Origin of the sequence: Siccirubricoccus deserti (assembly GCF_014283215.1) — a bacterium.
Lineage (GTDB): Bacteria > Pseudomonadota > Alphaproteobacteria > Acetobacterales > Acetobacteraceae > Siccirubricoccus > Siccirubricoccus deserti.
Map to the genome: position 1 here is coordinate 56,148 of NZ_JACOMF010000004.1, position 112,772 is coordinate 168,919.

Below are 112,772 nucleotides of genomic sequence, written 5' to 3' on the forward strand. Positions count from 1 at the left end.
TGGCGCCGGTCATGCCGGCCTTCACCGCGTGATCCAGGAAGACGCTGTTCAGCACGTGCCGCGCCGCGGGGTTCAGGCCGAAGCTGATGTTTGACAGGCCGAGGATGATCTGGATGTCAGGGAATTCCTCCCGGATCATCCGGATGCCCTCCAGCGTCCATTGCCCCAGCTTGCGGTCATCCTCATTGCCGGTGGCGATGGTGAAGGTCAGTGGGTCGATCAGCAGGTCGCTCTGCGGCAACCCGTGCTTGTTGCAGGCGAAATCCACCAGCCGGCGGGCGATGCGGAGCTTGTCCTCCGCGGTCTTCGCCATGCCCACTTCGTCGATGGTCAGGGCGATGACCGCCGCGCCGAATTTCTTCGCCAGGATCAGCCGATCCTCGGCCGCCTTCTCGCCATCCTCGAAATTGATCGAGTTGATGATCGGCTTGCCGCCATGCAGCTTGAGCGCAGCCTCAATCACCGGCGTCTCGGTGCTGTCGATCACCAGCGGCGCGTTGACGCTGCCGGTGAAGCGGCGGATCACCTCGTTCATCTCGGCCATCTCGTCGCGGCCGACGAAGGCGGTGCAGATGTCGAGGCTGTTCGACCCCTCTCCCACCTGCTCGCGGCCCATGGCGACGCAGCCGTCCCAGTCATGCGCCGCCTGGCGCTCGCGCCACGCCTTGCTGCCATTGGCGTTGCAGCGCTCGCCGATGGAGAAATAGGCATTCTCCTGGCGCAGAGAGGTCGCGCCATAGAGGCTGGCGACCGCGGGCACCCAGTGGAATTTCCGCGCGACGGGCGCCGGCCGCCAGGAATCGTGCTTGCGCAGCATCGCATCCAGCGCGGCGATGTGCGGCGTCGAGGTACCGCAGCAGCCGCCGATCAGGTTAACGCCATCCTCACGGATGAAGCGCTCCATCCAGCCCGCCATCTCGGTGGCGCCCAGCGGGTAGTGGGTCTTGCCATCGACCAGTTCCGGCAGGCCGGCATTGGGCTGCACGCTGATGAGGCCGGGCCAGTTCTGGCTGAGCCAGCGGACATGCTCGGCCATCTCCTGCGGGCCGGTGGCGCAATTCAGCCCGATCAGCGGCACGTCCAGCGCCTGCACCACGGTTGCCGCGGCGGCGATGTCGGGGCCGACCAGCAGCGTGCCGGTGGTCTCGACCGTCACCTGCACGAAGATCGGCAGCGCCTTGCCGGTCTGCCGCAGTACCGCCTTGGCCGCGTTCACCGCCGCCTTGATGAACAGCGTGTCCTGGTTGGTCTCGGTCAGGATGGCATCGACGCCGCCGGCGATCAGCCCGCGGCACTGCTCCTCCAGCGCCGCCTGCAGGCTGTCGTAGTCGATGTGGCCGAGGCTCGGCAGCTTGGTGCCGGGCCCGATGTCGCCGATCACCCAGCGGTCGCGGCCATCGGCGAAGCTCTCCGCCGCCTCGCGCGCCAGCTCGCCGGCCAGCTTGTTGATCTCGAAGGCGCGCTCGGTCAGCTCGAATTCGCCGAGCGTCACCGGCGAGCCGCCGAAGCTGTTGGTCAGCACCATGTCGGCGCCGGCCTCGTAGTAGCCACGGTGGATGTCGCGCACGAGGTCAGGGCGCGAGAGGTTCAGCACCTCGGTGCAATTCTCCTTGCCCCAATAGTCGCGGTCGATATTGAGGGTCAGCGCCTGCACCCGGCTGCCCATGCCGCCGTCGCAAAGCAGCACGCGGTCACGCAGGGCATCGAGCAGCGGGGGACGGGCCATGGGAATGCTTCCGGATCAGAATGTAAGCGCCGCCGCAGGGGCGACGAAGCCGGGCAGCCGCCGCGCCGGCCAGAGGCGCACGGCGAGCGGTCCCGGCACGGTGACAGGCGGCAGCGGGGCGCAGCCGGCGGCGCCGAGCCAGCCGGCCAGCGCCGCATCATCGAAACCAGGCCAGCGATGGACGTGGCGTTCGAGCAGCTCCGCCCGTTCATGCGACACCAGGTCAGCCACCACCAGCAGCCCCTCCGGCCGCAGCACGCGGGCAGCCTCGGCCAGCGCCGCGGCGGGGTCCTCGGCGTAGTGCAGCACCATCTGCAAGGCGACCACGTCGAAGCCGGCATCCGGCAGCGGCAGCCGGTACATATCGGCCTGGCGCACCGTGCAGCGGCCAGCCAGGCCGCGCTCCGCCAGCCGCGCCCGGGCCAGCGCCAGCATGTCGCGGCTGGCGTCGATGCCGAGCGCCCGGCCGGTCCGGTCGGCCGCCAGTTCCAGCAGGCGGCCGGTGCCGGTGCCGATGTCGAGGAAATGCGGGATCTCCGGCGGCAGCAGACCAAGGATCGCCTGCTCGATCGCGTCGGCCGGCAGGCCCAAGGCGCGGACCTCGTCCCAATCGGCGCCGTCGCGACGAAACGCCTCGGACGCCTCGCGCGCCCGCTCGGCGGCCAGCCGCACCGCGGCACGGCGGTCGGCGGCGAGCAGCGGATCGTCCTCGGGCAGCCGGGCGAGGACCAGCCGTGCCACCTCCGCATCGGCGGGAAGCTGGAAATAGGCGTTGGCACCCTCCGGCACCCGGTCCAGCAACCCGGCCTCGACCAGCAGCTTCAGATGGCGCGACAGGCGGGGTTGGGATTGGCCGAGCACGGCACAGAGGTCGGAGACACAGAAGGCCCCGCGAGCGCAGAGCGCCAGCAGGCGGAGCCGGGTCGGTTCGGCGGCGGCGCGCAACTGGGCCAGCAACTCATCCATCGGGCTGGATATCACATAAAGACATCCTTATGTCTAGTATCAAGCTTGGAATTTGCAGATGGCCTGGACCCTGGATGCCCGCATTCCGTTGATTCTGGTCGAAGACCCAGCAGCGCTGGCCGCGGCGCTGGCGGCTGGGCCGCCGGCTGCGGTACTCGGCGTGCTCCCTTCAGGGCAGGCCAGGGCAGTGGTGGCGGAGGGTTTCGACCCGTCCACACCGCATGCGCCGGCCTGCGCCTGCTGCCAAGGCCGCCCATCCGCGGCGGTGGCGCTGGACCGGCTGTTCCAGGCCCGGGTGCGCGGCCAATGCCCCTGGTTCGAGCGGGTGGTGGCCCTGGCCGACACCGCTGCCAGCCGCGCCGCTGTGGCGACGGCGCTCGACCAGGATGCGGTGACGGCAGCCCGCTTCAGGTGGGCAGCAGGTGAGGCTCGGTAGCGCCCGGCTTAGCCGGCGCCATGCAGCGCCGCCGCTGCCGCCCGCCGCGGCCGCCACCACAGGCCGAGGCCGAGCAGCCCTGCCGCGCTCAAGCCGGTGATGGCCCAGCCCGCCCATTCCCAGGGCGTCACCCCGGCCTCGATGCGGATGCCGCGCGCCGGGTGGTCCACCACCACCTCCAGGAACCCATCCGCCCGGGCGCGCACCGGCAATATCTGGCCGGCGGCGTCGCGGGCCTGCCAGCCAGGAAAGTGGAACTGCGGCAGAGCGAATGTCACCGTCGCCTCGGGCACCAGAAAGCCGGCCGGCAGCGGCGTTGTGCCGGGGGGCGGAACCGGGCGGGGATGTGGCTCCGGTCCGGTCGAGGTCTCGGTGCCGTCGAACAGAGAACGCCAGCCGGCGGCGACCGCCGTTGCCGGCAGATGCTCGGGCGAGGCGCCGCGCGGCGATGAGAGCGCCCGCGCCAACCGCTCCTCCGCCGGCAGGAAGCGCGGCCAGCCGGGGTTGCCGAACTGGGTCACCGCCAGCAGGTACAGCGGCGCCAGCGCCGCGCCCAGCAGCCCCAGGGCCAGAACGCCCCGCCGCGCCCAGGCGCCGCCCGCGGCCAGCGCCAGCGCCGCCAGCCCAGCCAGGGCCGGGGTCAGCAGCCCGGCGGCGCGCCAGGGAAACTCGATGGAGCGCAGCTGCGGCAGCAGCAGCCAGAGCGGCAAGCTCACCACCGTCATCAACGCCGCCGCAGCCAGCAGCAGCAGCATCGACCCACGCCGCAACGGCGAGACAGCGGGCGCCTGCCAGCGGAAGAACACCGCCGCGGTCACGGTCAGCGCGGATGCGATCCAGACGGTGAGGATGAACTGCACCCAGGTGATGGTGCCGCGCAGCGCACTCCAGCCCAGCAGGCTGCGTTCCCAGGTGCCGTCGTCCAGCCCCTCGAAATTCGCCTGACGCAACAGCCCGGCGGCCGGCAGCAAGTAGCAGGCGGCCAAGCCCGCGCCGGCGGCACCACCCGCGACGGTGCGCAGCGCAGCGCGCGGGCCCGCATAGGCCCAGGCATAGAGCGGCGCGACATGGGCCACCAGGGCGGTGGTCGGCAGGTGGGTCAGCGCCAGCGCGGCGAAGCCGAGGGCGAGGCCGGGCAGGCCACGGCCGTCGCGGTGCTCGGCGGCGCGCTCGATGGCGATCAGCAGGAAGGGCAGCATTGCCGATCCGGCAAGCTCGGCATGGGCGAAGCGCATCCAGGGGTTGATCACCGCCGCATAGGGCAGCAGCGCCGCCAGCGCCGCCGCCGCCAGCGCCACCGCCGGCGCGACATGCCGCCGCAGCCAAAGGTAGCAGCCGAGCAGGAAACCAAGGCGCCAGAGCATGACCGCCAGCGCCAGCGTATCGGCCACGCTGAGCCCGCTGAGGCGCTTCAGCAACGCCGCCGCCCAATAGGCCAGCGGCGGATAGGTGTAGAAGGTGTAGCCGCCGAGGCCCCAATGCGTCTCCGGCACCCAGCGCGGCCACCACCGCCCCGCGGCGATGCCGCTGTCCATCCAGTGCAGCGCGGTCAGCGCGAAATTCGCGTCATGCCCGAAGTTGCGGCCGTACACCGGCACACCGAGCAGCGGCGTCAGCGCCGCCGTCGCCACCACCAGCGCCGCCAGCAGCCAGGCCAGCCCGGCGTTGGTCAGGCGCAAGCCGCTCATGTCCGCGTGCCGAGCCGCATCAGGCCGCGCGTGAGCCAGAGTAGCAATGCCAGGTCCAGTATGTGCAATGCGACGGTGTAGCGAACATGCCCGGCCTCGAAGGCCGAGGTGGCCAGCAGACTGGCATGCACCACCAGCGCCATGCCCAGCATCAGCACCTCCACCGGGCTGGCCCGCCGGCGCAGCGCCCGCCAGCCCAGCACCGGGATCAGCACCGCCGCCGCCAGCGTGCCGAGCACCGAAACCCCGATGAGCGGGATCAGCCCGAAGACGGGCAGGTCGAAGCGTTCCAGCCCCCAGCAGGTGTCGAGCTCACGGCAGAAGCGAAACACGCTCCAATCCGCCGGCACGGTTGTCGCCCAGGCTGGCCAGTAGGCCGGATGGATCACGAGCGAGAGCCAGTCATTCGCCCACATCCGCGCATAGCCCCAGGGATGCGCCATCACCAGCTCGCGGGCCAGATACATGGCCAGCTTGCCCTTCTCGCGGAGGTCGGCGGCGCGCCATTCCGGCCAGAAGGCGTCGGCAGCCATCCAGAACACCGGGAAGCGGACGTCGCCGGAAACCTGAACCTGCGCCCGCAGCCGGGCGGCGAGGTCGGGCTGGGCAGCGATCAGCCGGCGGCTGTCGGCCGCGGCCTCCTCGGTGAAGCCGACCGGCAGCGGCAGGCGCCGTGCATCCTCCGGCTCGATCAGCACCAGGGCCTTGCCAAGCAGCGACACCCCGGCCCAGGAGCCGATCTCGAAATGCCCGTGCCGCAACGCCGTCCAGCCCATGCCGACGAGCAGCACGCCGACCGCCACTATCCCAGCGAGTGCACCGCGCTGCAGCGCAAGCCACAACCGCAGCCGTGGATCGAGGGCCGCGACGATCGCTGGCAGCGGTAGGAAGGCCATGCCGGTGCTGCGGGTCAGGGTAGCCAAACCGAAGCAGCCGGCCGCGATCAGCAGTGCCGCAACCTGCCCACGCCGGACGAAGCGGCACAGCATGGCGAGGCCGAGTAGCACGGTGACAAGGAACACTGCCTCGGTCAGCAGGTACTTCGGCGAGTCATGCACCGCCGTGTGCACCAGCACGAGGAACACCGTCGCCAGCCCGATGAGCGGGCTGCGCAGCAGCCGGCCAAACTCGACGGCGAAGACCGCCAGGGCCGCGCCGAGCAGCACTAGCTGCGCCAGCGGCAGGTATTCGAGCCCGCCGGTGATGAACCGGTAGCTCTCCAGCAGCCAGCCGTAGAACGGTGGGCGGAAGGCCGCCTGCTGGAGGTAGGCGGCGCTGTCGCCGGTGGCGCCTGGCAGCAGCGGCAGCTTGCGCGCCATGCGCCCGGCCAGCAGCACTGTCAGCAGCACCGGCGGCCAGACGAACCACGCATCCGCATGGCGCGTACGGAGCAGAAATTGCATGAGGGTAAGCGGAAGATGGCGCGCCGGCCGCTGGCCCAGCCCTGTCAGCACATCCATTGCAGCGCCAGCACCTTCATTGCAGCAGCGTCCACGCTTCCCGATCCCGATTCCAACCGGATCACGGAACGATCAGCGCGGCCAGTGAACGCGAGCCGCTGCGGCGCCGCAACCTGTGGTCACGGGTGTCACGCAGATGTTTTGTTTGTGCCCTGGGATGGTTGCGGCATTTGCGCACATCGCTGCATTGCGACTTCGGCCGCAAGCCGCTCGCAACTAGCATCGCGCCGCGCGAGGACGGAACCCACGCATGGATGATGGTGGCCGCATGGTCGGCGAAATGACGGCTCTTGGCCGGCGGCAATTGCCTCGCGACGAGCCGCCACGGTGCCCCGCGCCGCAGCTTTCGGTGGTGGTCCCGGTGTATGACGAGGAGGCGGTGATCAACCGCTTCCACACCAGGCTTGCGGCGGTGATGGATGGCCTGGGCCTGACATGGGAAGCGGTCTATGTCGACGACGGCTCACGCGACCGCAGCCTCCTGGTGCTCGAGGCATTGCGGATGATCCAGCCGGAAGTGGCAGTGGTCAGCCTCAGCCGGAATTTCGGCAAGGAGGCGGCATTGACAGCCGGACTCGATCACGCACAAGCCAGCGGTGCGCTGATCGTCATTGATGTCGATCTGCAGGATCCGCCGGAGGTGATCCCGGAGTTGGTCGCCGGCTGGCGGGAAGGCTTCGACATGGTCTATGCCCAGCGCCGCAGCCGGGCCGGCGAGACCTGGATGAAGAAGACGACGGCGCATGCTTTCTACCGGCTGATGGGTCGCGTTGGCGGCCCGGTGCGCTTGCCGCCTGATGTCGGCGACTTCCGGTTGATGAGCCGTCGCGCCGTGGATGCGCTGCTGCAGTTGCGCGAGCGGCACCGTTTTATGAAGGGACTGTTTGCCTGGGTCGGATTTCCAGCCAAGGCGGTACTCTACGACCGCGCGCCCCGCGCCGCCGGAAGGACGAAGTGGAATTACGGCAGGCTCTTCAACCTTTCCGTGGAAGGCATCACCAGCTTCACCACTCTGCCGCTGCGGCTGGCGACCTGGCTCGGCCTCGCCACCGCTGCGGTGGCGCTGATCTATGGCGGTGAGGTTGCGGTGAAGGCATTGGTCTATGGCAATCCGGTGCCGGGCTATCCAAGCCTGATGACAGTCGTGCTCTTCCTCGGCGGCGTGCAGCTGATAACACTCGGCGTCATCGGCGAGTATCTCGGCCGGATCTTCAACGAAACCAAGGGCAGGCCACTCTACATCGTCGGCCGGCACCTGCCGAGCGCGGCGCCGGGACCGGTCGCCGCCGAGCCGTTGTCCAGCCGCGCCGGGTCCTGAACGCTCCCCGCAACGGCCCTACCAGCGCACCAGCACCACCATGGGATGGCTTTGGTCGATCTCGTCCGGCGGCCGCGGCGCGCCGAGCGCGTAGCCAGCATGGTCCCGCCAGTCGGTCGAACGCAGCAGCAGCCAGACGCGGCGCCCCTGCCGGGCCTGCTCGATAAGCGCTTCGGTCGAGGCCGCGACCGGGGTCTGCACATGGTCCGGCTGATAGAGGTCGGGTGGACGCCGCTTTGGCTCCCAGCGGAACAGCTCGCGGCCATTGTTGTGGAAGCTGCCCTCGGCGTAATGCAACATCGGCAGCAGGCTGGTGTCCGGGCCGATCACCACCATGTCCTGCGCGCCAAGCTGCGGCAGCAGCTCCGCCATCAGCCCGCGCCAGTCCTCCTTTTCCGCCAGCACCCGCACATAGGTGCCGTTCAGCCCGATGGCGATGCAGGCAGCGAGCATCAGGGCAAAGCCGCCCCGCAGCCATATCGGTGCCGCGGACGCCAAGGCCATGCCGGCGAGCAGGCTGAGCGGCACACCGATCCAGATGGTCATGCGCGGAATGAGAAAGGGGCTGATGAAGCTCAGCCCGATGCAGGCGGCGAGGAACAGCGCCGGGATGCCCATCAGCAGCAAGGCTCGGGTCCGGCCGAGGCGGAGCCAGGGCAGATGTGCCAGCAACAACCCGCAGGCCGGAAGCGCCAGCAGGACGGACAGCCGGAGCAGCCGCTGCGGCGTCACCGGATCGACGAAATGCTGCGAGAACAGATTCAGTAGGCTGGTCAGGTTGGGCGGCTGGATCCAGTTCAGGTCATGCCGCCCGGTCTGCACGTAGATTGCCCAGAGCTGCAGCCCCGACAGCACCGCCACCGCTGCGGTGGCCAGCGCAAATCGCAGCAGCGCAGGACGCAGCCTGGCATCGCGCAGCAACAGCACCCCGCCCGCCAGGGTGAGCGCAGCCACGGTGAATACGGACGTGGCGTGCAGGTAGATCAGCACGACCTCACCAGTCGCAAACAGCACCAGGGACGGCCAGCGGTCGGTACGGTCGCCAGCGCGAGCCGCCCGCAGGAAGCGCAGCAGGCCAAGCAGCGCGAGCGCGAAAGCGAGCGGCAGCAGGGCATAGACCCGGGCCTCCTGCGCATAGGCGATCTGCATCGGCAAGATCGCGAAGATCGCGGCCGCCGCCAGCGCTGCGGCCGGCGTCGCCACCTCCAGCCCCAGCAGGAAGACCAGCGGAATTGTCGCGGTGGAGGCAACCACGGAGAACAGCCGCAGGGCCCAGTCCCCGGTGCCGCCGATCATCGCCCAGAATTTCAGCAGCATGTAGTAGAGTGGCGGCGTGGTCTCGATGAACAGCCCGGCGGTCCACAAATAGTAAAGGCTGCGGTGGGGCCAGTAGGCCGAGAACGCCTCATCCGCCCAGAGCGAGGTGGCGTCCAGCCGTAGCAGCCGAAGCGCCAAGCCAAAGCCGGTGATCGCCAGTACCGCAGCCGTCACCGTCACCGCATGACGCGTCTGTCCCAGCGGTTGACCAAACACTCCTGCCACAGCACCGGGGCGAAACGGTTCGTACATGCGACATTCCGAAACGGTTGTGCGCCGCGATAACGGCACACGTACCCGGAACGCGACTCCTGTTGCCGGTCACAAAGTTCGTGAGTAACTCACGCTTCCTTGAGCGCCGGAGGCAACCGCAACCCGAGCGCAATTGCCACCGTCACCGTATAGACAACCGCGCCGCAGCCCGCGGTTGCCAACAGGGTGAAGACGGTGCCGAGTGGCGCCGCCTCCGCCGCCACCCAGCCGGCAACCGCCGTCATGCCAAGGGTTCCCAGCAACGGTGCCAGCAGCCGACCGGCCAGCCAGCGCGCCGGACGGTGCAGCGCCCGCAGCGCCAGCAACATCTGCACCGGTGACCCCGCCAGGCTGCCGCCGATCCAGCACAGCGCCGCGCCAGTGGGGTCTTGCGGCTGCAGCACCACCAGCACCAGCAGCGGCACGGTGAAGGCGAGCAATTGCAGCAGCAGGTTGATCCGGGTCCGGCCGAGCGCCAGCCACAGCGCCGGTGCCGGGCCGACCAGGAAGGCCGGGATGGCTGCCAGCGCCACCAGCCGCGCCGGCTCCGCCGCCGCCATCCACGCCTCGCCCATCAGCAGCGCGACGAGCTGCGGCGCGGTGATCGCCAGCCCGACGGCGACGGGCAGGCCGATCAGCGCCTGCAGCTGCGCCAGATCGCCATAGGCTTCGGCCAGCGCCGCGCGGTCGTGCTGCAACGCCGCCAGACGCGGCATCGCCAAGCGGGAGATGGCGCCGGAGACCACGGCCATCGCCACATCCAGCAGCCGGAAGGCGATGTGCGTCACCGCCACCACCGCTTCCGCCACCACCATGCCAAGGCCGATGATGAAGATCCGGTACCGTCCGTTTAGCACCAGCAGCGCCAGGATCTGCGGCCCGGCTATCGGCCATAGCTCGGCCAACGCCGCACGCCGCAGGATGAAGGCAGGGCGCCAGTCGGCAGTGACCGCCAGCAGCAGGAATACCGACAGCGTCGCCACCGCCTGTTGCACCACCATCGCCCAGGCCCCCCAGCCGGCCAGCGCCGCCAGCACCCCGGCGCCGACCGCCAGCGGCTGGCACAGCAGCACCCGCATCGCCAGCACCCGGTAGCGGCGGGCCCGCAGCGCCAGCGCCGCCAGCAGGCCTGCGGCGGCGGAACACGGCAGCAGCGGCGCCAGCGCCTGCACCATCGGGGTCAGTGCGGCAATGCCAGTGGCCTCGGCGATCCAGGGCGCGAGTGCCGCCAGCCCGACCATTGCCAGCAGCGCCACCAGCACCGTTGTCCAAAGCGCGGAGGCCCGATGGTCTTCCTCAAGCGCCCGGCGCTGCAGCAGCGCATCGCCGAACAGTGCGGCGATCGGGAAGTCGACGGTGAGGAACACGCTGGCGGCAATGGCGCCGGTGCCCGCTTCATGCGGTCCAATCAGCCGGGCGATGAACAGCAGTCCGAACATCGCCACCACTGCGGCACCGAGCGTCTCCACCGCCACCCAGGCCGGGGAGGCGGAGGAGGGAATTCGCAGCCATGCCATGTCAGGTGACCGCATACGCTCGGCGCCGGCGACGGCCGGCCGAGACTTGGGACGCGAGCCATATCGCCGGCACCTCGGCCAGCCGCCAGGCGGTGGCGGCGACCAGCAGCGATGCAACCGCCACGGAGCCGCCGAGGATGAAGAACAGCATCACCCAGCTCTGGCCGGAGATGAACAGGTTGGGCGGCGTGCCGTCCAGCAACTGCCGCTGCCAGCCCGTCAGCTCCGGCCGCAGGCAAAACTTCCGGCAGAGGAAGGTCAGCCGCCCTTCCGTCAGCGACGGCGGGAGCATTATCGCGCCTCCGGCAACATCTCGAGGATGGCGCCGCGCGGCAGTCTCGGCGCCAGTTCGGCCAGCGCGGTGCGGATCGGCGCCTCCTCCTCCGGTGCGGTGGCGTAGAAGGTGACGACCGGACCTACCACGGTGACGACCCGCGCCCGCAGCCGCAGTTTGGCCACCGGCTGCCAGGACGGCGGCGGCAACGGCAGGGCATTGTCGTACAGCATGGCGACACCGACCCCCTGGCGGGCCGCCAGCGTCTCCATCCAGCCGGTGCTGCCGGGGTTCGCCGCGCCACGCCGTGCTTCCTCCGAGCCGAGGCCGGACAGTTCCAGCATGTAATAGGGGTTGTCGAAATTCACCCAGCCCGGGTGGTTGGCGGCGTAGGGTCGCCGCCAATGGTCGACGACGAAGCGGTGCAGCTGCAGCTGCTGGTCATGGACGTTGCCGGCAGCGGAGATCGCATCCACCGTACGGAACACGTAGCCGGAGAAGAGCACCAGCAGCGCGACGCAGACGCCGAGGCAGCGGCGCCAATCCATGCGCCGCAGGAAGCCGTTGACCTCCGGCTGCCAGGCGACCAGCGCGGAGCAGGCACCGAGCAGCAGCACATAGACCTCGTAACGCGAGAAGGAGGACAGGCTGCCGCCGAACATCTGGGCCAGGGCAATGACCGCAAAGAAGCCGACCGCTACCGGCTTGGTCCAGGCGCGCTCACCGAAGCGCGACGGGATGGCGCCGCGCGCCATGCCCCAGACCGTGACCACCACCAGCAGCAGGATATGCGTGCCGCCATAGGCCATGATGTTGCTGCGGAACGCACTATAGATGGCGCGCACAAGCTCCACCGGACCGACCTGCGCCAGGCCGATGCCGCTGCTGGCGACCTCGGAGCGCGACAGCACCGAGCTCGGCAGGAAGGGCAGCCCAAGGGTGTTCAGGAAGAGCCCGAAGCACAGGATGCCGAACGCACCGATGGCACCGGCCATCAGCGCATGGCGCCATTTGCCGAACAGCGCCAGCACCAGCATGTCGGCCGCCAGCGCCGCCGCCGCCTCGAAGCGGATGAGCGGCAGCAGGGCGATCGTCGCCAGCCACCACCAATCCGCCTGCCGCGTCCGGACGAAGCGCATCAGGCCAAGCAGGGAGGCGATGGTCAGCGCCGCATGCAGCGAATGTTCCAGCCCGGTAAAGGCAAGACCGACCAGGTTGAAGGCGAGCGTCGCCGCGACGGTCAGCAGCACGAGCTGCGGGGTCGAGATGCGCTCGACCTCGATGCCGGCCTCCTCGGCCACCGCATAGGCGAGGACAGCGGCGGCCAGGGTCGATGCCAGCGCCACCAGAAGCGCCGGGTACTGCCCCAGATGCAGCAGCGACAGCGCCGCCAGCAGGAAGGGGTAGAGGATCGAGGAGGATGGCGAGGCCGGCTCACCGGGATTGAGGCCGTAGCTGCCTTGCAGGATGTTCTGCGCGAGCGCCAGATGGGTGTAGGGCGCATCCAGCGTGTAGGCGAACTGCCCGCCGTTGCGCCACAGGATGCCAAGCAGCAGCACCAGCGCAACCCCCAGCACGCTGCCGAGAATTACCAAGCGCGGGTTGAACGCCGCCCTGTCGTATTGCGCGAGCGAGCCCGCATCGGGCTGCGGCAGCGAATCCATCCTACGCCTCCAGCAGCGCCACCGGTCCACTCCGGCGGCGGATTCAGATGTCGAGACGGTTGAAGATCCGCGTCGGCAGCAGGCGGATGATTCCCATCACGGGCCACCAGACGCGCGGCAGATAGACACTGCCAGCCCCCCGCTCCGCCCGCTGCCAAAGCGACCGGGCGAATGCCTGCGGCGTCGCCATGAAGGGCAGGCGCGGCAGTGGCCAAGTCATGGCAGTATCGATCGGCCCTGCCTTGACGCACAGCACCCGCGCGCCGGAGCGCGACAACCGCGCCGCATAGCCCTGCAGATAGGTCGCCAGCGCCGCCTTGGTGGCGCCATAGAGGTAGTTGCGCGGCCGGCCACGATCACCGGCGACCGAGCCGAGTGCCACGACCGTGCCGCCGCGCTGCGCCTCCAGCACCGGCGCCAGCGCCGCGAGCACCGAGGCCGCGCCGGTGAAATTCGCTTCCACCATCGCCGCGGCCGTGGCTGGGTCGCGGTCGGCCTCCGCCTGTTCGGGCATGACGCCGAAGGCGAGGAAGACGTTCAGCGTGCCGGTGCTGCGCGCCGCGCAATCGGCGATGAAACCGGCATGGCTGCCCAGGTCGCGGGCATCGAAGGCGACAGGTGTGGCGCTGACCCGATGGCGGATGGCAAGGTCGGCAGCCTGCCGCTCCAGATCCTCGGTGTCGCGCCCGGCGAGCAGCAGTGCGGCGCCATGCGATGCGGCCTGGTGCGCGAAGGCGCGTGCCACGGCTGAGGAGGCGCCGAGCACGAGCCAGGTGGCGGGCGGCATGGTGACACTCATCCGAGGCCGAACCGACGCGACATGCCGGAGGACAGCGCACCATCCGGATCGACCCGCGCTCGCACCGCCTGCAACCTGTGCGCTTCCGGATACATCTCGGCGAAGCCCTCGGCCGACAGCAGGCTGTCCTTCGCCAGGTAGATGCGACCGCCCGCATCGCGGGTGATGCGCTCCAGCGTTGCGAACAGCGCCGGACTTTCGGCCCGCGCCGGGATGTCGAGGGCCAGCGAATAGCCAGGCTTGCCGAAGGACAGGTAGCCCACCCCTTCCCGTCCCATCACCTTCAGCACGGCAAGAAAGGACGCGTTCCCGGATGCGGAAATGGTCTCCAGCAGCCGCCGCAGCGCCATCTCGCCAGGTCCGAAGGGCAGTACACATTGGAACTGATGGAAGCCGCGCTTGCCATACATGCGGTTCCAGCCGTGGATCGTATCCAGCGGGTAGAAGAAGCGCCGATAGGGCAGCACCTGCTGTCGCCCCTCCATCGGCGCGCGACGCCAGTAGAGTTCGTTGAAGGCACGCACCGTGGCGCCGTTCAGCAAGACCTCCGGCGCGTCGATGGGGAAGCTGCGGCTGCGTGGCGAGGGCTCGGCGACCGGCGATTCGCTTGGCTCCGCCACCTCCAGCACGCCGCGACCTAGCGTGGCGCCAGTGGCCAGCGCGTCGATCCAGCCAACCGAATAGCTGGCCTCCGCCGCCGCCGCGAAGCCGGCGAGGAAATGATCAAGGTCGGGCATGCGGGTCCGCCGCACCACCAGCGCATTCGAAGGCACCGGCACCAGCCGCAGGCAGACTGCGGTAATGATTCCGGTCAGCCCGATGCCGCCGATGGTGGCGCGGAACAGCTCGGGGTCCGATTCGGCGGAGACGCGCAAATGGCGGCTGTCCGGCAGCAGCAGCTCGAACCACGCGACATGCTCGCCGATACTGCCGGCAAGGTGATGGTTCTTGCCATGCACATCATTGGCCAGCGCACCGCCGAGGGTGACGAAGGCGGTGCCAGGTGAGACCGGCGCGACGAAACCGCGCGGCAGGAACACCGTCAGCAGGTCGGCGAAGGTGACACCGGGCTCTGCCACGACCAGCCCGGTTGCGGAGTCGAAATGCAGGATGCGGTCGAGCCGCTCGGTCAGCACCATCGCGCCGCCGGGATTGAGGCAGGCATCGCCATAGCTGCGACCCGCGCCACGCGCGAGCAGCGCACGCCCTTCCGGCACATCCAGCGCCGCCCAGAGTTCACGCATTCGTTCCGGCCGAGCGGCGATGCACGGCGCCGTCGTATTGCGGCCCCAGGGCTGCAGCGCGGCCTGCTTCCAGCCGCGGCCGCGCAGCGCCTCGGCCGGCACCGCCTCGGCTTCCGGTGCGCTCATGGTGTCGGGCATCGTCGTTCCCTGAGCTAAAGGGCAAGCATGATGGCAGCGGCAATCACCCCGCCAATGCCCCAGCTCCAGGGATCGCGCAATGCAAACACCACCGGATCCTCCCGCAGCAGCCGGCGATGGGCCAGCAGCCAGACCCGCATCAGCCACACCGCCAGCGCCGCCGGCGCGACATAGAGCCAGCCAGGCGTTTGGTAGAGCCGGGACGGCAACGCTTCATCGGCGACGAACAGGATCATGATCTGCAGCGCACCGATCGCCGCCGCAGCGCCGAAGCCGAGCGTCAGCGGCCAGTCCTCCACCTGCCACCCGCGCCGGCTGAGCGTACCGGGTGGGCCCTCCCGGGCCTCCATCAACTCACAGTGACGCTTGGCGAGAGCGAGGGAGGAGAAGAAGAAGGCGGCGAAGGCCATCAGCCAGGGCGAATAGGGCACGCCCGCCAGCTCGACGCCGAGCGCCAGCCGCAGGGTGAACAACCCGCCGATGGTCAGCGTGTCCAGCAGCGCGATGCGCTTCAGCTGGGCCGAATAGAGCAGCGAGACGCAGACATAGCAGATGAACCCCAGCAGCAGGGTGGTGCCGAGCAGCGCCGCCCCTGCGAAGCCGGTCAGGATCATGGCGATGGCGCCGGCCAGCGCGTGCAGCGGCGCGATCCGCCCGGCGGCGATCGGCCGGTTGCGCTTGGTGCGATGGGCGCGGTCCGAGGCGAGATCGGCCAGATCATTGATGAAATAGGTGCCGGAGGCGGTCAGCCCGAACAAGAGCATCCCGACGACGCAACGGAAAAGCGCGTCCGGATCATCCAGCCGGTGGCCGAGGATGAGCGGCACGAAGAGCAGCGCATTCTTCGACCATTGGTGCAGCCGCATGCCACGGACCCAGTCCCGCAGCGGCGTCGGCTCCGCCGGGAATTCGGCCAGCAGGTTCGGGTTGCGCTCACGCGCCTCGGCGGCGACCTCGGCACTGGCGTTGACCAGCACGATCTCCCGCGCCGCCTCGAACACCGGCAGGTCGTGGCGACTGTCGCCGGCATAGGCGAAGCCCTGGGGAAAACGGCGGCGAAGGAACTCGGCCTTGTTGCCACCAGCCAGGTTGCGGCTGCCGTCGCTGCCGGTGGCGCTGTCGAAAATCCCGACATGCGCGGCGACCGCATCGGCCACCGCCTGATCCGCCGCGGTCACCAGATGCAGGCGCCGGCCGGAGGCGCGTTCGGCGCGCAGCCATTCGACGAAATTCCAGCGCAGCGGCAAGGCCACGGCATTGCACGGCGCGACCAGGCTGACCTCGCGCTTGAACGCTGCCCTGCCCCGCGGCAACGCGCGCAACACCTTGGGCAGGGCGGCCGGTGCCCGCAGCAAGGCGGCAACCAGCCCTTCGTGCAATGTATCGGTCGCCAGAAGCGTCCCATCCAGGTCGACGGCGAGCGGCAGCAATTCGCCCGCCTCGGCGTGTTCTGCGCCTCTGCGCAAATCCTGCATCGTTCAAGGTATTCCCGCTGTTGGCGCGGAACCTCTCACCGTCATGCCGGCGGCGGTAGTGCCATTGGCGTGAAGGGCCAATCGTAGCGTGCACAGATTCGCGCAGCGCAGCAAATTCAATCCTTGGTTTAATTTAGGTTGCCTGATCTACGCTTATTGTTGCGCCTGCAATGGCCGGGAGACACGCAACGCAACGTGACCGCTGCGAAGGCGTGAAGGTTTCATCGTGAACTTCGCCTCGCGGCGGTGGACGTCTATTTTACGGCGAACACTTCTCCGCAGGAATCGAATGCAGCGAGACGATGCCGCCAACCCGGCCGTAACGAGGGAGCTTGCTCGAAACCCGATGGCTGAGACACGCCGAGCACTGCCCAGCGTGACCGCCTGCCTGGTGACGCACAACCGCCCGCACTACGTTCGGGACTGCCTGGAGAGCCTGCGGCGGCAGAGCGTAGGCACGGGCGCATTCGACATCATCGTGGTCGATAGTTGCGGCACGCCGTCCACGAATGCACGACTTCGCGAGCATGTCGAAGGCATGCCCAATGCGCGGCTGCTGCGGGTGGAACGCCCGGGCGCCAGCGCTGCCCGCAACCTCGGCGCCGAGGCCAGTACTGCCGATTTCATCGCCTACATCGACGACGACGGCCTCGCCGCCGGGGATTGGATCGAGCAGATCCAGCGTGTCGCGGCTGAGCACGATCCCTGGCCTGGCGTGATCGGCGGCCGCGTGCTGCCGGTATGGGAGAAGCCGCTGCCCGCCTGGTGGCCGGAGAGCCTGCGCGGTGTGCTCTCCATAATCGAATGGGAAGGGCGTGGCGAGTTCCGTACCCCGCAAGTGCCGCGGGGGCTGGAGCCCTATGGCGTGAACATGGTGGTGCAACGCAAGCCACTGCTCGAGATGGGCGGCTTCGCCGACCGGCTCGGCCGATTCGCCGGGCTGCTGCTGTCGGACGAGGATGTGCAGGTCGGCTGGAAGCTGCAGGATCTCGGGCTGCTCGCCTGGTATGATTCGCGGCTGCTGGTGCACCACCAGATCCAGGCCGGGCGGATGGCGCCGGAATGGCTGCTGAACCGGCTCTACTGGCAGGGCGCTTCCACCGTCGCGACGCGACGCATGCTGGGTGATGCGGCCTCGGTATGGCGCGAGCTGCCGCGGCGCCTGGTGGTGGAGTTGCTGACCGCGCCGGCCAGCTTGCTGCCGAACAGCAGCACCCGGCTGCTCGGCTTGCGCTGGCGCCTGGCCTATGCGCGCGGCTTCACCCGCATGGCGCTGGCCGGCGAGCAGCGCAAGCGGTATCTGCCGGGCCGTGTGCTGCAGGCGCTGCTGCGGCGCGATGCCGAGCCGATCATCCCGCATCTCGACATCGGCGCCCGCGCCGGCGTCGATGCGCCACGGAAACGGCGCTGATGCTGACGGTCTGCTTCGCCACCTACAACCGCGCGGCGATGCTGCCGCGCGTGCTGGGCGCCTTCACCGGCCTGCGGGCGCCACAAGGCGGCTGGCGGCTGCTGGTGGTGGACAATGGCAGCAGCGACAGCACCGCGGACATCGTCCAGGGCTTTGCAGACAGGCTGCCGCTGCACCTGCTTCGGCAGCCGCTGCCCGGCAAGAACCGCGCGCTGAACGCCGCCCTGCCCCATCTGGCCGGCGAACTCGCGGTATTCACCGATGATGATGTCCTGCCCGAGGCGGATTGGCTCATCCGGCTGCAGGATGCCGCGGCGGCGCATCCCGAGGCGACGCTGTTCGGCGGCACGGTGCAGCCGGTCTGGCCGGCCCCGGTGCCCGACTGGCTGAGCGAGCAGGCGGTCGAGTTCAGCGTGCTCTACGCGCAGAAGCAGCGGCCGAGCGGCCCCTGCGGGATCGAGGACATCTTCGGCCCCAACATGGCCATCCGCCGCGCCGTCTTCGAGGCCGGCACCCGCTTTGCCGAGCATGTCGGCCCGGATGCCACCAACCCGCTCTACGCCATGGGCAGCGAGACCGAGCTGCTGCGCCGGCTCGCCGCTGCCGGCCACCGCGGCTGGTTCGTCGCCGAGGCGCGAGTCGGCCACATCATCCGGCCAGAGCAGATGGAGGAGCGCTGGATCCTCGAGCGCGCCTATCGCTACGGCATCGGCGAGGGGCGCAACCATGCCGGCGCGCTGTCGCGGGGACCGCAGCTCGCCGGGCTGCCGGCGCCGCTGCTGCTGCGGCTGATCGCCTATCGCCTTGCGGCCAAGGGGTTGGCGGTGCTGCCCGCCTCGCCTCGCCGGCTGCGCATCCGCTACCGCGACCGCTGGCTTGCCGGGGTCGCCGCCGGGCGGCGCGCGGCGGGAGGTCCGCAGCTTTCCGCCTGATGGAGAAACCCGTGTATTCGTCCAGGCTTCCTGCCCAGACACTGCGGATCCCGAGCATTCGGGTCTCACTGCCGCTGGTGCTGGTACTGCTCTCCCTGCTCGGCTACCTGGCCGCGAAGAAGGTCACCTTCTTCATGGCGAACCGGTCGGAGCTGCATGGCTTCGCGCTGGTGGTGTTCTGCTGCGTCGCCGCCCTGCCCTTTACCGCGATCCGCTATGCCGACTTCCCGCGGCTGCTGCGCGTGGTGGTGCGCGGCATCGGCATCATCGTGCTGGTACAGGTGCTGTTCGATGCCTTTGGCCCGGTGCCGCCGGCGCCGAACATCGTGTTCGGCGAGGCGAACGCGCATGCGCTGTTCTTCCGCTGGGGCGCCTGCATCGGGGTCGCCGCCGGCATCGCCGCGATGTGGCGGCCGATCTTTCTGCTGCCGCTGTTCTACTACTACATCGCCTGGCGGCTGCTGATCGGCCCGCGCACCGGCATCTGGGTAACCGACACCGACTATCTGGCGATGCTGGATGCCGGTGCATTCGCCGTAATTGGCGGAATCCTCGCCATCACCGTCACCAGCGACTGGACCCTGCAGCGCCTGTCCTGGCTGCGCGCGATGCTGCAGGAGATGCCGGCCGCCGTGCTGCGGCAGAAGGCAGCCGGGCTGATTTGGGCCGTGGTAGTCGGCGCGCATCTCGGCAATTACTTCTGCTCCGGCGTCGCCAAGCTGATGGCCGGCGAGCACCAGCCCTGGACCTGGCTGCTGCAGAACCCGACCCAGACCGCGATCGTCATCGGGCTGGAACGCGGCGACAATCCGCTGGCGACCTTTCCGACCCTGCTGCAGTTCAGCTGGGACGCAATCTCGGAATTCGGCCTTGCCTTCAACTTCTTCGTCCTCGGCGCCCAGCTGCTGGCGCCGCTGGCGATCCTGCGCAAGCGCTGGCTGCTGTTCTTCACCCTGCTGTTCGATGTCTTCCACATCGGCGTCTACATGACGCTGGGCGCGCTCTTCCACTTCTGGATCGCCATCAACCTCATCGTCTACACCTCCGCCTGGCGGATGCCTGAGAACGCCATCACACCGATGATGAAGGCCGTCTGCGTGGCCACGGTGCTGTTCGGCCATACCGTCTTCTACACCAATTGGCTCGGCTGGCTGGATGGCGCCAAGCTTGCCAGCCCGCAGTTCTTCGCCCTGACCAAGGACGGTCGGGAGGTGTGGATGCCGGCGGTCTATTACGGCATCTACTCCTACACCATCGCCCAGGCGGCGACCTATGTACCGCCCGACCACTTCTCCTTCCGAATCGGCGGCAACAACAAGAACCTCACGGATTGGCAGGATGCGACGAGCTGCGGTCCGCGCGTGATGGCCCACCAGGCCACCGGATCAACGCTCGGCGCGGTGGAGCGGCTGGTGCGGGAGACACATGACTTCATGCTGCGCCATCCGGCGATCAAGGCGTGGAACCTCTATTACCTCTACCCGCACCATATGCAGCCGAACCCTGGTGTCTTCCGTGAGTTCAACCGGCTCAGCCTGGATGAGATCATCGGCTACAAGTACGTCGTCGAATCCGTCTGCCTGACGCTCCGCGACGGCCAGTTGCAGCGTGACGTGCGCAAGCGGGAGGAATTCACCTTCGATGTCCGTGCAAACCCGTGAACGCCCGGCCGCGGCCAAGCCCGGCACCGGCGAGATCTTCGTCGTCTATGACGGGATGTGTCCTTTCTGCACCCGCTACGTAATGCTGTACCGGATCCGCCAGCTGGCGGAAAAGGTGCACATGATCGACGCCCGCTCCGACCATCCGGTGGTGCGGGAGGTGCGCGCGCGCGGCCTCAGCCTCGAAAACGGCATGGCGGTGAAGTGGAACGGGCAGTTCTACCACGGCGCCGCGGCGCTGCATGTGCTGGCGCTGCTCGGCACCGACAGCGGCCTGTTCAACCGGCTGAACCGGCTGGTGTTCAGCCGGCCACGGCTCGGCCGGTTCCTCTACCCCGCCATGGTGGCCGGGCGGCGGCTGACCCTCAGGCTGCTCGGCCGGCCGCCGATCAGCGAATAAGGACTGCCGTTGCGATCTCAGCCCATTCCTGGCCGAGGGTGACGTCCGGGCGGCGGCGCCCGGCGCGGCGGTACCAGTAGTCGGCATTCGCCAGATCGCCCTCGCGCCGGTGCAGCAGCGCATGCACCCAGGCGCTGTCGGCGTCCTCGCCCTCCTGCGCCGCTTCATGCGCGGCATTCCAGTCGCCGCGCGCATCCCACCATAATGCGCGCAGCGCTGGCCCCAGCCCCGGCGGCGGGGCGGCATCGATGGTGGCGCTGTGCCTGAGCTCATCTGCAGTCATGAGCCGAGCCTGCCCCTGCTGGCGCGGCACGGCAAGCAACATCGCGCAACCTGGGCATTTCGTTGCCACGCCGGTGCCGCGCATGCTTGAACCGCGCCATGCATGTGCTGCTGATCGCCTGCCATCCCCGTCCCGACAGCTTCTCGCGCGCGCTGAGCGACACGGTCCGGGAAACGCTGACTGAGGCCGGCCATACCGTGGAGCTGCGTGACCTGCATGCCGAGGGCTTCGTGCCGGTGATGACGGCCGAGGAGCACGCCCTCTGCCACACCCCCGGCGCCAACGAGGCTGGCCTCGGCGGCCACGCCGCCGCGCTGCGCCGGGCGGAGGCGCTGGTGCTGGTCTACCCGACCTGGTGGTACGGCATGCCGGCGATGCTGAAGGGGTGGTTCGACCGGATCTGGCTGAACGGCATCGCCTTCCATCTTGGCGAGGGCGCGATCGAGCCCGGGCTGACAGGCCTCCGCCGCATCGCCGTGGTCACCACTTATGGCTCGCCGCCCTGGCTGCTGTGGTACATCGGCTGGCCGGATTACCGGCTGGTGCGGCGTGGCGTGCGTCGCCTCTGCGCCAAGGGCTGCCGGCTCGACTGGCTGTACCTGACGCGGATGGACCAGAGGGCGGCGCCGGAGCGGGAGCGCTTCATGCACCGTGTGCGGGCGCATTTCAGCCGCTGGCGTTAACCTGCCGCCACCGCCGCGCGCAATGCCTGCATCACCCGGCTCATCGCCGCTCCCCATGCCCCATGGCGCTTTCGTGCCAACGCCGCAGCAGCAGGTGCGACACCAAGCTGAGTGCCAGGAAGATGGCGATGCCGGTGACCGAGACCAGCACCAGCGCGGCGAACATGCGGGGAATCTGCAGCTGGTAGCCGGCTTCGAGGATGCGGTAGGCGAGCCCCGAGGCGCTGCCGCCGGTGCCGGCGACGAATTCCGCCACGATGGCGCCGATCAGCGCCAGCCCGCCGGAGATCCGCAGGCCGGAGAGGAAATAGGGCATCGCCGAGGGCAGCCGCAGCCGCCACAGCACCTGCCAGCGGCTGGCCCGGTACAGCCGGAACAGGTCGAGCAGGTTGTGGTCGGTGCTGTTCAGCCCGACCGTGGTGTTCGACAGGATCGGGAAGAAGGCGACGATCCAGGCGCAGATCAGCAGCGACAGCGTGATGTCATTCACCCAGATGATGATCAGCGGGGCGATGGCGACGATCGGCGTCACCTGCAGGATGACCGCATAGGGAAACAGCGACAGCTCGACCACGCGGGACTGCGCGAAGAGCACCGCCAGCAGCAGCCCCAGCGAGGCCGCCACCAGCAGCGCCAGGGCGGTGATCTTCAAGGTGACGAGGAGCGAGGCGCTGAGCGGCGTCCAATCCCGCACCAGTGTCTCGGCGATCAGCACCGGACCGGGCAGCACATAGGGCGGGATGTCGTGGACCCGCACCACCCATTCCCAGCCGCCCAGCACCAGCAGGCCGATGATGGTCGGCGCCAGGATACGCAGCCAGGCCTCGCCGGAAAGACCGAATGGCGGGCGGCGCGGCGGCGCCTCCTTTGCCTGGCCGCTCATCCGGCATGCACCGCCATGGCATGGCCGAGCGCCTGTGAAACCCCACGGCAATGCGCTGCATAAGCCGCGGAGGTGCGGAAGTCCTCGCCGCGCGGGTAGGCGGCATCGATCGGCAGATCGGCCTCGATCCGCCCCGGCCGCGCCGCCATCACCACGATGCGCCGGGCGAGATAGACGCTCTCGAACACCGAATGGGTCACGAACAGCACGGTGAAACGCTCCGCCTCCCATAGCCGCAGCAGGTCGTTGTTCAACCTGAACCGGGTGATCTCGTCGAGCGCCGCGAAGGGCTCGTCCATCATCAGCAGCCGGGGCCGGGTCACCAGGGCGCGGGCAATGGAGACGCGCATCCGCATGCCGCCCGAGAGCGCCCGCGGATAGGCGGCCTCGAAGCCCTTCAGTTCGACCCGCGCCAGCATCGCCGCGGCGCGCTCCGCCGCCTCCGCCCGGCCCATGCCGGCCAGTTCCAGCGGGAGGGCGACATTGGCGAGCGCCGTCGCCCAGGGCATCAGGGTCGGCTCCTGGAAGACGAAGCCGATATCCTTTGCGGCCGCTGCGCCGCCGGGCCAGAGGATGCTGCCGCCGGTCGGCGCGGCCAGCCCCGCCACCATCCGCAGCAGGGTGGATTTGCCGCAGCCCGAAGGCCCCAGCAGGGCGACGAAATCCCCGGCGTCGATGTCGAGATCGACCCCACGCACCGCCAGCGTGCCGGTGGCGTAGCGCTTGGCGACCGCGCGCAGCGAGACGAGCGGCGCCGCGCTCAAGGGCGGGCGACCCGGCGGGCCGGTGCCGGCCCGCGGTTGGTTTGGTGATGCTGCATGGGCTTCGACCGATGGCTGTCCGGGAAACGCTGCACCAGATCGGCCGGGACGTCGACCGCCTTGTTCGCCTTCCGGTTCAGCCAAAGGCCTCTTCGGCCAGCAGCAACACGCTGCGCGGCGCCACCGCCAGGCTCTCGCCCATCACGCCGCAGCGCATCGGATCGGCGCTGTCGGCCAGCAGGCGCCAGCGGAAGCCGGGGCGCGGTGGTGGCAGCACCAGCGCCGCGGTCTGCTCCGCCCCATGTAGCGCCACCGCCACCCGGTCCCCGGCGGCATGCAGCACCGCGACCAGGCTGCGCGCCTCCCCCCAATGCTCGGCCTGCTTCGACCTGCCATCCAGGTGGCGCCAGGCGACGTCAGGGATGCCGGTGGCATCCTGCGGCAGGCCGGTCAGCGGCCGGTCGGCGGTCAGCGCCGGATGTGCCAGCCGGGCCCGCACCAGCCGCGCGGTGAAGTCGCGCAGCACAGTGTCGATCCCGGCCCAATCGAACCAGGAGATGGCGTTGTCCTGGGCATAGGCGTTGTTGTTGCCATGCTGGCTGCGCCCTGCCTCATCGCCCATGCCCAGCATCGGCGTGCCGCGCGCCAGCAGCAGCGTCGCCAGCATCGCCCGCGCGTCGGCGGCGCGGCGGGCGCGGATGACCGGATCGTCGCTCGGCCCCTCGACCCCGCCGTTCCAGGAGTGGTTCTCCGGATGGCCGTCGCGCCCGGCCTCGCCATTCGCCTGGTTGCGGCGCTCGGCGTAGCTGACGAGATCGGCCAGGGTGAAGCCGTCATGCGCCGTGATGTAGTTCACGCTGTCCGACACGCGGCGGCCGGCACGGAAGATGTCGGCCGAGCCGGCGAGGCGCGTCGCCAGCTCCCCCGCCTGCCCGGGATCGCCACGCCAGAAGCGCCGCGCGGTGTCGCGGAAGCGGTCGTTCCACTCGCCCCAGCCGGCGGGGAATTCGCCGAGGCGATAGCCGCCCGGGCCGATGTCCCAGGGCTCGGCGATGATGATGCGGTCGCGCAGCAGCGGGTCCTGCCGCATCGCCGTCAGCAGCGGCGCCTGCGGATCGAAGCCGCTGTCGCGCCGCCCGAGCGTGACCCCGAGATCGAGCCGGAAGCCATCCACCCCGGCGTGCAGCACCCAATGCCGCATCGCATCCATGGCGAGCCACAGCGGCCAGGGCCGGTCCAGCGCCAGGGCATTGCCGGTGCCGGCGTCATTGGCATAGACGCCGCCCGGCAGCAGCCGATGGAAGGCGGCATCGGCCAGGCCGCGCAGCGACAGGGTCGGGCCCTCCGCATCGCTCTCCCCGGTGTGATTGAACACCACATCGAGGATGACGCCGATGCCGGCCTCCCGCAGCGCCTCCACCGCGGCCCGGATCTCCGCCATGCCGCCGGGGGCGAGGCGGGCGTCGGGCACCAGCAGCGCCACCGGGTTGTAGTTCCAGTAGTTGCCGAGGCCGAGCGGCGGCAGATGCCGCTCGTCGATGCCGGCGGCGAGCGGCATCACCTCCACATGGGTCACGCCGAGCGCCCGGAGATAGGCGATCGCCGCCGGATGCGCGAGCGCGGCGAAGGTGCCGCGGACCGGCTCAGGAATCGCTGGATGCAGCCGGGTGAAGCCACGGACGTGCAGCTCGTAGATCACCCGTGGGCCGGGCCTTGGCGGCGGCGGTGCGGGCGGCGGGACCTCAGCGACGACGATCGCCTTCGGGACGAGATGCGCCGTCTCGGCGCCGCGAAGGCAGAGCCGCGGGTCGAAGCGGAACGGCCGGTCCAGCGCCCGCGCCCAGGGGTCGACCAGCAGCTTGGCCGGGTCAAACCGCTGTCCCGCCTCCGGCGCCCAGGCGCCATGGGCCCGCAGCCCGTAGCGCGCACCGGGAGCAATGCCAGAGAAATACCCGTGCCAGACCTCGCCGCTGCGGGCCGGCAAAGGATAGCGGGCCAGCTCGGTATCGCCGGTGGCATCGAACAGGCAGAACTCAACCAACGTGGCGTCCGGCGCCACGACAGCGACATTCACCCCCGCCGCGTCGGCGGTAACGCCGGGCTGGGCCGGCGTACCCTCATTCAGATCAGGCATCCGTCGCGGCGAGCTCCTGGAACAGCGCGGCATAGCGCCGGGCGGAGCGGCGCCAGGACACATCGGTGGCCAGCGCATTGGCCTGGATGCGGCGCCAGGCGGCACGGTCGCGCCACAGCCCGATGCCGCGCTGGATGGTGGCGCCCAGCATCTCGGCCGTCACCGGGGCGAATTGCAGGCCGGTGCCGGCGCCGGCCGCCAGCGCCATTTCATTGGCGTCGATGACGGTATCGGCCAGGCCGCCGACCCGGGCGACCAGCGGTGGCGCGCCGTAGCGCAGGGCGCAGAGCTGGGCGAGGCCGCAGGGCTCGAATCGGGAGGGCACCAGCACCAGATCGGCGCCGCCGTAGCAGAACCGTGCCAGCGCCTCGTCGAAGGCGATCATCGTGCCGATGCGGCCGGGGTTGGCGGCGGTGGCACCCAGGCAGCGCGCCTCCAGCGCCGCATCGCCGGTGCCGAGGATGGCGAGCTGCGCGCCGTTGCCGAGGAGTGCCGGCAGCGCTTCCAGCACCAGATCCATGCCTTTCTGCCAGGCAAGACGGCCGACGAAGGCAAACAGCGGCGCATCGGGATCCGCCGCCAGCCCAAGCCGCCGCTGCAGGGCAGCCTTGTTCGCCGCCCGCGGCGCCGGGTCGGCGGCGGAGAAGCGGGCGGGCAGCCGGGCATCGGTGGCCGGGTTCCATTCCTCGGGGTCGAGGCCGTTGAGGATGCCATGCAGGCTGTCGCTACGGCCGCGCAGCAGACCATCGAGACCCATGCCGCCCTCCGGCGTACGGATCTCGGCGGCATAGGTCGGGGAGACGGTGGTGATCCGGTCGGCGAACCAGAGGCCGGATTTCAGGAAGCCGACGCTGCCGTAGTGCTCCAGGCCCGCCATTGCGAAGGCCGCCGGCGGCAGGCCTAGCCGAGGAAAGAACGTGGCGGGGAATTGTCCCTGGAAGGCCAAATTATGGATGGTGAAGACACTCGGCACGCGCGGCGCCGGGCCGTAGCGCAGATAGGCGCCGGCCAGCCCCGCCTGCCAGTCATGCGCATGGACCGCGGCGAAGCCCTCCGCCCGCGCCAGCAGCGCCGCGGCGGCGCCGAGACCAGCGAAGCGCAGCGCGTTGTCGCCCCATTCACTGCCATCGGGGGCAAGGTAGGGGTTGCCCGGGCGGGCGTAGAGATGCGGCGCGTCCAGCACCCGCAGCTCAAGCCCCTCGGCCCGCGCCGCCAGCACCCGGGCCGGGCCGCCGAACAGATCGGGCAGGCTCCGCACCGGCGCGGCCCCGCCGACCGCCTCCATCACCTTGGGGTAGCCGGGCAGCAGGGTGGTGACGGCGACCGCCTCCGCCGCCAGCGCCGCCGGCAGCGCGCCGACCACATCCGCCAATCCGCCGGTCTTAACCAGCGGATAGCATTCCGAGGCGACGGCGAGGACGCGGAGCGGCGCGGGCGGCATCAGCCCAGCCGGTCCAGCATCGGCTGGGTGATCAGGCAGATGCCCTTCTCGGTGCGGCGGAAGCGCCGCGCATCGGCCTTCGGATCCTCGCCCACCACCAGCCCCGGCGGGATGCGCACGCCGCGGTCGACGACCACATTGGTCAGCCGGGCCCCCTGCCCGACATCGACCTGCGGCAGCAGCACCGCGCCCTCGACCGCGGCGTAGGAATGCAGGTGCACATTGGAATGCAGCAGGGACCGCCGTGCCAGCGCGCCGGAGACGATGCAACCGCCCGAGACCAGGGAGGAGATGGCCTCGCCCCGCCGACCGTCCAGGTCATGCACGAATTTCGCCGGCGGGGTGATCTCGGCATAGGTCCAGATCGGCCAGTCACGGTCGAACAGGTCGAGGCCGGGGATGACATCGGTCAGGTCGATGCTGGCTTCCCAATAGGCATCCACCGTGCCGACATCGCGCCAATAGGGGTTCTCCTCCATCGAGGAGCGCACGCAGGACTGCTCGAACCGATGCGCCACGGCGTGGCCATGGGCGACGATCCAGGGAATGATGTCCTTGCCGAAATCGTGGCTCGACCGCGGGTCGGCGGCATCGCGCCGCAACTGCTCCAGCAGGTAGCGGGTCTCGAAGACGTAGATGCCCATGCTGGCCAGCGCCAGTTCCGGCCGGCCGGGAATGCCGGGCGGGTCGGCTGGCTTTTCGATGAAGTCGACGATGCGGCCGGCCGGGTCCACATGCATCACGCCGAAGCCGCTGGCGTCCAGCCGCGGCACCGCCATGCAACTGACCGTCACATCGGCCCCCTGGTCGACGTGCTGCCGCAGCATCTTCTCGTAGTCCATCTTGTAGATGTGGTCGCCGGCCAGCAGCACGATGTGGCGCGGCGCCAGATCCTCGACGATGTCGATGTTCTGGAACACCGCATCGGCGGTGCCGAGATACCAGTTCTGCTCCGAGACGCGCTGGCTGGCGGGCAGGATGTCGAAGCTCTCGTTGCGTTCCGGCCGGAGGAAGTTCCAGCCGCGCTGCAGGTGGCGGATCAGGCTGTGCGCCTTGTACTGGGTGGCGACGGCAACACGGCGGATGCCGGAGTTGATGGCGTTGGACAGGGCGAAGTCGATGATCCGCGACTTGCCGCCGAAGAACACCGCCGGCTTGGCGCGGCGATCGGTGAGTTCCATCAGCCGGCTGCCGCGACCGCCGGCCAGCACGAAGGCCATGGCGGTGCGGGCCAGCGGGGCAGGTGGCGCGACGCGTCTCTCAGGCATGGCTCATCCCCCGTCCGGCACCTGGCTACAGCAGCTTGCGTTCATATCTGAACGCTGCTCCGCTGTAGCCAGTTGTTTAGAGCGGCCTCACGCCTCTGGGCGATGCCACCCTGCGGCGATCCGCTCCGACGGCACCAGTCCTCCGGCGTCAGGACGATGGTGACGGGTGGCGGCGGTGCGATCCTGGCCGAGCAAGGCAGGCACCGCCTCCACGCCGCCCAGGTTACCGCCATTCGTTCCGCCATAGAATGCGGTATCGGTCATTGATATTTCGCGCCAGCATCCTGGCCGACAGGCCGGTGCGCGCCCCCCCCCGACGCGGCACCGAGGGAGGCTGCGGGGCACCGTGACCAGCGAGGCCGCCCCGTCGGAGCGCAGCCAGGTGAGGACTGAGCGTTGACGCGCGCCACGGCGCCAAGTGCTACCTTGAAGCCCGTCGCCCCACCGGAACCTGCCAGATATCCGCCGCATATTCGGCGATGGTCCGGTCGGAGGAGAACCAGCCCATATGCGCGGTGTTCAGCACCGCCGCACGCTGCCAGGACGCCGTATCGGCCCAGCGCGCATCGACCGCCCGCTGGGCGGCCCAGTAGCTGTCGAAATCGGCGGCCACCATGAAGAAGTCGTCGCCGCGCAGCGACGCCACCAGCTCGCGGTAGCGGCCCGGCTCATCCGGCGAGAAGACGCCGGACTCGATCGCCTCCAGCACCTCCTCCAGCTGCGGCGAGGCGGCGATCGCCTCGGCGCCTCGCGTCCCCGCGGCCCGCCGCGCCTCCACCTGCCCGGTTGTCATGCCGAAGATGTGGATGTTGTCGGCGCCGACCTGCTCCAGGATCTCGACATTGGCACCGTCCAGCGTGCCGATGGTGAGCGCCCCGTTCAACGCCAGCTTCATGTTGCCGGTGCCCGAGGCTTCCATCCCCGCGGTGGAGATCTGCTCCGAGAGATCCGCCGCCGGGACGATGATTTCGGCAAGGGAGACGTTGTAGTTGGGCAGGAAGGCGAGCTTCAGCGCGCCCCGCAGGGTCGGGTCGCTGTTCACCACCCGGGCGACGTCATGCATCAGCTTGATGATGAGCTTGGCGCGATGGTAGCTCGCCGCCGCCTTGCCGGCGAAGATTTTTACCCGAGGCACCCAGTTGCCCATGGGCTGGGCGCGGATCGCATCATACAGCGCGACGGCTTCCAGCACGTTCAGCAGCTGGCGCTTGTATTCATGGATGCGCTTGATCTGCACGTCGAACAGCGCGCCGGGGTCGACCCGAAGGTCGAGCTGGCTGCGGATCACCTTCGCCAGCGCCTGCTTGTTCTCCCGCTTCACCGCGGCGAAGCGGGCGCGGAAGCCGGCGTCATCGGCATGCGGGACCAGCGCCGTCAGCGCATCGGCATCGTCCAGCACGCGGTGGCCGATGGTCTCCGTCACCAGGCTCGTAAGGCCGGGATTGGCCTGGTGCAGCCAGCGGCGGAAGGTGATGCCGTTGGTCTTGTTCACCACCCGGCCCGGGGCCAGCGTATGGAAGTCGCGGAACACCGTCTGCTTCATCAGCTCGGTATGCAGCGCCGAGACGCCGTTGACCTTGTGCGAGCCGATGAAGGCCAGGTTCCCCATGCGTACCCGCCGCCCATGGCCTTCCTCGATCAGCGAGACGGAGGCCAGCAGCCGGCCATCATCGGAGTGGGTTGAGCGCACACTGTCCAGGTGATGTGCGTTGATCAAGTAGATGATCTGCATGTGGCGCGGCAGCAGCCGCTCCATCAGGGGCACCGGCCAGGACTCCAGCGCCTCCGGCAGCAAGGTGTGGTTGGTGTAGCTGAAGGTGTTCCGGGTCAGCTCCCAGGCCTCATCCCAAGGGATATCGTGCAGGTCGACGCAGATCCGCATCAGCTCGGCGATGGCGATCGCCGGATGGGTGTCATTGAGCTGGATCGCCACCTTGTCGGGCAGGGACCGCAGGTCGCCGTAGACCCGCAGATGCCGGCGCACGAGGTCCTGCAGTGCGGCGGAAGCAAAGAAATATTCCTGCCGCAGCCGCAGCTCCTGCCCCGCTGGGCTTTCGTCGGAGGGGTAGAGCACCTTGCAGATGCTCTCCTGCCGGACGCGGTCGGCCAGGGCGCCGACATGGTCGCCGTAATTGAAGGCATCCAGCTTCAGCGGGTCGATCGCCCGGGCCGACCACAGCCGCAGGGTGTTCACATGCACGCCGCGCCAGCCGACCACCGGCGTGTCATAGGCCACCGCTTGCAAGGTCTCCGCCGGGTGCCAGACATGCCGCATCCGGACTTCCGAGACCGGCACCGCCTCGACCGAGCCGCCGAAGCCGATGTCATGGGCGATTTCCGGGCGGGCGTATTCCCAGGGATTGCCGAAGGTCAGCCAATCCTCCGGGTACTCGCGCTGCCAGCCATCCCGGACCAGTTGGCGGAACAGCCCGTGCTCATAGCGGATGCCGTAGCCGAAGGCGGGGATGGAAAGGCTCGCCAGGCTTTCCATGAAGCAGGCGGCAAGCCGGCCAAGGCCACCATTGCCGAGCGCCGCATCCGGCTCAGCCTGCCGCACCTGCTCGAAATCGACGCCGAGCGACGCCAGAGCCTCCTTCACCACCGGGTCCAGCCGGAGGTTGCTCACGCAGTCGCGCAGCAGCCGGCCGACCAGGAATTCCAGGCTCAGGTAGTAGACCTGCTTCGCCCCGGTTTCGTAGGTGGCGCGCAGCTCCTCCAGCCAACGGTCGACGATGCGGTCGCGCACCGCCAGCGCCGTCGCCATGAACCAGTCGCGGTCGCGCGCGGCGGTGCGGCTTTTCCCCAGGTCGTAGGTCAGCTTGCGCAGAATGGTGTCGCGCAGGACCTCGGCATCGCGTGGTGCCGCAGTATCGGGATTAGGCATGAGATCCACGGGTTACACAGCCCCCTTCGCGCGACGGTCCAGAAGACCGTCGCAACACTGACTCTGCCAGATCGCCCCTTCCCATGGCGTTACGCGCATTGGTTGAGCGATCTTATGCTCGCAAGCGCGCTATTATTCAATCCGCCGTGATGCCGGCGGTCCGCACCACCTGTCGGCAGAGGTTGATCTCGCCTCGTTGGAAGGCGGCGAACTCAGCCGGCGTGCCGCCGGCCATTTGAAAGCCCAAATCCTGCAGCCGCGCCATGGTTTCCATTTGGAGTGATGATGCAACGATCCCGGCATGCACCCAGGCCAGCAGCGCTGGCGCCATCCCCGGCGGGCCATCGAGCACCTGCTAGGAATAGACCACGAATTCCCGTAGCTCCGCCTCGGTCGCGGTCGGCACCTCCGGCAGCAGCGGGCTGCGCGCTTCGGCGGTGGTCGGGATCGGCCGCACCCGCCCGTTGCGGATCTGGGGCACTATGGAGCCGAGGTTCGGCCGAAGCGTGACGTTGATCGCCCAGGTGCCGATCGGCGCATGCATAAGCGTGTAGCCATCCGGCGCGCTGCGGATGATTTGCGGGCGCCGACCCGCCGGTGGCGCCGGGCCGGTTCTCCATCGTCACCGGCTTGCCGGTCGCCTGCTGCATCTGCTGGCTGACGGCGCGGGCGATGATGTCACTGCCGCTGCCAGGCGCAAAGGGCACGATGATGAGGATGCCGCGGGCCGGCCATTCCTCCTGCGCCTGTCCTTGGGCCGACGCCCAGGCCACCGCCAACGGCAACCTCGTCCCCAGAACTCTGCGCCGCGTGATCAGGAATCGTTCCCTTTTTCCAGGCGTCCGGGCCATATCGGCGGTCCGCCCCTACGCCTGCCAATCCGCTGTGCCCCCGGCCGCAATCCCTTGATCTTCAGCGCCATTCCGCCGAGTCTCGGAGCCGGAACCGAAGTGGGGACAGATGAGCCTCAATACGCCTCGCCACATCCGCCTGACCTCCCACCCCGAGCCGCAGGCCCAGCGGTGGCGGCTGCGCTGGGGGGCGGCCGATCCGGCAACGCGCGGGCCGGTGATCGGCTCCGTCACCCGACCGGCCGATCGCAACGTCATCGGCACCCATGGCGGCTCCTACTCGCTGTACCGGGCGCTGGCCGTCTCCGCCGGCGCGCTGTCGCCGCTGCAGCGCCCGGACCTCGCCAACACCCACCCCGTCGCCGCCATCGGCCCGCATCCGCAATGGATGGAGCCAGGCAGGATCGTCTCGCTCGACCCCTGGGGCCATCTGGCGACCGAGGCCTTCGGCGACGCCATTGCCGAGGGCATCGACATCCGCCCGACCATCGCGGTGACCCGGGCGCGGCTGAACCTCGCCGAGCTGAACGCCGAGATCGCCCGCGGCCGGCTGGTGCCGGACGGGCGGGTGCTCCATCCGGGCGGCGATGTCTCGGTCACCAAGGCGGCGGTCGACCCGGTGTGGTGGCTGCCCGGCATCGCCGAGCGCTTCCAGACCAGCGAACATGAGCTGCGCCGCACGCTGTTCGAGCAGACCGGCGGCATGTACCCGGAGCTGGTCACCCGGCCGGACCTCGAAGTGTTCCTGCCGCCGATCGGCGGCATCACCGTCTATATCTTCGGCGATCCGGCGGCGCTGGCCGACCGGCGCGTGCCGCTGACCTGCCGGGTGCATGACGAGTGCAACGGCTCCGACGTCTTCGGCTCCGACATCTGCACCTGCCGGCCGTACCTGCTGCACGGCATCGAGGAGAGCGTGCGGGCGGCGCAGCAGGGCGGGGTCGGCCTCGTGGTCTACAACCGCAAGGAAGGCAGGGCGCTGGGCGAGGTGACGAAGTTCCTCGTCTACAACGCCCGCAAGCGGCAGCAGGGTGGCGACCAGGCGGCGACCTATTTCGAGCGCACCGAATGCGTCGCCGGGGTGCAGGACGCCCGCTTCCAGCAGCTGATGCCGGATGTGCTGCACTGGCTGGGCATCACCCGGATCCACCGCCTGGTCTCGATGTCCAACATGAAGCATGACGCGATGGTGGCGCAGGGGATCGAGATCGGCGAACGGGTGCCGATCCCGGCCGATCGGGTGCCGCTGGATGCCAGCGTGGAGATGGAGGCCAAGAAGGCCGCCGGCTACTACGCCCCGGAGGGCGCCGCCGACCTCGCCACGACGATCGGCCGGCCGTTGGGGGAGACGTGAGCCCTCATTCAATCGCGGATCGTCGGGGGACCGGAGCGTGAGCCAGTTTCGCCACACCCATCCGGCGGAAGCGCTACTGACACCGGAAGCGGTGCGCGGCCGCTCGATGGAACTCTATGCCGCGGCGCTGGATGGCCGCCTGCCCGGCTGGCGCCTGCACCCGGAGGCGCTGGCCGATTGCGCCGCCATGGTCGCCGCCGAGGTACGCGACCGCTACCCCGACCTCCGCGTGCCCTTCCATGCGCGCTGGCGGCATTTCGCCGTCGGCGGCATCGACCGCTGGGCGGCGCTGCGGGCGCTGGCGGCCTTCCCCACGCCCGCCTCCGAGGCCCGCGCCGCCTGCGACTTGGCGATCGTGTCCGTGCTGCTCGATGCCGGCGCCGGCATGGGCTGGCGCTACACCGAGGCAGGAACCGGCGCGGTGCTCGCCCGGTCCGAGGGGCTGGCGGTGGCAAGCCTCTCCATCTTCGCCCGCGGCGGCTTCGCCGAGGACGGCGTCTCGCCGCGCGCCGATGCCTCCCGCCTCGCGCGGATCACCGCCGCCGAACTGGCCGAGGGCTTCCAGGCCGGCGAGGCCAACCCGCTGGTCGGGCTGGAGGGCCGCGCCGCGCTGCTGCGCCGGCTGGGCGAGACGGTACTGGCGGCGCCCGCGGTCTTCGGCCGTGCCGATGCGCCGCGTCCGGGCGGGATATTCGACCTGCTGGCCGCGGGCGGCGAGTTGCCGGCGCGGGCCATCCTCATCGCCCTGCTGCGCCACCTCGGCCCGATCTGGCCGGGGCGGGAGCTGCTGGAGGGCGTGCCGCTCGGCGATTGCTGGCGGCATCCCGGCATCCGCCGCACCGATCCGACCAGCGGGCTGATCCCCTTCCACAAGCTCTCGCAATGGCTGGCCTATTCGCTGGTCGAGCCACTGCAGGCCGCCGGCGTCGTGGTGGTCGGGCTGGATGCGCTGACCGGCCTTGCCGAGTACCGCAACGGCGGGCTGTTCCTCGACGCCGGGGTCATCGCCCTTGCCGACCCCGAGGATGCGTCGCGGGAGCACCTGCCGGGGGCGCCGCTGATCGTCGGCTGGCGGGCGCTGACGGTGGCGCTGCTGGATGCACTGGCGCCGCTGGTGCGGGAGAAGCTGGGCGTGGCCGCGGCGGATTTCCCGCTGGCCCGAGTGCTGGAAGGCGGCAGCTGGTGGGCCGGCCGCCGCCTCGCCGCCGAACGCCGCGCCGATGGCGGACCACCATTGCGGGTTGCCAGCGACGGCACACTGTTCTGACCGATGAGGGGTTCCAATGCGCCAGGTGCATGTCGTCGACCATCCACTGGTGCAGCACAAGCTGACCCTGATGCGGGAGACCGAGCGCTCCACCCAGGGCTTCCGCCGGCTGCTGAACGAGATCGGCATGCTGCTGGCGTATGAGGTCACCCGCGACCTGCCGCTGGAGGAACACGAGATCCAGACGCCGGTAGCGCCGATGAGGGCGCCGAAGCTGGCCGGCAAGAAGCTGGTCTTCGCGCCGATCCTGCGCGCCGGCATGGGCTTCGTCGACGGCATGCTGGAGCTGGTGCCGAGTGCCCGCATCGCGCATATCGGCCTCTACCGCGACCCGAAGACCTTGCAGGCGGTGGAGTACTACTTCAAGGCGCCGCCGGATGTGGCGGAACGGCTGGTGATCGTGCTTGATCCCATGCTCGCCACCGCCAACAGCGCCGTCGCCGCGGTGGACCGGCTGAAGGAACGCGGCTGTCGCGAGTTACGGTTGGTCTGCCTGCTGGCGGCGCCGGAGGGGGTGGAGCGTTTCCACGGCGTCCACCCGGAAGTGCCGATCTGGACGGCGGCGATCGATGAGCGGCTGGACAGCCATGGCTACATCGTGCCGGGGCTGGGGGATGCCGGGGACCGGATGTTCGGGACCAGGTAGCGCCTGCGCCGGGGAGCGACCTGTCGAGCTCCGCCACGCCATCCACGGGCTTGATCCTCAGATCCCGGCCTCCTGCCACTGGGATGGCCGGATCAAGTCTGGCCATGACATTATGCTGCGTCGCAGAACGCGCGGCCACGCTAGGCAACTCGGTCGCTACGCCGCCTTCGCCTGCCCCGCCACCTTCGCCAGCGCCCCCAGCAGCTCCTTCGCCACCCGGACGCGCTGCGGCAATTCCATCTCCCGCAGCAGGGCCAGCTTATGGTCCGGCCGCAGCTTCACCAGCCCCTTCTGCGCCGCCACCCATTGCACCAGCCCGCCCGGATTGCGCGGCTGGTTGCGGTGGAAGCTCAGCACCACGCCCTTCGGCCCGGCGTCCAGCTTCTCGACGCCGGCAGCGCGGCACAGCCCCTTGATGGCGACCACCTGCAGCAGGTTCTCCACCTCGGTCGGCACCGGGCCGAAGCGGTCGGCGAGTTCCGCCGCCATCGCCTCGATCTCCGCCTCGCTCGCCAGCGTGCCGATGCGGCGGTAGAGGCCGAGCCGCACCGGCAGGTCGCGGACGTATTCCTCCGGGATCAGCACCGGCAGGCCGAGGTTGATGTTGGGCGTCCAATCGCGGGCGTAGTCCGCCTCGCCCTTCTTCTTCCGCCCCTGCCCTGCCTTGATGTCGGCAACCGCATCCTCCAGCATCTGCTGGTACAGCTCGATGCCGACCTCGCGGATATGGCCGCTCTGCTCGTCGCCCAGCAGGTTGCCGGCGCCGCGGATGTCGAGGTCGTGGCTCGCCAGGGTGAAGCCGGCGCCGAGGTTGTCGAGCGTCTGCATCACCTCCAGCCGCTTCTGCGCCGCCGCGGAGAGCCGGTGCTGCGCCGGCCAGGTCAGGTAGGCGTAGCCGCGCTGCTTGCCGCGGCCGACCCGCCCGCGCAGCTGATAGAGCTGCGCCAGGCCGAACATATCGGCGCGATGGATGATCAGCGTGTTCACCGCCGGCATGTCGAGCCCGCTCTCGACGATGTTGGTCGAGAGCAGGATGTCGTGCTTGCCGTCGCCGAATTCGGTCATCACCCGCTCAAGCTGGGTGGGGGCGAGCTGGCCATGCGCCTCGACGATGCGCGCCTCGGGCACGATCTCGCGCAGCCGGGCGGAGACCTTCGGCATGTCCTCGAGCCGGGGAACGACGCAGAAGATCTGGCCACCGCGGAAGCGCTCACGCTGGATCGCCTCGCGCAGCACCACGCCATCCCAGGGCATGATGAAGGTGCGCACCGCCAGGCGGTCGACCGGCGGCGTGGCGATGACGCTCATTTCCCGCACACCGGTGAGCGCCAGTTGCAGGGTGCGCGGGATCGGCGTCGCGGTCAGCGTCAGCACGTGAACGTCGGTCTTCAGCGCCTTCAGCTTCTCCTTGTGGGCGACGCCGAAATGCTGCTCCTCATCGACGATGACGAGGCCGAGGTCGGCGAATTCCACCCCCTTGCTCAGCAGCGCATGGGTGCCGACGACGATGTTGACGGAGCCGTCCTTCAGCCCCTCCTTCACCGCCGCCGCGTCCTTGGCCGTCACCATGCGGGAGAGCTGGCCGATTTTCACCGGCAGGCCTTCGAACCGCGCGGAGAAGGTGCGGAAATGCTGCCGCGCCAGAAGGGTGGTCGGCACCACCACAGCCACCTGCACCCCGGACATGGCGACGACGAAGGCGGCACGCAGCGCCACCTCGGTCTTGCCGAAGCCGACGTCGCCGCAGATCAGCCGATCCATCGGCCGCCCGGCCGCGAGATCCTCCAGCACATCGGCGATGGCGCGCTGCTGGTCGTCGGTCTCGGCGAAGGGGAAGCGGGCGCAGAACTCGTCCCAGGCGCCTTCCGGCGGCATCGCGGCGAAGCCGTCCTTCACCTGCCGCTCGGCGGCGATGCGGATGAGCTGCGCCGCCATGTCCTGGATGCGCTGCTTGGCCTTGGCCTTGCGGTTCTGCCAGGAGGTGCCGCCAAGCTTGTCGAGCGCGACGCCGGCGGTCTCGGTGCCGAAGCGCGACAGCACCTCGATGTTCTCGACCGGCAGGAAGAGCTTGTCGCCGCCGTCGTAGAGCAGCCGCAGGCAGTCGTGCGCGGCGCCATTGACGTCCAGCGTCTCCAGCCCGTCGTAGCGGCCGATGCCATGGTCCTGGTGCACCACCAGGTCGCCCTGCTCGATGCCCGTCGCATCGGCGATGAACTGGTCGGCGCGCTTGCGGCGGCGCGGCGGGCGGGCGATGCGCTCGCCCAGCAGATCCTGCTCGCCGACAACGGAAAGCCCACCGCCGGCGGCGTCCGGCGGGGCCAGGAAGCCACGCTCCAGCCCGAGGATCGCCAACCCCACCACGCCCTTCGGCAGCGCCGCCAGCCCTGCGGCGTCATCCACCGGCTGGGCGCCGACGCCATTCTCCCGCAGCAGATTCGCCAGCCGCTCGCGGGAACCGCGGGTCCAGGCGGCGAGCACCGGGCGGCGACCCTGCTGGACCATCGCCTCGGCGTGCTCGGCGAAGGCGTGGAAGACGTTCTGCCCGGCGGCGCGGGCCTCGGTGAACAGCCTGCCCGGTCGGCCGCCGGCCTCGATGCCCTCGGCGCCGTCGGGTCGGGCGAAGGGGCTGAAGCGGAACAGCGAGCCGGCCGAGAGCATGCGGTCCCAGGCGGCGCGGGTCAGGTAGAGCTTGCCAGGCGGCGCCGGGCGGTAAGGCACCTCGCCCTCCGGCCGCAGCGGGCTGCGGCGGGCGTCGTAATGGTCGGCGATCATCTCCAGCCGCGCCGCCAGCACCTCATCCGCCTGGTGGTCGAGGCTGAAGGAGGCGCCCGGCAGGTACTCCGCCAGCGTCTCCATCCGTTCGTGGAACAGCCCGGCCCAGTGCTCCATCCCCGGGTGCTTGCGGCCGGCGGAGACCGAGACATAGAGCGGATCCTCGGTCGCCGCGGCGCCGAACAGATCGACATAGGCGGTGCGGAAGCGGCCGATCGAGGCCTCGTCGAGGAAGACCTCGCCCACCGGGCGCAGCCACAGCTCGGCCAGTGCCTCGCCGCTGCGCTGGGTGCCGGTGTCGAAGCGGCGCAACCCCTCGATCTCGTCGCCGAACAGGTCGAGCCGGATCGGGTCCGGCTCACCGGCCGGATAGAGGTCGATGATGCCGCCACGGACGGCATATTCGCCTGGCTCCATCACCGTGCCGGTGCGGCCGTAGCCATTCGCTTCCAGGAAGCGGGTCAGCGCCTCCGGCTGCACCCGCCCGCCCTTCTTCAGCAGCATGGTGGCGCCGAGGAAGGCCTCGCGCGGCGGCACCTTCTGCACCAGCGCGTTCACCGTCGTCACCAGGATGCGCGGCCGGGTTGGCGGCTCCAGCAGCCGGGTCAGGGTGGCGACGCGCTCGGCGACGATCTCAGGGTTGGGCGAGACCCGGTCATAGGGCAGGCAGTCCCAGGCGGGGAAGCGGAGGACCTCGACATCCGGGGCGAAGAACCCCAGCGCCTCGATGAGCCGGGCGGTGCGGGCATCGTCGCGGCAGACATGCACCACCGGCTGGTCGGTCTCGGCCCGGCGGCGGGCCAGCAGCAGCGCATCGAAGCCTTCCGGCGCGCCGTGGATGGTCAGGCCAGGCGCGGCAAGGACTTCGCTCATGGGCGGCGCAGCCCCTCTGGCAGTCCGGCACCGGAGGCGGCGCATTCGACGGCCATGCGGTCCAGCATCGGGCTGCGACACTCCGGCGGGATGGGGCGGCGGCCGGAGAGCCAATCGGCCAGGTCCACGTCGGGGTACTCCAGCACCGCCTCCAGCTCATCCAGCTCGGCGGCGCTGAAGCCAGCGATATTGCGCTCGGTGAAGGCACCGATCATCAGGTCGGCCTCCTTCGTCCCACGGTGGCGAGCGCGGAACAACAAGCGGCGACGGCGGGGATCGAGCGATTCGGGGGCGAAGGGCATGTCGCGGGAGGGCATCTCCGGTGCCATATAGAGGCGCATGGGAATCCTGTCAGCCCGACGCGGCAGCCCCCGGAAGAGTTGCCGGACCCGATCAGCGTGATGCCAAGGGAAACCCCTGCCCTGGAGGCCACGGAGGATCAGGGCCTCGCGCCGCTCCTGGCGCCGCTCGCCAGCCTGCCCGGCATCGGCCCTGTCATCAGCAAGCGGCTGGTCGAGGCGGCTGGCGGCGACCGGGTGCGCGACCTGCTGTTCCATCTGCCTGAACGTTACGCAACCCGGATTCGCGTCGCCAGCCCAGCCGAGGCGCCTCCGGACGCCGAGGTGATCCTGCCTGCCCTGGTCGGGCCGATGCGCACGGCGCGCTCGCGGACCGGCCGGCCCTATGTCGAGGTCCGCGCCGAGGCCGCCGGCAAGCGGCTGCTGATCCGCTACATCAACGGTCGCGCCGAATGGCTGCGGCAGCTGCTGCCCGAGGCGACCGAACGGCTGTTCGCCGGCCGGGTGAAACCCGAAGGCAACATCTATTCCATGCTCAACCCGCTCTCCGCCTCGACGCCGGAGGGGCTGCCGGAGCTGGAGCCGGTCTGGCCGCTGGTGAAGGGGCTGAGCCTCCGCCATGTCGCCCGGGCGATGCGTGAGGCGCTGGCGCTGCTCACCGAGCCGCCGGAATGGCACGACCCGGCGCTGCTGCGGCGGGAGGGCTGGCCGGGCTTCGCCGCGGCGTTGCGGCAGGTGCAGGCGCCGGAGGCACTGCCGCCCCCCACCGCCCGCACCCGCCTTGCCTATGACGAGGCGCTGGCCGGCCAGGTGGCGCTGGCGCTGGTACGGCGGAGAGTGCGGCTAAGGCCGGGCCGGGCCCTCAAGGGCGATGGCACACTGCGGGTGAAGGCGCTGGCCGCCTTCGGCCATCCGCCGACGCCCTCCCAGACGCATGCGCTGGCCGAGATCGACGCCGACCTCGCGGCGCCGCACCGGATGCTGCGGCTGCTGCAGGGTGATGTCGGCTCCGGCAAGACGCTGGTGGCGGTGCTGGCGATGCTGCGGGCGGTGGAGGCCGGTGCCCAGGCGGCCATCATGGCCCCGACCGAGATCCTGGCGCGGCAGCATCTGCGCACCCTGGTCCGCCTCTGCATGCCCGCCGGGGTGCGGGTGGAGCTGCTGGCCGGCAGCGTGAAGGGCGCCCAGCGGAAACGCGTGCTGGCCGGCCTCGCCGAGGGCTCGGTCAAGATCGTCGTCGGCACCCATGCGCTGTTCCAAGAGGGGGTGGCGTTCCGCGACCTCGGTCTGGCGGTGGTGGATGAACAGCACCGCTTCGGCGTGGCGCAGCGGCTGATGCTGGCCGAGAAGGGTGATGCGGCGGACATGCTGGTGATGACCGCGACGCCGATCCCGCGCACCCTGCTGCTGACCCAATGGGGCGAGATGGCGGTCTCCCGCTTGCACGGCAAGCCGGCCGGGCGGCAGCCGATCACCACCACCCTGCACGGGCTGCGCCAGCTCGACCAGGTGGTGGCGGGGCTGGCGCGGGCGCTCGACCGCGGTGCCCGGGTCTACTGGGTCTGCCCGCATGTCGCCGAGAGCGAGGTGCTCGACCTCGCCGCCGCCGAGACCCGCTTCGCCGAGCTTTCCGCCCGCTTCCCCGGCCAGGTCGGGCTGGCGCATGGCAAGCTGGACCCCGAGTTGCGCGAGCAGGCGCTGCGCGACTTCGCCGCCGGGCGGACGAAGCTGCTGGTGGCCACCACCGTCATCGAGGTGGGGGTCGATGTGCCCGAGGCCACCGTGATGGTGGTGGAGCACGCCGACCGCTTCGGCCTGGCGCAGCTGCACCAGTTGCGCGGCCGGGTCGGGCGCGGCGCCGCCGCCAGCTACTGCATGCTGCTGTATGACGAGGGGCTCGGCCTCGGCTCGCGCGAGCGGCTGATGATCCTGCGCGACACCGAGGATGGCTTCGCCATCGCCGACGCCGATTTCCGCCTGCGCGGCGGCGGCGAGGCGCTGGGCACGAGGCAATCCGGCGCGCCGGTGTTCCGGCTGGGCCTGACCGAGGGCGAGGCGCAGGAAGGGCTGATCCTGATGGCCAATCGCGACGCCACCCTGCTGCTGGAGAAGGACCCGCTGCTGGCCGGGCCGCGGGGCGTGGCGGTGCGGCAATTGCTCCGCATCTTCGACAAGGATGCGGCGATGGCCTCGCTCCGCGCCGGCTGAGGCGTTGGCCCTCCGGATGCGGCGGCAATCGCCTCAGGAAAGCCGGGGACTATGCGCGGCCCGGCCTGATGGATTCCTGTGCTTCCCGTTCATTGGACGGGTGCGTTGGGGCATGACGCCCTGGATCCTGGCCCTGACCGATGTGCCCGGGCAGCTGGTCCGCTTCGTCCTGCTGCCTGTCCAGCGGTACGACACCGTGGACGCCGCTCCACTCGTGCAGGATCGCGAGTTCGGCGGATTGGCCGGCGGCAAGGCGTCAACATGAACCCCTGGCCGCCGAGTTGAACAAGGGCGGCGCCAGCGCCGCGATTGGCAGCATCCGCGGCGCGCAACCCCGCTCGCTATTGACACGGGGATCTACAAATGGCGCCGCCTGATCGAGAGTTTCTGCAAGATCGAAGACTTCGAGCGCGGCGCCCTACGCGGTGAAAAAACCGGCCGCAACGTCCCGGCCATGACCATCCGGTCGCCGCCACCATCAGTCGCGGTGGTCCTCAACAGGCCCTGGTCAGCGGCCGGTGAAGCTGGGCTTGCGCTTCTCCAGCATGGCGCTGACGGCTTCCTTGTGATCCTCGGTGCTGTGTGCGAGGGCCTGGAAGGCGGCGGACATCTCCAGCAGGGTCGAGAGCCTGGTGTGCTGGCCCTCCCGCAGCAGGCGCTTGGTCATGCGCACCATCTCCGGCGGGTTGGCGGCGATGCGGCCGGCCAGGGCGCGGGCGGCGTCCATCAGTTCCTCCGGCGGGACCACCTTGGAGACGAGGCGGACCTCCTTTGCCTCCTGCGCGTTCAGCACGTCGCCGGTGAAGCTCATCTCGCAGGCCACGGACATGCCGACGACGCGCGGCAGCAGCCAGGCACCGCCATCGCCAGGGACGATGCCGACCTTGACGAAGCTCTCGGCGAAGGCGGCCTTTTCCGAGGCGATGCGGATGTCGCACATGCAGGCGACGTCGAGACCGAGGCCGATGGCCGGGCCGTTCACCGCGGCGATGGTCGGCGCGTCGCACTCGTAAAGGGCATTGGCCATGGCCTGCACGCCGCGGCGGTAGTTCTCCCGCAGATCGGCGTGGCTGCCTTCAATGATGCCGCGACGGTCGCGCATCGCCTTGAGGTCGCCGCCGGCGCAGAAGGCAGTGCCAGCGCCGGTGAGAATGACGGCGCGCACGCTGCGGTCGCGGTTCACCCGCTGCACCGCGGCGACCACCGCATCGCAATCGCTGAAGGAGGAGATGGCGTTGCGCTTCTCCGGCGCATTGAGCGTCAGGGTGACGATCGCCCCGTCCTGCTCATAAGTGATGTAATCGGACATGTTGTCTCCTCGCTCAAACCCAGACCGGTCCAGGGGCGGTCCGCCCCTGCCGGGGATGCTTGCAGGGGCGCCGGCCCTTCAACCTAGCGCTCATCCCGCCCCGTAAGGTCGGCCCAAAGGACATCGCCCCCCCGCGCCAGCGCCGCCGCGCCGATGCGCCGGGCCCAGACGCGTTCCGCACCGAATCCGTCACGCCATTCCCACATCCGACGGGTGAAGAGGTGCAGCGCGTGCTCATCGGTGAAGCCAATGGCGGCATGCACCTGATGGACGATCTCGGCGCCTGTGCCGGCAGCCTCGCCGCAGACCACCTTGGCCGAGGCGATCTCGAATTCGGCGCCGGCCAGGCCGCGTCGCGCCGCCGCGCGCCCGGCGGTGGCGGCGGCGACGCCGGCCGACGCCACCTCCCCCGCGCAGCGGGCGAGCAGTTGCTGCACCGCCTGGAAGCCGCCGATGGCGCGACCGAATTGCTTGCGGGTGTTGGCGTATTCCACCGTCATGTCGAGCACCGCCTCCAGCGCCCCGGCGATGCGGGCGGCGTTCAGCAGCGCGCCGGCGAGCAGCCCGGCATCGGCCGGCAATGCCCCGGTGGCCAGCGCCGCCCCCGGGCCGGCGGCATCCGCCGGGTCGCGGGCATAGCCGGCGCGGCCTTCCTGCCCGGCGGGGCCGGCCCGCAGCGCCACCTCCCTGCCCTGCAGCACCGCCAGATGCCCGGCGCGACGCCCCCAGGCGACCGGCGCGCTGCCCACCGCCAAGCCGATGAGGCCGGACGGCGGGGCAATGCCAGCCTCCGCCAGCAGGGCCGCAGCGACCATGGATTCACCCAGCGGCAGCGGCGCGGCGTGGCGGCCGAGGACCTGCCACAGGGCCACCGCGTCGTCCCAGCCGAGGCCGGCGCCGCCCATGGCTTCCGGCGCCAGCGCCAGCGGCAGGCCAAGCGCCTCGGCCTCCGCCCAGAGCCTCTCGGGCCAGATGCCACGTTCATTCGCGCGCAGCAGATCCGGCCCGGCATTGTCGGCCAGCAGCCGGTCGACCTGCTCCAGCAGGATGGTGCGGAGTTCGTCGCTCATCTCAACGCAGCCCCAGCTGGCGGGCGATGATCCCGCGCAGGATTTCCCGCGTGCCGCCGCGCAGCGAATAGCTGCGCGCGACCATGGTCATGACCCGCTGCATCTCCTGCACCTCGGCCGGGGTACGGTCGGGGTCGAACAGGTTGCGCAGGGTCTCCGGCAGCGCCTGCTCGTAGTCGTTGCCGGCATCCTTCACCAGCGCCGCCTCGCGCGCCGGGGTCTGGCCATCCTGCAGCATGCCGGCGACCGCCAGCGACATCTGCCTCAGCGTGCCCGCGCGGGCCAGCAGCCGGCCCACCGTCTCGGCCGCGGCGGGCTCGGCGCGAAGGTCGTCGAGCGCCGCCGTCAGCAGCGGCAGGGAGGAGAGGTAGCGCTCCGGCCCGGCCCGCTCGAAGGCCAGCTCGGCGGTGGCCTGTTCCCAGCCATTGCCCTCCTTGCCCACCAGCAGGCTGTCGGGGACGAAGACATTGTCGAAGGTGATCTCGTTGAATCCCTCCTCTCCCACCAGGTCGAGGATCGGCCGGATGGTGAGGCCGGAGGAACGCAGGTCGACCAAGAACTGGCTGAGCCCCTGGTGCTTCGCCCGCGGGTCGGGCGGTGGGCTGGTGCGCAGCAGGGCGATCATGAAATCGCAGCGATGGGCGTTGGTGGTCCAGACCTTGCGGCCGTCGATCCGCCAGCCGCCCGGCACCTTGGTGGCGCGGGTGCGCAGGCTGGCGAGGTCGGAGCCGCTGTCCGGCTCGGACAGGCCGATGGCGAAGGCGAGGTCGCCGTTGACGATGCGAGGCAGGAAGTCGCGCCGCTGCTCCTCGGTGCCGAGGCGGAGGATGAGGGGCCCACTCTGCCGGTCGCCGATCCAATGGGCGCCGACCGGGGCACCGACGGCCAGCATCTCCTCCAGCACCACATAGCGTTCCAGGGCGGTGCGCTCGCCGCCGCCGTATGTCCTGGGCCAGGTCATGCCGACCCAGCCGCGCTTGGCCACCTCCCGCGAGAAGTCGCGGTCGAAGCCCATCCAGGAATAGCCGCGGACGGTGGGCGACCAGTTGCGGCCGTGGTCGGCCAGGAAGGCGCGCAGCTCGGCGCGCAGGGCCGGCGCTTCCGGCGGGGTGTCCCTGAGGTCGAAGCGCAGCGCGCCCATGGCGGTCCTCCGGTGGTTATGCTGCGCGCCGGAGCGAGGTCGCCGCGCCCCGGACGGGGCCGCGCGTCGCCCTGGCGGCAGGGCAGTTCGGAACATGGCCCCCGGTCAGGATCAGCCTGGGAGGGGGGTGCCCTTGGTGGCGCATTCCGCGCCAGCGCGCCACCCCCCTCGACAGCGCCGCATGGCACGGCTTTGCTCCGGCCAAAGCGATAGCGGGGTCGGCACCATGGATAAATTCGGGATTGGCCAGCCGGTGCGGCGCAAGGAGGATGTGCGGCTGCTGACCGGCCGCGGCACCTATACCGATGACATCGACCGGCCCGGCCAGCTGCACGCCTATGTGCTGCGCAGCCCGCATGCCCATGCCGCCATCCTCTCGATCGACACCGCGGAGGCCAAGGCGGCCCCCGGCGTCGTGGCGGTGCTGACCGGACATGATGCGGCGGCGGATGGCATCGGCCATTTCCCGGTGATGGTGGATGTGCCGGGCAAGGGCGGCACGAAGCTGTTCTCCACCCCGCGCGAGATCCTGCAGACACAGCGGGTGCGCTTCGTCGGCGACCCGGTGGCGCTGGTGCTGGCCGAGACCAAGGCAGAGGCGCAGGACGCCGCCGAGCTGATTCTGGTCGATTACGACATCCTGCCGAGCGTCACCGACACCGGCGCCGCCCTCGCCCCGGATGCGCCGGTGATCTGGGAGGAGAATGGCAGCAATCGCTGCGTGCTGTGGGACAGCGGACGCGAGGCCGAGGCCGAGGCCGGTTTCGCCCGGGCGGCGAAGACCGTTGCCGTGGAGCTGATCAACAACCGCCTGGTCGGCAACCCGATGGAGCCGCGCGTCGCCCTCGGCGAATATGACGCCGCGACCGGCGGCTACACGCTGCATTCGCCGACCCAGGGGGTGATGCGGGTAAGGGACGGGCTGGCAAAGCTGATCCTGAAGGTGCCGAACGACAAGCTGCGGGTGATCTCGCCGGATGTCGGTGGCGGCTTCGGGTTGCGCGGCAAGATCCACCCGGAATCCGGCATGGTGCTATGGGCGGCGAAGCGCACCGGCCGGCCGGTGAAATGGACCAGCAGCCGAACCGAGACCTTCATGTGCGACCCGCATGGCCGCGACCACGTGACCCGGGCGGAGATGGCCTTCGACGCCGATGCCAGAGTGCTGGGCGTGAAGATCCGCACCATGGCGGCGATGGGCGCCTATCTGCAGGATTTCGGCCCGCGCGTGCCGACCGTGGCGGGCGGCCGCATCATGGGCACGGTCTATGACATCCAGGCGCTCAACGCGCAGGTAAGCTGCGTCTTCACCAACACCTCCCCGACCGATGCCTATCGCGGGGCGGGGCGGCCGGAACAGGCCTATGTGCTGGAACGGCTGTTCGACCTCGGCGCCGCCGAATTCGGCATCGGCCGCGACGAGATCCGCCGCCGCAACTACATCCGGCCGGAACAGATCCCCTATACCAACGTCGTCGGCAACGCGATCGACAGCGGCATGTTCGCCGAGACGCAGGAGAAGGCGCTGGCGCTGGCCGACTGGGCCGGTTTCCCCGCCCGCCGCGCGGCCGCGGCGGCCAAGGGCAGGCGCCGTGGCATCGGCATCGGCTATTTCATCGAGGCCTCCGGCGGCCAGCCCAGCGAATGGGCGCGGGTGCGGTTCGAGGATGACGGAAGGGTGGCGCTGACCGTCGGCACCTTCAGCCATGGCCAGGGGCATGAAACCGCCTATGCCCAGATCCTGCACAGCAAGCTCGGCATCCCCTTCGACGCGGTGCGCTTCATCCAGGGCGACACCGCGGTGGTGGAGAAGGGCAATGGCACCGGCGGCTCGCGCAGCTCGCAGATGGGCGGCGTCGCCATCGCCCGCGCCTCGGAGCTGGTGATCGCCAAGGGGCGGCGGCTGGCGGCGCATCTGCTGGAGGCAGGCGTGGAGGATGTGGAGTTCGAGGCTGGGCTTTTCCGCGTGGCCGGCACCGACCTCAAGGCCACATGGCAGCAGGTGATCGAGGTGGCACGCAACCCGCCGGAGGGCGAGACCCCGGGTCTCGACGAGGCGCTGCTCTACACCCGCAGCACCGAGTGCAATTTCCCCAATGGCTGCCATGTCGCCGAGGTGGAGATTGATGAGGACACCGGCCAGGTGGCGGTCATCCGCTACGCCGCCGTCGATGACGTGGGCAATGTGATCAACCCGATGCTGGTGCATGGCCAGAGCCATGGCGGCATCATGTCCGGCATTGGCCAGGCGCTGCTGGAGCACGCGATCTATGACAAGGAGAGCGGGCAGTTCATGACCGCCACCTTCCAGGATTACTGCATGCCACGGGCGAGCGATGCGCCGAGCTTCGAGCTCGGCTTCAATATCGTGCCGTGCCCGAACAACGACCTCGGGGTGAAGGGCGCCGGCGAGGGCGGGGCCTGCGGCGCGCCCCCAGCCATCGTCTCGGCGATCTGCGACGCGCTGGGCATCGGGCATATCGACATGCCGGTGACGCCGGAGAAGGTCTGGCGGGTGCTGGCGGGGAGGCGGGCTGCATGAGCCAGACATTCATCCCCGCGGTCTTCATCCGCGGCGGTTCCTCCAAGGGTGTGTTCTTCCATGCGAAGGATCTACCCGCCGAGCGCGCCGCCATCGACCCGATCCTGCTCGGCGTGCTGGGCAGCCCCGACCCCTACGGCCGACAGCTGGACGGCATGGGCGGCGGCATCTCCTCACTCTCCAAAGGGGTGATCATCGGCCCGCCGACGCATCCGGAGGCGGATGTGGACTACACCTTCGCCCAGGTCTCGGTGGACCGGCCGGTGGTGGATTGGAAAGGCAATTGCGGCAACCTCTCCTCCGCCGTTGGCCCCTTCGCGGTGGATGAGGGGCTGGTGCCCGCCGCGGATGGCGAGGCGCTGGTGCGCATCCACCAGGTGAACACGCGGAAGATCATCCACGCCCGCTTCCCGGTGCGGGATGGCCGCGCCGAGGTGCAGGGCGATTTCGCCATCGCTGGCGTCGCCGGCACCGGCGCGCGCATCCGGCTGGACTTTCTCTCCCCCGGCGGCTCGCAATGCGCGGCGCTGCTGCCGACCGGCAATCCGGTGGATGTGCTGCAAGTGGAGGGCTTCGGCGCGCTGCCCGCCTCGCTGGTGGATGCGGCCAATCCGGCGGTCTTCGTCGATGCGCGCGACCTTGGCCTGACCGGCGCGGAATCGCCCGAGGCGATCGAGGCGCGGGGCGATTTGATGGCGCTGCTCGACCGCATCCGCCGGCTGGCCGGCGTCGCCATGGGGCTCGGCGCGGCGCCGGAGACGGTCGGCCTCGCCAGCCCGCGCATCGCGCTGGTGGCCGGGCCGCTGGCGGCGCGCACCCTGGACGGGCAGGTGCTGGACCCGGCGGGGCACGACATTACCGTCCGCATGCTGTCGATGGAACGGCCGCACCGCGCGGTGCCGATGACCGGGGCGATGGGCCTCGCCGTCGCCTGCCGGATCGAGGGCAGCATCCCGCATGCGCTGGCGACCAGGGGTGCGCGGCCGGAGGAAATCCGGGTCGCCCACCCCTCCGGCGCGCTGACCGTCGGCGCCGAGGTGCGGCAGGACAATACCGGCTGGCACGCCGACAGCGCGGTGGTGTTCCGCACCGCGCGGCGGCTGATGCAGGGGCAGGTGGCGGTGGCCGGCTGACGCACCCACCGGACCCTGTCGCCTTCACCTCTGCGGGGCAAAGCCTGGAGCAGTGGCGCGGTTTGCCCCCCTACCAGGCCTCCTCGTAAGCCTTTGATCAGCTTGGCGACGTCAAGCTATGACCGATATGAACCGTTGATGTCGATGTAGCCATGCGTCAGGTCGCAGGTCCAGACGCGGGCCTTGCCGCGGCCGAGGCCAAGATCGACCGTGATCTCCACCTCGCGCCCCTTCATATGGGCAACCACCGGCGCCTCGTCATAGCCTGGGACGACGCCGCCATCCTTGGCCATCCAGGTGCCGCCGACGGCGATCGAGATCAGGTCGCGATCGGCCGGCTCGCCGGATTTTCCCACGGCCATGACGATACGGCCCCAATTGGCATCCTCGCCGGCGATGGCGGTCTTCACCAGCGGCGAATTGGCGATGCTCATGGCGACCTTATGCGCCGAGCGCGCGGTGGTGGCGCCGGTGACGTTGATCTCGATGAGCTTCTGCGCGCCCTCCCCGTCCCGCGCCACCTGCAGCGCGAGATCCAGCAGCAGCGCGTCCAGTGCCCGGGCGAAATCCTTCAGCATGGCGCCACCCTCGGCCGGGACGCGCGGATGCTTCGCCTGGCCGGTGGCGAAGAGCACCAGGCTGTCGCTGGTGGAGGTGTCGCTGTCGACGGTGATGCAGTTGAAGGATTTGGCGCAGCCCTTGGCCAGCAGCGCCTGCAAGGCCGGGGCGGGGATCTTCGCATCGGTGGCGACGAAGCTCAGCATCGTCGCCATGTCCGGGGCGATCATGCCGCTGCCCTTGGCGATGCCGGCGATGGTGACGGTGGTGTCGCCGATCCGCGCCGTGCGCACCGCCGCCTTGGGGAAGGTGTCGGTGGTCATGATGCCGCGCGCGGCCTCCGGCCAGCGCTCCGGCGTCAGCGCCGCGTGCAGCGCCGGCAGGGCGGCGGTCAGCTTCTCATGCGGCAGGGTCTCGCCAATGACACCGGTGGAGGCGAGGAACACCTCACGCGGCTTGCAGCCGACCAGCTCGGCCGCCGCTGCCGCGGTGGCGGCCACCGCATCGCGCCCCGCCTTGCCGGTGAAGACATTGGCGTTGCCGGCATTGACCACCAGGGCGCGCGCGCGGCCAGCCTTCAGGGCGGCGCGGCACCAATCCACCGGCGCGCCGGGGCAGCGGCTTTTGGTGAAGACGCCGGCGACGGTGGTGCCGGGAGCGAAGACCATCATGGTCAGGTCGGCGCGGCCCTTGTAGCGGATACCCGCCTCGATGACGCCGAGGCTGACACCGGCAATCGCCGGCACCTCCGGCAATGGCACCGCCAGTGGCGACACCGGCAGATCCTTCCCCGCCATGCAGCATTTCCCCTTGCTTGACCACCCGGCGCGGCGAGCCCGCGCCCTGGGCCGGCGCCGCGGCCCGCCCAAGCCCTTAAGCCGCGCCACCCGGCGGACCGCAAGGTCGAATCGCAACCGGGCCGGCAGGCCCCTCCTCCGCCGCGCGAATTACCGGATCAGGCCGATCTGCCGCAGCAGCGTCGCCTTGGCTTCCACATCGCGCCGCATCCGCTCGGCGAAGGCCTCGGTGCCAAGGTAGAGCTGCTGCGGCTGCAGGGTGCGCCGGGCCATTGCGACATAGGATTCATCGGTGATGGCCCCGGCGCAGGCGGCTTCCAGCCGGGCCTTGATCGCCGCGGGCAGCCCGGCCGGGGCCAGCAGACCGCCGTAGCTGCCGGCAGAGACGTCGTAGCCCGCCTCCTTCACCGTCGGTACATCCGGGAAGGCCGAGGAGCGCTCACCGGCAAACAGCGCCAGCGCCCGCACCGGCTGGCCGACCGCGAAGGCGGCGACGACGATGCCGAAATCGACCCGCCCCGCCTGCACGTCGAGCAGCACCGGGCCATCGCCGCGATAGACCACCGGCTCCAGCTCCACTGCCGCCGCCTGAGCCAGGGCGGAGCCGGCCAGATGCTGGATCGAACCGGTGCCGAGATGGCCGTACTGCAGCGTCTTCCCGCCGCGCGCCGCGGCGATGAGATCGGCCAGGCTGCGCAGCGGCGAGCCGGGCGCGACCACGATGGCGAAGGCGTGGTCGTAGGTCTGACAGATGCCCTCCAGCGCTCCCGTCCGATAGCCGGTATCGCTGCGCATCATCGGGTTGACGATCAGCGGCGTGGTGGCGCTGAAGGCCAGGGTGTAGCCATCCGGCGCGGCACGGGCGACGGTGGCGATGCCGACGCTGCCGGCCGCACCATCCCGGTTGACCACCACCACCGGCTGGCCGAGCCGCGCCGCAAGGCCGGGCGCCAGTGCCCGCGCCAGCAGATCGGTGGTGCTGCCGGCGGGATAGGGGTTCACCAGCTGAATCGGGTGCGACGGCCAGCTCTGCGCCGCGGCCGGGCCGGCCACCCCGTGCAGCGTGGCCGCCGCCGCCAGCCCGCCAAGGATCGCGCGCCGGCCGCTCCGGGCCGGTTTCACTTCGCTGATCATTCTGCTGCTCCTTCCTCGGACCTTGTCTCTCCGGCCGGTATCCCGGCTGGGCGCCTCAGCGCCGGGCCGGAGGCGGCGCCGCGCCATCCAGCAGCGAGGGCGTCGGCGCCGCCGGCTCCAGCCGCTCCACCCGCGCCGCGCCACGGATGCGGGTGACCACCGCCTCCACCTGCTCCTCCATCAGCTTCTGGCGCAGCTCCGCCCGGCTGTCCTCGAAGCTTGGCGCTGGCGCGGCGCGGCGGGCCTCCACCTTGATGACGTGCCAGCCGAAGGGGCTGCGGACCGGCGTCGGGCTGATCTGGCCGGGCTGCAGGGCGAAGGCGGCCTCGGCAAACTCCGGCACCATGTCACCGCGCTTGAAGAAGCCGAGGTCGCCGCCATCCCGCGCCCCCGGGTCGCGGGAGCGGCGCCGGGCCACTTCGGCGAAATCGGCGCCGGCACGGTTGACCTCGGCCAGGGCGCTACGGGCGTCGGCCTCGGACTGCAGCAGGATGTGGCGGGCGTGGACCTCCTCCTCGCCGCTGCGGCGGGAGGAATCCTGGTCGTAGCGGGCGCGCACCGCATCGTCGGTCACCGCGGCGGTGACCTCGCGGGTGAGAATCGCCTGCTGCAGCTCCTGCTCCTCGGCGCGGCGGATGCGGCGGCGAACCTCCTCATCCTTGTCGAGACCGGCGGCGCGGGCGGCATCCACCAGGGCGCGCTCGGTGATGGTGCGGTCGAGCAGCTGGCGGCGGACCTCGGCTGGCAGGACCTGCATCAGCATCGCCGGCGGCATGTTGCGCAGGTCCTGCGGCAGCACCTCGGTCGCGGTGGCCAGCACGTCGGACTGGCGGACCGGCTCCCCATTCACCCGGGCGAGCACCGGGTCATCGGCGGGGGCCGGAGCCTGGGCCGCGGCGGCCAGGGGGAGGAGGAGCGAGGCGGCGAGCAGGGTCGAATGGACGCGCATGCGGAATGGTCGCTCCGGGAGGGCGCCGGAGAATGACGGATGGTCCGGGGGGCCACAAGCCGCCCGGCTCCGCCGCCGCTCAGGCCTCCTGGTCGCGCGCCGCCATCATCGCCTTGTAGGCCGGCCGGGACTGGCAGGCGGCCAGCCAGGCCTTGACCCGGGGCGCCGCGGCGAACAGCGCCGACGCCGGCTGGGCGTAGCGGATCACCTCCGCCGTGTTGATGTCGGCCACGGTGAAGCGCCCGCCCACCAGCCACCCGCTGCCGGCCAGCGCCGCATCCAGCACCGCAAAGGGCGCGGCCAGGGCGGCGACGGCGGCTGCGGCCTTGCCGGCATCCCGCTCCGCCGCCGGCAGGGCGGCCATATGATAGAGCACCTGGAGGGTGAAGGGCTCGGCCTCGGTCGCGGCCCAGAGCGCCCAGCTCGTCATCAGCCCATCCTCGGCGAGGTCGGCCGGGCCGAGCGTGCCGCCGTATTTCTTTGCCAGATAAAGGTTGATCGCCAGGGATTCCGCCAGCACCAGCCCGTCGTCGTCGATCGCCGGGATCCGGCCGTTGGGGTTGATCCGCAGGTACTCCGCGGACCGGCTGTGGAGCGGCGCGCCAGGCGCCGCCGGGTCCGGCAGCCGGTCAGCCTGGATGACCGGCACATGACGGAACTCCAGCCCGATCTCATTCGCCAGCCAGAGGTTGCGGCTGGCGCGGGAGCGATAGACGCCGTAGATCGTGAGCATGGGGTGAGCCTCCTCGGGGCGCGGACCTTCGGCGCCGGGCGGTCATTTCGTCAAGCGCCCAACGCCGGGGTGGAGCCGGCCGGGCTGCCCGGCGTTGACCTGGGCGCGGCGCTTCCCTATCTCTCGGGCCGCGCCGGGGTCGCGCAGCGCCCGCCGACCGGAAGGGTTTCCCCGCCCCGGCTGCCCGCGGCGCCGGCACGGCCAGGTCCCGCCTTCCGGAGTCACAAGGCCCGCATGTTCGCCCGCATCGCCCGCGCCCTGTTTGGTACCAGCAACGACCGGGCGTTAAAGCGCCTCCAGGCGCAGGTGCCCCAGGTGAACGCGCTGGAAGCCGCGACCGCTGCCCTCTCCGATGAGGCGCTGCAGGGCCGCACCGCCGAGTTCCGCCAGAAGCTGGCCAACGGCGCCAGCCTCGACGACCTGCTGCCTGAGGCCTTCGCCACGGTGCGGGAGGCGGCGAAGCGGGTGCTCGGCCTCAGGCATTTCGACGTGCAGCTGATCGGCGGCATGGTTCTGCACGAGGGCAAGATCGCTGAAATGAAGACCGGCGAGGGCAAGACCCTGGTCGCCACCCTGCCGGTCTACCTCAACGCCCTCAGCGGCAAGGGCGTCCATGTCGTCACGGTGAACGACTACCTGGCGAAGCGCGACGCCGAATGGATGGGCCGGCTGTACCGCTTCCTCGGCCTGACCACCGGCGTCATCGTCCATGGGCTGACCGACGAGGAGCGGCGGGAAGCCTATGCCGCCGACGTCACCTATGGCACCAACAACGAATTCGGCTTCGACTACCTGCGCGACAACATGAAGTACCGGCTGGAGGAGATGGTCCAGCGCGACTTCAACTTTGCCATCGTCGACGAGGTCGACAGCATCCTGATCGACGAGGCGCGGACACCGCTCATCATCAGCGGGCCGTCGGAGGACAGCTCCGACCTCTACCGCCGGGTCGATGCCGTCGTGAAGCTGTTGGTCGAGGACAAGTCGACCTACGACAAGGACGAGAAGCAGCGCACCGCCAATCTGACCGACCAGGGCAGCGAGACGGTGGAGGAACGGCTGCGCGAGGCCGGGATGCTGGAGGAAGGCAACCTCTACGACTTCCACAACGTGACCCTGGTGCACCACGTCAACCAGTCGCTGCGGGCGCATGTGCTGTTCGCCAGGGACGTCGACTACATCGTCCGCGACGACAAGGTGGTGATCATCGACGAATTCACCGGCCGCATGATGGAAGGCCGGCGCTATTCGGACGGGCTGCATCAGGCGCTGGAGGCGAAGGAGCACGTCACCGTTCAGCCAGAGAACCAGACGCTGGCCAGCATCACCTTCCAGAACTACTTCCGGCTCTACCCGAAGCTGGCCGGCATGACCGGCACCGCGGCGACCGAGGCGGATGAGTTCGCCGAGATCTACAAGCTGGAAGTCGTCGAGATCCCGACCAACGTCCCGGTCGCCCGCAAGGACCAGGACGACGAGGTCTACCGCTCCGCCCGCGAGAAATACGAGGCGGTGATCTCGCTGATCGACGAGGCCCGCACCCGCGGCCAGCCGGTGCTGGTCGGCACCACCAGCATCGAGAAGTCGGAGCTGATCTCCGGCCTGCTGAAGTCTCGCAAGATCCCGCACAATGTGCTGAACGCCCGCTACCACGAGCAGGAGGCGGCGATCATCGCCCAGGCCGGACGGCCCGGCGCGGTCACCATCGCCACCAACATGGCCGGCCGCGGCACCGACATCCAGCTCGGCGGCAATATCGAGATGCTGGCGCGGCAGGAGGCCGGCGGCCTGGGCGAGGGCCCGGAATTCGAGGCGGCGATCGCCCGCCACAAGCCGGAGGTCGAGGCCGGCCGCGCCCGTGCCAAGGAAGCCGGCGGCCTCTTCGTCATCGGCACCGAGCGGCACGAGAGCCGGCGCATCGACAACCAGCTGCGCGGCCGCTCCGGCCGCCAGGGCGACCCTGGCGCTTCGCATTTCTTCCTCAGCCTTGAGGATGATCTGATGCGCATCTTCGGCAGCGACCGCATGGGCGGGATGCTGCAGAAGCTCGGCCTGAAGGAAGGCGAGGCGATCGTCCATCCCTGGATCAACAAGGCGCTGGAGAAGGCACAGAAGAAGGTCGAGGCGCGCAACTTCGACACCCGCAAGAACCTGCTGAAGTATGACGACGTCATGAACGACCAACGCCGCGAGGTCTATGCGCAGCGCAAGGCCTTCATGCAGGCGCCGGAGGTAGCGGAGACGGTGGCCGAGATGCGCCGCGAGTGCATCGGCGGCCTGGTCGATGCGGCGATCCCGGAGAATGCCTACCCTGAGCAGTGGGACCTGGAGGGTCTTGAGGCCAAGGTGCGCGATCAGCTTGGGCTGGAGCTGCCGGTCATCGCCTGGGGCAAGGAAGAGGGCATCGACGAGACCCAGGTGCGCGAGCGCATCGAGGCCGCGGCCGAGCAGCACTATGCCGCCAAGGCCGCCAACATCGGCCCCGATCTGATGCGCATGGTCGAGAAGTCGCTGCTGCTGCAGATCTTCGACCAGGTGTGGAAGGAGCATCTGCTCAGCCTCGACCACCTGCGCCAGGGCATCGGCCTGCGCGCCTATGGCCAGCGCGACCCGCTGAACGAGTACAAATCGGAAGCCTTCGGCCTGTTCAACACCATGCTGTCCGACCTGCGGGAGCGGGTGACCAGCGTGCTGATGCGGATCGAGCTGCAACCGAACCAGCCGCCGCCGGCACCGGAGCCGGTGCGGGTGATGGACATGCGCCATCCGGAGCCGGCGATGGCCGGCGCCGAGATGGCGCTGGCCGACGGCGGCGGCTTCGCCCCCTCCCCTTCCTCTGGCCTGCCGCCGCTGCGGTCCGAGGCGGTGGATCCCGCCGACCCCACCACCTGGGGCCGCACCCCGCGCAATGCGCCCTGCCCCTGCGGCAGCGGGAAGAAGTTCAAGCACTGCCACGGCCGGGCCTGACCGCCCGGAACGGTCCCTCGCCAAGCGGGGCGAATGATCCACCGCCGCCGCTCCGCGTTCTCCTGCAGGACATGCGAGGGAGACACCGATGCGCTCGCGTCATCTGGGACTGCTCGTCTTGGCAAAGCTGAGCCTCAGTGCGCTGGCCGTTGTGACGGCATCCGGCCTGAGCCAGCCCGCCTGGGGTCAGCCCGGCCAGCCCCCCGAAGCGGGCGAGCCTTCCCCCGGCAGCCTCACCCGGGGCGGTCCGATCCAGGACGGCAGGCGCGTGCCCTTCGGGCGCGAAACGGTGGAGGAGCGCCAGCGCGCCGCCGGGGTGGCCGCCGACGCCGAGCGTGAACGGCGACAGCTTGAGGACCTCAACGCGATTGCGCGCCAGCTTACCCCGCCGGGCACACCGCTGCCCGCGCCACATCTGGAGCCGCAGCGGTAAACGCAGCGCGCCGTACTTCAGCTAATTAATGCGCCAGATCGTTGCGCAATAGTTATGCCCCCTGGACATCCTGTCCAGGAAGACCCGCCATGTTCCAATGCCTCGTCCCGCCACCAGCCGCGCATCCCCCGCCTACGGCTGCGCCGCGCTGCCGCGCCGCAGCCTGCTCGGATTGGGCGCCGGCCTGATGCTTGCCACCGGCGCCCGTGCCGCCGACGGCGACTACGAGGCAATGCTGGTGAACTGCATCGACCCACGGTTCACCAGCGCCAGCCTAGCCTGGATGGGCGCGCAGCAGATGCGTGACCGCTACAGCCAGTTCGTCGTCGCCGGCGGGCCGATCGGCGCAGTGCATCCGCGCTTCACCGCCTGGCACGCGACCTTCTGGGACAACCTCAACATCACCGTGCAACTGCACAACATCAAGCGTGTGGTCGGGCTGACGCATCGGGATTGCGGCGCCGCCAGGCTGGCCTTCGGCGCGGCCGGGGTCGCCACGCCGGCGGCCGAGACCGCCAGCCATGCCGAGGCGCTGGCCGCCTTCAGGGCCGAGGTCGGCCGGCGCAAGCCGGGGCTCGGCGTGGTCACCGGCATCATGGCGCTGGATGGCAGCGTCGCGCTCATCGGTTGATCGCCAGGATCAGCCGCAGCCGCGGCGCTCCAGCCGTTCGTGCACGAGCCGGGCGGAGAAGCCGGCGCGGTCGAGCAGCCGGCGCAGCCGCTCCAGCGCCGGCTCGGCCGTGGCCTGCTCGGCCAGGCCTGCCGCCTCCCGCGCATCGCCCGCCGCCTGGGTGCAGCCACAGCCGGCGAAGCGGCCGGCGGCCTCGCCCAGGGCGCCCGCCGCCGCGCCCGCCATAACCCGGCCTTCCGAAAGCGAGCCGGCCGGGCTGCCAAGGCTGCGCTGCGCCTGGCCCAGCGCCTCCAACCCCAGGCCGAAGCCGCAGCCGGGGCGCTGCGCCGCTGCCGGGGCGGCCAGCAGCAGCAGCACGGCCAGCGGGATCATCCGCGCCAGCCACAGCGGCGCAGCGCCGCCAGCATATGCGGAGGCGGCGGTGCCTCGGCCGCCACCGGCGGGTCCAGCGGCAGGGCGATGGCACGGGCCAGCAGGTGCAAACGCCCCTCGCCGCCGCCGTAGCGCGTGTCGCCGAGGATCGGCCAACCACGATGCGCGCAATGCACCCGAAGCTGATGGGTCCGCCCGGTGCGCGGCCGCAGCTCCAGCCATGCGAGGTCATCGCCGCGGCCGAGCACCTGCCATTCCGTCCGCGCCGGCTGACCGGCGGCATCCACCACCATGCGCCAGCCATCCTTCGCCGTGCTGCGCTTCTGCAGCGGCGCGTCGATCTCGCCGGCAGCCTCGGCCGGTCCGCCGCGCACCACCGCCCAATAGGTCTTCGCCACTTGGCCGGCGGCGAAGAACCCGCCCAGCTCGGCCAGCGCCGGCTTGGTCCGGCCGAGCACCAGGCAGCCGGCGGTGTCGGTATCCAGCCGATGCGCCGGCTGCGGCAGCCGCTTCTTGCCGAAGGCCAGCGCCGGCAGAAAATCCTCCAGCGAGGCGCCGCCGCGCGGCCCGGCATGCACCGGCAGCCCGGCCGGCTTGTCGAGGATCAGCAGCCGCTCGTCGCGGTGCAACAGCAAGCGGGCGGGGTCGCCGAGGGGGGCTGGCCTCACTCGAAGGCGACCCAGGCACGCGGCGGCGGTGCCGCCAGATCGCGCCGTGCCGCCGCCACCGCGGCATCCAGCGCGGCGAGGAAGCGGGACCGGTCCTCCTTCGTCAGCGGCGCCGGTCCGCCGGTGTTCACCCCCCGCTCCCGCAACTCCTGCGCCACGGCGCGGCCGGCCAGCGCACCGCCGATATTGTCCGGCGTCCAGGGCCTTCCCTTGAAGCCCAGCGCCCGCGCGCCTTTGGCGAGGCACCGGCTGGCCAGCGGGATATCGGCGGTAAGGCAGACATCGCCGCGGGTGATCCGCTCGGCGATCCAGTCATCCGCCGCATCGGCGCCTTCCGGCACCAGCACCATCTCGACATTGGGCAGATTGGGCGGGCGGACAGGGCGGGAGCCATTGGCGACCACCTTCACCTCCAGGCCGAGCCGGGTGGCGACACGGAATGCCTCCTCCCGCACCGGGCAGGCGTCGCCGTCGATGTAGAGAATCGTCATGCGGGGACCATGGGGGGCGGGCCGGCCGGCCGCAAGCTCAGCGCACCCGCACCTCGGCCCGCGCCGCACTGCCCTCGGCGTCGAGCACCGTGACGCGGTAGAAGCCGGGTCCGTCGGGTACCCAGGCGGCCTCGCGCTTGGCTGGCTCGGCCGGCAGCGGCCGGCCATCGACCAGGAAGGTCAGCGGCCGGCGGCCGCCGCTGGCGCGGAGCGTCACATGCGGCCCGCCCTCCTGCAGCACCGCTCCGGGCGGCGGGAAGACCAGGCGGAGCCGGTCCACCGCCTCGGCCAGGGCTGGGCTGGCCGCGGCGCGGGTCGGCAGCGGCGGGCGCGGCGCCGCCGGCAGGCGCTCGAAGAGCCGGGCCAGGATCGGCAGGGCGGTGCGGGCGCCGGTCGCGCCTGGCAAGGGGGTGCCGTCCGGCCGGCCGACCCAGACGCCGGCCACATGGCGCTGGTCGAAGCCCAGCGCCCAGGCATCCCGCCCACCCCAGCTGGTGCCGGTCTTCCAGGCGATGCCGGGCGGGCCACCGGCGGGAAAGGGGTTCACCAATATGCCGGCCGCCAGCGCCGCGGCGCGCGGCTCGAACACCGGGCGCGGCGCCACTGGCGGACCGAAGCGGTAGACAAGCGGCGCGGCCCGCCCGGCATCGCCGAGTGCGGCATAGAGCGCGACCATCTCCCGCAGCGTGGTGCCGAGCCCACCCAGCGCCAGCGGCAGGGAGGGATCCGCCCCCGGCGGCAGCCGCGGCACCGCCCCGGCGGCCTTCAGCGCCGAGGCGAAGCGCAGCGGCCCGAGTTCCGCCAGCAGCGCCACCGCCGGCAGGTTCAGCGACTGCCGCAGCGCATCGGCCACGGTGATACGGCCGGCGAAGCCGCGGTCGAAATTCTCCGGCGCATAGCCCCCGAAGCGGCGCGGCAGATCGGCGAGCAGGGTCTCCGGCGCCGCTACTCCGGCCTCGAAGGCCATGGCGTAGAGCAGCGGCTTCAGCGCCGAGCCGGGCGAGCGCACCGCGCGGGTCAGGTCGAGCATGCCGGCGCGGCTCTCGGCGGCGAAGTCGCCGCCGACCAGCGCTCGGACCTCGCGGCTCTCCAGATCGGCGACGATCAGCGCGAGGGAGGCGCGCTCCGGCAGTTCGCGCAGCACGCGCTCGGCAATCGCCTCCGCCGCGCGCTGCACCGGCAGGGAGAGGGTGGTCGGGATGCGCGCCTCATCGGCGCCGCGGGCCAGCGCGCGGGCCAGATGCGGCGCGGCGCGCGGCAGCGGCTGGCGGACGAGCGGCACCGGGGCCTCCAACGCGCGGACGGTATCGGCCGCGCTGATGCCGGGGGTGGCGCGGGCGCGCTCAGTCAGTACCGCGTCGCGGGCGCTGCGGGCAGCGTCCGGGTGGCGGTCCGGCCGCAACGCCTCCGGCCGGCGGGGGATGGCGACCAGCAGCGCCGCCTCGGCGGGGTCAAGCTGGCCGACCGGGCGGCCGAACCAGGCCAGCGCCCCGACCCGGGCGCCTTCGAGATTGCCGCCCATCGGCGCCAGGGTCAGCCAGAGGCCGAGGATCTCATCCTTGGTGTAGCGGGCTTCGAGCTGCAGGGCGCGGAGGATCTCGATGGCCTTGCTGCGCAGCGTGCGCGGCCGGGGTTCCAGCAGCCGCGCCGCCTGCATGGTCAGGGTTGAGCCGCCGGAGACGATGCGGCCCGCCCGCGCCCATTGCAGCGCCGCCCGGCCGAGTGCCAGCGGATCGACGCCGGGGTGGTGGCGGAAGCGGCGATCCTCGGCGGCGATCAGCAGGTCGAGCAGATGGGGCGGCACATCGGTCACGGTGGTCGGCAGCCTCCAGGTGCCGCCGGCGGCAGGCAGCACGGCCAGGCTGCGGCCGTCCCGGTCCAGCACCTCGGTCCCGGCGATGGCCAGCCGGGCGAGGTTGGGTGGAAGGAGCCGGTCGAGGGCGGCCAGCGCCAGCAGCGCCGCCCCGGCCAGCCCCAGCCCCGCCAGCAGCCACGTTCCGGTCCTGCCGGGGCCGCCCGCGGGCATCAATCCACCGCCTGCACCGTGATCCGCCCGGTGGCCTGCCGGGCGAAGGTCTGCGGCCGGTACATGTCCTCAAGCTGGGCGCCCGGCAGTTCGAACTGCCCGGCCGTCACCGCCCGCAGCCGCACCGCCAGGCGGAACTCCGGCGCTTCCGGCGTGAGGTCGAGCGCCGCGGCGAAACGGTCGTCCAGCGCCGGGGTGGCCACCGTTTCGCTCAATGTGCCGAGCCAGGGCATGCCCGGCACCTCGCCGGCGGCGAGCCGGCCGGTGATCTCCCACCCCGCCGGCAGCCCCTGCTGGAGGATCGCCCTATGCGCCTCCCGCGTCTCGGCCCGGCCTTCCAGCAGCAGCACGAAGACGGTGTTCTGACGCAGCTGGTCGAGGTTCAACGGCTGGCCGTCCAGGGCGAAGAACCGCCTTGTGACCTGCATCCCCGCCCGCCCGGCCGGCGCCGCCTGCGCCGGGATACCGGTGACCGAGGTGCTGGCGAAGACCGCCGCATCGGAGAGGTTGCGGGCCACGCCCGGCGCGTCCAGCGCCACCGCGAATTGCACCGCCGGCGGCTGTTCCTGCCCGTTCACCACGACTCGCGCCGGCCTGCCGTCCCGGCCGAGCGCGACGGCGGCCGCCACCGCCCAGGCCTGCTCCTGGGTATTGGCCGCCTGGGGCAGGAAGTTCGGCCCGGGCAGCCGGGCCTGCAACGCCGCCATGCGGTCGGGCAGCAACCCGCTCTCCTTCAACAGTGTGGCGATGGCGAGCGCGTCGCGCTCCGCGCTGCCGTAATCGTAGAGCCAGGGGCGCCGGGCCTGTGGCGCCAGGGCACTCGCAAAGGCCTGCTCGGCGCGCGGCTGGTCGCCGGCCCGGGCGAAGGCGGCGGCGAGCTGGGCCTTGGCCAGGGGCGTCGGCAGTTCATCCAGCTGTTCCAGCAGCCGCCGCGCCGCGCCCAGCCGGGGCCTGCCGGCCAGCGAGAGCACATGCAGCCGGTAGGCCTGGGCGGCGCGTTCCTCCGGCGTGTCCGGGGTGCCGTCCTCGACCTGTTCCAGGATCTGCCGCAGCGCATCCTCCAGCGCCGCATCCGGCACCGCGGCGCCGGCCTGGCGGGCACGCAGCAGCCCTTCCACCGCATAGGCGCCGGTCCAGTACTGGGTCTCGCCCTGCGCCGACCACAGGCCGAAGCCGCCGTCGTAGCGCTGCTTGTTCAGCACATGCTCCACCGCCTGCTGCAATCGCGCGGCACGGTCCGGCGCCGCCAGCCCATCCGGCGGGATGCCGGCGAAGGCCAGCAGTTGGGAGGCGGATTGCTCCAGGCAGGCGAAGGGATAGCCATCCAGCAGCCGCAGCATCCCCGGCGCGTCATAGCGCACCACCCCGCCGAAGCTGGCGGAGGCGCGGATGGTGCCGGGCAGCCAGCGGGCGGGGGTGAAGTCCAGCTTCGCCTCCTGCCCTGGCGGAATGCTCTGCGAGACCACCTCGGTGGTGACCGGGCGCGAGGAACGGATGGTGATGCGGGCCTCCCGCTCCGCCCGGAACCCGTCCGGCCCGGCGACGGCGAGCCGCAGCACCCCCTGCCCCGCCCCGGTCGCCCGCAGCGCGGAGGCCGGCAGGGCGCGGAGGTTGGGCGCCAGGGTTGCCGAAAGCCGCGCCGGGCCAGCAAGGGTGATGGCGCCCTCGGCGGTCAGGGTGGCGGTGATCTCGCCGGCGGGCAGGTCCAGGTTATGCAGCAGCACCGGCAGCCGCGCCTCGTCGCCAGGCGACAGGAAACGCGGCAGCAGCGCCTCGGCCACCACCGGGTCGCGGATGGTGACCGGGCGGCTGGCGGAACCCACCTTGTCACCGGCCCAGGCGACGGCCATCAGCCGCAGCTCCCCGGCGAAATCCGGGATGTCGAGGGTGACGGTCGCCGTGCCGTCGGCCGCCACCGGCATGGCCCCGGTGAACAGCGCCACGGTGCGCTGGGGGATGTCGATGGCGCCAAGACTGAACTCGTCGCCGCCCTGCCGCAGCATCGCCAGTTCGCCTTCCGGCGGCGGCACCAGCCGGCCGTAGTCGTCGCGGATATCGACGCCGAGCCGGCGCTTGCCCATCACATGCGCCAGCGGGTCGGGCGAGGCGAAGCGGGTCAGCCGCAGGATGCCCTCATCCACCGCGGCGAGGGTGAGAGTCGCGGTCCCGTCCGCCCCGGTCAGCCGCAGCGGCACCGCCAGCCGCTGCCGCGGGGTGATGCGGGCGGGGGTCTCGATCGCCACCTCGATCCGCCGTGAGGCGGGGTCGAGCTGGAGCCAGGCCAGGCCAAGCGCCCGGCCTGGGTGGCCCTGCCGGGCTTCGCCCGGGCGGAAGGCGGTGACCGCGACATAGGCGCCGGGGCCCCAGGCGGCATCGACCGGGACCTCCACCTCAGTGCCGCCCTCGGCCACCTCGATGTCTCGGATCGAGACCAGCCGGTCGGTCAGCACGGCAATGCTGGCCGGGCCGGAGAAGGGTGGGGTGATGCGGAGGCGGGCCGTCTCGCCCGGCGCATAGGCGCGGCGGTCGGCGGCGACGTCCACCTTGTCCGGCACCTCCGGCGTCTCGCCCCCGGCCCAGCCGGCGCGGAAGCGGATGGAGGTGATGGCAAGGCCGGAGGGGTCCGAAACCTCCAGCCGGTAGCGGCCGAAGCCGAGGCGGCGAGCGAAGCGGGCCAGGGCGCCGACGGTTGGTTGCAGCTCGGCGCTGTCCACCGCCTCATCCCGCCAGACCGTCTCGTAGCGGGCCTGACTGCCACGGGTGACGATCCGCCAGTCCGGCCGCTCCCGCACCAGCCGGGCGCGCAGCGGCGCGGCGATGGGGCGGGCCTCGGGGTCCAGGGCGATGACCTCGAACGCCGCCTCGGCATCGGCATCGATGGCGAGGTCGGCGAACAGCGGCTTCACGCCGATCATCCGCTGCCCCCCGCGCACCGGCAAGGTCAGGGCGGTGCGGGAGGCACGACCGCCCGGCTCGTCGATGGCGATGGCGAGCTCGGCCCGCAGCGGCCGGGTGGTGTCGGGCAGCTGCGGCACGGAGAGGGTCAGGCTGCCCTGGCCCTGGGCATCCAGCGCCTCGATCTCGAAAGGCAGCAGGTCGGGCGAGAATTGCTCGTCCACCAGGCCGAAGAGGTAGTCCTTGTACTGCTCGAAGGGCGAGCGCAGCGCCTGCAGCCGCAACTCGGCGCTGCCGGTCAGCCCGGCCGCCGGGGCGCCGTAGAGAAAGCGGGCATTGATCGGCAGCACCAGCGGCTGGCCCGGCGCCAGCGGGCCGGGAGCCCGGCCGGCGGTCACCTCCAGCCGTTCGGGGACGAAGGCATCGACGCGGAATTCGGTCCTGCCGATCGGCGGGTCGTTGGGGTCGGCCAGAACCTCCAGGGTCCAGACCCCGGCCGGGGCGCCGAGGCCGAGCGGGATCGGCCAGAGGATGGCCGCCCCCGGCTCCCGCGCCGGCACCGCCTCGGCGAAGACGCTGCCGTTCGGGCGGCGAACCCTGAAGCGGGCCGGGATGTCGAGCGGGGCGCCGCCGGCATCGCGCAGCAGCGCCGCCGCCTGCACCGTCTCGCCCGGCCGGTAGATGCCGCGGTCGAGCCAGAGAAAGGCGTCCATGGCACCGGGGTGCTCGGCCCCGGTGGCGCCGCGGTCGGAGAGGTCGAAGGAGGCGGCCTCAAGATCGAGCTGCACGAAGTCGTCGCCCAGCGTGGCGTGCAGCGCCTTCGGCGCCATCGGCCCCTGGCCGCGCAGCAGCGGGGCGGCGAAGCGGACCAGCCCGTCGGCGCCGGTCTCCGCCTCGGCCAGGATGTCGTTGTTGATCGCCAGCAGCCGGACCCGCACGCCGCCGAGCGGCCTGCCGGCCTGAAGCCCGCGCAGCTGCGCCGCCAGCCCGGCGGTGCTGCGCCAGGCGGTCACGCCGAGGTCGGTGACGATGACCGGCAGCGCCGCGGCCCGGCCGCGGGAGCCATCGGCCGGCTTGACCACCAGGGCGTAGAGGCCGGAGCCGGCGGCGCGCAGCCCCTCGGGCAGCGGCAGGGCATGGCGCTGCAGCCGGTTGGCCTCGAAGCCCGGCAGGTCGACCCGGCCTTCCCAGACCACCCGGCCCCAGCTGTCGGCCATGTCGTCGGCGGTCCAGCTCTCGATCGTCTCGCCCACCGTCCAGGACTGCCGGCCGAAGGGGATCAGGGTCCGCTCGGTCACCCGCACCACCCGGAGGTTCAGCGCCGAGATGTTCACCGTGGCGAGGCCGACCCGCGGCGCCTGACCGCGCGGCAGCAGGAAGCTGCTGGCATCGAAAATAATGCGCGGGCGGCGGTTCGGCATGGCAACGCGCAGCACGGTGTCGCGGTTCAGCCGCAGCCCGTCCTCGCCCGGCAGCCCGGCGCGCAGGACCAGCCGAGTGGGCTGGCCCTGGGGCAGGCCGGCGATGCAGAGCTGGTCGCCCTCCCGCACCACCGCCATCCCCGGCACCGGCGGGTCGGCGCGGACCCAGTCCTGCGGCTGCCAGTCGGTGCGGCGGGCGGGCGGGACGGTGAAGCTGAGGCAGGCGCGGGCCGGCTCGCTCTCCGCCTCGGTGTTGATGCGGGCGACCAGCAGCCCGGCGGCGCGGCGGGCCTCGGCCAGCATCTGCCGGTAGCGGAGGTCGTCCGGGGCGCGTTCAAGCACCGCCGCCAGCGCCTGGAGCTGCTGCGCCGGCCGGTCGAGCCGCTGCAATGCCTCGGCCATGAGCAGGAGCGAGGGAATCTCCGGCGCGCCCGCCGGCGCCTGCTGGAAGTTCATCCAGGCCGCCTGCAGCGCCCGGCCGGCCTCGGGGGGGGTCTTCCGCAGCTGCGCCCGCCCCAATGCCAGCCAATGCTCCGGCCGCGGGTCGCCGCCGGCGATCCGGTCCTCCCACGCCTGGGCCGCGGCCGGCCAATTGCCTTGCCGCTCGGCCGCCGCCGCGCGCTCTTCCGCCGCGACCTTCTGCGCCGCCGTGGCGCCGGCCGGAAAGCGGCGGGTAAGGTCGCGCTGATAGGCTTCCGCATCATTCGAAACGCCCGGCAAGTCGAAGCCCTGGGCACGGAGGCCGGGCGCGGCGAGCAGAAGTCCGAGGAGCAGGAGCAGCAGACGCATGATGGCGGAGCCCTCTTCAACGAGTCCGGCCGCAGCATAGCCGGGTAGTCTCTACGCCGACGTGAAAACCCTGTACGCCGCACAACCCTTGCCGAACCGCGACGGTGGCGTCACACGGCACGGGAGTTGCTGCTTTCATTCCGTTATCGACCGGTGGTGATCGGCCAGCCGCAACTTCGGTCTATGGGTGCAGACCGGCTCGCCCGTATAAGCATGCGCGGTCTGCGCCATCTCGTTTGCGGAGACGGCCGCATCTTACGGCGCGAAGGATGGGACAGAAATGAGACGTCGCCTGATGCCGCTGCTCTCGCCTGCCCTGATCGCCGCCATGCTGGCGCTGCTGTCGGCCACCGCAGCGCTTGCCCAGCAGGCCGGCGGCGGCGTGCCGGTGACCACCGATACGGTGCAGCAGGGCGCGGTGCCGATCGAGATCCTCGCCAACGGCATCGTCGCCTCGGAATCCGTGGTCACGGTGCGGACCCGGGTCGATGGCCAGATCACCCAGGTGCATGTCACCGAAGGCCAGATGGTCCGCCGCGGCCAGCCGCTGTTCTCCCTCGACGCCCGGCTCAACCAGGCGATCCTGGCGCAGCAGGAGGCCCAGCTGGCGCGTGACCGGGCGCAGGCGGCGCGGACCGCCGCGGATGCCCAGCGCTACCAGTCGCTGCGGGGCGAGAGCTTCGCCTCCCAGCAGCGCTTCGAGCAGGCCCAGGCCGATGCGCTGGCCGCCGCCGCCACCGTGCGGGCGACCGAGGCGCTGATCGCCCAGACCCGGCTGCAGGTGGAATTCGCCACCATCACCGCCGAGATCGACGGCCGGCTCGGCGCGCTGCCGCTGCGGGTCGGCAATTTCGTCCGCCAGGCGGAGAGCACCGCCATCACCACCCTGACCCAGATGGACCCGATCCTGGTGCAATTCGCGGTGCCCGAGCGCTGGCTGCCGGAGATCCGCGCTGCCGTGCGGCGCAGCTCGGCCCGGGTCCAGGTCCGCGCCGAGCAGGACGACGCCCCGGCGCCCGAGGGCGAGCTGATCTTCGTCGACAGCGCGGTGGACACGACGACCGGTACCATCCTGCTCAAGGCGCGTTTCGCCAATGCCGATGCGCAGCTCTGGCCCGGGCAGTATGTCCAAGTGACGCTGACGCCGCGCAGCCAGGAGGACGCCATGACGGTGGCGACCGCGGCGGTGCAGACCGGCCAGCAGGGCCGCTTCGTCTTCGTGCTGACCGCCGACAGCACCGCCCGGCGCCGGAGCGTGACGCTGGAGCGCACCCTCGGCAACCGCGCCGTGGTGCGGGGCGAGATCCAGCCCGGCGAGAAGGTGATCGTCGACGGTGCCCAGCGGGTCACCGACGGTACCAGGGCGGTGGAACGCAATGCCCCGCCCAATGTCCCGGCGACGGCGCAACGCGTCTCGGCGGCGCGGTAGTCCAGAAGATCGGCAAAGCCCAGACTCGGTAGCGCAGGAAGGCGGACGGAATGAATATCTCCGAACTGTGTATCCGCCGGCCGGTGATGACCGGGCTGCTGGCCATCGCCGCGGTGGTCGCGGGCATCATCGCCTATACGCGGCTGCCGGTGGCCGCCGTGCCGCGGGTCGATTTCCCGGTCATCACCGTCTTCGCCAATTTCGCCGGCGCCAGCCCGGAAACCATGGCGACCAGCGTCGCCCTGCCATTGGAACGCGAATTCAGCACCATCGCCGGGCTGGAGGCGATGTCCTCGATCAATGGCCAGGACACCACCCAGATCACCCTGCAATTCGTCCTCGGCCGCAGCATCGACGCGGCGGCGCAGGATGTGCAAGCGGCGATGACCCGGGCGCAGCGGCGGCTGCCGATCGACATGACCATCCCGCCCAGCTACCGCAAGGTGAACCCGGCGGATGCGCCGGTGGTGCTGCTGGCGCTGACCGGCAACGACACGCCGCTGTACCGGCTGAACGACATCGCCAGCACCATCATCGGCCCGGCGCTGTCGCGGGTGCCGGGTGTCGCCCAGGTGCAGACCTATGGCGAGCAGCTCTATGCGGTGCGGGTGCGGCTGGACCCCGACCGCATCGCCGCCATGGGGTTAACCTTCGATACCGTCTCCGCCTCCATCGCCCAGGCGAATTCCAACACCCCGGTCGGCCTGCTGACCGGCGACCGCCAGCAGCTCACGCTCCGCGCCAACGAACAGCCGCAGGATGCCGCGGCCTTCGGCAATCTGGTCGTGGCCGGCCGCGCCCAGGCGCCGGTCCGGCTGAACGAGATCGCCGAGGTGGTGGACGGGGTGCAGAACCAGCGCATTGCCGCCTGGCGCAACGGCCAGCGGGCGCTGATCCTCGCCGTGCTGCGGCAGCCGGACGCCAATACCGTCGATGTGGTGGATGGGGTGAAGGCCAGCCTGCCGGCCCTGCAATCCTCCCTGCCGCCGGGCGCCGAGGTCGCCGTCATGCTCGACCGCTCGCGCTCGATCCGCGCCGCGGTGCATGACGTGCAGGAGAGTCTGGTGATTGCCATCGGCCTGGTGGTGCTGGTCTGCTTCCTGTTCCTGCGCCGGCTGACCGCGACGCTGATTCCGACGGTCGCGGTGCCGATCAGCCTCTGCGTCGCCTTCGGGCTGATGTACGTGCTGGGCTACGGCATCGACAACGTCACCCTGCTGGGGCTGACCATCGCCGTCGGGCTGGTGGTGGACGATGCCATCGTGGTGCTGGAGGTCATCGTCCGCCACATCGAGGAAGGCATGGCGCCGATCCCGGCGGCGATCCGCGGCGCCCGGGAGATCGGCTTCACCGTCCTCTCGATCACCCTGTCGCTGATCGCGGTCTTCCTGCCGATCCTGCTGATGGGCGGCGTCGTCGGGCGGGTGTTCAACGCCTTCGCCGCCACCGTCTCGCTCGCGGTCATCGCCTCCTGCGTCGTCTCGCTGACCCTGACGCCGCTGATGGCCAGCCGGCTGAAGGGCCACCACGGCAAGCCCGGGCTGGTCGAGAGGGTGCTGGAGCGCGGGCTGCAGGGCATCGAGCGGGCCTATGCCTTCGTGCTCGACTACGCGCTGCGCTTCCGTCCGCTGGTCTGGGTGGTCTTCCTGCTCTCCTGCGGCGCCGCCGGCTGGATGGCGACGGTCATCCCGAAGGGCTTCTTCCCGGTGGAGGACACCGGCCTGCTGGTGGTCAACACCGAAGGGCCGCGCGGCGCCTCGATCGAGGCGATGACGCTGCTGCAGAACCGGCTGGTGGAGATGCTGCGGGCCTCCCCCCACGTCACCAACGTGGTCTCCAACCTGGGCACCACCGGCGGCAGCATCTCGATCAACCAGGGCCGGCTGTTCGTCGAGCTGACGCCGCGCTCGGAGCGGCCGGCGGTCGAGCACGTGATCCAGGACCTGCGGCGGCAGGCCAACCAGTTCCCCGGCCTGCGGGTGTTCATGCAGCCGATCCAGAACATCAATTTCGGCGCCCGCCAGACCCGCACCCAATACCTCTACACCCTGCAGGGGCTGCGGCTGGACGAGCTCTACGAATGGGCACCGCGGCTTGAGGAACGGCTGCAGAGGCTGCCGCAGCTGCAGGATGTGAACACCGACCTCCAGCTCGACGCGCCGGTGGTGCAGGTGAACGTGGACCGCGACCGGGCGACGACGCTCGGCATCTCGGTCGATCAGGTCCGGCAGGCGCTGTTCTCCGCCTTTGGCGCCCGGCAGATCTCCACCATCTACGGCCAGGCCAACGCCTATCCGGTGATCATGGAGGCATTGCCGGATGATCAACGGGATGAGCAGGGGTTGGCCAAGCTCTACCTGCGCTCGGCCTCCGGCCGGCTGGTGCCGCTCTCGGCGGTGGCCGGGATCGAGCGGCGCTCCGGCCCGCTCAATGTCTCGCACCAGGGCCAGCTGCCGGCGGTGGTCATCGGCTTCAATACCCCGCCGGGTGTGGCGCTTGGCGATGCGGTGAACGCCATCCGCGAGATCGAGCGCGAGATGGGCATGCCGCCCACCGTCGTCACCGGCTTCTCCGGCGCGGCGCAGGTGTTCCAGCAGGCGCTGGCCGGCCAGGGCATGCTGGTGCTGGCGGCGGTGCTGATCATGTATGTGGTGCTGGGCGTGCTCTACGAGAGCCTGATCCACCCGCTGACCATCCTCTCCGGCCTGCCGGCGGCGGCGCTCGGGGCCTTTGTCACGCTCTGGTTCTTTGACCTCGACCTCTCGGTCATCGCGGTCATCGGCGTGCTGCTGCTGATCGGGCTGGTGAAGAAGAACGCCATCATGATCGTGGACGTCGCGTTGCAGCGGCAGCGCGCCGGCGCCCCTGCCTTCAATGCGGTGCGCGAGGCCTGCATCGTCCGGTTCCGGCCGATCCTGATGACCACGCTGGCGGCCGGCGCCGGCGCGGTGCCGATCGCCATGGGCTGGGGTGCCGCGGCCGAGTTGCGGCAGCCGCTCGGCCTCGCGGTGGTGGGCGGGCTCGCCGTCTCCCAGGTGCTGACCCTCTTCGTGACGCCGGTGCTCTACCTTGGCTTCGACGGCATGGCGCGGCGCTTCACCACCCGGCGGCGGCAGGCACCGGCCCAGGCGGCGCCCGCGGAATGAAGATCCCCACCCTGCCCTTCACCGTCACCGACTGGTCCGGCGTGACGCCGACCCGCCATCCCGGCGAGACCGGCGAGGCGCTGTGGCGAACGCTCAACATCGGCGAGCTGCGGGTGCGCCAGGTGGAGTATTCGCCGGGCTATCTCGCCGACCACTGGTGCGACCGCGGCCATGTGCTCTACGTGCTGGAAGGCGAGCTGGAGACCGAGCTGCGCGACGGCAGGCGGTTCACCCTGCGGCCAGGGATGAGCTACCAGGTCTCCGACTTCGGCGATGCCGCGCACCGTTCCTCCACCCGCACCGGGGCGAAGCTCTTCATCGTGGATTGAAAGCTCTCCACGAAGCCGCCGCGCGGCATTGCGGGGACCCGATGGCCCATTGGACCGGCGCACCGGCACGGCCTCCGCGGCAAAGCCGAGGAAGGCGCAGGGAGGTGCCCGGTTCCGATGGGTGCCGTGAGCCCGCCGGGCGCCGTTCTATTCCGCCGGCGCCCGCTTCACCACCAGCGCATGGCCGCTGACATCCGCCCCCGCCTCCGGCGACAGCCGGGCGAAGAAGGGCGTTGAGGCCGCCACCACCGCCGCCGCCACCAGGAAGGCCACGGCGAAGTCGTGCACCTGCGCGGTATGGTGGCCCGAGAGGCTCGCGCTCATCTCCAGCGCCGTCGTCGCCAGCACCACGCCAAGCGCCGGGGAGAGCTGCTGCACCGTCCCGGAGAAGCTGGTCGCGGCGGAGAGCCGGGCGGTCGGCACATCCGCAAAGGCCAGGGTGTTCAGCGCGGTGAATTGCAGGCTGCGGAACAGCCCGCCCAGCGCCAGCAGCATGAAGATCGCCGGCAGCGGCCAGGCCGGGGTGAAGCCCGCCGCCACCCCCACCCCCAAGGCCGACAGCAGCCCGGTGCCGATCAGCACCCGGCGGAAGCCGAATTGACGCAGGATCGGCCGCGCCAGCGGCTTCATCGCCAGCGCCCCGAGCGCCGTGGCGAAGGAGACGAGACCGGCTTCCGATGCCGTCTTGCCGAACCCCACCTGCAGCAGCATCGGCACCAGGAAGGGCGTGGCACCGGCGCCGCTGCGGAACAGGCTGCCGGCCAGCACCGCCAGATTGAAGGTCGGGATCCGCAGCAACGAGAGGTCGAGCGCCGGTCGCTTGGCCTGCCGGCAATGCCGGATCGCCGCCCAGCCGAACATCAGCCCGAGCACCAGCGCCGCCTCCGGTATCCCTGTCGGCATCACCCCCCGCCCCAGCGTCTCCAGTCCGAACATCGACAGCGCCAGCGCGAGGCCGAGCAGCACCAGCCCCGGCAGGTCGGGCGGGCCGGGGTCGCCGGGCGGGATGCGGGGAATCTTCCATGCCACCAGCGCCAGCCCCAGCACGCCGATCGGCAGGTTGATGAGGAAGACCGAGCGCCAGCCGAAGGCATCGGTCAGGAAACCGCCGAGCGGCGGGCCGCTGATCGGCCCGATCATCGCCGGCACGGTCAGCCAGGTCATGGCGCTCAGCATCTGGTCCTTGCGGACCTGGCGGAGCAGCAGCAGCCGGGCGACCGGCACCATCATGGCGCCGCCAAAGCCCTGCAGCACCCGCGCCGCGATCAGCTCCGGCAGCCCGGTCGAGCGGGCGCAGAGCGCCGAGGCGCAGGTGAAGATGGCGATCGCCACCATGAACACCCGCTTGGCGCCAAACCGATCCGCCATCCAGCCTGACACCGGGATGAACACCGTCAGCGCCACCAGGTAGGAGGTGATGGCGACGCCGAGCCGGGCCGGCTCCACCCCCAGGTCGCGCGCCATGGCGGGCAGGGCGGTGGTGATCGCGGCGCTGTCCATGTTCTGCATGAACAGCGCGCTGGCGACGATCGCCGCAGTCAGCCGATGGTCGGTCTTCGCCGGGGGGCCGCCCGGCGCTGCGGCGGCGGTCTCGCTCATGCCCCTGTCCTACGCCCCTCCGGGCAGCAGGACCACCCGGCCGGCGGCGCGACGGCTTGTCACCTCGGCCATGGCTGCGCGGAATTCATCCAGCGGAAAGCTGGCATGCACCTCCGGCCGCAGCGCCCCGGCCGCCCACCAGCTGACCAGCTGTGCCCAGATGGCCCGGGCGCGCGGCGCGTGCAGCTGCCGGTTGTCGCCGGGGGACCAGCCGACATAGGCCCCCCAGTTCAGCCCGGCGACGCCGATGTTCTTCAACAGCAGCAGGTTGAGGGGCAGTTGCGGGATGCCGCCCGCGGCGAAGCCGATGGTCACCAGCGTGCCGCCATCGCCGAGGCAGCGCAGCGATTCATCGAAGACCGGCCCGCCGAGCGTGTCCAGCACCGCGCCGACGCCGGCGCCGCCGGTCGCCGCGAGCACCGCTTCCTTGAAGGGCCCGGCACTGTCGAGCACGAGGTCGGCGCCGCGGGACAGCGGCACCCCGCGCTTCGCTGCACCGCAGCGGGCGATAACCCGCAGGCCGAGGGCGCGGGCGACCTCCACCCCGGCCAGCCCGACGCCGGCCGCCGCCCCCTGGACCAGCACCCATTGCCCGGGCGCCAGCCGGGCCCGCCAGAGCAGCGCCGCGGCGGCGGTGGGGTAGCTGATCGGCAGGGCGACGGCGGGGGCCAGCGGCAAATCATCCGGAATGGCGACCACATGAATGGCATCCGCCACCGCCTCCTCCGCCATGCCGCCCCAGTCCAGCACCGCGAAGACCCGGGTGCCCGGCGGCAGCGGATCGGCGACATCGGGGGCGGTTTCCAGCACCGTGCCCACCACCTCGGTGCCCGGGGTGAAGGGCAGCGGCGGCTTGCGCTGGTACTTGCCGGCAACGACCAGCCCGGTGGCGAAGGAGACGCCGGCCGCCGCCACCTTGATGCGGACCCCGCCCGGCCGCAGCGGCGGCGGCGGAATGTCCTTCAGCTCGAGCGCATCGAAGTCGCGCCAGCTCTCGCAGACCAGGGCGCGCATCAGTCGAGCGTCAGCCGGGCTTCGCGCACCAGCTGGCCCCAGCGGTCGTATTCACGGCGGCAGAAGGCGGCGAAATCCTCCGGCGAATCGGCCACCGGCTCGGCGCCGAGCACCGCCAGCCGCTCCCGCACCTCCGGCACGGCGACGGCGGCGGCGACCGCCTGCTGCAGCCGGGCGGTGATCGGCGCCGGGGTGCGCGGCGGCGCCCAGATGGCGTACCAGGTGGCGATGTCGAAGCCCGGCACCCCGGCTTCGGCCACCGTCGGCAGATCGGGGTAGGCACCGACGCGCTTCGCCGTGGTCACCGCCAGCGGCCGCAGCAGGCCGGCGCGCACCGCGGCGGCGCTGCTCGGGATGCTGTCGAACATCAGCTGGATGTTGCCGGCGATGAGGTCCTGCACCGCGGGTCCGGCGCCGCGATAGGGCACGTGCACCATGTCGGTTCCCGTCATCAGCTTGAACATCTCCCCCGCCAGGTGCAACGCCGAGGCATTGCCGGAGGAGGCATAGGACACCTTCCCCGGATTCGCCTTCAGATGGGCGATCAGCTCGGCGATGCTGCGGACCGGCAGCGCCGGATTCACCACCGCCACCAGCGGGACCATCGCCATATTGGTCACCGGGGTGAAATCCGCCATCGCATCGTAGGGCATGCTGCGGTTGAGGTGCGGGATGATCACATGGATGGAGGCGTTCATCAGGAAGCTCTGTCCATCCGGCGCGGCCCGGGCGATCACCTCCGAGCCGATGACGCCGGAGGCGCCGGCGCGATTCTCCACCACCATGGACTGACCGAGGTCCTGGGCCAGCCGCTGCGCCACCACCCGGCCGAGGATATCGGTCGGCCCGCCCGGCGGGTAGGGAACGACGAAGCGGACCGGGCGGTTCGGCCAGTCCTGGGCCTGGGCGGAGCTCCGGGCCTGGGCGGAGCTCCGGGCCAGGATGGGCGCCGCCAGCATGCCGGCCAGCGCCCGGCGTCGCGTGATGATCATTCCCGCCCTTCCCTCATTCCCGGTTCCGGGCAGGATAGGCGCCGAAGCGATCAGGGGGAACGAGATGAAACCATACACGGGGCTATTCGTGCTGGATGCCAGCCAGGGCATCGCCGGCCCCTATTGCGCCACCCTGCTCGCCGCCTGCGGCGCCGATGTGGTGAAGCTGGAGCCGCCGGCCGGCGACTGGTCGCGCGGCCTCTCGACCCGCGAGGGCAGCCAGAGCGTGATGCATGTCAGCTTCAACCGCGGCAAGCGCAGCGTCATGCTCGACCTGCAGACCGAGGCCGGGCGGGCGGCGATGCAGAAGCTGGCAGCGAAGGCGGATGTGATGCTGGAGGCCTTCCGCCCGGGCGTCGCGAAGCGCATCGGCCTGGTGCCGGAGGCGGGGAAGCGGGATGTGGTCTTCCTCTCCATCTCCGGCTTCGGCCAGCAGGGGCCGAATTCGGAGCGGCCCTGCACCGATGGCGTGGCCCAGGCCTATACCGGTCTCGTGTCGCTCAACATCGGCGCCGATGGCATCCCGCACCGCACCGGGCAGCTCATGGCGGTGGATATGACCACCGGCCTTTCCGCCTGCATCGCCGTGCAGGCGGCGCTGGCCGAGCAGGCGCGGGACCGCCATGCCGGGGCGCCGCCGCAGCGGCGGGTGCTGGATGTCTCGCTGATGCAATCGGCGGCGGCGCTGATGGGCTTCAATGTCGCCGAGGCCGGGCTGCTCGGCCGGGTGCCGCCGCTGTCCAACGTGCCGGCCGGCACCTACCAGGGCAGCGACGGCCGCTGGTTCATGGTCGCCTTCCTGCGCGAGCCGGAATGGGTGCTGTTCTGCCAGGTGATGGAGCGGCCGGAGATCGCCGAGGACCCGCGCTTCCAGGGTTTCCCGAGTCGCGCCGAGCACCGTGACATCCTGCTGCCCATGCTGCGGGAGATCTTCGCCCAATGTACCGCCGCCGAATGGTCGGAGCGGTTCAAGGCGGCGCGCATGCTCTGCGACCTGGTGAATTCGCCGCTCGACTGGCTGGCCGATCCGCATGTGCAGGCAGTGGGCGCGGCGGTGCCGCTGGCACAGCCGGGACTCGGCACCCTGCCCTTCCCGCAATTGCCCGGCCTCGGGCCCTGGAGCGTGCCGGCGCCGGCGCTCGGCGAGCATACCGAGGATGTGTTGCGGGAGATCGGGCTTTGAACATCGAGGCGGCGGTCGCCGCCCAGCAACCCCTGGTCCAGCGGCTGCTGGACGGTGTCGCCGAGATCGGCCGCGACCCGCCGGGCATCACCCGCGATGCCTATGGCCGCGGCGAGAACCAGGCGCAGGCGCTGATCGCCGGGGCCGGGCGGGCGCTGGGCCTGACCGCTTCGACCGATGCCGGGGCCAACCTCAGCCTGCGCTGGGAGGGCAGCGATCCGTCGGCGAAGCCCATCCTCATCGGCTCGCACCTCGACAGCGTGGTGCAGGGCGGCAATTTCGATGGCGCCGCCGGCGTCATCGCCGGCATCGGCGCGGTGGCGGCATTGCAGGCCGCCGGCCTCCGCCCGCGCGCCGCCATCGAAGTGCTGGCGCTGCGCTGCGAGGAGGCGGTGTGGTTCGGCCTCGGGCTGATCGGCAGCCGCTGCATGCTGGCACGGCTGCCGGAGGGCGCGCTCGACCTGCCGCATGCCCGCGGCGGCAAGACGCTGGCCGAGAGCATCGCCGCCTGCGGCGGCGACCCTGCGCCGCTGCGGGCCGGCACGCCGTTGCGCGACCCCGCGGCGATCGGCGCCTATCTGGAACTGCATATCGAGCAGGCGCCGCAGCTGGTGGAAGCGGGGGCGCCGGTGGCAGTCTGCCTCGCCAACCCCGGCAACCTCCGTCACCCCTTCATCCGCATCACCGGCGCGGACGCCCATACCGGCCTGCCGCACCGCTTCCGCCGCGACGCCGCCCTGGCCGGCGCCGATCTGGCGCTGGAGCTGGAACGGATGTGGCTGGAGGAGGAGGCCACCGGCCGCCCCATGGCGGTGACCATCGGCCGCTTCCACACGCCCGCCGGCCACCACAGCCTGACCATGGTCTCCGGCAGCTTCGAGCTGAGCCTCGACCTGCGGGCCTATGAGGCGGCGCATCTGGCGGCGCTGGAGGCGCGGCTGGCCGAGATCGTGGCGCGGGTTGCGGCGCGGCGCGGCGTGACCATCGAACTCGGCGCCCGCAGTGCCGCGGCGCCCGGGCCGATGGACCCGGCGATCACCGCGGGCCTGGCCGCCGCCGCCGTGCGCTGCGGCCTGGACGCGCCGCGGCTGAACAGCCCGGGCAGCCATGACGCGAATAATTTCGCCGCTTCCGGCGTGCCGACCGGCATGCTCCTCGTGAGGAACCACAACGGCAGCCACAACCCGGACGAAGCGATGGAGACCGCCGACCTCATGGCCGCCATCCGGGTGCTGGCGGAATGGATCGCGGCGGAGGGCTGACACAGCAGGAGCCTGGACATGCAGCAGGACATCAGGGGCCTCGCGCTTTCCACCGACAATCCGGAAGCGGCGCGGGCCTTCGACCATGCCACCGAGGGCTATCTGAAATACCGCTTCGACGCCTCGCTGCGGCTGAAGGCGGTGCTGCAGGCGGACCCGGAATTCGGCATGGGGCATGTGCTGAAGGGCGCCTTCATGCTGCTCGGCTACAAGCGGGACCTCCTGCCGCCGGCGCGCGAGGCGATCGCCGCCGCCGCGCGCTGCACCGCCCGGGCGACGCCGCGGGAGCAGGCGCATGTCGCCGCCCTCGGCCATTGGGCGGATGGCGAGATGGAGCGCGCGCTGGCGGGTTGGGACGCCATCTTCGCAGCGCATCCGCACGACCTCCTCGCCTTCCGCCTGCATCATTTCTGCGCCTTCTGGCTCGGCCGGGCGGATGCCATGCTGGAGGCGGTGGAGGCCGTCGCGCCACGCTGGGAGGTGGGGATGCCCGGCCTCGGCAGCGTGCTGGCCTGCCGCAGCTTCGCCAATGAGGAATGCGGTCGTTACACCGTGGCGGAAGCCGCCGGCCGCGCCGCCATCACCCTCGACCCCGGCGACCTCTGGGCGGCGCATGCGGTTGCCCATGTGCTGGAGATGCAGGGGCGGCGCGGCGAGGGCATCGCCTGGATCGCGGCGCTGGAGCCGCATTGGGCGGGCGGCAACAACCTGATGCACCACCTGTGGTGGCACCGCGCCATGTACCATCTGGAACGGCGGGAGCATGACCAGGTGCTGGCGCTGTACGACACCCGCTTCCGCGACCTCGGCAGCCCGGTGACCCAGGCGCAGCCGGACCTCTACATCGATGTGCAGAACGCCGCTTCCATGCTGTTCCGCCTGTCGCTGCATGGCATAGACGGCGGCGCCCGCTGGGTGGAGTTGGCCGACAAGGCGGAGGCGCGGATCGGCGATTGCCTCTCCGCCTTCACCCTGCCGCATTGGATGATGGCGCTGGCGGCGACCGGGCGCTGGGATGCGGCGAAGCGCATGCTGGCGGCGATGCGCGACTTCGCCGCCAGCAATGCCGGCACCACCGCGCCGCTGGTGCGCGACTACGCGCTGCCGGTCTGCAAGGCGGTGGCGAAGCACGCGCAGGGCGATTTCGCCGGTGCCGTCGCGGTCATGCGCCCGGCGCTGGGCGGGATGTACCGGCTCGGCGGCAGCCATGCGCAGCAGGATGTGCTGGAACAACTCTTCCTGCACAGCGCGATGAAGGCCGGGCTGCGGGAGGATGCGCGGATGCTGCTGGAACGCGTCGCCGGCCGCCATGCGGTGCCGCCGGAACGGCGTGTCGGCTATGCCGAGGCGGCGCGGGCCATTGCCCATTGAGCCTGCCGCCGGGGCGTGTTCCAGCGCACAGCCCTCCACGGCGCGACATTGCATCCTGCCCCATGGCGCAAGAACTGCGCCATGGGAGCCAGAAAATGAACCAGATTTTTTCAGCAGCAGCATTCTCCTCGGCTGCCGTGATTCCCGCGGCGGCGGTCGAAAGCCTGGCGAACGATCTGAAGCAATGGATGATCGGCGCCGCCGGCACCTTGCAGCCGAAGCGCAAATTCGACGGCAGGCCGGAGCGGAACTTCAACCTCCGGGGGCTGAAGCTCGACAGATACCTGCAGCATGAGAAGCAGCGCTTCGGCATCAATCTCGGCTGGACCGACGACGCATCCGCGAAGACCGCCGCCAAGGTCACGCGCTGGTTCTTCGCCCGCGAGAGCAGCGACGATGGCGCGCTGCGCTACGCCGAGACCATCGCGCTCGGCAATGGCGGCGACCCGTCCTTCGTGCGCCACGAGAACCGCACCGTCGGGGTGAACCTCGGCTGGTCGAAGACGCCGGTCTATGAGTGGAAGATTCTCGGCGGCACCGCCGGCACGCCGGTCCAGGCCGGGCAGAATGTGGCGCTGTTCAACGAGAAGGCCAATGAATGCCTGATCTACTTCGACCGCACCGCCGGCGGCGACATCGGCTGGCCGACCAGCCAGCGCTGGGAGGACCAGCTGAAGTCGCTGGCGGTGAAGACCGGCAAGGAAGCGGCGAAGAAGGCCGTGCTCGCCGCCCTCGGCCTCTGAACAGCCATCGGGCCCGGACGGGCGCACCGCCCGCCCGGGTTCAGGGCGCGTAGGGGTTGGCCAGGGTACCGATGCCGGCGATGGCGACCTCCACGTTCATCCCTGGCCGCATCGGCAGCGCACCGACCGAGGTGCCGCAGGCAATGACGTCGCCGGGATGGAGCGTCATCTCCCGCGAGATCAAGGAGACGATCCGCGCCGGCGGCAGGATCATGTCGGCCAGCGGGTAATCCTGCCGCACCCGCCCGTTCAGCGCGACGGTCACCCGCAGCGCCGACCAGTCGAGCCCGGTGGCGATCGCCGGGCCGATCGGCCCGAAGCTGTCGCAGCCCTTCGCCCGCGCCCATTGTGGGAAGGAAGCATCGGCGGTGAGCAGATCGAGCGCCGTCACGTCGTTCACGCAGGTCAGGCCGAAGATCGCCGCCGCGGCCTCCGCCTCATCGGCCTGGCAGACGCGGCGGCCGATGACGAGGCCGAGCTCGCCCTCGTACAGCACCTTGCCCGCATAGCCGGCAGGCGGGCGGATCGGCTCGCCCGAGCCGATGACGCAGCGCGGATTCTTCAGGAAGTACAGCGGGAATTCCGGGATGGCATTGCCCTGCTTCGCCGCCGCCGCGTGGAAATTGTTCCAGAGACCGATGAAGGCACCAGGCTGCACCGGCGCCAGCAGCCGCACCTCGCCCAGCGCCAGGCTCTCGCCGGTCGGCGTCGCGCCGCCAAGCATCTCCCCGGCATGGATGGCGATGCTCTCGCCATCCAAGGTGCCGAAGCCTTCCGCGCCATCCCGCGCGTATCGCACCCACAGCGTCATGCGTAGGGCAGCACCAGGCCGGGCTCGTCCCACTCCAGCGCCACCAGCTTGCCGGTGAGCGAGAGGGTGACGTAGGCGGTCCGCATATCCTTGCCTCCGAAGCAGATATTGGTCGGCATCCGCTCCGGCATCTTCACCACCCTGAGGATCTCGCCGGTAGGTGAGAGGGTGGTGATCTCGCCGGAGATCAGGGTGGCGACGCAGATGTTGCCGGCTGCCGTGGTGGCGATGCTGTCGAGCCGGCGGTAGCCGGGGAATTGGCAGAGCAGCCGGCCGCCGTTGGTGGAAGGCCAGGGGTCCTTCTTCAGCACGCCGGGCCCTTCGACATCCCAGGCCCAGAAGCGGCCGGTCTCGGTCTCCGCGGCATAGAGGGTGCGGCCGTCCGGCGACAGGGCGATGCCATTGGCGCCACCGAAGATCGGATACGCCGCCTCGACGATCTTCGACCCATCGCTGGCCGCCCAGTAGACCCCGCCATGGTCGCGGTCGCGGGCGCGGACCTTGCCGAGGTCGCTGAACCAGAAGCCGCCCTCCCCCGGGCTGCCGGCGGGGGCGAAGACGATGTCGTTCGGGCCCTTCAGCTTGTGCTCGCCACAGCGGTCGTAGAGGGTCTTCGCCTTGCCGCTGGCGGGGTCGATCACCTCGATCCGGCCGCCGGTGTAATCCGGCGCGACGCCGGCCGGGCGCAGGATGCCCGGCTCCTCATGCCAGACGAAGCCGCCATTGTTGCAGCAGAAGATCTGGCCGTCCGGCCCCATGGCAATGCCGTTCGGCCCGCCACCCGGCGTCGCCACCACCGTCTTCGCCCCATCGGGGGCGATGCGGGTCAGCCGCCCGGCGGCGATCTCCACCAGCACCACGCTGCCATCCGCCATGGCGATCGGGCCTTCGGGAAAGCGCAGGCCTTCCGCCAGGATGCGCATCTCGGGCGTGCTGCTCATGGGCTCCGTGTCCTCCGTTTGGTGTTGGCCGATGATGCGACAGCCTCAGCGCGGGCGCCAGATCTCCACCGGGCCGCGCTCCTCCGCCACCTCGGCCACCAGCTCGTAGTCGCGGCCCAGCACCTCGTTCAGCATCGCCGCCACCGTCTCCCGCAGCCGCGGCCACCAGCCGCGGTCGATGACGATGACGCGCGGCCAGGTTTCCAGGATGCGGGCGACCTCGGCGTCGCTGTCCATGCCGGCAACGTTGACGAACTCCTTGCCGGTGAGGTGGGCCGGGAAGACGAAGCGCGTCGGCAGCCCGGCCTCGGCCAGGAAATACACCGCCGGATGGTAGTTCACGACGAAGATCGTCTCGCCCGGCTCGATCCGTGCCCGCACTTCGGCCGCCACCTGGCGCACCGGATCGGGCGCGAACAGGCCGATGCCGCGGTCGACACGGAAGGTGGCGTCGGCGCGCCAGGACCCCACCACCACCACCGCCACCAGCGCGGCGAAGCCACGGCGGCGCCAGGGCTGCGGCAGCATCCCCGCCAGGCGCCAGGCGCCGAGCGCCGCCAGGATGGAGAGCGGCGGCAGCCAGATCAGGAAGTAGTGCGGGTAGAAGAAGCCCGGCCCGGCCACAGCGATGCTGCCGATGGCGAACCACAGCAGCGCGATGCGGGCCAGCAGCCCGCCAGTTCCCCCGCGCGCGCCCCAGCGCCCCAGCGCCAGCCCGGCCAGCAACAGCGGCCAGAGCAGGGTCAGCGCGGTGACCAGGATGCGGTGGAATGAATCCAGCGGCCCGAGCCGGCCGAGGCTGTAGCGGAAGGGCGCCAGGAAGCTGCCGTCGAGAAAGGCGTCCAACGCGCCATGCAGCCAATAGGCGACCGCCAGCACCAGGGACGGCACCAGGCACAGCAGCGCATAGGCGCCGGCCATGGCGAGGGCGCGGCGCCAGGGTAGCACCCGCCGCCACAGCGCCGGGAAGACCAGCAGGGCGAAGGCCAGGCACCCCTCCGGCGCCACCACCGGCTTGATCGCCATGGCGCAGCCGATCAGCAGCCCCATCGCCGCCAGCGCCCACCACTCCGGCGGCTTGTCGCGGCGCAGCGCCCGGGCGGCGCCGTGCAGGCCGAGGGCCATCGCCGCCGTCACCATCGGCGCAAAGAGGATCTCGGTATTGGAGGCAAGGCCGCCGAGCCGCACCGAATGCGCCGCATAGACCAGCCCGGCGCCGAGGCCGAGCAGCCTTGGCCCGCCCGCCGCCCGCACCGCGCCGAACAGCGCCCAGGAGGTCAGGGTGACGCAGATCACGGCGAGGATGCGGATCGATTCGAAGCGCTCGCCGAACACGGCCAGCGCCGCGGCGAACATCGCCGGCGCGCCGACCGGGTGCATGTCCCAGACCGCGACCAGCGGCCAGCCGCCGCGCAGCCATTCGCGGGCCTGGACGAGGTACAGCCCCTCATCCGTGTCGATCACCGCATTGACGAAGCCCAGCGCCCGCAGCACCAGCGTGGCCAGCAGCAGCCCGAGCGGCACGCCGAGCGCCCAGGCCAGCCGCCTTGCCTCGGGCGCCGCGCGCCTGGTGGTGATCATGCCCCGGTGCTGGTCATGCGATATGCGTGATGCCCCCTGCCCGCCCCCTTATCATGCGGCGCCGACAGGTAAACCCCGCGCTTCAGCCCGGCGCGGCTTGACGGCGGCGCCCAACCCGGCCGACCGTCACCCCATGGACCCTGTGACCCTTGCCGTGCTGGACAACCGGCTGCGCGCCATCGTCGAGGAAATGGGGGAGGCGATGCTGCGCACCTCCTATTCCCAAATCCTCAACTCCTCCCGCGACTTCTCCATCGCGCTGTGCGACGCGCAATGCCGGCTGGTGGCGCAGGCCGACCATATCCCGGTGCATGTCGGCGCCATGCCCTGGGCCGCCAGGGCCATCGCCGAAGCCTTCCCGGCGCCGCGGGAGGGCGACACCTTCCTGCTCAACGACCCCTATTTCGGCGGCAGCCACCTTCCCGACCTCACCATCGTCCTTCCCGTTTTCGCGGAAGGAGCGCTCCGCTTCTGGTCCGTGGTGCGCGCCCATCACAGCGACATCGGTGGCGCCACCCACGGAGGCTACAACCCGGGTGCGACGGAGATCTGGCAGGAAGGGCTACGCGTCCCGCCGATCCGCCTCGGCGAGGGTGGAGAGCTGCGGCAGGACCTTATCCGCATGCTGGCGACCAACACCCGCATCCCGCGCGACTTCACCGGCGACCTGATGGCGATGATCGGCTCGGCCCGGCTCGGCGAGCAGCGCCTCAAGCCGCTCCTGGCGAAGTACGGCGCGGACGGGCTGGATACGGCGGTTTCCGCCATCCTCGACCTGTCCGAGGCGCATGCGCGGCGCATCCTGCGCGAGTGGCCGGACGGAAGCTGGGTCGGCGAGGCCGTCCTCGACGACGACGGCTTCGACCGCATCGACATCGCCATTCGCGCCCGCGTTACCAAGCGCGGCGACAGCCTGACGGTGGACCTTTCGGAGAGCGACCCGCAGACCACCGGCTTCGTCAATTCCAGCTACCCCAACATGCGCAGCGCCGTGGCGATGGCCTTCGCCTTCCTGCTGGACCCCGACGTCGCCAAGAATGACGGCGCCTTCCGCCCGGTGGAGGTGATCGCCCGGGAGGGCACCGTGGTCTGGGCGAAGCCCGGCGCGCCGGTGACCATGTGCACCTCCCATTGCTCGAACGAGATCGTCGAGGCGATCATCCGCGCCCTGCAGCATTGCTGTCCCGAACGCGCCATGGGCGGCTGGAGCCGGCGCTTCCGCGTCGCGCTGACCGGCCAGGACGCCCGCCGCCCCGGCCGGCGCTTCGTCTGGCACCTGTTCCAGGCGCGGCCGGGCGGCGGTGGCAGCTCGGGCGGCGATGGCTGGTCCACCAGCGGCGAGTGGCACAGTGCCGGAGGGCTGAAATTCGGCAGCATCGAAATGGCCGAGGCGCGTTTCCCCCTGCTGTTCGAGACGCATGAATACCGCCCCGGCTCGGCCGGCGACGGGCAGTACCGCGGCGGGCTCGGCGGCCAATTGTCAATGCTGATCGAGAGCGACGGCCCCTGCCAGGCCAACACCGCCGGCGATGGCGTGCGGCACGGGGCTGCCGGCATGTGTGGCGGCGAGGACGGCAAGCCGCACCACTACGTGCTGCGCCACGCCGATGGCTCGGAGCGCGTGCTGCGTACCAAGGAGGTCGGCATCCAGGTGAACCCCGGCGACCGGCTGCTGGTGGAAGCCGGCGGCGGCGGCGGCTGGGGCCCGCCGGAGAAGCGTGACCCCGCGGCGCGGGCGCGCGATGCGGTGGAGGGGCTGCTGTGATGACCGGCTACCGGATCGGCATCGACGTCGGCGGCACCTTCACCGATGTGGTCGGCATCGCCGCCGATGGCACCCAGACCCTGGCCAAGGCGGCAAGCACCCCGCATGACCAGTCGGAAGGCGTCATCGCCGGCCTCGCCAACCTGGCCGCGGCGCTGGGCCTGCCGCTGGCCACCCTGCTGGCGCAGGCGGAACGCATCGTCCATGGCACCACCGTCGCCACCAACGCCCTGCTGGAACGCAAGGGCGCGACCCTGGCGCTGCTGACCACCGAGGGCCACCGCGACGTCATTGAGATGCGCGAGGGCCTCAAGCCGGAACGCTACGACCTGCGCATGCCGGCGCCAGCGCCCTTGGTGCCGCGCCGGCTGCGGCTGCCGGTGCGGGAGCGGCTGCGGGCCGATGGCAGCACCGCCATTCCGCTCGACGCCGACTCGCTTGCGGCGGCGATCGCCACGGCCAAGGCCGCCGGGGTGGATGCGGTGGCCATCGCCTTCCTGCATGCCTGGGCCACGCCGGCGCACGAGCACGCCGCGGCCGAAGCGGTGCGCGCCGCCATGCCCGGCGCCTTCGTCACCTGCTCGGCCGATGTGCTGCCGCAGATCAAGGAGTTCGAGCGCTTCTCCACCACCGCGGTGAACGCCTATGTCGGCCCGGTGGTCTCGCGCTACCTGGCGCGGCTGGCCGGACGGCTGGCGGAGGCGGGGTATGGCGGCCCGCTCTTCGTCATCCTCTCGCATGGCGGCGTCGCGCCGGTGGAGGAAGCCGCGCGACTCGCGGTCGGCACCGCGCTGTCCGGCCCGGCGGGCGGCGTCGCCGCGGCGGTGGCGCTGGCGGCGGACGGACTTGGCCAGGATCTCGTCACCTTCGACATGGGCGGCACCTCCACCGACATCGCCCTGGTGGTCGGCGGCGAGGCGGCACTCGGCCGCGGCCGGACCGTCGGCGGCGAGCGGATCGCGCTGGAGAGCCTCGATATCGTCACCCTGGGTGCCGGCGGCGGCTCCATCGCCCACCTCGGCCCGGGCGGGACGTTGCAGGTCGGGCCGCGCTCGGCCGGGGCGGTGCCGGGGCCAGCCTGCTACGGCCAGGGTGGCACCGAGCCGACCGTTACCGACGCCAACCTGGTGCTCGGCTACCTCGATGCAGGGAATTTCCTCGGCGGCGCCAAGCGGCTCGATGTGCAGGCGGCCGAGGCGGCGGTGGCGGCGCTGGCGGCCACCCTCGGCATCACCCCCGCGGCCTGCGCCGGCGGCATCCATGCGCTGGTCAATGCGCGGATGGCGGATGGGGTGCGGGTCGCCACGGTGCGGCGCGGCGTCGATCCGCGCGACAGCGCGCTGCTTGCCTTCGGCGGCGCCGCCGGGCTGCATGCCACGGCCGTGGCGCGCGAGCTCGGCCTGAAGCGCGCCGCGGTGCCGCTGTTCGCCGCCGGGCTGTCGGCCTGGGGCATGCTGCACACCGATTTGCGCTACGAACTGGCGCAGAGTGCCATCAGCACCACTGGCCTGCCGGAGGACGCCACCTTGCGCCGGCTGTTCGACGGGCTGGAGGCGGATGGCCGCGCCCGCATGGCCGGCTGGTACAAGGGCGAGATCGCTGCCCGGCGCAGCGCCGACATGCGCTATGGCGAGCAGGTGTTCGAGATCGCCGTACCGCTCGACGGCATCGCCTGGGGCGGGCCGGACCTCGCCGGCCAGCTCCGCGCCGCCTTCCACGCCCGCCACCGCGCGCTCTTTACCTATGACCTGCCGGAGGAGGAGGTGGTGCTGGTCAATGCCCGCGTCGCCGTGGTCGGGCGGTTGCCGAGCGCCGCCGCCGCCCGGCACGGCACCGGCGGCAGCCCGGCGATGCCGTCGGCGGAGCGGCGGATCATGATCGAGGGCGCGTCCGTCGCTGCGCCGGTCTACCGCTTCGAATCCCTGGCGGCGGATCAGCTGCTGGCCGGTCCGGCCCTGGTCGAGAGCGCAACCACCACCGTGCTGCTGCGCCCGGGCGACGCAGCGCGGATGGATGCGCGGGGCTGGCTGGATATTGCGGTCGGGTAGGCCGGCCGCGGCCCGGCGCTGGGGGCTGATTGCTTCAGCCTGAAGCCATCAACCTCCGGCGTTATTGGTTGGTCGCGCGACCCGCGCCCTACATACCCATCCGCAGCGAGCAGCCGAGCACCGGCGCGCCCCTCGGCGGTGAAGGACCTCCGGCGAAGCCGCTGGCCACCAGCCGCTGCGCCAACGCCGGATTGTCGAGCACCGAATGGTTGCAGCCGCGCCGCGCCAGGGATTCGGAGGCGGAGCGGCGCATGCTCCACCCTTCGCCGCCGGTGTTCTGGTCCGGTGCCCCGGCGCAGCCGGACAGCCCGAACAGGGCGGTGAGCACGACGACCGGACGGCACGGCATGGCAGGCTCCTGCAACGATCCGGCCGACGATCGGGACCAAAGATGACTGGTTTCCTGCCGGCCCAGGGGCTTGCCATTCGGCGCCGGCCGGGCTTGCCTCTGCCCGCAGAACATCTCCCGGGGGGAGCCGCCATGACCAAGCTCGTTACCTTCACCGATGCCAAGGGCCCGCGCGTCGGCGCCGTGCTGGAGGACGGGCGCGTGCTCGACCTCGCCGCGACCGGCTCCGGTGCCCTGGCTGGCCGCGCCACCGACATGCTGGCGCTGATCGAGGGTGGGCCCGCGGTGCTGGCCGCGGTGAAGGCGCTGGCCGCCAACCCGCCGGCCGCCGCGCTGCTGCCCGCCGGCAGCGTCACCCTCATGGCGCCGATCCCCCGGCCGCGCCGCAACGTCTTCTGCGTCGGCCGCAACTACATGGACCATGTGGCGGAAGGCGACCGCACCCGCGGCATCACCAATTCGGAGCTGCCGAAGTACCCGCAGTTCTTCACCAAGGCGCCCGACACCGTCATCGCCCCGGAGGATTGGGTGCCGGCGCATATCGGCGTGACCGAATGGCTGGACTATGAAGTCGAGCTGGTGGCGATCATCGGCACCGAGGGCACCAACATCCCGCGGGACCAGGCGCTGCGCCATGTCTTCGGCTGGACCATCGGCAACGACATTACCGGCCGCGAGCTGCAGCGGCGCTACGGCCAGTGGTTCAAGGGCAAGTCGCTGGACCGCTCCTGCCCGCTCGGCCCCTGGATCATCCCGGCGGATGAGCTGGATGCGCTGAACACCGGCATCCGCTGCTTCGTCAACGGCGAGAAGCGGCAGGACAGCAACACCGCGAAGATGATCTTCGACGTGAAGGAGATCATCCACCAGCTCTCGCTCGGCTTCACCCTGAAGCCGGGCGATGTGATCCTGACCGGCACGCCGGAAGGCGTCGGCTACGCCATGCAGCCGCCGAAGACCTTGAAGCCGGGCGATGTGATCGAGTGCGAGGTCGATGGCATCGGTCGGCTGAAGAATACGGTGAAGGCGCAGTAGGCGCGGCCTCGCGCACCCCGCCCTCCGCGTCTGGCGCGGGGGGCGGCGCCACGATGTACTCTTTCCTGATCGGCCCGCGGAGTGGCACCATTCTCCTGGGATGCGAAGGGGAAGAGAGCCATGCGTCGACGCTCGCTGCTTCAGGCCGCCGCGACCCTGCCAGCCGCTGGCCTTGCCGGCCCGGCCATCGGCCAGACCATGCGGGAGCGCACCCTGCGCTTCGTCCCGCAGGCGAACCTCACTTCGCTCGATCCCATCTGGACGACGGCGGCGGTCACCGAGAACCATGGCTGGGCGGTGTTCGACACGCTGTTCGGCCTGACCGACGACCTCAAGACCCAGCCGCAGATGGCCGAGGGCTACAGCGTCTCCGACGACCGCCGGAGCTGGCTGATCCGGCTGCGGCCCGGGCTGCGTTTCCACGACGGCGAGCCGGTGCGGGCCCAGGACTGCGCCGCCAGCCTGGCGCGCTGGAGCCGGCGGGACACCTTCGGCCAGTCGCTTGGCGCCCTGGTGGAGGCCTGGGAGGCGGCGGACGACCGCACCCTGCGGATCCGGCTCAAATCTCCCTTCCCGATGCTGATCGACGCGCTGGCCAAGCCGGCCGCGGTGGTGCCCTTCATCATGCCGGAGCGGATCGCCCGGACCGACCCGTTCCAGCAGGTGACCGAGATCATCGGCTCCGGCCCCTACCGCTTCGTCGCCGGCGAGTACGTCTCCGGCAGCCGCGCGGTCTATACGAAGTTCGAGGGCTACCAGCCCCGCCAGGAAGCCCCCTCCCGCACCGCCGGCGGCAAGCTCGCGCATGTCGAGCGGGTGGAGTGGACCATCATCCCCGACAGCGCCACCGTCGCAGCGGCGCTGCAAGCCGGCGAGATCGACTGGTGGGAGCAGATCAACGCCGATCTGACGCCGCTGTTGCGCCGCGCTCGCGGGGTGAAGGTCGAGATCACCAATACCCTTGGCTACATCGGCGTCGCGCGGTTCAACCACCTGCACCCGCCCTTCGACAATCCGGCGATCCGCCGCGCCCTGCTGCTGGCGGTGAACCAGGACGACTACCTGCGCGCGGTGACGGGCAACGACACGGACGCTTTCAAGCTCTGCCCCTCCATGTGGCCATGCGGCACGCCCTATGAGAGCCGCACCGGGGCGGCGCCGCTCGAAGGCCGGCGCGATCTCGACCGCGCCCGGACGGCGCTGCGGGAGGCCGGCTACAAGGGCGAGAAGGTGGTCATCATCAACCCTTCCGACTTCCCCACCATCGGGCCGATGGGCCAGGTGACGGCCGACCTGCTGAAACGGCTCGGCATGAATGTCGAGCTGGTGGAGACCGACTGGGGTTCCGTCGTGCAGCGCCGCGCCAGCAAGGAACCGCCGGAGCGCGGCGGCTGGAACATCTTCCACACCTGGTGGCCCAGCATCTCCATCATCAACCCGGCGGTGAACGCCACGCTGCGCGGCCAGGGCGACCGCGGCTGGTTCGGCTGGTACCGCAACGACCGGGTGGAGGCACTGGCCGCCGAATGGCTGCAGGCCGCCACCGAGGCGGAGCAGAAGCGGCTGGCCGACGCGATCCAGCAGGAGAGCTTCGCGCAGGTGCCGGTGCTGCCGCTCGGCCAGTTCTTCATTCGCACGGCCTACCGCGACAGCCTGAGCGGCGTGCTGAAGGGAAATTCGCCCTATTTCTGGAACGTCAGGCGGGGGTGAGGCGGGCCGCGCCAGCCGTCATGGCCTGGTCAGGCCATGGCGCAGCGCGACCTCCGCCAGCTTCGCCGGATCGGTCTGCGCGAGTTCACGCGCGGCATCGATGTCGGTGAACATCTTCGAAGCCGCCAGACGGTCGGTCATCGAGATCATCTGCCCGGCCTCGCGGAAGCGGAACCAATGGGTGGTGCCGGCGGGCAGGTGCACCAGCGTGCCAGGGCCGGCGATGAAGGCTTCGTCGCCGATGCCGAAATCCAGCGTGCCGCTGACGACGTAGAAGGACTCGTCCCAAGGGTGCGCATGCGGCGGCGGGCCGCTGCCCTCTGGCCCTTGCTGGACGAAGATCTCGTAGCTGCCGGTCGCCTCGCCAGAGGCGAGCACGGTGATCTCCTCGCCGCGGACGCTGAGCGGCTTCGGGTAGTTCTTCGGCGTGACGACGAAAGGCTGCGGCTTCATGCAATTTCTCCTTGCCCGCGGTTCGCCCCGCGGGGCACCGCAGGCAGGGAGCGTGGCCAAAGCCGAACGACGATGCAAAGGCGAAATGCGGCGCGATCCGGGTGCGGCCGGGGCCCACCGCGACGGCGCCGGACGTTCCTCCGCCCCCGTCCAGGGTAGCGGCGGAATGCTCAGCCGAGCGGCCGCGCCGGCACCCCTGCCACCACCGCCCCTGCCGGCACATCGGCGATGACCGCGGCGCCGACCCCGATGCTGGCCCCGGCGCCGATCGCCACCTGCGGCCGGCAGGCGGCGCCGGCACCGATCAAGGCACCCTCCCCCACCCGTACCCCGCCGGGCAGCACCGCGCCGGGCCCGACATGGGCCAGCGCACCGATCTCCGTGTCGTGTTCCAGGATGGCGCCGGTGTTGACGATGGCCAGCCGGCCGACCCGCACCGCGGCGCCCAGCACCACCCGCGGCAGCACCACCGCTCCGGCCGCCACCTTGGCGCTGCCGGCACGGATGACCGAGGGATGCAGCAGTGGCGGCAGGGTGAAGCCCAGCGCCCCCAGCCGCGCGGCGATGGCGGCGCGGACCGGGGCGGCGCCGATCGCCACGCAGGCCAGGCTGATGCCGGCGGCGCGCAGCCCGGGCAGCACCGCCTCATCGCCCAGGACCGGCAGGCCGAGCACCTCCGGCAACCGCGGCAGGCTGTCGACGAAGCCCACCGGCTCCGGCCCGCCGCCCTGCCCGGCCAGGTCCCGTAGCAACTCCAGCAGCGCCCTGCCGTGCCCGCCGGCGCCGATAATGATCAGTTTCTCCGCCATATCTCCGCCCTACCCCCATCTCGCGCGTTGGCGAAGCCGTGGAACGGGCCGATATAATGCGCCGAACCTCGATACGCGCCCCAATGCGCGCCGGAGCGGACACCAAGGCATGGCAAGCAGCGAATGGGAAATCCCGTCTGACCTACAGCCGGACCCATCCGAGCACGATTTCGACCTGGATGCGGTTCTGCGTTCGGTGGTGGGCGTCAAGGCGATGGTCCCGCCGGATGCCTTCACCGCCCAGAGCCTCGGCACGGAACGGACCGGCAGCGGCGTGGTGATTCGGCCGGATGGGCTGATCGCCACCATCGGCTATCTGGTCACCGAGGCCGAGACCATCTGGCTGACCACGCATGACGGAAGGGCCATTCCCGGCCATGCGCTGGCGCATGATTTCGAAACCGGCTTCGGGCTGATCCAGGCGCTCGGCCGGTTGGATCTGCCGGCGCTGCCGATTGACGGCGGCGAGGCGCCGGAGCCCGGCGATGTCTGCGTCCTGGCCAGCGCCGGCGGGCGGAAGCACGCGCTGCGCTGCACCATCGCGGCGCGGCAGGAGTTCGCCGGCTACTGGGAGTACATGCTGGAGGAGGCGCTGTTCACCGCGCCGGCGCATCCCTCCTGGGGCGGGGCGGGGCTGATCGGCGGTGATGGCAAGCTGCTCGGTATCGGCTCGCTGGTCATGCAGCAGCAGGATGGCAAGGGGCGGCGGGTCGACCTCAACATGGTGGTGCCGGCCAACCTGCTGCCGCCGGTGCTGGACGATCTGCTGGCCTTCGGCCGGCCGAACAAGCCGGCGCGGCCCTGGCTCGGCCTCTACGCGGCGGAGGATGAGGAAGGCGTCGTGGTCAGCTCCATGGCCCGCGGCGGGCCGGCTCAGAAGGCCGGGCTGCATGAGGGCGACCGGGTGCTGGCAGTGGGGGGGACGCGGGTGGCGGACCTCACCGGCCTGTGGCGGGCGGTCTGGGCGAGCGGCCATGCGGGATCGAAGGTGCGGCTGACCATCGGCCGCCAGGCGGCGCCGCGGGAGCTGGTGCTGGCCTCGATCGACCGGCGATCCTTCCTGAAGGCGCCCCGGCTGCATTGAGGCCGGGCGCTGGCCTGATCCAGGCCGGCGCGGCTGTCGGGTGACATGGCCCCAGTTTAGCGCCCCCTTGACCTTCCCCCCTGGCCACCCGCCGCGCCCCCGCGCACACTCGGGCCGCCCAGGCAACACACGGGGGGAACGGCGCATGGCCGAAAGCACCTACAACGTCGGCGACCTTGTCGCCGAATTCCTCGCCCGCATCGGCGTCACCACCTGCTTCGGCATCGTCTCGGTGCACAACATCCCGATGCTGGACGGCATCGGCCGCCGCAATGCCATTCGCTACGTCATGGCCCGGAACGAGATGGGCGGCGCGCATATGGCGGATGCCTATGCCAGGGTCTCCGGCCATCTCGGGGTGATGTTCTCCTCCACCGGCCCCGGCGCAGCCAATGCCGTCGCCGGGCTGGTGGAGGCGCAATTCGCCGGCTCGCCGGTGCTGCACCTCACCGGCCAGACGCCGACCAAGTTCATCGACCGCGACATGGGCACGGTGCATGACGTGCCGGGCCAGACCGCGATGCTGGCCGCGGTCTCCAAGCAGGCCTTCCGGGTGCGCTCGGCGCATGAGGCGCTCGGCGTGCTGACCCGCGCCGCGGCGTTGGCCCTGACCCCGCCGATGGGGCCGGTCAGCGTCGAGATCCCGATCGACATCCAGCGCACCGCCATCCCCCGTCCGGCCGAACTCGACAGCCTCACCCTGCCGGTGCCTCCGCCGCTGCCACCCAGCGAGGCAGCGCTGGACGAGGCGGCCGAGATCCTGGCGCGGGCGAAGCGGCCGATGCTCTGGCTCGGCAATGGCGCGAAATCCGCCGGGGCGGAGGCAATGGCGCTGCTCGGCCTCGGCTTCGGTGCGGTGTCGTCCTGGAATGGCCGAGGGATCGTCCCGGAGGACCACCCGATGACCCTCGGCGGGCTGCAGGGCAATGGCAGCCCACGGGTGCAGGAATTCTACCGCTCCTGCGACGCCATGCTGGTGGTCGGCAGCCGGCTGCGTGGACATGAGACTCAGGATTTCTCCCTGCCCCTGCCGCAGCCGCTGATCCACGCCGATATCGACCCGCGCGCCAATGGCCGCACCTACCCAAGCACAGCCTTCATCTGCGGCGATGCGGCGCTGGTGATGGCCGGGCTAGCGCGGCGACTACAAGGGCGCATGGCGGTGGAGCCGGGCTTCGCCGCCGAATTCGCCGCCATGAAGCGGGAAGCGGTGGCGGCTTATTGCGACACCCTCGGCCCCTATGCGGAGTTCCCGGCGCTGCTGCGCGGGGCGCTGCCACGCGACGCGCTCTGGGTGCGAGACATCACCATCAGCAATTCCTCCTGGGGCAACCGCATCTTCCCGGTCTACGGCCCGCGCGACGCGGTGCACCCGGTCAGCGCCGCCATCGGCCCCGGCCTGCCGCTCGGCATCGGCGCGGCCATGGCGGCGGCCCAGGCGGGGGGCGGGCGGAAGACCATCGCCATGGTCGGCGACGGCGGCTTCGCGCTGAACCAGACCGAGCTGTGGACCGCGGTGCAGGAACGTGCCGAGCTGGTGGTGCTGGTGATGAACGACCGCGGCTACGGCGTCATCAAGCATATCCAGGGCGCGCTGCAGGATGGCCGGATGTACTACGGCGACCTGCAGGGTCCGGATCTGCAGAAGTTGGCCGCGGTCGCCGGGATGCCGGGCTTCAAGGTCAGCCGGACCGAGGACCTTGCCGCCACCGTGGCCAAGGCGGTGGCGACGCCGGGCCCCTCGCTGGTGGAGGTGGACATGACCGCCATCGGCGCCTTCCCGCCCTATGCGCCCTATAACACCATGGGCATCTATGCGCGGAAGGCGGCGGAGTAGGTGAGGGGCCGGGGCCGGCCCCTCACCGGATGGCAATCGGGTTGATGATCGCCTGCACCGCACCTTTCAGCAGGGGCTGGCCGAGCACGAAGAGGAATTCCGTCGCCCGGTCGCGCGCCAGGGCGCGGGTGTCCATCACCTCCAGGATATGGATGCCGTTCTTCGCCAGCAGCGTCTGGTGGCCTTCCCAGACGCGGTTGGGATTGCGGAAGGGCACCGCCTCGACGCCCCAGGTGTCGGCGCCGACCGCGACGACGTTGAGGCTGGCGAGGAACTCCGCGGCGCCATTGTCGATGCCCGGCTCGCCCTTGCCGAAGCGGGCGGGATCACGCTCAAGCAGCTCGACCCAGCCGGTGTGGATCAGCACCACGTCGCCCTGCCGCACGGTCACGCCCTGCTCACGCATGGCATTGCGCAGATCGTCGGCGGTGATGACCTCGCCCTCGTCGAGCATCGGCTTGTTGCGGGCGCGCGCCATGTCCACCAGCACACCGCGGGTGACCATCGGCGGGATGCCCTCGACGCCGAGCTTCGTCACCCCGGTGGTACGGATGAAGTCGCGGGCGTGGTTGCCGTTGTAGAAGACATTGTCGATGCCGAGATGGGCGAAGCTGTCGATCTGGCTGCCGACGCCGAGCCAGCCGGTGAACATGTCATCGGCATAGGACATGCGGTTCTCGGAGGGGCCATTCGCGCCTGGCACCACGGCGCCCTCGAACTGGTCCGGCATCATCACCGTGACCGCGGCGTTGCGCGGCGGAAAGGCCGGGGTGTCGCGCCCCACCGGCACGCCGAGCCGGTAGACCTGGCCGCGGGTGACGAGCCGCGCCGCCTCCAGCACCTTCTCCGGCGTAAGCAGGTTCATGGCACCGATCTGGTCGTCGGCGCCATAGCGCGAAGGGAACCAGTTGCCCGGCGCGGCCGGTTGCGGCTGCGCCAGCGTGCTGGCCGGCGCCAGCGCCAGGGCGGCCAAGGTGGCCGCGGTCATGATTCGCATCTTGCCTTCCTCCCGATCGGCGTGTGCACGCCGCGGGAAGGCTGCCGCATTCCGTCAGGCCCCCGGAACGCACGGGCGCGTGATCGCCGCGCGCTGCTCCGGGCCAGCCTCAGCGTTACGGTACGGCAGTGGCGGCCTGTATGCCTTCGATCGCGGCATTGCCGGTCAGGACCTCGGGCGGGCCGGGCAGCAGGTCGAGCCGGTTCGTCTGCACCCAACCGCCCACCTGGGCGTTCGCCGCCTTAGCCGAGGCGGCATCGCGGAACATGCTGACCGAAATGACGCCGCCCCGGCTGCTGGCGAAAGCGCCATAGCCCTGGAAGCACGGCTGCCGCCGAGATACCGGCAGCAGCGGCTCGGTAACCTTCCTGGTCACCTGCGGCATGACCCCAGCGCAACCGGCGAACAAAGGCGGTGCCGCTTCCCTAGTGGGCAAGACTGGCGGCGGATGCAGGCTGCTGCCGGCAATGCGCACTGCCACTCGGTTACTCCGCCGCGAGCGGGGGCTCCGCCTGCACCTCTGCCCAGACATCGTCCAGCGCGCGGCGGAAGCGCAACAGCATCTCCTGTACCTCCGCCGCGGTGATGATCAGCGGCGGAGTGAAGGCCATGCGGTCACCGATGGCGCGGATGATGAGGCCGGCGGCGATGCAGGCATCCTGCACCCGCTGCCCAACCTTGGCCGAGACCGGGAAGGGCGTGCGGGCAGCCTTGTCCGCCATCAGCTCCACCCCGGCGATGAGGCCGACGCCACGGACATCGCCGACCAGCGGATGCTCGCGCAGCGCCTCCAGCCCTTCGAGGAACACCGGCGAGACGGCCCGCACATGGCCGAGGATGTCGCGCTCCTCGTAGATCGCCAGCGTCTCCAGCGCGACGGCGCAGGCGACAGGGTGGCCGCCGTAGGTGAAGCCGTGGCCGAAGCGGCCGTTCTTCCTGCTGCCCTCGATCAGCGCCGCATGGATGCGGTCCGAGATCAGCAGCGCGGACAGCGGCTGGTAGCTGGCGGTGAGCTGCTTGGCGCAGGACAGCATGTCCGGCTGGATGCCATAGGTTTCGCTGCCCCAGCGGTTGCCGGTACGGCCGAAGCCGCAGATCACCTCATCGGCGACGAAGAGGATGTCATGCTTCTTCAGTACCGCCTGGATCGCCTGGAAATAGCCGCGCGGCGGGGTCAGCGCGCCGCCGCCGCCTTGCACCGGCTCGGCGAAGAAGGCGGCGATGGTCTCCGGCCCCTCGCGCTCGATCAGCTGTTCCAGCTCGGCAGCCATGCGGGCGCTGAAGGCGTCCTCGGTCTCGCCCGGGGTGTGCTCGCGGTAGTAGTTCGGGTTGGAGATGTGCAGGAAGCGGTCGGACAGCGGCAGGTCGAAATCAAGGTGCATCAGCGGCTGGCCGGAAAGCGATGCTGCCGCCACCGTGTTGCCGTGGTAGCCGCGCAGCCGGCCGATCAGCTTCTTCTTGTGTGGCCGCCCGATCAGGTTGTTGAAGTACCAGATGATCTTGATGGCGGCATCGTTCGATTCCGAGCCGCTGCTTTGGAACAGCACGTGATTGAGGCCAGGCGGGGCGATCTCCGCCAGCTTCTCGGCGAGCCGGACGGAGGGCGCGTGCCCCATGCCGGAGAAGGTGTGGTAGTAGGGCAGTTCCAGCATCTGCCTGTAGGCCGCATCCGCCAGCCGCTTCTCCGAGAAGCCGAGGCTGGCGCACCACAGCGCCGCCATGCCCTCGATGTAGTCCTTGCCCTCGGTGTCGTAGACCCGGCAGCCCTCGCCCCGGGTGATCAGGATGGCGCCGTCGCGGCCATGGGCGTCGAGGTCGGTCTGCTGGTGGACCATATGGGCGATATCGGCGGCGTGCAGGCTGTTGGGGCGCATTGCAGGCTCTCCGGAGGGGAAGCCGCATGGTGACGACAAGCCGGCCCCGGCTGCAAGCGCCAGCGTTTCAGGCGCAGGAGTCTTCCATCCGCACGGGTCTGCCCCCCGATCCAGGGGGTTTTCCCCGGCCCCTGATCCGGCCCAACATGGCGGAGACGCCTGGCTGCTCCAGATCGGCCAGGCAAGGGGAACGCTAGCCATGGCCCAACAGGGCAACGCCGCCTGGACAGCGGGGGAGGTGCGCACGCTCGTGCTCGTCTCCGCCGCGCATCTGGTCAGCCATGTGCACCATCTGGTGCTGCCGCCACTGTTTCCGCTGCTGCGCGACCAGCTGGGGGTCAGCTTCATCGAGCTTGGCCTGGCACTGACGCTCTACAACATCGTCTCCGGCGTGACCCAGGCGCCGATGGGCTTCGCGGTGGACCGCTACGGGTCGCGTCCGGTGCTGGTGGCGGGGCTTGGGCTGGCGGCGGTGGCGCTGACCCTGCTGGCGCTGCTGCCGAGCTACCCGATGCTGCTGGCAGCCTCGGCGCTGCTGGGCCTCGCCAATGCGGTCTACCACCCGGCGGATTACGAGATGCTGTCGCGCGGCATCGCCGAGGCTCGCATCGGCCGTGCCTTCTCCATCCACACCTTCGCCGGCTACCTTGGCGGAGCGCTGGCGCCGGCGCTGATGCTGGGGCTGGCGAGCCTTGGCGGGCTGACGGCGGCGCTGCTGGCGGCCGGCGCGCTGGCCCTGGCGGCGGCGCTGCCGCTGGCCCTCGCCACCATGCCGGCACGGCCGGTGGTCCGGGTGGTCGAGGCGGCGCCGGCCGGCATGGCCTCGGTGGTGACGCCGGCGGTGATCCTGCTGACCCTGTTCTTCGCCCTGCTGAACCTCTCGACGGGAGGGATCCAGAATTTCTCAGTGGTGGCGCTGGTGGAAGGGCATGGCATCGATTTCGCCGTCGCCACCATGGCGCTCTCGGCCTTCCTGCTGCTGAGCGCCTTTGGCGTGCTGGCCGGGGGCAGCATTGCCGACCGCACCCGGCGGCATGGCGAGGTGGCGGCGCTGGGCTTCGGACTGACCGGGGCGCTGATCGCCGCGGTCGGGCTGGTGCCGATGGGGCCGGTGGCCCTGGTCAGTGCGCTGGGGCTCGCCGGCTTCCTCTCGGGCATGATCATGCCCTCACGCGACATGCTGGTGCGCGCCGCGGCGCCGCCCGGCGCGGTCGGGCGGGTGTTCGGTATCGTCACCACCGGCTTCAACATTGGCGGCGCGGTGGGGCCGATGATCTACGGGCTGCTGATGGACCGCGGCCAGCCGCTGTTGGTCTTCGCCGCCTCTGTGTTCTTCATCGTGGCGACCATGGCGATGGCGCTGGTCGGCCAGCGCCGTACCAGGCGGGTGGTGGTGGCGGAATAGACGGTTGTCGTAGAATGGATTCACGCTCCGGCGGCTTCGCGCCGGGGGGATCGCGGGCCAAGCGGTGCCGCCGAAAAGGCTGTTCCCGCACGAGAAGGGACGCGCCTTCGTCAGCTGCGATGCCGGTCATAGAGGTAGCCGGGTGTCAGTTGCCGGCCGCCGAAATTTTCATTCGTGAAGGCGCCAAGGGGCTGGGCCGCGCGGCAGCGGGCAGGGATAGGCCTGCGCCGCGAAGCGCATCAGGCCGTCGACCGGCCCCTCCTGCGCGGGCTCCGGATGGGCAGCGCCCGGGAAACAAAGGCGACGACAGCCTCGCCGAGCTTTGGCGGATTGGAAACACGCCGTCATCGCCACAGAGGCCATGCCGAGCAGGCTGACCGTGTGGGGGACGATCACGCCGGACATGATGCCGAGGGTGAACGACCCGCCAAAGCCTGGGTGTGCGAATCAGCTCGGCACGGAAGCCGCGATTTCCATGCCAGCAACGAAGGGCCGGAACGGATGGTACCCCGGTGCTCTGCCGAACTCGTGTCGCCGCGATTCAGCGCGGCTTGTCGGGCTCCGGCTCATCGGTGGAATAGGCGTCCTCGATGCCCGGCCGGTCGCGGCGGGTGGGGAAGACATCGACCGGGCCGCCGAACTCGGCGCCGCGCTCGGCACGGTCGCCGGGCTGGGCATCATCGGTGCCAATCGGCCGGTCGATGGTGCCGGAGGCGCGCTCGCGCCCCTGGCGCTGGTCCTGACCGGGTGGCGGTGTCGCCGGACCGGGGACGGCGCGGCCGGCATCATTTGGCGGCTTGGGGTCGGCCATGGCAGGATTCCTTCGCGGTCTGCCTCAGGCAACGCGGCGCGGCGCCACGGGGTTCGCCCGCCGCCGGCCCGACCCGGCCGCGCATCGAAGGAGGCCCGCTTGCTTGAACTCCGCCCCTGCTGCGAATGCTGCGGCACCGACCTGCCGCCCGAGAGCACCGCGGCCCGCATCTGCTCCTATGAATGCACCTTCTGCGCTGGCTGCGCTGAGGGCGTCCTGGCCGGCCGCTGCCCGAATTGCGGCGGCGAGCTGGTCCGCCGGCCGATCCGCCCGGCCGAGCGGCTGCTGAAGCACCCTGCCGGCACGGTGCGGAAGGTCAAGCCGCAGGGCTGCGTCGCCGCGTAAGCGGCGCGGGACCAAGGCACCGCGTAAGCGGCGCCGGCCACCTACCGCAGGACCCGACGCGCCAGCCGCCCTGCCCCCGGCCCGCGCGGCGGATCGAAAAGCCGCGCCAGGCTCCAGCGCCCGTGCCGGACCCGGGCGCGCAAGATGCTGAATTCGCGGAATCCCGCCTCGCCATTGCGCCGGCCGAAGCCGGAGGCGCCGACGCCGCCGAACGCCAGCGCGGGAAAGGCGGCGTATTCCAGGCAGCGGCCGCTGACGATGGCGCCGCTGCGGGTGACGGCCGCCACCGCCCGCTCCTCCGCCGCCGTCGCACCGAACAGGTAGATCGCCAGCGGCGCCGGCCGCGCCGCGATCCAGCCGAGCGCCGCGGCCAGATCCGGCTGCGGCGCCAGCGCCAGCACCGGGCCGAAGATCTCCTCCGCATGCAGGGGGTGGTCGGCCGGCGCCTCGGCAATGGCCAGCGCGCGCCGGCGGCCCGGTCCGTCCCCGGCCAGCGGTGTCAGCCGGGCCCCGGCGCAGAGCGTGGCCAGCCGCGCCGCCTGGGGTTCGTTCACCACTGCCGTCTCCGGCAGGCCGATGCGGGTGGCGCGACAGGCGGCGAGGAACTCTGCTGGCGCCTGGCCGATCAGCAGCACTGTATCGGGGGCGATGCAGGTCTGCCCGGCATTCACCGCCTTGCCTGCCAGGATTGCCCGCGCTGCCTGCGCCAGATCGGCGCCCGGCAGCACCAGCGCCGGGCATTTGCCGCCGAGTTCCAGGGTGACCGGCACCAGATTGGCCGCCGCCGCCTGCATCACCCGCCGGCCAGTGGCGGTGCCGCCGGTGAAGACCAGATGGTCCCAGGGCTGTCCGGCGAACTCCGCGGCAACCTCCGGCCCGCCCTGGATGGTGCGGGCGACATCCTCGCCCAGCGCCTCCTCCAGCAGTGAGGCCAGCAGCGCCGCGCTGCGTGGCGTCGCCTCGGCCGGCTTCAGGGCGATGCGGTTGCCGGCGGCCAGCGCATCCACCGCCGGCAGCAGGGCAAGCTGCACCGGGTAGTTCCACGGCGCCATGATGCCGATGACACCCTTCGGCACGTATTCCTGCCGCGCACTGGCGGGCAGGAAGGCGAAGGGCACGCCAATCCGCCGTGGCCTCGCCCAGCGCCGCAGCCGGGACCGGGCATGGCGGGCGGCATCGACCACCAGCTTCACGTCGGCCAGCAAGGTCTCCACCGTGCTGCGTTCACCGTAATCTTCATCGAGGGCGGTGATCACCTCATCCGCCCGGCGCAGCAGCGTGGCCGCCAGCGCGGCCAGCAGGGCGCGGCGGCGGTCCAGCGGTAGCGGGCCGTCGCGGGCCTCGGCGGCGCGGAGGTCGGCGAGGGCTTCGGCCGGGGTGGAAGCGGGCCGGTGTCCCTCCATCAGGCGGCCAGAAGACGCCGAAGCCGGCCGCGCCGCATCGCCCCGATCGGCACGGCCGGGCTTGACCGGCCATCCAACCGCCTGCCGTCACCCGGCACCCGGATGCGCGGGTCAAGCCCGCGCATAGCGGGAGATGGGCGCAGGTCCGCTATGCCACCTGATCCGCAAGCCGGTCCAGGTGCCAGGCGGTGTCGCCGAACATGTGCTCGATCACCATCACCCGCCGGAAGTAGTGGCCCACCGCATACTCGTCGGTCATGCCGATGCCGCCATGCAGCTGCACCGCATTCTGGCTGACGAAACGCCCGGCCTGGCCGACACCGACCTTGGCCATGGAGATGCTGCGGGCCCGCTCCGCCGGATCGGCCTCCGCCACGCTCATCGCCGCCAGCATCGCCATGGAGCGGCCCTGCTCCATCGCCACCAGCATCTCCGCGGCGCGGTGCTGCAGCGCCTGGTTCTCGCCGATCGGCTTGCCGAATTGCTGGCGGGTCTTGAGGTAGTCGAGCGTCATGGCCTGCATCGCTTCCATGGCGCCGATCACCTCGGCCGAGGTCGCGGCGATGCCGGCCTCGACCACCTGCTCGATCACCGGCAGGGCCTGGTCCACCTCGCCAAGCAGCATGGCCGGCACGCCGGAGAGGGCGATCTCCGCCGCCCTCGTGCCGTCGCGCAGCGCATAGCCACGCCGCGTCACCCCCTCGGCCGCCGCATCCACGAGAAACAGCGAAATTCCTTCGCGCTCGTCGCGGCTGCCGCCGGTGCGGGCGCTGACGATCAGCCTGTCGGCGCAATCGCCGTGCAGGACCACGCTTTTCGCGCCTTCCAGCACATAGCCGCCGTTGCTCCTCGTCGCCGCGGTCAGCACATCGGTGATGTCGTAGCGCGACTGCCGCTCGTAATGCGCGAAGGCAAGCTTGGTCTCGCCGCCGGCGATCGCGGGCAGGATCTCGCCCTGCTGCGCCGCATCGCCGGCAAGGCGGATCGCCGTGGCGCCCAGCACCACCGTCGCCAGATAGGGCTCCAGCACCAGATGCCGGCCGAAGGCCTGCATCAGCAGCATCACGTCGACGGCACCGCCGCCGAAGCCGCCATGCTCCTCGGCGATCGGCAGGCCGAGCAGGCCGAGCTCGGCATATTGCGCCCAGAGCTTCGGGCTCCAGCCCTCGGGCGCCTTCAGCAGCTGCTTGCGCTGGTCGAAGGCGTATTCATCCGCCAGCAGCCGGGTGACGCTCTCGGTCAGCAGACGCTGGTCGTCGGTCAGGTCGAAGTCCATCAGAGCCCCAGCACTGCTTTGTTGAGGATGTTCTTCTGAATCTCATTGGTCCCGCCATAGATCGAGGCGGCACGCAGCATGAGATAGGCCGGCGCCATCTGCGGCGCCCATTCCGGCAGCACCGCCGGCTCGTTGGTCAGCGCCGCCAGCTCCTGCGTCCAGGCCGGCATCGCCTGCGGCCCGCCGACATCCATCACCAGCTCCGAGGTGCCCTGCAGCAACTCGGTGCCCTTGATCTTGAGGACGGAGGAAAGCGGGTCCGGCCGGCCGTCCTTCGACTTGTCATAGGCCGAGACCACCCGCATCTGGGTGATCTCCAGCGCCTTCATGTCGATCTCCAGCTGGGCGACCCGGGTGCGGAAGCCGCGATCCTCGATCAGCGGCTTGCCGTTCATCCGGACCTCGCGCGCCACCTCCTTGGCGAAGCGCACCCGCTCCTTCGACCTGCCGAGGCGGGCGATGCCGGTGCGCTCATTGCCCAGCAGGTATTTGGCGACGCTCCAGCCGCGGTTCTCCTCGCCGACGAGATTCTCCACCGGCACCTTCACATCGGTGAAGAACACCTCGTTGAGATGGTGGCTGCCGTCGATCGAGATGATCGGCCGAACCTCGACACCCGGCGTCCTCATGTCCACCAGGATGAAGGAGATGCCCTCCTGGCGCTTCGCCGCCTGCGGGTTGGTGCGCACCAGGACGAAGCACCAATCGGCGTTGTGCGCGGTGGAGGTCCAGATCTTCTGGCCGTTGATGACGTAGTGGTCACCCTCCTTCACCGCCCGTGTCTTCAGGCTGGCGAGATCGGAGCCGGCGCCGGGCTCGGAGAAGCCCTGGCACCACCATTCGTCGAGGTTGGCGGCGGCCGGCAGGTAGCGGCGCTTCTGCGCCTCCGTGCCGAACTGGATCAGCACCGGGCCGAGCATGGTGATGTTGAAGGAGGAGACCTCGGGCGCCGGCGCCGCCAGATTCTCCTCGAGGAAGATCATCTTCTGCACCGAGGTCCAGCCCGGCCCGCCCCATTCCTCCGGCCAGGAATAGGCCGCCCAGCCGCGCTTGTTCAGGATGCGCTGCCAGGTGACGACATCCTGCTTGCGGGCGGGGTAGCCCAGCCGCATGCGGTCGCGGATGTCCTTCGGAAGATTGTCGCGGATGAACGCCCGCACCTCGTCGCGGAATGCGACTTCCTCGGGCGTGTAGCGCAGGTCCATGGACCGTCCCTCCCATGCGTTGTCCGGACTTTGCCCCGGCCGCGGGTCCCGGGGCAAGGGCGGGCGACGCTTGCCGCTGCCGGCGGGACCGACGCATCCTGCGCCGAAGCAACGGAGATTGGCCCGCATGACCGAAGCCTGGCAGCTGGATGCCACCGACATCGCCCGCCTCATCCGCCTCGGCCGGCTCTCGGCGCGGGAGGCCACGCAATCGGCGCTGGACCGGCTGCATGCGGTGAATCCCAGGGTGAATGCGGTGGTGCGGGTGCTGGAGGCGGAGGCGCTGGCCGCCGCGGATGCGGCCGATGCCGCAAGGGCGCGCGGCGAGACCCTCGGCCCGCTGCATGGCGTGCCCGTCACCACCAAGGTGAACGTCGATCAGAAGGGGCTGCCGACCGACAATGGGGTGGTCGCCTTCCGCGACGCCATCGCCGCCGAGGATGGGCCGGTGGTCGCCAACCTCCGCCGCGCCGGCGCCATCATCATCGGCCGCACCAACACCCCCGCCTTCTCGATGCGGCTGTTCACCGACAATGAATTGCATGGCGCCACCCTCAATCCGTGGGACCGCGGCCGGACGCCGGGCGGCTCCTCCGGCGGCGCGGGCGCCGCGGCGGCGAGCGGCATCGGCGCCATCGCCATGGGCAACGACATTGCCGGCTCGATCCGCTGGCCGGCCTTCTGCAACGGCGTGGTCGGGCTGCGGCCGAGCCTTGGCCGGGTTTCGGCGATGAACCCGTCGCAGCCGCTGGCGCGTACCCTCTCGGCGCAGTGGATGTCGATGAACGGGCCGCTGGTGCGCAGCGTGCGCGACGCCAGGCTGGCCCTCGCCCCGCTGGCGGCGCGCGACGTGCGGGACAACCGCTGGACGCCGGCACCGTTGGAGGGCCCGCCGCCGGCCCGGCCGATCCGTGTCGCCCTGGTGCCCGCCCCGGATGGCGCGCCGACCGAGCCGGCACTGCAGGAGGCGGTACGCCGCGCCGGCAAGCTGCTTGAAGCCGCCGGATATTGTGTGGAGGAGCCCACCCACCCCGGCTTCGCCGAGCTTACTCGGTTGTGGCACGCGCTCGGTGTCACCGATGTGTTCGGCGCGCTCGGCGAGCTCATCCTCCGCCATGGCGATGCCGGCATCCGCAACTCGGTCGAATCCTGGGTGGCGCTGCACCCGCCGGCGGATCTGGCCGGCTACCGCGCGGCGATCGCGGGGCGCGACGCCATGCTCCACCGCTGGACGATGTTCCTGGAGGAGTATCCGCTGGTGGTGCTGCCCGGCGGCGGCGAGCAGGCGCTGCCGGTGGGGCTCGACACCTCGGGCGTCGAGGGCGTGAAGCGGGCGCTGGCGGCGGCGCATACCCAGGTGGGGCTGCCGGTGCTCGGGCTGCCGGTGCTGGCGGTCCCGCTCGGCCAGGCGGACGGGCTGCCGCTCGGCGTGCAGGTGATGGCCGGGCGGTTCCGCGAGGATCTGGCGCTCGATGCCGGCGAAGTCATCGAGGCCGCGGAAGGGCCGATGCGGCCGATCGACCCTCGCTGGTGACAGGGGCGGCCAGCGCGCGGCACCGCTTCGCAACGGGCGAAGGCTGTGCTACCGGGGTGCGGCATTGGGGGCGTGGCGGAATTGGTAGACGCAGGGCACTCAAAATGCCCCGGCCTTCGGGCCTTGCCGGTTCGAGTCCGGCCGCCCCTACCATGGCCCTCCCTGAGCCAGGCCGCCCCCGACCCTGGACAATCCAGCGGGAACGCGCCAAAGACCGGCTCCCCGACCCTACCCGACCCGGAGATTCCCCATGGCATCGGCGTTCGACCGCATCGCCGACATCATCGCCGAGACCAGCGATGTCCCGCGCGAAGACATCAAGCCCGAAAGCCATGTGATCGAGGATCTGGGGATCGACAGCCTGGACTTCCTCGACATCGTCTTCGCCATCGACAAGGCCTTCGGCATCAAGGTCCCGGTCGAGGCCTGGACCCAGGAAGTGAACGCTGGAACCGCCCCGGCGGAGCAGTATTTCGTCATGAAGAACCTGGCGACCCGCATCGAGGAGCTGGTGGCAGCCAAGGGCTGACCCCGCCCCTCCTCCCCGGCCCCATTGAAGGCCAGACATGCGCCTCGAATACTTCCAGATGATCGACCGGGTGCTGGCGCTGGCGCCCGAGAGCATCACCGCCGAGGCGCTGGTGCCGCGCGAGAGCCCGGTGTTCGAGGGGCATTTCCCCGGCCATCCGCTGGTCCCCGGCGTGCTGCTGGTGGAGACCATGGCCCAGGCCAGCGGCTACATGCTGCTCGCCCGCTTCGGCTTCGCCCGCATGCCCTTCCTCTCCGGCGTGAAGGAGGCGAAATTCCGCAGTTTCGTGGTGCCCGAGACCCGCATGGAGGTCACCGCGGCCCTGGAACATGACGGCTCCGGCTTCGCCGTCACCAAGGCGCGCGTCAGCGTCGCCGGCAAGCGGATCTGCGATGCCGAGCTGACCTTCCGCACCCTGCCCTTCCCGGCGCCCGAGCTGGAGGCGGCGATGCGCGCCCAGGCCGAACGGATCGGGCTGGGATCCTCGACCGGGTCCGGCGGAGCGGCGGATGCCTCGTAGCCTTGGATCGATCCGCCTGAACGCCTCCGGAGCCTTTTGAGCATGGCCGAACCTGTCTGGATCACCGGCATCGGCCTGGTCTCCTGCCTCGGCGAGGGGCCGGAGGCGCATGCCGCAGCTCTGGCCGGCGCCTCGCCGGTGGTGGATGAGGAGAGCTTCGCCCCCTTCCCGGTCCACCCGCTGCCCGCCCTCAACCTCGACCGGCAGATCCCGAAGAAGGGCGACCAGCGGCAGATGGAGCCGTGGCAGCGCCTCGGCACCTATGCCGCCGGGCTGGCCATCGACCATGCCGGGGCGCGCGGGCTGGTGGCCGACATGCATCTGGTGGTCGCCGCCGGCGGCGGCGAGCGGGACATCGGCCTGGATGAGGCGATCACCGCCGAACTCGCCACCTTGCCTCCGGCCGAGGCCGCCGCCCGGCTGAACGAGCGACTGGCCAACGGGCTGCGGCCGACCCTGTTCCTGGCGCAGCTCTCCAACCTGCTGGCCGGCAACATCTCCATCGTCCATGGCGTCACCGGCTCCTCCCGCACCTTCATGGGGGAGGAGGCGGCGGCGGCCGATGCGGTGCGAATCACCGCCGCGCGACTGGCCGAGGGCCGCGGCGGCATCGCCCTGGTCGGCGGCGCCTATGTCGCGGCGCGCTGGGACATGCTGCTGCTCTATGCCGCCTCCGGCGGGCTGCTGCGCGGCGCCTGGGCCCCGATGGCCGAGCGCGGCGAGGCCGGGCTTGTCATGGGCAGCGTTGCCGCCTTCCTGGTGCTGGAAACCGCCAGCCACGCCCGCGCCCGCGGCGCCACCGGCCTGGCCGTGCTCACCGGCATCGCCACCGGCGCCGCCCGCCGGCGGGGCGAGGACAGCGCCGAGGCCTCGGCCGCCGGCCTCGCAGCCCGCCTGCCGCTGCGGCCGGGGGCGACGGTGATCTCCGGCGCCAGCGGCGCCGCGGCGGCAACGGCGGCGGAAGCCCGCTTCCTCGCCGGCCTGCCGGCCCCTGGCCCAATGGTGCGCAGCGCCGAAAGCCTCGGCCACAGCGTCGAGGCCGCCTTCCCCGCCAACCTCGCCCTGGCGACCCTGGTGGTCCAGGCCGGCGCGCCGCAGGCGCTGGCGACCGGCTTCGGCGTCTGGCGCGGCGAGGCGCTGGCCCTGGTGGAGCCCGTGGCATGAAGGATCGCAATCACCTCGGCCGGCATGTCGTCGCCGTCACCGGCATCGGCCTGGTCACCCCGCTCGGCTTCGGCGTGGCGGAAAGCTGGGCCGGGCTGCTGGCCGGGCGCAGCGGCATTCGTCGCATCAGCCGCTTCCCGACCGAGCACCTGCGCACCACCATCGCCGGCGAGGTCACCTTGCCGGAGGAGATGGGGCGCGAACCCTTCACCTCGCCCGAGCGGGTCGAGCGCATGGCGGCGCTGGCCGCGGAGGAAGCCGTCGCCGGCGCCGGCATCGGCGCGCCTGGCCGCTTCCCCGGCCCGCTTTTCCTCGGCATGCCGCCGGTCGAGGTGGAATGGCCGCAACGGCTGGTCTTCGCCCGCCAGGCGGAGGCCGGGGCGGCGCTGCGCTACTCCGACCTCATCGCCGCCGCCTCCGGCCAGCAGGCGCTGTTCGAGAATTGCCTGTTCGGCGGCATCGGCGAGCGGCTGGCCGACCGTTTCGGCACAAGCGGCGCGCCGATCTCACTGACCACCGCCTGCGCCACCGGCGCCTCCTCGATCCAGCTCGGCGTTGAGGCGATCCAGCGAGGCGAGGCTCAGGCGGCGCTCTGCATCGGCGCCGAGGGCAGTGTCCAGCCGGAGGCGCTGATCCGCTTCTCCCTGCTCTCGGCCCTCTCGACCCGCAATGACGAGCCGCCCCGCGCCTCCCGCCCCTTCGAGAAGACCCGCGAAGGCTTCGTGATGAGCGAGGGTGCCGCGGCGCTGGTGCTGGAAAGCCTGGAGAGTGCGCGGGCGCGCGGCGCCACGGTGCTGGGACTGATCCTCGGCGCCGGGGAGCGGGCGGACAGCTTCCACCGCACCCGCAGCAACCCGGATGGCGGCGCCATCATCGGCGCCATGCGTGCGGCGATCACGGATGCCGGGCTGGAGCCGGGGCAGATCGACTACGTCAACGCCCATGGCACCGGCACGCCGGAGAACGACAAGATGGAGACGCTCGGCATGCGCGCCGTCTTCGGCGACAGCCCGCCGCCGATCTCCTCGAACAAATCGATGATCGGCCACACGCTTTCCGCCGCCGGGGCGATCGAGGCGGTGTTCAGCCTGCTGACCATCCGCGACCAGCGCCTGCCGCCGACAATCAACCACGAGGCGCCGGATCCGGCGATCCCGCTGGATGTGGTGCCCAATGTGGCACGCGACGCGAAGGTGGCGCGGGTGCTGTCGAACAGCTTCGGCTTCGGCGGGCAGAATGTGTGCCTGGTGGTTGGGGCGGCGCCATGAGCGGCCTGGTGACCGGAACGCCGCGGGCGCGGAGGTCCCGATCGGTCCGCGCGCCGGAGGCGCACATCTGATGCGCGCCCTTCAGCTGTTCGGTGACCGCGACACGCGGCTGGTCGATGTGCCCGAACCGCCGCCGCCCAGCCCTGGCGAGGTCCGCCTGCGGATGCGTGCGGTCGGCCTCAACCACATCGATGTCTGGGGCTGGCGCGGCATGGCCTTCGCCAAGCGCAAGCTCCCCCTGACCGTGGGCGCCGAGGCGGTGGGCGAGGTCGTCGCGCTCGGCGAGGGCGTCACCGGCTGGCGCCCCGGCCAGCTCGCCGTGCCCTATGGCGCACTGACATGCGGCCATTGCCGGGCCTGCCGCGAGGGGCGCGACAACCTCTGCGAGAATGTCGCCGGGGTGAAGGGCTTCCATCTCGACGGCTTCGCCCAGGAGCTGGTCAACCAGGACGCCAGGCTGCTGGTGCCGGTGCCCGATGGTGTCCCGGTCGAGCACGCCGCCTGCGCCGCCATCACCTTCTCCACCGTCGAGCACATGCTGTTCGACAATGCGAAGCTGGAACCCGGCGAGACCATTCTGGTGCAGGCGGCCGGCTCCGGCATCGGCACCGTCGCGGTGAAGCTGGCCAAGGCGATGGGCTGCACCGTCATCGCGACCGCCGGCTCCGACGAGAAGTGCGAGCAGGCCCGCGCCCTCGGTGCCGACCATGTGGTGAACTACACGACCGACCGCTTCGAGAGCGTCGCCCGCCGGGTGACGAAGAAGCGTGGCGTGGATGTGGTGTTCGAGCATGTCGGCGCCAGCACCTGGGCCGGCAGCCTCCTCAGCCTTCGCATGGGCGGGCGGCTGGTGACCTGCGGCAGCACCTCCGGCGTCTCGGCCGAGACCAATTTGATGATGGTGTTCCAGCGCCAGCTGAAGATCTTCGGCAGCTTCGGCGCCACCATGCGCAACGTGGCGGATGGCCTGGGCAAGATGGCCGCAGGCATTACCCCGGTGCTGGACACGGTGGCACCGCTGGACGGCTTCTCCGAAGCGCTGGCCCGGCTTGAGACGCGGCGCGTCTTCGGCAAGATCGTCGTAACCCTCTGACCATGCCGGCCTGGCTGCGCCGCGCGGCGGATGCGGCGGTGGCCGCCCTGGTGCGGGCGCTGTTCGCAACGTTGCGCGCCCTCGGCCCGGACCGGGCGGCGGATCTCGGTGGCTGGCTCGCCCGCAGCCTCGGCCCGCTGCTGCCGGTGCAGCGCGTCACCCTCGACAACATCCGCCACGCCTTCCCGGAGCTGCCGGAGGCCGAGCATCGCCGCATCGCGCGGGAAGCCTGGGACAACCTCGGCCGCACCGCCTGCGAATATGTCCACATGGACCGCATCTGGGATTTCGACGAGGCGCGGCCGAACCATGGCCGGATCGAGCTCCCACCCGACTCCGTCGCCCGCTTCATGGCGCTCCGCGAAGACGGCAAGCCGGCGCTGTTCTTCGCCGCGCATCTGGCGAATTGGGAGCTGCCGGCGATTGCCGCGGCGAAGCATGGGCTGGCCTCCGCCGTGCTCTATCGCATGCCGAACAACGCCGCGGTGGGGCGCGACATCGTCCGGCTGCGCAGCGGCAGCATGGGGCGGCTGATCCCCACCAATGTCGCCGCGCCGGTCCGCATGCTGGAGGCGCTGGACGAGGGGCTGCATGTCGGCATGCTGATCGACCAGCGCTTCAGCCGCGGCCCGCGGGTGGGCTTCCTTGGCCGGCCGACCCCGTCCAACCCGCTGCTCGCCCGCCTCGCCCGGCGCTTCGACTGCCCGGTGCACGGGGCGCGCGCCATCCGCCTGCCCGGCGGCCGCTTCCGGCTGGAGCTGACCGAGGCGATCGAGCTGGAAAAAGACGCCACCGGCAGGGTGGATGTCGAAGCGGCAACGGCGCAGCTCAACCGCATCGTCGAAGGCTGGGTGCGCGAGCACCCCGGCCAGTGGCTGTGGATGCACCGCCGCTGGCGGTAGGCGACCCCGGGGCGCCTGCCTCGCAACATAAGGAGGGATGTCATGCGGATCCTGGTGCTCGGTGCCGGTGCGCTCGGCGGGTATTTCGGTGGCCGGCTGCTGCAGGCGGGGGCGGAGGTCACCTTCCTCGTCCGCCCGCGCCGGGCGGAGCAGCTGGCACGCGACGGCCTGGCCATCGAAAGCCCCTTCGGCGCGCTGCACCAGAAGGTCGAGACCCTGGCCGAGGCGCGGCCAGGCTTCGACCTGGTGCTGCTGACCTGCAAGGCCTACGACCTGGACGCCGCCATCGCCGCCATCCGCCCGGCCATGGGGCCGGGCACGGCGGTGCTGCCGGTGCTGAACGGACTGTCGCATGTCGCCACGCTGGAAGCCGCCTTCGGTCGCGGCGCGGTGCTCGGCGGGCTGGCCAAGATCCAGGCAACCTTGGCGCCGGATGGCACGGTGCGGCATCTGAACGACTGGCGCTGGCTGACCTTCGGCGAGCTGGACGGCAGCCTTTCGCCACGGGTGCAGGCGTTGGCGGCGCTGGCCAGCCAGGCGCCCGGGGTGGTGGCGGAGGCGGTGCCCGACATCATGGACCGGATGTGGGAGAAGCTGGTGCACCTCGGCACCAGCGCCATCGGCACGGTGCTGATGCGGGCCAGCACCGGCGAGATCGCCCGCGCCCCCGGCGGCATCGCCTTCATGGAGACCGTGCTGGCCCGCAACGCCGCCATCGCCGCGGCAGAGGGCCATCCGGTGCGGGAGAGCTTCCTCAAGGAGATCGGTGCGGTCTTCGCCGACCCCAAGGGCGGCTACACCACCTCCATGCTGCGCGACCTCGAGGCCGGCGGGCGGACGGAAGCGGAGCACATCCTTGGCTTCCTGCTGCAGGCGGCCCAGGCGGCCGGCGTGCCGGAGGAGATCCATGCCGCGGCGCTGCTGCACGCCAGGGCCTATGAACAGCGGCGGGAGGCGGGACGGCTGCCGCGGTAGCGGGGGCGAGGCAACGCCCCCTGCGGTGGCTACTGCCGCACGCTCTCTCGCGTGACGCCGGTTGCCCAGGCGAAGCCCACGACGGCGCCCTTCATGAAGGGCAGGGCTGCCAGGGTCAGGCCGGCGATCAGCGGCAGCCACACCGCGAACATCACCCACATCGCCGGCGACCACGCCTTGTCCATCCAGAACATCAACGGGATGATCAGGTGGCCGATAAGGAAGAGCGTCAGGTAGGGCGGCGCATCGTCGCAGGGGTAGATCGTGTTGTCGGCCCCGCAGGAGCCGCAGCGCGCGCCGACCTTGAGGTAGCGGTCGAACAGGCGCCCCTCGCCGCAATGCGGGCAGCGCAGGCCAAGCCCCCGGCGGACACCCATGGCGATCCTGGACTTCTCGGTCATTCGTGACCTCCATTCGGGCCGCCGAACGCTATTGCCATACAATAGCTGAGGAGATACATACAATTCGGCTGGCTATGCGCCTAATATATGGATTGTAAGGTTTGCAGGCAAGATGAAACCCTCGCCGCAGGGCCAAGGCTGGATCCCCCGGATCGCCGGCGCCAGCGGGCCGATCTACCTCGCCATCGCGGACGCCATCGGGGCGGCCATCACGGCCGGGGTGCTGCGACCGGGGGAGCGACTGCCGACCCACCGTGCCCTGGCCGATGCGCTCGGCGTGGACCTCACCACCATCACCCGCGCCTACGCCGAGGCCCGCCGGCGTGGGCTGCTCCAGGCAACCGTGGGCCGCGGCACCTTCGTGCGCGGCGGCCAGGCACCAGCCCCGCAACCCCGGCCCGAGGAGAGCGGCGGCCCGGTCGATCTCGGCATGAACATGCCGCCCCAGCCCACCGATCCTCCGCTGCGGGACCTGCTCCAGCGCGGCATGTCGGCCCTCCTGGCGCGTGCCGATGCCGCCGCCATCCTCACCTACCGCACCGGCGCCGCCGCACCCGAGGAGCGTGCCGCCGGCGCCGCATGGCTGCGCCCGACCCTCGGCGAGGTGGAGCCGGCGCGTGTCCTGGTCTGCCCCGGCGCGCAGCCCGCGCTGCTGGCCGTCCTCGGCACCCTGGTGGCGCGGGGCGATGTCGTCCTGACCGATGCCTTCACCTACCCCGGCATCCGGACCGCCACCGCCCAGCTCGGCATCCGGCTCGCGGGCGTCGCCGCCGACGCCGAGGGCATGTCGCCCGATGCCGTGGAGGCGGCGTGCCGAGCCACTGGTGCCAAGGCGCTCTACTGCATTCCGACCATCCAGAACCCGACGACCGTGACGATGCCGCTGGCGCGGCGGCGGGCCATTGCCGAAGTCGCCCGGCGCCATGGCCTGCGCATCGTGGAGGACGACGCCTACGGCCTGCTGCCCGCCGCGCCGCTGCCGGCGATCGCATCCCTCGCGCCGGATCTCACCTTCCACATCGCAACCATGTCCAAGGTGCTGACGCCGGCGCTGCGCGTCGCCTATCTGGTGGCGCCGGATGCCGGCTGCGCCGTGCGGCTGTCGGGCGCCCTGCGCGCCAATGTCCTGATGGCCTCGCCGCTGCTGACCGGGTTGATGACGGCCTGGGTCCAGGACGGTACCGCGGGCGCGGTGCTCGCGGCGATCCGGCGGGAATGCGCGGCACGCCAGCGGATCGCGCGCGAGATCCTGCCGCGCGGGTCCTTCGAGGCTCACCCCGAGGGCCTGCATCTGTGGCTGCATCTGCCGGCCCGCTGGGATCGCCTCCACTTCGCCGCCCATCTGCGGCGCCGCGGCGGCTTGGCGGTCGTGCCGAGCGATGCCTTCGCCGTGGGCACCGCGATGGCGGGAGCGCCAGCCGGCAAGGTGCGCGTTTCACTCGGTGCGGCATCCGGACAGGAGGGGCTGCGGACCGCCCTGCGCCTGGTCGCTGAGGCGCTGCGGGAGGAGACGCCAACCCCATTCTCCGAGGTGGTCTGACGGGCCGGGCATTCGCCGCGCCCGTCAACGCACCGACCGCGCTCCCTACCCCGCCAGCCGATCCGCCGGCAGCCGCAGCTCGACCGTCAGCCCCGATGGTGCCCAGTCGAACAGCGCCTCGCCACCGAGTTGGGCGCAGCACTGCCGCACCAGCCGGTGGCCAAAGCCGGCGCCATCCGGTTCGGCGGCGGGCGGACCGCCGCACTCCTCCCAGCGCAGGATAACCGGCAGCCCGGGCGCCGCGGTCCAGCCGATGCGCACCATGCCGGCGCCGGCCGACAGCGCCCCGTATTTCGCCGCATTGGTCGCCAGCTCATGCAGCGCCAGCGCGACCGGCGGCGCCCCGACATGGCCGAGCCTCACTGGCGGGCCGGCCAGGGTCAGCCGTGCCGGCTGCCCCGGCCCGGCCAGGAAAGGCGCCAGCAGTGCCTCCAGCAGGGATTGCAGCGTGGTGCCGGGCGCCTCGGCCCGCTCGGAGCTGTCGCCGGTCATGGCCGGCCGCACCAGGTCATGCGCCCGCGCCAGCGCCTCGATCCGGCCGAGCAGCGCCCGGCGCATGGCCTCGGGATCCGGCGCGGTGCGGGCAGTGAAGGTGACCAGCCCGCTGATGATGGCGAACAGGTTCTTCACCCGATGGTCCAGCTCGCGCACCAGCAGGTCGCGCGCCCGCTCATTGCGCTTCCAGTCGGTCACCT

Annotated in this window: 94 protein-coding genes and 1 tRNA gene (2 of these 95 cut by a window edge); 42 read left to right on the forward strand and 53 right to left on the reverse strand. The window is 71.0% G+C overall.

Annotated elements, in window-relative coordinates:
• Window positions 1–1,726, reverse strand: the 5' end (the start) of a protein-coding gene (metH, locus tag H7965_RS05015) for a methionine synthase (RefSeq protein ID WP_186769454.1). Its footprint begins 1,781 nt before the window's first position; the window shows 1,726 of its 3,507 coding nt (coding positions 1–1,726); the start codon lies at window positions 1,724–1,726; its stop codon lies off the left edge, out of view.
• A gap of 15 nt (window positions 1,727–1,741) precedes the next feature.
• On the reverse strand, window positions 1,742–2,707 hold the full coding sequence (locus H7965_RS05020) for a metalloregulator ArsR/SmtB family transcription factor (RefSeq protein ID WP_315898679.1): 966 nt from the start codon (window positions 2,705–2,707) through the stop codon (window positions 1,742–1,744).
• 43 nt (window positions 2,708–2,750) lie between these two features.
• Between H7965_RS05020 and H7965_RS05025 the strand changes: the two genes are divergently transcribed.
• Window positions 2,751–3,128, forward strand: coding sequence for a hypothetical protein (locus H7965_RS05025; RefSeq protein ID WP_186769455.1), 378 nt, complete (start codon window positions 2,751–2,753; stop codon window positions 3,126–3,128).
• 8 nt (window positions 3,129–3,136) lie between these two features.
• Here the strand turns inward: H7965_RS05025 and H7965_RS05030 are convergent, their stop codons facing one another.
• Both H7965_RS05030 and H7965_RS05035 read right to left on the reverse strand, forming a co-directional pair.
• Window positions 3,137–4,816 carry a hypothetical protein gene (locus tag H7965_RS05030; protein WP_186769456.1) on the reverse strand — a complete coding sequence of 560 codons (1,680 nt, stop codon included), beginning with the start codon at window positions 4,814–4,816 and terminating at the stop codon, window positions 3,137–3,139.
• On the reverse strand, window positions 4,813–6,219 hold the full coding sequence (locus tag H7965_RS05035; RefSeq protein WP_186769457.1) for a glycosyltransferase family protein: 1,407 nt from the start codon (window positions 6,217–6,219) through the stop codon (window positions 4,813–4,815). The genes H7965_RS05030 and H7965_RS05035 overlap by 4 nt, the downstream gene beginning before the upstream one ends.
• A 307-nt stretch (window positions 6,220–6,526) precedes the next feature.
• Between H7965_RS05035 and H7965_RS05040 the strand changes: the two genes are divergently transcribed.
• Complete coding sequence (locus tag H7965_RS05040; protein ID WP_315898680.1) at window positions 6,527–7,594, forward strand: glycosyltransferase family 2 protein; 1,068 nt, start codon at window positions 6,527–6,529, stop codon at window positions 7,592–7,594.
• Between the two features lie 18 nt (window positions 7,595–7,612).
• Here the strand turns inward: H7965_RS05040 and H7965_RS05045 are convergent, their stop codons facing one another.
• The 7 genes from H7965_RS05045 to H7965_RS05075 all read right to left on the reverse strand — a co-directional run bounded on the left by H7965_RS05045 (window position 7,613) and on the right by H7965_RS05075 (window position 16,274).
• A complete protein-coding gene (locus H7965_RS05045; RefSeq protein ID WP_186769458.1) occupies window positions 7,613–9,163 on the reverse strand; it encodes a glycosyltransferase family 39 protein in 1,551 nt (516 codons plus the stop codon).
• Window positions 9,164–9,252: 89 nt separating this feature from the next.
• Window positions 9,253–10,680 carry an oligosaccharide flippase family protein gene (locus tag H7965_RS05050; RefSeq protein ID WP_186769459.1) on the reverse strand — a complete coding sequence of 476 codons (1,428 nt, stop codon included), beginning with the start codon at window positions 10,678–10,680 and terminating at the stop codon, window positions 9,253–9,255.
• 1 nt (window position 10,681) lies between these two features.
• On the reverse strand, window positions 10,682–10,972 hold the full coding sequence (locus H7965_RS05055; protein WP_186769460.1) for a hypothetical protein: 291 nt from the start codon (window positions 10,970–10,972) through the stop codon (window positions 10,682–10,684).
• Window positions 10,972–12,618, reverse strand: a complete 1,647-nt coding sequence (locus H7965_RS05060; RefSeq protein ID WP_186769461.1) for a hypothetical protein — start codon at window positions 12,616–12,618, stop codon at window positions 10,972–10,974. Before H7965_RS05060 ends, H7965_RS05055 begins: the two co-directional genes overlap by 1 nt.
• A 43-nt stretch (window positions 12,619–12,661) precedes the next feature.
• Complete coding sequence (locus H7965_RS05065) at window positions 12,662–13,405, reverse strand: SDR family NAD(P)-dependent oxidoreductase (RefSeq protein ID WP_186769462.1); 744 nt, start codon at window positions 13,403–13,405, stop codon at window positions 12,662–12,664.
• Between the two features lie 8 nt (window positions 13,406–13,413).
• Window positions 13,414–14,799, reverse strand: coding sequence for an FAD-binding protein (locus H7965_RS05070; RefSeq protein ID WP_186769463.1), 1,386 nt, complete (start codon window positions 14,797–14,799; stop codon window positions 13,414–13,416).
• Window positions 14,800–14,813: 14 nt separating this feature from the next.
• Window positions 14,814–16,274, reverse strand: a complete 1,461-nt coding sequence (locus tag H7965_RS05075) for a UbiA family prenyltransferase (protein WP_186769464.1) — start codon at window positions 16,272–16,274, stop codon at window positions 14,814–14,816.
• Between the two features lie 346 nt (window positions 16,275–16,620).
• Here H7965_RS05075 and H7965_RS05080 point away from each other — a divergent pair, with 346 nt between their 5' ends.
• Genes H7965_RS05080 through H7965_RS05095 form a run of 4 tightly spaced genes read left to right on the forward strand, consistent with a single transcriptional unit; the run spans window position 16,621 to window position 20,678 of the window.
• On the forward strand, window positions 16,621–17,685 hold the full coding sequence (locus H7965_RS05080; protein ID WP_186769465.1) for a glycosyltransferase family 2 protein: 1,065 nt from the start codon (window positions 16,621–16,623) through the stop codon (window positions 17,683–17,685).
• Window positions 17,685–18,617 (forward strand): glycosyltransferase, encoded by a 933-nt coding sequence (locus tag H7965_RS05085; RefSeq protein ID WP_186769466.1) that lies wholly within the window; start codon window positions 17,685–17,687, stop codon window positions 18,615–18,617. Before H7965_RS05080 ends, H7965_RS05085 begins: the two co-directional genes overlap by 1 nt.
• A gap of 11 nt (window positions 18,618–18,628) precedes the next feature.
• On the forward strand, window positions 18,629–20,278 hold the full coding sequence (locus H7965_RS05090) for a hypothetical protein (RefSeq protein ID WP_186769467.1): 1,650 nt from the start codon (window positions 18,629–18,631) through the stop codon (window positions 20,276–20,278).
• Complete coding sequence (locus H7965_RS05095) at window positions 20,259–20,678, forward strand: DCC1-like thiol-disulfide oxidoreductase family protein (protein WP_186769468.1); 420 nt, start codon at window positions 20,259–20,261, stop codon at window positions 20,676–20,678. The genes H7965_RS05090 and H7965_RS05095 overlap by 20 nt, the downstream gene beginning before the upstream one ends.
• On the opposite strand, the gene H7965_RS05100 is transcribed toward H7965_RS05095, so the two are convergent.
• Complete coding sequence (locus H7965_RS05100; protein WP_186769469.1) at window positions 20,668–20,961, reverse strand: hypothetical protein; 294 nt, start codon at window positions 20,959–20,961, stop codon at window positions 20,668–20,670. The two genes, H7965_RS05095 and H7965_RS05100, sit on opposite strands and share 11 nt — an antisense overlap.
• A 98-nt stretch (window positions 20,962–21,059) precedes the next feature.
• Here H7965_RS05100 and H7965_RS05105 point away from each other — a divergent pair, with 98 nt between their 5' ends.
• Window positions 21,060–21,644 (forward strand): NAD(P)H-dependent oxidoreductase, encoded by a 585-nt coding sequence (locus tag H7965_RS05105; protein WP_186769470.1) that lies wholly within the window; start codon window positions 21,060–21,062, stop codon window positions 21,642–21,644.
• A gap of 40 nt (window positions 21,645–21,684) precedes the next feature.
• Here H7965_RS05105 and H7965_RS05110 read toward each other — a convergent pair whose 3' ends face one another.
• The 9 genes from H7965_RS05110 to H7965_RS30740 form a co-directional block, all read right to left on the reverse strand.
• Window positions 21,685–22,527 carry an ABC transporter permease gene (locus H7965_RS05110; protein WP_186769471.1) on the reverse strand — a complete coding sequence of 281 codons (843 nt, stop codon included), beginning with the start codon at window positions 22,525–22,527 and terminating at the stop codon, window positions 21,685–21,687.
• The gene (locus H7965_RS05115; RefSeq protein WP_186769472.1) at window positions 22,524–23,291 is read right to left on the reverse strand and encodes an ABC transporter ATP-binding protein; all 768 of its coding nucleotides are present in this window, start codon (window positions 23,289–23,291) and stop codon (window positions 22,524–22,526) included. The genes H7965_RS05110 and H7965_RS05115 overlap by 4 nt, the downstream gene beginning before the upstream one ends.
• A gap of 133 nt (window positions 23,292–23,424) precedes the next feature.
• A complete protein-coding gene (glgX, locus tag H7965_RS05120; RefSeq protein WP_186769473.1) occupies window positions 23,425–25,422 on the reverse strand; it encodes a glycogen debranching protein GlgX in 1,998 nt (665 codons plus the stop codon).
• Window positions 25,415–26,863: a glycogen synthase GlgA gene (glgA, locus tag H7965_RS05125; RefSeq protein ID WP_186769474.1), complete on the reverse strand. Its 1,449-nt coding sequence runs from the start codon at window positions 26,861–26,863 to the stop codon at window positions 25,415–25,417. Before glgA ends, glgX begins: the two co-directional genes overlap by 8 nt.
• A complete protein-coding gene (glgC, locus tag H7965_RS05130; protein WP_186769475.1) occupies window positions 26,863–28,131 on the reverse strand; it encodes a glucose-1-phosphate adenylyltransferase in 1,269 nt (422 codons plus the stop codon). The genes glgA and glgC overlap by 1 nt, the downstream gene beginning before the upstream one ends.
• 87 nt (window positions 28,132–28,218) lie before the next feature.
• A complete protein-coding gene (locus H7965_RS05135; RefSeq protein ID WP_186769476.1) occupies window positions 28,219–28,395 on the reverse strand; it encodes a hypothetical protein in 177 nt (58 codons plus the stop codon).
• A gap of 157 nt (window positions 28,396–28,552) precedes the next feature.
• Window positions 28,553–31,015: a glycogen/starch/alpha-glucan phosphorylase gene (locus H7965_RS05140; protein ID WP_186769639.1), complete on the reverse strand. Its 2,463-nt coding sequence runs from the start codon at window positions 31,013–31,015 to the stop codon at window positions 28,553–28,555.
• 136 nt (window positions 31,016–31,151) lie between these two features.
• The gene (locus tag H7965_RS30735; protein ID WP_261394081.1) at window positions 31,152–31,280 is read right to left on the reverse strand and encodes a hypothetical protein; all 129 of its coding nucleotides are present in this window, start codon (window positions 31,278–31,280) and stop codon (window positions 31,152–31,154) included.
• 90 nt (window positions 31,281–31,370) lie between these two features.
• The gene (locus H7965_RS30740) at window positions 31,371–31,559 is read right to left on the reverse strand and encodes a tripartite tricarboxylate transporter substrate-binding protein (protein WP_229682470.1); all 189 of its coding nucleotides are present in this window, start codon (window positions 31,557–31,559) and stop codon (window positions 31,371–31,373) included.
• Window positions 31,560–31,975: 416 nt separating this feature from the next.
• Between H7965_RS30740 and H7965_RS05150 the strand changes: the two genes are divergently transcribed.
• The 3 genes from H7965_RS05150 to upp are packed head-to-tail and all read left to right on the forward strand — an operon-like array spanning window position 31,976 to window position 35,133.
• Window positions 31,976–33,220, forward strand: coding sequence for a GTP cyclohydrolase II (locus H7965_RS05150; RefSeq protein WP_186769477.1), 1,245 nt, complete (start codon window positions 31,976–31,978; stop codon window positions 33,218–33,220).
• A 37-nt stretch (window positions 33,221–33,257) separates the two neighbouring features.
• Window positions 33,258–34,487: a DUF1688 family protein gene (locus H7965_RS05155; protein ID WP_229682471.1), complete on the forward strand. Its 1,230-nt coding sequence runs from the start codon at window positions 33,258–33,260 to the stop codon at window positions 34,485–34,487.
• Between the two features lie 16 nt (window positions 34,488–34,503).
• The gene (upp, locus tag H7965_RS05160) at window positions 34,504–35,133 is read left to right on the forward strand and encodes a uracil phosphoribosyltransferase (protein ID WP_186769479.1); all 630 of its coding nucleotides are present in this window, start codon (window positions 34,504–34,506) and stop codon (window positions 35,131–35,133) included.
• Between the two features lie 156 nt (window positions 35,134–35,289).
• Here the strand turns inward: upp and mfd are convergent, their stop codons facing one another.
• Window positions 35,290–38,778, reverse strand: coding sequence for a transcription-repair coupling factor (gene mfd / locus H7965_RS05165; protein ID WP_186769480.1), 3,489 nt, complete (start codon window positions 38,776–38,778; stop codon window positions 35,290–35,292).
• The gene (locus H7965_RS05170) at window positions 38,775–39,119 is read right to left on the reverse strand and encodes an FAD assembly factor SdhE (RefSeq protein WP_229682472.1); all 345 of its coding nucleotides are present in this window, start codon (window positions 39,117–39,119) and stop codon (window positions 38,775–38,777) included. Before H7965_RS05170 ends, mfd begins: the two co-directional genes overlap by 4 nt.
• A gap of 60 nt (window positions 39,120–39,179) precedes the next feature.
• Here H7965_RS05170 and recG point away from each other — a divergent pair, with 60 nt between their 5' ends.
• Together recG and H7965_RS05180 are read left to right on the forward strand one after the other, a co-directional pair.
• Complete coding sequence (gene recG / locus H7965_RS05175) at window positions 39,180–41,285, forward strand: ATP-dependent DNA helicase RecG (RefSeq protein WP_186769481.1); 2,106 nt, start codon at window positions 39,180–39,182, stop codon at window positions 41,283–41,285.
• 112 nt (window positions 41,286–41,397) lie between these two features.
• On the forward strand, window positions 41,398–41,550 hold the full coding sequence (locus H7965_RS05180) for a hypothetical protein (protein WP_186769482.1): 153 nt from the start codon (window positions 41,398–41,400) through the stop codon (window positions 41,548–41,550).
• 243 nt (window positions 41,551–41,793) lie between these two features.
• On the opposite strand, the gene H7965_RS05185 is transcribed toward H7965_RS05180, so the two are convergent.
• From H7965_RS05185 to H7965_RS05195, 3 genes are all read right to left on the reverse strand, one after another.
• Window positions 41,794–42,594 carry a crotonase/enoyl-CoA hydratase family protein gene (locus H7965_RS05185; protein ID WP_186769483.1) on the reverse strand — a complete coding sequence of 267 codons (801 nt, stop codon included), beginning with the start codon at window positions 42,592–42,594 and terminating at the stop codon, window positions 41,794–41,796.
• Window positions 42,595–42,677: 83 nt separating this feature from the next.
• Window positions 42,678–43,664: an acyl-CoA dehydrogenase family protein gene (locus tag H7965_RS05190; RefSeq protein ID WP_186769484.1), complete on the reverse strand. Its 987-nt coding sequence runs from the start codon at window positions 43,662–43,664 to the stop codon at window positions 42,678–42,680.
• Between the two features lies 1 nt (window position 43,665).
• A complete protein-coding gene (locus H7965_RS05195) occupies window positions 43,666–44,805 on the reverse strand; it encodes an acyl-CoA dehydrogenase family protein (RefSeq protein WP_186769485.1) in 1,140 nt (379 codons plus the stop codon).
• A 226-nt stretch (window positions 44,806–45,031) separates the two neighbouring features.
• On the opposite strand from H7965_RS05195, the gene H7965_RS05200 reads away from it, so the two are divergent.
• Entirely contained in the window at window positions 45,032–47,347 is a 2,316-nt protein-coding gene (locus tag H7965_RS05200; protein WP_186769486.1) for a xanthine dehydrogenase family protein molybdopterin-binding subunit, read from the forward strand.
• Complete coding sequence (locus tag H7965_RS05205) at window positions 47,344–48,480, forward strand: 2-methylaconitate cis-trans isomerase PrpF family protein (RefSeq protein ID WP_186769487.1); 1,137 nt, start codon at window positions 47,344–47,346, stop codon at window positions 48,478–48,480. The genes H7965_RS05200 and H7965_RS05205 overlap by 4 nt, the downstream gene beginning before the upstream one ends.
• A 116-nt stretch (window positions 48,481–48,596) precedes the next feature.
• Here the strand turns inward: H7965_RS05205 and argJ are convergent, their stop codons facing one another.
• The 4 genes from argJ to H7965_RS05225 form a co-directional block, all read right to left on the reverse strand.
• Window positions 48,597–49,835 (reverse strand): bifunctional glutamate N-acetyltransferase/amino-acid acetyltransferase ArgJ, encoded by a 1,239-nt coding sequence (gene argJ / locus H7965_RS05210; protein ID WP_186769488.1) that lies wholly within the window; start codon window positions 49,833–49,835, stop codon window positions 48,597–48,599.
• 150 nt (window positions 49,836–49,985) lie between these two features.
• Complete coding sequence (locus H7965_RS05215; protein WP_186769489.1) at window positions 49,986–50,969, reverse strand: tripartite tricarboxylate transporter substrate binding protein; 984 nt, start codon at window positions 50,967–50,969, stop codon at window positions 49,986–49,988.
• Window positions 50,970–51,024: 55 nt separating this feature from the next.
• Window positions 51,025–51,918 (reverse strand): peptidylprolyl isomerase, encoded by an 894-nt coding sequence (locus tag H7965_RS05220; protein WP_186769490.1) that lies wholly within the window; start codon window positions 51,916–51,918, stop codon window positions 51,025–51,027.
• A 79-nt stretch (window positions 51,919–51,997) separates the two neighbouring features.
• Window positions 51,998–52,651, reverse strand: a complete 654-nt coding sequence (locus H7965_RS05225; protein ID WP_186769491.1) for a glutathione S-transferase family protein — start codon at window positions 52,649–52,651, stop codon at window positions 51,998–52,000.
• Window positions 52,652–52,885: 234 nt separating this feature from the next.
• Here H7965_RS05225 and secA point away from each other — a divergent pair, with 234 nt between their 5' ends.
• From secA to H7965_RS05240, 3 genes are all read left to right on the forward strand, one after another.
• Entirely contained in the window at window positions 52,886–55,618 is a 2,733-nt protein-coding gene (secA, locus tag H7965_RS05230) for a preprotein translocase subunit SecA (RefSeq protein ID WP_186769641.1), read from the forward strand.
• An 88-nt stretch (window positions 55,619–55,706) separates the two neighbouring features.
• Window positions 55,707–56,051, forward strand: a complete 345-nt coding sequence (locus H7965_RS05235) for a hypothetical protein (RefSeq protein WP_186769492.1) — start codon at window positions 55,707–55,709, stop codon at window positions 56,049–56,051.
• A gap of 97 nt (window positions 56,052–56,148) precedes the next feature.
• The gene (locus H7965_RS05240; RefSeq protein WP_186769493.1) at window positions 56,149–56,682 is read left to right on the forward strand and encodes a hypothetical protein; all 534 of its coding nucleotides are present in this window, start codon (window positions 56,149–56,151) and stop codon (window positions 56,680–56,682) included.
• Window positions 56,683–56,691: 9 nt separating this feature from the next.
• Here the strand turns inward: H7965_RS05240 and H7965_RS05245 are convergent, their stop codons facing one another.
• From H7965_RS05245 to H7965_RS05265, 5 genes are read right to left on the reverse strand one after another with little or no spacing between them, the layout of a single operon-like run.
• The gene (locus H7965_RS05245; protein WP_186769494.1) at window positions 56,692–57,054 is read right to left on the reverse strand and encodes a hypothetical protein; all 363 of its coding nucleotides are present in this window, start codon (window positions 57,052–57,054) and stop codon (window positions 56,692–56,694) included.
• Window positions 57,051–57,722 (reverse strand): RluA family pseudouridine synthase, encoded by a 672-nt coding sequence (locus tag H7965_RS05250; protein ID WP_229682473.1) that lies wholly within the window; start codon window positions 57,720–57,722, stop codon window positions 57,051–57,053. The genes H7965_RS05245 and H7965_RS05250 overlap by 4 nt, the downstream gene beginning before the upstream one ends.
• Window positions 57,719–58,213, reverse strand: coding sequence for a YaiI/YqxD family protein (locus tag H7965_RS05255; protein ID WP_186769495.1), 495 nt, complete (start codon window positions 58,211–58,213; stop codon window positions 57,719–57,721). Before H7965_RS05255 ends, H7965_RS05250 begins: the two co-directional genes overlap by 4 nt.
• A gap of 37 nt (window positions 58,214–58,250) precedes the next feature.
• On the reverse strand, window positions 58,251–60,239 hold the full coding sequence (pbpC, locus tag H7965_RS05260; RefSeq protein ID WP_186769496.1) for a penicillin-binding protein 1C: 1,989 nt from the start codon (window positions 60,237–60,239) through the stop codon (window positions 58,251–58,253).
• A complete protein-coding gene (locus H7965_RS05265) occupies window positions 60,239–65,344 on the reverse strand; it encodes an alpha-2-macroglobulin family protein (protein WP_186769497.1) in 5,106 nt (1,701 codons plus the stop codon). Before H7965_RS05265 ends, pbpC begins: the two co-directional genes overlap by 1 nt.
• 280 nt (window positions 65,345–65,624) lie before the next feature.
• On the opposite strand from H7965_RS05265, the gene H7965_RS05270 reads away from it, so the two are divergent.
• The 3 genes from H7965_RS05270 to H7965_RS05280 are packed head-to-tail and all read left to right on the forward strand — an operon-like array spanning window position 65,625 to window position 70,248.
• On the forward strand, window positions 65,625–66,773 hold the full coding sequence (locus tag H7965_RS05270; protein ID WP_186769498.1) for an efflux RND transporter periplasmic adaptor subunit: 1,149 nt from the start codon (window positions 65,625–65,627) through the stop codon (window positions 66,771–66,773).
• Window positions 66,774–66,823: 50 nt separating this feature from the next.
• Window positions 66,824–69,919, forward strand: coding sequence for an efflux RND transporter permease subunit (locus H7965_RS05275; protein ID WP_186769499.1), 3,096 nt, complete (start codon window positions 66,824–66,826; stop codon window positions 69,917–69,919).
• The gene (locus H7965_RS05280; protein WP_186769500.1) at window positions 69,916–70,248 is read left to right on the forward strand and encodes a DHCW motif cupin fold protein; all 333 of its coding nucleotides are present in this window, start codon (window positions 69,916–69,918) and stop codon (window positions 70,246–70,248) included. The genes H7965_RS05275 and H7965_RS05280 overlap by 4 nt, the downstream gene beginning before the upstream one ends.
• A 147-nt stretch (window positions 70,249–70,395) precedes the next feature.
• Here the strand turns inward: H7965_RS05280 and H7965_RS05285 are convergent, their stop codons facing one another.
• Genes H7965_RS05285 through H7965_RS05295 form a run of 3 tightly spaced genes read right to left on the reverse strand, consistent with a single transcriptional unit; the run spans window position 70,396 to window position 73,853 of the window.
• Window positions 70,396–71,847, reverse strand: coding sequence for an MDR family MFS transporter (locus H7965_RS05285; RefSeq protein ID WP_186769501.1), 1,452 nt, complete (start codon window positions 71,845–71,847; stop codon window positions 70,396–70,398).
• Between the two features lie 9 nt (window positions 71,848–71,856).
• Window positions 71,857–72,861 carry an NADPH:quinone oxidoreductase family protein gene (locus tag H7965_RS05290; protein ID WP_186769502.1) on the reverse strand — a complete coding sequence of 335 codons (1,005 nt, stop codon included), beginning with the start codon at window positions 72,859–72,861 and terminating at the stop codon, window positions 71,857–71,859.
• Window positions 72,861–73,853 (reverse strand): Bug family tripartite tricarboxylate transporter substrate binding protein, encoded by a 993-nt coding sequence (locus tag H7965_RS05295; RefSeq protein ID WP_186769503.1) that lies wholly within the window; start codon window positions 73,851–73,853, stop codon window positions 72,861–72,863. Before H7965_RS05295 ends, H7965_RS05290 begins: the two co-directional genes overlap by 1 nt.
• Window positions 73,854–73,917: 64 nt before the next feature.
• Here H7965_RS05295 and H7965_RS05300 point away from each other — a divergent pair, with 64 nt between their 5' ends.
• The 4 genes from H7965_RS05300 (at window position 73,918) to H7965_RS05315 (ending at window position 78,412) form a co-directional block, all read left to right on the forward strand.
• Window positions 73,918–75,036 carry a CaiB/BaiF CoA transferase family protein gene (locus H7965_RS05300; RefSeq protein WP_186769504.1) on the forward strand — a complete coding sequence of 373 codons (1,119 nt, stop codon included), beginning with the start codon at window positions 73,918–73,920 and terminating at the stop codon, window positions 75,034–75,036.
• Window positions 75,033–76,298: a hydantoinase/carbamoylase family amidase gene (locus H7965_RS05305; RefSeq protein ID WP_186769505.1), complete on the forward strand. Its 1,266-nt coding sequence runs from the start codon at window positions 75,033–75,035 to the stop codon at window positions 76,296–76,298. Before H7965_RS05300 ends, H7965_RS05305 begins: the two co-directional genes overlap by 4 nt.
• A gap of 18 nt (window positions 76,299–76,316) precedes the next feature.
• A complete protein-coding gene (locus tag H7965_RS05310) occupies window positions 76,317–77,669 on the forward strand; it encodes a tetratricopeptide repeat protein (RefSeq protein WP_186769506.1) in 1,353 nt (450 codons plus the stop codon).
• Window positions 77,670–77,764: 95 nt separating this feature from the next.
• The gene (locus H7965_RS05315) at window positions 77,765–78,412 is read left to right on the forward strand and encodes a hypothetical protein (protein ID WP_186769507.1); all 648 of its coding nucleotides are present in this window, start codon (window positions 77,765–77,767) and stop codon (window positions 78,410–78,412) included.
• Window positions 78,413–78,452: 40 nt separating this feature from the next.
• Here H7965_RS05315 and H7965_RS05320 read toward each other — a convergent pair whose 3' ends face one another.
• Genes H7965_RS05320 through H7965_RS05330 form a run of 3 tightly spaced genes read right to left on the reverse strand, consistent with a single transcriptional unit; the run spans window position 78,453 to window position 81,745 of the window.
• A complete protein-coding gene (locus H7965_RS05320) occupies window positions 78,453–79,223 on the reverse strand; it encodes a fumarylacetoacetate hydrolase family protein (RefSeq protein WP_186769508.1) in 771 nt (256 codons plus the stop codon).
• A complete protein-coding gene (locus tag H7965_RS05325; protein WP_222440475.1) occupies window positions 79,220–80,164 on the reverse strand; it encodes an SMP-30/gluconolactonase/LRE family protein in 945 nt (314 codons plus the stop codon). Before H7965_RS05325 ends, H7965_RS05320 begins: the two co-directional genes overlap by 4 nt.
• 45 nt (window positions 80,165–80,209) lie before the next feature.
• On the reverse strand, window positions 80,210–81,745 hold the full coding sequence (locus H7965_RS05330; protein ID WP_186769509.1) for a glycosyltransferase family 39 protein: 1,536 nt from the start codon (window positions 81,743–81,745) through the stop codon (window positions 80,210–80,212).
• A gap of 133 nt (window positions 81,746–81,878) precedes the next feature.
• Here H7965_RS05330 and H7965_RS05335 point away from each other — a divergent pair, with 133 nt between their 5' ends.
• Complete coding sequence (locus H7965_RS05335; RefSeq protein WP_186769510.1) at window positions 81,879–83,510, forward strand: hydantoinase B/oxoprolinase family protein; 1,632 nt, start codon at window positions 81,879–81,881, stop codon at window positions 83,508–83,510.
• Window positions 83,510–85,558 carry a hydantoinase/oxoprolinase family protein gene (locus tag H7965_RS05340; protein WP_186769511.1) on the forward strand — a complete coding sequence of 683 codons (2,049 nt, stop codon included), beginning with the start codon at window positions 83,510–83,512 and terminating at the stop codon, window positions 85,556–85,558. Before H7965_RS05335 ends, H7965_RS05340 begins: the two co-directional genes overlap by 1 nt.
• An 88-nt stretch (window positions 85,559–85,646) precedes the next feature.
• Here H7965_RS05340 and H7965_RS05345 read toward each other — a convergent pair whose 3' ends face one another.
• A complete protein-coding gene (locus H7965_RS05345) occupies window positions 85,647–85,907 on the reverse strand; it encodes a hypothetical protein (protein ID WP_186769512.1) in 261 nt (86 codons plus the stop codon).
• A gap of 132 nt (window positions 85,908–86,039) precedes the next feature.
• Between H7965_RS05345 and H7965_RS05350 the strand changes: the two genes are divergently transcribed.
• The gene (locus H7965_RS05350) at window positions 86,040–86,942 is read left to right on the forward strand and encodes a fumarylacetoacetate hydrolase family protein (RefSeq protein WP_186769513.1); all 903 of its coding nucleotides are present in this window, start codon (window positions 86,040–86,042) and stop codon (window positions 86,940–86,942) included.
• Window positions 86,943–87,062: 120 nt separating this feature from the next.
• Entirely contained in the window at window positions 87,063–88,652 is a 1,590-nt protein-coding gene (locus tag H7965_RS05355; RefSeq protein WP_186769514.1) for an ABC transporter substrate-binding protein, read from the forward strand.
• Window positions 88,653–88,670: 18 nt separating this feature from the next.
• Here the strand turns inward: H7965_RS05355 and H7965_RS05360 are convergent, their stop codons facing one another.
• Together H7965_RS05360 and H7965_RS05365 are read right to left on the reverse strand one after the other, a co-directional pair.
• The gene (locus H7965_RS05360; RefSeq protein ID WP_186769515.1) at window positions 88,671–89,105 is read right to left on the reverse strand and encodes a cupin domain-containing protein; all 435 of its coding nucleotides are present in this window, start codon (window positions 89,103–89,105) and stop codon (window positions 88,671–88,673) included.
• Between the two features lie 170 nt (window positions 89,106–89,275).
• Window positions 89,276–89,914: a NeuD/PglB/VioB family sugar acetyltransferase gene (locus H7965_RS05365; RefSeq protein ID WP_186769516.1), complete on the reverse strand. Its 639-nt coding sequence runs from the start codon at window positions 89,912–89,914 to the stop codon at window positions 89,276–89,278.
• A gap of 109 nt (window positions 89,915–90,023) precedes the next feature.
• Between H7965_RS05365 and H7965_RS05370 the strand changes: the two genes are divergently transcribed.
• Together H7965_RS05370 and H7965_RS05375 are read left to right on the forward strand one after the other, a co-directional pair.
• Window positions 90,024–90,998 (forward strand): S1C family serine protease, encoded by a 975-nt coding sequence (locus H7965_RS05370; RefSeq protein ID WP_186769517.1) that lies wholly within the window; start codon window positions 90,024–90,026, stop codon window positions 90,996–90,998.
• A 145-nt stretch (window positions 90,999–91,143) separates the two neighbouring features.
• The gene (locus H7965_RS05375; protein WP_186769518.1) at window positions 91,144–92,835 is read left to right on the forward strand and encodes a thiamine pyrophosphate-binding protein; all 1,692 of its coding nucleotides are present in this window, start codon (window positions 91,144–91,146) and stop codon (window positions 92,833–92,835) included.
• 22 nt (window positions 92,836–92,857) lie between these two features.
• Here the strand turns inward: H7965_RS05375 and H7965_RS05380 are convergent, their stop codons facing one another.
• The 3 genes from H7965_RS05380 to H7965_RS05390 all read right to left on the reverse strand — a co-directional run bounded on the left by H7965_RS05380 (window position 92,858) and on the right by H7965_RS05390 (window position 95,706).
• Entirely contained in the window at window positions 92,858–93,832 is a 975-nt protein-coding gene (locus H7965_RS05380; protein ID WP_229682474.1) for a cyclase family protein, read from the reverse strand.
• A 115-nt stretch (window positions 93,833–93,947) separates the two neighbouring features.
• The gene (locus H7965_RS05385) at window positions 93,948–94,217 is read right to left on the reverse strand and encodes a hypothetical protein (RefSeq protein ID WP_186769519.1); all 270 of its coding nucleotides are present in this window, start codon (window positions 94,215–94,217) and stop codon (window positions 93,948–93,950) included.
• Window positions 94,218–94,317: 100 nt separating this feature from the next.
• Entirely contained in the window at window positions 94,318–95,706 is a 1,389-nt protein-coding gene (locus H7965_RS05390; RefSeq protein WP_186769520.1) for an aminotransferase, read from the reverse strand.
• A gap of 199 nt (window positions 95,707–95,905) precedes the next feature.
• Here H7965_RS05390 and H7965_RS05395 point away from each other — a divergent pair, with 199 nt between their 5' ends.
• On the forward strand, window positions 95,906–97,111 hold the full coding sequence (locus H7965_RS05395) for an MFS transporter (protein WP_186769521.1): 1,206 nt from the start codon (window positions 95,906–95,908) through the stop codon (window positions 97,109–97,111).
• Between the two features lie 541 nt (window positions 97,112–97,652).
• Here H7965_RS05395 and H7965_RS05400 read toward each other — a convergent pair.
• Window positions 97,653–97,922, reverse strand: coding sequence for a hypothetical protein (locus H7965_RS05400; protein ID WP_186769522.1), 270 nt, complete (start codon window positions 97,920–97,922; stop codon window positions 97,653–97,655).
• Window positions 97,923–98,021: 99 nt separating this feature from the next.
• On the opposite strand from H7965_RS05400, the gene H7965_RS05405 reads away from it, so the two are divergent.
• Window positions 98,022–98,267, forward strand: a complete 246-nt coding sequence (locus H7965_RS05405; protein WP_186769523.1) for a DUF1272 domain-containing protein — start codon at window positions 98,022–98,024, stop codon at window positions 98,265–98,267.
• 41 nt (window positions 98,268–98,308) lie between these two features.
• On the opposite strand, the gene H7965_RS05410 is transcribed toward H7965_RS05405, so the two are convergent.
• The 3 genes from H7965_RS05410 to H7965_RS05420 form a co-directional block, all read right to left on the reverse strand.
• The gene (locus H7965_RS05410; protein WP_186769524.1) at window positions 98,309–99,670 is read right to left on the reverse strand and encodes an aldehyde dehydrogenase family protein; all 1,362 of its coding nucleotides are present in this window, start codon (window positions 99,668–99,670) and stop codon (window positions 98,309–98,311) included.
• A gap of 148 nt (window positions 99,671–99,818) precedes the next feature.
• Window positions 99,819–100,946, reverse strand: coding sequence for an acyl-CoA dehydrogenase family protein (locus H7965_RS05415; RefSeq protein ID WP_186769525.1), 1,128 nt, complete (start codon window positions 100,944–100,946; stop codon window positions 99,819–99,821).
• Complete coding sequence (locus H7965_RS05420; RefSeq protein WP_186769526.1) at window positions 100,946–102,151, reverse strand: acyl-CoA dehydrogenase family protein; 1,206 nt, start codon at window positions 102,149–102,151, stop codon at window positions 100,946–100,948. The genes H7965_RS05415 and H7965_RS05420 overlap by 1 nt, the downstream gene beginning before the upstream one ends.
• Before the next feature lie 127 nt (window positions 102,152–102,278).
• Between H7965_RS05420 and H7965_RS05425 the strand changes: the two genes are divergently transcribed.
• The 9 genes from H7965_RS05425 (at window position 102,279) to H7965_RS05465 (ending at window position 110,136) form a co-directional block, all read left to right on the forward strand.
• Complete coding sequence (locus H7965_RS05425) at window positions 102,279–103,685, forward strand: amidase (protein ID WP_186769527.1); 1,407 nt, start codon at window positions 102,279–102,281, stop codon at window positions 103,683–103,685.
• A gap of 66 nt (window positions 103,686–103,751) precedes the next feature.
• Window positions 103,752–103,838 (forward strand) — tRNA-Leu (locus H7965_RS05430).
• A 97-nt stretch (window positions 103,839–103,935) separates the two neighbouring features.
• Complete coding sequence (locus H7965_RS05435; protein WP_186769528.1) at window positions 103,936–104,214, forward strand: acyl carrier protein; 279 nt, start codon at window positions 103,936–103,938, stop codon at window positions 104,212–104,214.
• Between the two features lie 37 nt (window positions 104,215–104,251).
• Window positions 104,252–104,734 (forward strand): 3-hydroxyacyl-ACP dehydratase FabZ family protein, encoded by a 483-nt coding sequence (locus H7965_RS05440; RefSeq protein WP_186769529.1) that lies wholly within the window; start codon window positions 104,252–104,254, stop codon window positions 104,732–104,734.
• Between the two features lie 42 nt (window positions 104,735–104,776).
• Window positions 104,777–105,898, forward strand: a complete 1,122-nt coding sequence (locus tag H7965_RS05445) for a beta-ketoacyl-ACP synthase (RefSeq protein WP_186769530.1) — start codon at window positions 104,777–104,779, stop codon at window positions 105,896–105,898.
• A complete protein-coding gene (locus H7965_RS05450; protein ID WP_186769531.1) occupies window positions 105,895–107,166 on the forward strand; it encodes a beta-ketoacyl-ACP synthase in 1,272 nt (423 codons plus the stop codon). Before H7965_RS05445 ends, H7965_RS05450 begins: the two co-directional genes overlap by 4 nt.
• Before the next feature lie 70 nt (window positions 107,167–107,236).
• The gene (locus H7965_RS05455) at window positions 107,237–108,259 is read left to right on the forward strand and encodes a zinc-binding dehydrogenase (protein WP_186769532.1); all 1,023 of its coding nucleotides are present in this window, start codon (window positions 107,237–107,239) and stop codon (window positions 108,257–108,259) included.
• A gap of 2 nt (window positions 108,260–108,261) precedes the next feature.
• Window positions 108,262–109,161 carry a lipid A biosynthesis lauroyl acyltransferase gene (locus tag H7965_RS05460; RefSeq protein WP_186769533.1) on the forward strand — a complete coding sequence of 300 codons (900 nt, stop codon included), beginning with the start codon at window positions 108,262–108,264 and terminating at the stop codon, window positions 109,159–109,161.
• Window positions 109,162–109,203: 42 nt separating this feature from the next.
• Window positions 109,204–110,136, forward strand: coding sequence for a 2-dehydropantoate 2-reductase (locus H7965_RS05465; protein WP_186769534.1), 933 nt, complete (start codon window positions 109,204–109,206; stop codon window positions 110,134–110,136).
• Between the two features lie 29 nt (window positions 110,137–110,165).
• Here the strand turns inward: H7965_RS05465 and H7965_RS05470 are convergent, their stop codons facing one another.
• Window positions 110,166–110,537, reverse strand: coding sequence for a DUF983 domain-containing protein (locus H7965_RS05470; RefSeq protein ID WP_229682475.1), 372 nt, complete (start codon window positions 110,535–110,537; stop codon window positions 110,166–110,168).
• Window positions 110,538–110,649: 112 nt separating this feature from the next.
• Between H7965_RS05470 and H7965_RS05475 the strand changes: the two genes are divergently transcribed.
• Window positions 110,650–112,077 carry an aminotransferase-like domain-containing protein gene (locus tag H7965_RS05475; protein WP_186769535.1) on the forward strand — a complete coding sequence of 476 codons (1,428 nt, stop codon included), beginning with the start codon at window positions 110,650–110,652 and terminating at the stop codon, window positions 112,075–112,077.
• 45 nt (window positions 112,078–112,122) lie between these two features.
• Here the strand turns inward: H7965_RS05475 and H7965_RS05480 are convergent, their stop codons facing one another.
• Window positions 112,123–112,772: the 3' end of a sensor histidine kinase gene (locus H7965_RS05480; RefSeq protein WP_186769536.1), read on the reverse strand. The gene runs 1,216 nt beyond the window's last position; the window shows 650 of its 1,866 coding nt (coding positions 1,217–1,866); its start codon lies off the right edge, out of view; it ends in the stop codon at window positions 112,123–112,125.

What these genes read in the sequence shown, in the direction of transcription:
- H7965_RS05035 (WP_186769457.1), bottom strand. Translation starts at nt 6,219, where the DNA reads ATGCAATTTCTGCTCCGTACGCGCCATGCGGATGCGTGGTTCGTCTGG.
- H7965_RS05275 (WP_186769499.1), top strand. Translation starts at nt 66,824, where the DNA reads ATGAATATCTCCGAACTGTGTATCCGCCGGCCGGTGATGACCGGGCTG.
- H7965_RS05460 (WP_186769533.1), top strand. Translation starts at nt 108,262, where the DNA reads ATGCCGGCCTGGCTGCGCCGCGCGGCGGATGCGGCGGTGGCCGCCCTG.
- argJ (WP_186769488.1), bottom strand. Translation starts at nt 49,835, where the DNA reads ATGGCGGGGAAGGATCTGCCGGTGTCGCCACTGGCGGTGCCATTGCCG.
- H7965_RS05185 (WP_186769483.1), bottom strand. Translation starts at nt 42,594, where the DNA reads ATGTCCGATTACATCACTTATGAGCAGGACGGGGCGATCGTCACCCTG.
- H7965_RS05310 (WP_186769506.1), top strand. Translation starts at nt 76,317, where the DNA reads ATGCAGCAGGACATCAGGGGCCTCGCGCTTTCCACCGACAATCCGGAA.
- H7965_RS05150 (WP_186769477.1), top strand. Translation starts at nt 31,976, where the DNA reads ATGAGCCTCAATACGCCTCGCCACATCCGCCTGACCTCCCACCCCGAG.
- H7965_RS05295 (WP_186769503.1), bottom strand. Translation starts at nt 73,853, where the DNA reads ATGATCATCACGCGACGCCGGGCGCTGGCCGGCATGCTGGCGGCGCCC.
- H7965_RS05315 (WP_186769507.1), top strand. Translation starts at nt 77,765, where the DNA reads ATGAACCAGATTTTTTCAGCAGCAGCATTCTCCTCGGCTGCCGTGATT.
- H7965_RS05390 (WP_186769520.1), bottom strand. Translation starts at nt 95,706, where the DNA reads ATGCGCCCCAACAGCCTGCACGCCGCCGATATCGCCCATATGGTCCAC.
- H7965_RS05065 (WP_186769462.1), bottom strand. Translation starts at nt 13,405, where the DNA reads ATGCCGCCCGCCACCTGGCTCGTGCTCGGCGCCTCCTCAGCCGTGGCA.
- mfd (WP_186769480.1), bottom strand. Translation starts at nt 38,778, where the DNA reads ATGAGCGAAGTCCTTGCCGCGCCTGGCCTGACCATCCACGGCGCGCCG.
- H7965_RS05370 (WP_186769517.1), top strand. Translation starts at nt 90,024, where the DNA reads ATGGCAAGCAGCGAATGGGAAATCCCGTCTGACCTACAGCCGGACCCA.
- H7965_RS05375 (WP_186769518.1), top strand. Translation starts at nt 91,144, where the DNA reads ATGGCCGAAAGCACCTACAACGTCGGCGACCTTGTCGCCGAATTCCTC.
- H7965_RS05455 (WP_186769532.1), top strand. Translation starts at nt 107,237, where the DNA reads ATGCGCGCCCTTCAGCTGTTCGGTGACCGCGACACGCGGCTGGTCGAT.
- H7965_RS05235 (WP_186769492.1), top strand. Translation starts at nt 55,707, where the DNA reads ATGCGCTCGCGTCATCTGGGACTGCTCGTCTTGGCAAAGCTGAGCCTC.
- H7965_RS05070 (WP_186769463.1), bottom strand. Translation starts at nt 14,799, where the DNA reads ATGCCCGACACCATGAGCGCACCGGAAGCCGAGGCGGTGCCGGCCGAG.
- H7965_RS05170 (WP_229682472.1), bottom strand. Translation starts at nt 39,119, where the DNA reads ATGCGCCTCTATATGGCACCGGAGATGCCCTCCCGCGACATGCCCTTC.
- H7965_RS05395 (WP_186769521.1), top strand. Translation starts at nt 95,906, where the DNA reads ATGGCCCAACAGGGCAACGCCGCCTGGACAGCGGGGGAGGTGCGCACG.
- H7965_RS05380 (WP_229682474.1), bottom strand. Translation starts at nt 93,832, where the DNA reads ATGCGAATCATGACCGCGGCCACCTTGGCCGCCCTGGCGCTGGCGCCG.
- H7965_RS05300 (WP_186769504.1), top strand. Translation starts at nt 73,918, where the DNA reads ATGAAACCATACACGGGGCTATTCGTGCTGGATGCCAGCCAGGGCATC.
- H7965_RS05240 (WP_186769493.1), top strand. Translation starts at nt 56,149, where the DNA reads ATGCCTCGTCCCGCCACCAGCCGCGCATCCCCCGCCTACGGCTGCGCC.
- H7965_RS05465 (WP_186769534.1), top strand. Translation starts at nt 109,204, where the DNA reads ATGCGGATCCTGGTGCTCGGTGCCGGTGCGCTCGGCGGGTATTTCGGT.
- H7965_RS05095 (WP_186769468.1), top strand. Translation starts at nt 20,259, where the DNA reads ATGTCCGTGCAAACCCGTGAACGCCCGGCCGCGGCCAAGCCCGGCACC.
- H7965_RS05215 (WP_186769489.1), bottom strand. Translation starts at nt 50,969, where the DNA reads ATGATCAGCGAAGTGAAACCGGCCCGGAGCGGCCGGCGCGCGATCCTT.
- H7965_RS05445 (WP_186769530.1), top strand. Translation starts at nt 104,777, where the DNA reads ATGGCCGAACCTGTCTGGATCACCGGCATCGGCCTGGTCTCCTGCCTC.
- H7965_RS05270 (WP_186769498.1), top strand. Translation starts at nt 65,625, where the DNA reads ATGAGACGTCGCCTGATGCCGCTGCTCTCGCCTGCCCTGATCGCCGCC.
- H7965_RS05330 (WP_186769509.1), bottom strand. Translation starts at nt 81,745, where the DNA reads ATGATCACCACCAGGCGCGCGGCGCCCGAGGCAAGGCGGCTGGCCTGG.
- H7965_RS05475 (WP_186769535.1), top strand. Translation starts at nt 110,650, where the DNA reads ATGAAACCCTCGCCGCAGGGCCAAGGCTGGATCCCCCGGATCGCCGGC.
- H7965_RS05285 (WP_186769501.1), bottom strand. Translation starts at nt 71,847, where the DNA reads ATGAGCGAGACCGCCGCCGCAGCGCCGGGCGGCCCCCCGGCGAAGACC.
- H7965_RS05420 (WP_186769526.1), bottom strand. Translation starts at nt 102,151, where the DNA reads ATGGACCTGCGCTACACGCCCGAGGAAGTCGCATTCCGCGACGAGGTG.
- H7965_RS05365 (WP_186769516.1), bottom strand. Translation starts at nt 89,914, where the DNA reads ATGGCGGAGAAACTGATCATTATCGGCGCCGGCGGGCACGGCAGGGCG.
- H7965_RS05400 (WP_186769522.1), bottom strand. Translation starts at nt 97,922, where the DNA reads ATGGCCGACCCCAAGCCGCCAAATGATGCCGGCCGCGCCGTCCCCGGT.
- H7965_RS05100 (WP_186769469.1), bottom strand. Translation starts at nt 20,961, where the DNA reads ATGACTGCAGATGAGCTCAGGCACAGCGCCACCATCGATGCCGCCCCG.
- H7965_RS05110 (WP_186769471.1), bottom strand. Translation starts at nt 22,527, where the DNA reads ATGAGCGGCCAGGCAAAGGAGGCGCCGCCGCGCCGCCCGCCATTCGGT.
- H7965_RS05355 (WP_186769514.1), top strand. Translation starts at nt 87,063, where the DNA reads ATGCGTCGACGCTCGCTGCTTCAGGCCGCCGCGACCCTGCCAGCCGCT.
- H7965_RS05220 (WP_186769490.1), bottom strand. Translation starts at nt 51,918, where the DNA reads ATGCGCGTCCATTCGACCCTGCTCGCCGCCTCGCTCCTCCTCCCCCTG.
- H7965_RS05435 (WP_186769528.1), top strand. Translation starts at nt 103,936, where the DNA reads ATGGCATCGGCGTTCGACCGCATCGCCGACATCATCGCCGAGACCAGC.
- H7965_RS05135 (WP_186769476.1), bottom strand. Translation starts at nt 28,395, where the DNA reads ATGACCGATACCGCATTCTATGGCGGAACGAATGGCGGTAACCTGGGC.
- H7965_RS05245 (WP_186769494.1), bottom strand. Translation starts at nt 57,054, where the DNA reads ATGATCCCGCTGGCCGTGCTGCTGCTGCTGGCCGCCCCGGCAGCGGCG.
- H7965_RS05060 (WP_186769461.1), bottom strand. Translation starts at nt 12,618, where the DNA reads ATGGATTCGCTGCCGCAGCCCGATGCGGGCTCGCTCGCGCAATACGAC.
- secA (WP_186769641.1), top strand. Translation starts at nt 52,886, where the DNA reads ATGTTCGCCCGCATCGCCCGCGCCCTGTTTGGTACCAGCAACGACCGG.
- H7965_RS05425 (WP_186769527.1), top strand. Translation starts at nt 102,279, where the DNA reads ATGACCGAAGCCTGGCAGCTGGATGCCACCGACATCGCCCGCCTCATC.
- H7965_RS05385 (WP_186769519.1), bottom strand. Translation starts at nt 94,217, where the DNA reads ATGCCGCAGGTGACCAGGAAGGTTACCGAGCCGCTGCTGCCGGTATCT.
- H7965_RS05470 (WP_229682475.1), bottom strand. Translation starts at nt 110,537, where the DNA reads ATGACCGAGAAGTCCAGGATCGCCATGGGTGTCCGCCGGGGGCTTGGC.
- H7965_RS05180 (WP_186769482.1), top strand. Translation starts at nt 41,398, where the DNA reads ATGACGCCCTGGATCCTGGCCCTGACCGATGTGCCCGGGCAGCTGGTC.
- H7965_RS05050 (WP_186769459.1), bottom strand. Translation starts at nt 10,680, where the DNA reads ATGGCATGGCTGCGAATTCCCTCCTCCGCCTCCCCGGCCTGGGTGGCG.
- recG (WP_186769481.1), top strand. Translation starts at nt 39,180, where the DNA reads ATGCCAAGGGAAACCCCTGCCCTGGAGGCCACGGAGGATCAGGGCCTC.
- glgC (WP_186769475.1), bottom strand. Translation starts at nt 28,131, where the DNA reads ATGCCTGAGAGACGCGTCGCGCCACCTGCCCCGCTGGCCCGCACCGCC.
- H7965_RS05075 (WP_186769464.1), bottom strand. Translation starts at nt 16,274, where the DNA reads ATGCAGGATTTGCGCAGAGGCGCAGAACACGCCGAGGCGGGCGAATTG.
- H7965_RS05040 (WP_315898680.1), top strand. Translation starts at nt 6,527, where the DNA reads ATGGATGATGGTGGCCGCATGGTCGGCGAAATGACGGCTCTTGGCCGG.
- H7965_RS05320 (WP_186769508.1), bottom strand. Translation starts at nt 79,223, where the DNA reads ATGACGCTGTGGGTGCGATACGCGCGGGATGGCGCGGAAGGCTTCGGC.
- H7965_RS05345 (WP_186769512.1), bottom strand. Translation starts at nt 85,907, where the DNA reads ATGCCGTGCCGTCCGGTCGTCGTGCTCACCGCCCTGTTCGGGCTGTCC.
- H7965_RS05105 (WP_186769470.1), top strand. Translation starts at nt 21,060, where the DNA reads ATGCATGTGCTGCTGATCGCCTGCCATCCCCGTCCCGACAGCTTCTCG.
- H7965_RS05255 (WP_186769495.1), bottom strand. Translation starts at nt 58,213, where the DNA reads ATGACGATTCTCTACATCGACGGCGACGCCTGCCCGGTGCGGGAGGAG.
- H7965_RS05140 (WP_186769639.1), bottom strand. Translation starts at nt 31,015, where the DNA reads ATGCCTAATCCCGATACTGCGGCACCACGCGATGCCGAGGTCCTGCGC.
- H7965_RS05410 (WP_186769524.1), bottom strand. Translation starts at nt 99,670, where the DNA reads ATGGAGGGACACCGGCCCGCTTCCACCCCGGCCGAAGCCCTCGCCGAC.
- H7965_RS05350 (WP_186769513.1), top strand. Translation starts at nt 86,040, where the DNA reads ATGACCAAGCTCGTTACCTTCACCGATGCCAAGGGCCCGCGCGTCGGC.
- H7965_RS05205 (WP_186769487.1), top strand. Translation starts at nt 47,344, where the DNA reads ATGAGCCAGACATTCATCCCCGCGGTCTTCATCCGCGGCGGTTCCTCC.
- H7965_RS05340 (WP_186769511.1), top strand. Translation starts at nt 83,510, where the DNA reads ATGACCGGCTACCGGATCGGCATCGACGTCGGCGGCACCTTCACCGAT.
- H7965_RS05025 (WP_186769455.1), top strand. Translation starts at nt 2,751, where the DNA reads ATGGCCTGGACCCTGGATGCCCGCATTCCGTTGATTCTGGTCGAAGAC.
- H7965_RS05290 (WP_186769502.1), bottom strand. Translation starts at nt 72,861, where the DNA reads ATGCGCGCCCTGGTCTGCGAGAGCTGGCGCGACTTCGATGCGCTCGAG.
- upp (WP_186769479.1), top strand. Translation starts at nt 34,504, where the DNA reads ATGCGCCAGGTGCATGTCGTCGACCATCCACTGGTGCAGCACAAGCTG.
- H7965_RS05085 (WP_186769466.1), top strand. Translation starts at nt 17,685, where the DNA reads ATGCTGACGGTCTGCTTCGCCACCTACAACCGCGCGGCGATGCTGCCG.
- H7965_RS05200 (WP_186769486.1), top strand. Translation starts at nt 45,032, where the DNA reads ATGGATAAATTCGGGATTGGCCAGCCGGTGCGGCGCAAGGAGGATGTG.
- H7965_RS05045 (WP_186769458.1), bottom strand. Translation starts at nt 9,163, where the DNA reads ATGTACGAACCGTTTCGCCCCGGTGCTGTGGCAGGAGTGTTTGGTCAA.
- H7965_RS05265 (WP_186769497.1), bottom strand. Translation starts at nt 65,344, where the DNA reads ATGCGTCTGCTGCTCCTGCTCCTCGGACTTCTGCTCGCCGCGCCCGGC.
- H7965_RS05080 (WP_186769465.1), top strand. Translation starts at nt 16,621, where the DNA reads ATGGCTGAGACACGCCGAGCACTGCCCAGCGTGACCGCCTGCCTGGTG.
- glgX (WP_186769473.1), bottom strand. Translation starts at nt 25,422, where the DNA reads ATGCCTGATCTGAATGAGGGTACGCCGGCCCAGCCCGGCGTTACCGCC.
- H7965_RS30735 (WP_261394081.1), bottom strand. Translation starts at nt 31,280, where the DNA reads ATGGCGCGGCTGCAGGATTTGGGCTTTCAAATGGCCGGCGGCACGCCG.
- glgA (WP_186769474.1), bottom strand. Translation starts at nt 26,863, where the DNA reads ATGCCGCCCGCGCCGCTCCGCGTCCTCGCCGTCGCCTCGGAATGCTAT.
- H7965_RS05360 (WP_186769515.1), bottom strand. Translation starts at nt 89,105, where the DNA reads ATGAAGCCGCAGCCTTTCGTCGTCACGCCGAAGAACTACCCGAAGCCG.
- H7965_RS05225 (WP_186769491.1), bottom strand. Translation starts at nt 52,651, where the DNA reads ATGCTCACGATCTACGGCGTCTATCGCTCCCGCGCCAGCCGCAACCTC.
- H7965_RS05280 (WP_186769500.1), top strand. Translation starts at nt 69,916, where the DNA reads ATGAAGATCCCCACCCTGCCCTTCACCGTCACCGACTGGTCCGGCGTG.
- H7965_RS05055 (WP_186769460.1), bottom strand. Translation starts at nt 10,972, where the DNA reads ATGCTCCCGCCGTCGCTGACGGAAGGGCGGCTGACCTTCCTCTGCCGG.
- H7965_RS05335 (WP_186769510.1), top strand. Translation starts at nt 81,879, where the DNA reads ATGGACCCTGTGACCCTTGCCGTGCTGGACAACCGGCTGCGCGCCATC.
- H7965_RS30740 (WP_229682470.1), bottom strand. Translation starts at nt 31,559, where the DNA reads ATGCATGCGCCGATCGGCACCTGGGCGATCAACGTCACGCTTCGGCCG.
- H7965_RS05195 (WP_186769485.1), bottom strand. Translation starts at nt 44,805, where the DNA reads ATGGGCGCGCTGCGCTTCGACCTCAGGGACACCCCGCCGGAAGCGCCG.
- H7965_RS05450 (WP_186769531.1), top strand. Translation starts at nt 105,895, where the DNA reads ATGAAGGATCGCAATCACCTCGGCCGGCATGTCGTCGCCGTCACCGGC.
- H7965_RS05415 (WP_186769525.1), bottom strand. Translation starts at nt 100,946, where the DNA reads ATGGACTTCGACCTGACCGACGACCAGCGTCTGCTGACCGAGAGCGTC.
- H7965_RS05440 (WP_186769529.1), top strand. Translation starts at nt 104,252, where the DNA reads ATGCGCCTCGAATACTTCCAGATGATCGACCGGGTGCTGGCGCTGGCG.
- H7965_RS05030 (WP_186769456.1), bottom strand. Translation starts at nt 4,816, where the DNA reads ATGAGCGGCTTGCGCCTGACCAACGCCGGGCTGGCCTGGCTGCTGGCG.
- pbpC (WP_186769496.1), bottom strand. Translation starts at nt 60,239, where the DNA reads ATGCCCGCGGGCGGCCCCGGCAGGACCGGAACGTGGCTGCTGGCGGGG.
- H7965_RS05325 (WP_222440475.1), bottom strand. Translation starts at nt 80,164, where the DNA reads ATGAGCAGCACGCCCGAGATGCGCATCCTGGCGGAAGGCCTGCGCTTT.
- H7965_RS05190 (WP_186769484.1), bottom strand. Translation starts at nt 43,664, where the DNA reads ATGAGCGACGAACTCCGCACCATCCTGCTGGAGCAGGTCGACCGGCTG.